The sequence below is a fragment of the Bacillus sp. CD3-5 genome (genome assembly GCF_006349665.1).
Lineage (GTDB): Bacteria > Bacillota > Bacilli > Bacillales > Bacillaceae_G > Bacillus_A > Bacillus_A paranthracis.
Window position 1 is genome coordinate 115,344 of record NZ_VEPX01000003.1, and the last position, 115,343, is coordinate 230,686.

Annotated in this window: 129 protein-coding genes and 1 other annotated feature (2 of these 130 cut by a window edge); of the genes, 11 read left to right on the top strand and 118 right to left on the bottom strand. The window is 36.6% G+C overall.

The genetic code is table 11. The annotated features are described in order from the left end of the window. The 10 genes from smc to FH036_RS08030 all read right to left on the bottom strand — a co-directional run. On the bottom strand, positions 1–595 hold the beginning of the coding sequence (gene smc / locus FH036_RS07985; RefSeq protein WP_044791574.1) for a chromosome segregation protein SMC. Its footprint begins 2,975 nt before the window's first position; the window shows 595 of its 3,570 coding nt (coding positions 1–595); it begins with the start codon at positions 593–595; its stop codon lies beyond the left edge, outside the window. Between the two features lie 147 nt (positions 596–742). Further along, entirely contained in the window at positions 743–1,480 is a 738-nt protein-coding gene (rncS, locus tag FH036_RS07990) for a ribonuclease III (RefSeq protein ID WP_001146876.1), read from the bottom strand. Positions 1,481–1,538: 58 nt separating this feature from the next. Further along, positions 1,539–1,772 (bottom strand): acyl carrier protein, encoded by a 234-nt coding sequence (gene acpP / locus FH036_RS07995; protein ID WP_000786062.1) that lies wholly within the window; start codon positions 1,770–1,772, stop codon positions 1,539–1,541. Between the two features lie 69 nt (positions 1,773–1,841). Then, entirely contained in the window at positions 1,842–2,582 is a 741-nt protein-coding gene (fabG, locus tag FH036_RS08000; protein ID WP_000911785.1) for a 3-oxoacyl-[acyl-carrier-protein] reductase, read from the bottom strand. Next, a complete protein-coding gene (gene fabD / locus FH036_RS08005) occupies positions 2,582–3,526 on the bottom strand; it encodes an ACP S-malonyltransferase (protein ID WP_000516951.1) in 945 nt (314 codons plus the stop codon). The genes fabG and fabD overlap by 1 nt, the downstream gene beginning before the upstream one ends. A gap of 14 nt (positions 3,527–3,540) precedes the next feature. Then, entirely contained in the window at positions 3,541–4,533 is a 993-nt protein-coding gene (plsX, locus tag FH036_RS08010) for a phosphate acyltransferase PlsX (protein ID WP_000684108.1), read from the bottom strand. After that, on the bottom strand, positions 4,530–5,123 hold the full coding sequence (fapR, locus tag FH036_RS08015) for a transcription factor FapR (protein ID WP_000747352.1): 594 nt from the start codon (positions 5,121–5,123) through the stop codon (positions 4,530–4,532). The genes plsX and fapR overlap by 4 nt, the downstream gene beginning before the upstream one ends. 88 nt (positions 5,124–5,211) lie before the next feature. Continuing rightward, on the bottom strand, positions 5,212–7,260 hold the full coding sequence (recG, locus tag FH036_RS08020) for an ATP-dependent DNA helicase RecG (protein ID WP_001006880.1): 2,049 nt from the start codon (positions 7,258–7,260) through the stop codon (positions 5,212–5,214). A 288-nt stretch (positions 7,261–7,548) separates the two neighbouring features. Further along, positions 7,549–9,225: a DAK2 domain-containing protein gene (locus tag FH036_RS08025; RefSeq protein WP_000027110.1), complete on the bottom strand. Its 1,677-nt coding sequence runs from the start codon at positions 9,223–9,225 to the stop codon at positions 7,549–7,551. A 22-nt stretch (positions 9,226–9,247) separates the two neighbouring features. Continuing rightward, positions 9,248–9,610 carry an Asp23/Gls24 family envelope stress response protein gene (locus tag FH036_RS08030; protein WP_000021109.1) on the bottom strand — a complete coding sequence of 121 codons (363 nt, stop codon included), beginning with the start codon at positions 9,608–9,610 and terminating at the stop codon, positions 9,248–9,250. A gap of 378 nt (positions 9,611–9,988) precedes the next feature. Here FH036_RS08030 and rpmB point away from each other — a divergent pair, with 378 nt between their 5' ends. Then, positions 9,989–10,177 carry a 50S ribosomal protein L28 gene (gene rpmB, locus FH036_RS08035; RefSeq protein ID WP_000124776.1) on the top strand — a complete coding sequence of 63 codons (189 nt, stop codon included), beginning with the start codon at positions 9,989–9,991 and terminating at the stop codon, positions 10,175–10,177. 73 nt (positions 10,178–10,250) lie between these two features. Here the strand turns inward: rpmB and spoVM are convergent, their stop codons facing one another. From spoVM to FH036_RS08120, 17 genes are all read right to left on the bottom strand, one after another. After that, positions 10,251–10,331: a stage V sporulation protein SpoVM gene (gene spoVM / locus FH036_RS08040; protein ID WP_001213599.1), complete on the bottom strand. Its 81-nt coding sequence runs from the start codon at positions 10,329–10,331 to the stop codon at positions 10,251–10,253. A gap of 66 nt (positions 10,332–10,397) precedes the next feature. Then, positions 10,398–11,078, bottom strand: coding sequence for a thiamine diphosphokinase (locus FH036_RS08045; RefSeq protein ID WP_001998094.1), 681 nt, complete (start codon positions 11,076–11,078; stop codon positions 10,398–10,400). A gap of 99 nt (positions 11,079–11,177) precedes the next feature. Continuing rightward, positions 11,178–11,822, bottom strand: a complete 645-nt coding sequence (gene rpe, locus FH036_RS08050) for a ribulose-phosphate 3-epimerase (RefSeq protein WP_000589966.1) — start codon at positions 11,820–11,822, stop codon at positions 11,178–11,180. A 2-nt stretch (positions 11,823–11,824) separates the two neighbouring features. Further along, positions 11,825–12,706, bottom strand: a complete 882-nt coding sequence (rsgA, locus tag FH036_RS08055; RefSeq protein WP_001113936.1) for a ribosome small subunit-dependent GTPase A — start codon at positions 12,704–12,706, stop codon at positions 11,825–11,827. A 268-nt stretch (positions 12,707–12,974) separates the two neighbouring features. Beyond that, positions 12,975–14,948 (bottom strand): serine/threonine protein kinase PrkC, encoded by a 1,974-nt coding sequence (gene prkC / locus FH036_RS08060; RefSeq protein ID WP_138321233.1) that lies wholly within the window; start codon positions 14,946–14,948, stop codon positions 12,975–12,977. Between the two features lie 8 nt (positions 14,949–14,956). Next, positions 14,957–15,709: a Stp1/IreP family PP2C-type Ser/Thr phosphatase gene (locus tag FH036_RS08065; RefSeq protein WP_000648696.1), complete on the bottom strand. Its 753-nt coding sequence runs from the start codon at positions 15,707–15,709 to the stop codon at positions 14,957–14,959. A gap of 4 nt (positions 15,710–15,713) precedes the next feature. Then, positions 15,714–16,802, bottom strand: a complete 1,089-nt coding sequence (gene rlmN, locus FH036_RS08070) for a dual-specificity RNA methyltransferase RlmN (RefSeq protein WP_000450543.1) — start codon at positions 16,800–16,802, stop codon at positions 15,714–15,716. 4 nt (positions 16,803–16,806) lie between these two features. After that, positions 16,807–18,141 carry a 16S rRNA (cytosine(967)-C(5))-methyltransferase RsmB gene (gene rsmB / locus FH036_RS08075; protein ID WP_001249687.1) on the bottom strand — a complete coding sequence of 445 codons (1,335 nt, stop codon included), beginning with the start codon at positions 18,139–18,141 and terminating at the stop codon, positions 16,807–16,809. Beyond that, on the bottom strand, positions 18,138–19,082 hold the full coding sequence (gene fmt, locus FH036_RS08080; RefSeq protein ID WP_000598789.1) for a methionyl-tRNA formyltransferase: 945 nt from the start codon (positions 19,080–19,082) through the stop codon (positions 18,138–18,140). The genes rsmB and fmt overlap by 4 nt, the downstream gene beginning before the upstream one ends. A gap of 23 nt (positions 19,083–19,105) precedes the next feature. Then, on the bottom strand, positions 19,106–19,576 hold the full coding sequence (def, locus tag FH036_RS08085) for a peptide deformylase (protein ID WP_000279468.1): 471 nt from the start codon (positions 19,574–19,576) through the stop codon (positions 19,106–19,108). 11 nt (positions 19,577–19,587) lie between these two features. Then, positions 19,588–21,993, bottom strand: coding sequence for a primosomal protein N' (priA, locus tag FH036_RS08090; RefSeq protein ID WP_070806756.1), 2,406 nt, complete (start codon positions 21,991–21,993; stop codon positions 19,588–19,590). Further along, positions 21,990–23,195 (bottom strand): bifunctional phosphopantothenoylcysteine decarboxylase/phosphopantothenate--cysteine ligase CoaBC, encoded by a 1,206-nt coding sequence (gene coaBC, locus FH036_RS08095; protein ID WP_000911756.1) that lies wholly within the window; start codon positions 23,193–23,195, stop codon positions 21,990–21,992. Before coaBC ends, priA begins: the two co-directional genes overlap by 4 nt. 172 nt (positions 23,196–23,367) lie before the next feature. Continuing rightward, positions 23,368–23,580, bottom strand: a complete 213-nt coding sequence (gene rpoZ, locus FH036_RS08100; protein ID WP_000933970.1) for a DNA-directed RNA polymerase subunit omega — start codon at positions 23,578–23,580, stop codon at positions 23,368–23,370. A gap of 2 nt (positions 23,581–23,582) precedes the next feature. Continuing rightward, positions 23,583–24,200 (bottom strand): guanylate kinase, encoded by a 618-nt coding sequence (gene gmk, locus FH036_RS08105; RefSeq protein ID WP_001257738.1) that lies wholly within the window; start codon positions 24,198–24,200, stop codon positions 23,583–23,585. A gap of 13 nt (positions 24,201–24,213) precedes the next feature. Further along, a complete protein-coding gene (gene remA / locus FH036_RS08110) occupies positions 24,214–24,477 on the bottom strand; it encodes an extracellular matrix/biofilm regulator RemA (RefSeq protein WP_001251456.1) in 264 nt (87 codons plus the stop codon). 67 nt (positions 24,478–24,544) lie between these two features. Then, positions 24,545–25,420, bottom strand: coding sequence for a YicC/YloC family endoribonuclease (locus FH036_RS08115; protein WP_000564126.1), 876 nt, complete (start codon positions 25,418–25,420; stop codon positions 24,545–24,547). A gap of 100 nt (positions 25,421–25,520) precedes the next feature. Then, positions 25,521–28,244 carry a calcium-translocating P-type ATPase, SERCA-type gene (locus FH036_RS08120; protein WP_001104746.1) on the bottom strand — a complete coding sequence of 908 codons (2,724 nt, stop codon included), beginning with the start codon at positions 28,242–28,244 and terminating at the stop codon, positions 25,521–25,523. A 105-nt stretch (positions 28,245–28,349) separates the two neighbouring features. Here FH036_RS08120 and FH036_RS08125 point away from each other — a divergent pair, with 105 nt between their 5' ends. The 3 genes from FH036_RS08125 to FH036_RS08135 all read left to right on the top strand — a co-directional run bounded on the left by FH036_RS08125 (position 28,350) and on the right by FH036_RS08135 (position 32,008). Next, positions 28,350–30,059, top strand: a complete 1,710-nt coding sequence (locus tag FH036_RS08125) for an Rqc2 family fibronectin-binding protein (RefSeq protein WP_139895607.1) — start codon at positions 28,350–28,352, stop codon at positions 30,057–30,059. Positions 30,060–30,329: 270 nt separating this feature from the next. After that, the gene (locus FH036_RS08130; protein ID WP_139895608.1) at positions 30,330–31,400 is read left to right on the top strand and encodes a M24 family metallopeptidase; all 1,071 of its coding nucleotides are present in this window, start codon (positions 30,330–30,332) and stop codon (positions 31,398–31,400) included. An 83-nt stretch (positions 31,401–31,483) separates the two neighbouring features. Further along, complete coding sequence (locus tag FH036_RS08135) at positions 31,484–32,008, top strand: DinB family protein (protein WP_001012034.1); 525 nt, start codon at positions 31,484–31,486, stop codon at positions 32,006–32,008. Positions 32,009–32,037: 29 nt separating this feature from the next. Here FH036_RS08135 and FH036_RS08140 read toward each other — a convergent pair whose 3' ends face one another. Both FH036_RS08140 and FH036_RS08145 read right to left on the bottom strand, forming a co-directional pair. Further along, on the bottom strand, positions 32,038–32,406 hold the full coding sequence (locus tag FH036_RS08140; protein WP_001208254.1) for a YoqO family protein: 369 nt from the start codon (positions 32,404–32,406) through the stop codon (positions 32,038–32,040). A 15-nt stretch (positions 32,407–32,421) separates the two neighbouring features. Next, the gene (locus FH036_RS08145) at positions 32,422–32,787 is read right to left on the bottom strand and encodes a YoqO family protein (RefSeq protein ID WP_001226109.1); all 366 of its coding nucleotides are present in this window, start codon (positions 32,785–32,787) and stop codon (positions 32,422–32,424) included. A 166-nt stretch (positions 32,788–32,953) separates the two neighbouring features. On the opposite strand from FH036_RS08145, the gene FH036_RS08150 reads away from it, so the two are divergent. From FH036_RS08150 to FH036_RS08160, 3 genes are all read left to right on the top strand, one after another. Beyond that, positions 32,954–34,339 carry a hypothetical protein gene (locus tag FH036_RS08150; protein WP_000537895.1) on the top strand — a complete coding sequence of 462 codons (1,386 nt, stop codon included), beginning with the start codon at positions 32,954–32,956 and terminating at the stop codon, positions 34,337–34,339. Positions 34,340–34,504: 165 nt separating this feature from the next. Then, positions 34,505–34,759: a YbeF family protein gene (locus FH036_RS08155; RefSeq protein WP_001003945.1), complete on the top strand. Its 255-nt coding sequence runs from the start codon at positions 34,505–34,507 to the stop codon at positions 34,757–34,759. A 22-nt stretch (positions 34,760–34,781) separates the two neighbouring features. After that, entirely contained in the window at positions 34,782–35,459 is a 678-nt protein-coding gene (locus FH036_RS08160; RefSeq protein WP_070806758.1) for an HAD family hydrolase, read from the top strand. Positions 35,460–35,498: 39 nt separating this feature from the next. On the opposite strand, the gene pyrE is transcribed toward FH036_RS08160, so the two are convergent. The 39 genes from pyrE to panE all read right to left on the bottom strand — a co-directional run bounded on the left by pyrE (position 35,499) and on the right by panE (position 79,127). Beyond that, positions 35,499–36,131 (bottom strand): orotate phosphoribosyltransferase, encoded by a 633-nt coding sequence (gene pyrE, locus FH036_RS08165; protein WP_000711449.1) that lies wholly within the window; start codon positions 36,129–36,131, stop codon positions 35,499–35,501. Continuing rightward, on the bottom strand, positions 36,128–36,844 hold the full coding sequence (gene pyrF / locus FH036_RS08170) for an orotidine-5'-phosphate decarboxylase (protein WP_000083496.1): 717 nt from the start codon (positions 36,842–36,844) through the stop codon (positions 36,128–36,130). The genes pyrE and pyrF overlap by 4 nt, the downstream gene beginning before the upstream one ends. After that, positions 36,829–37,758, bottom strand: coding sequence for a dihydroorotate oxidase B catalytic subunit (gene pyrD / locus FH036_RS08175; RefSeq protein WP_001081057.1), 930 nt, complete (start codon positions 37,756–37,758; stop codon positions 36,829–36,831). The genes pyrF and pyrD overlap by 16 nt, the downstream gene beginning before the upstream one ends. Next, positions 37,755–38,534: a dihydroorotate oxidase B electron transfer subunit gene (pyrK, locus tag FH036_RS08180; protein WP_000983352.1), complete on the bottom strand. Its 780-nt coding sequence runs from the start codon at positions 38,532–38,534 to the stop codon at positions 37,755–37,757. Before pyrK ends, pyrD begins: the two co-directional genes overlap by 4 nt. After that, positions 38,531–41,749, bottom strand: a complete 3,219-nt coding sequence (gene carB / locus FH036_RS08185; protein WP_001126112.1) for a carbamoyl-phosphate synthase large subunit — start codon at positions 41,747–41,749, stop codon at positions 38,531–38,533. The genes pyrK and carB overlap by 4 nt, the downstream gene beginning before the upstream one ends. Next, positions 41,734–42,831 (bottom strand): carbamoyl phosphate synthase small subunit, encoded by a 1,098-nt coding sequence (locus tag FH036_RS08190; protein WP_000828682.1) that lies wholly within the window; start codon positions 42,829–42,831, stop codon positions 41,734–41,736. Before FH036_RS08190 ends, carB begins: the two co-directional genes overlap by 16 nt. After that, positions 42,828–44,114: a dihydroorotase gene (pyrC, locus tag FH036_RS08195; RefSeq protein ID WP_001108374.1), complete on the bottom strand. Its 1,287-nt coding sequence runs from the start codon at positions 44,112–44,114 to the stop codon at positions 42,828–42,830. The genes FH036_RS08190 and pyrC overlap by 4 nt, the downstream gene beginning before the upstream one ends. Continuing rightward, positions 44,098–45,012 carry an aspartate carbamoyltransferase gene (gene pyrB, locus FH036_RS08200; protein WP_000018853.1) on the bottom strand — a complete coding sequence of 305 codons (915 nt, stop codon included), beginning with the start codon at positions 45,010–45,012 and terminating at the stop codon, positions 44,098–44,100. Before pyrB ends, pyrC begins: the two co-directional genes overlap by 17 nt. A 148-nt stretch (positions 45,013–45,160) precedes the next feature. Continuing rightward, positions 45,161–46,444, bottom strand: a complete 1,284-nt coding sequence (gene uraA, locus FH036_RS08205) for a uracil permease (protein ID WP_000435920.1) — start codon at positions 46,442–46,444, stop codon at positions 45,161–45,163. Between the two features lie 146 nt (positions 46,445–46,590). Next, positions 46,591–47,133 carry a bifunctional pyrimidine operon transcriptional regulator/uracil phosphoribosyltransferase gene (gene pyrR / locus FH036_RS08210; RefSeq protein ID WP_001156487.1) on the bottom strand — a complete coding sequence of 181 codons (543 nt, stop codon included), beginning with the start codon at positions 47,131–47,133 and terminating at the stop codon, positions 46,591–46,593. Positions 47,134–47,335: 202 nt separating this feature from the next. Further along, on the bottom strand, positions 47,336–48,244 hold the full coding sequence (locus FH036_RS08215) for an RluA family pseudouridine synthase (protein WP_000005838.1): 909 nt from the start codon (positions 48,242–48,244) through the stop codon (positions 47,336–47,338). Positions 48,245–48,248: 4 nt separating this feature from the next. Beyond that, entirely contained in the window at positions 48,249–48,707 is a 459-nt protein-coding gene (gene lspA / locus FH036_RS08220; RefSeq protein WP_000642177.1) for a lipoprotein signal peptidase LspA, read from the bottom strand. Positions 48,708–48,831: 124 nt separating this feature from the next. After that, entirely contained in the window at positions 48,832–49,161 is a 330-nt protein-coding gene (locus tag FH036_RS08225) for a TraR/DksA C4-type zinc finger protein (RefSeq protein ID WP_001004664.1), read from the bottom strand. Positions 49,162–49,317: 156 nt separating this feature from the next. Beyond that, on the bottom strand, positions 49,318–52,083 hold the full coding sequence (ileS2, locus tag FH036_RS08230; protein ID WP_000455926.1) for an isoleucine--tRNA ligase: 2,766 nt from the start codon (positions 52,081–52,083) through the stop codon (positions 49,318–49,320). 71 nt (positions 52,084–52,154) lie between these two features. Further along, positions 52,155–52,379, bottom strand: a binding site (T-box leader). Positions 52,380–52,430: 51 nt separating this feature from the next. Further along, positions 52,431–52,937, bottom strand: a complete 507-nt coding sequence (divIVA, locus tag FH036_RS08235) for a septum site-determining protein DivIVA (protein WP_001131612.1) — start codon at positions 52,935–52,937, stop codon at positions 52,431–52,433. Positions 52,938–53,026: 89 nt separating this feature from the next. Further along, complete coding sequence (locus tag FH036_RS08240) at positions 53,027–53,794, bottom strand: YlmH family RNA-binding protein (RefSeq protein WP_000029725.1); 768 nt, start codon at positions 53,792–53,794, stop codon at positions 53,027–53,029. A 15-nt stretch (positions 53,795–53,809) separates the two neighbouring features. Further along, positions 53,810–54,073, bottom strand: coding sequence for a YggT family protein (locus tag FH036_RS08245; protein WP_000450919.1), 264 nt, complete (start codon positions 54,071–54,073; stop codon positions 53,810–53,812). Positions 54,074–54,079: 6 nt separating this feature from the next. After that, positions 54,080–54,550, bottom strand: coding sequence for a cell division protein SepF (locus FH036_RS08250; RefSeq protein ID WP_000119138.1), 471 nt, complete (start codon positions 54,548–54,550; stop codon positions 54,080–54,082). A 19-nt stretch (positions 54,551–54,569) separates the two neighbouring features. Then, entirely contained in the window at positions 54,570–55,244 is a 675-nt protein-coding gene (locus tag FH036_RS08255; protein WP_044791556.1) for a YggS family pyridoxal phosphate-dependent enzyme, read from the bottom strand. Further along, positions 55,241–56,059: a peptidoglycan editing factor PgeF gene (gene pgeF, locus FH036_RS08260; RefSeq protein ID WP_001209002.1), complete on the bottom strand. Its 819-nt coding sequence runs from the start codon at positions 56,057–56,059 to the stop codon at positions 55,241–55,243. Before pgeF ends, FH036_RS08255 begins: the two co-directional genes overlap by 4 nt. Positions 56,060–56,176: 117 nt before the next feature. Further along, the gene (locus FH036_RS08265; RefSeq protein ID WP_001998116.1) at positions 56,177–56,461 is read right to left on the bottom strand and encodes a YlmC/YmxH family sporulation protein; all 285 of its coding nucleotides are present in this window, start codon (positions 56,459–56,461) and stop codon (positions 56,177–56,179) included. A 167-nt stretch (positions 56,462–56,628) separates the two neighbouring features. Continuing rightward, positions 56,629–57,408 carry an RNA polymerase sporulation sigma factor SigG gene (gene sigG, locus FH036_RS08270; RefSeq protein WP_000197753.1) on the bottom strand — a complete coding sequence of 260 codons (780 nt, stop codon included), beginning with the start codon at positions 57,406–57,408 and terminating at the stop codon, positions 56,629–56,631. A 157-nt stretch (positions 57,409–57,565) separates the two neighbouring features. After that, the gene (sigE, locus tag FH036_RS08275) at positions 57,566–58,285 is read right to left on the bottom strand and encodes an RNA polymerase sporulation sigma factor SigE (protein WP_000976948.1); all 720 of its coding nucleotides are present in this window, start codon (positions 58,283–58,285) and stop codon (positions 57,566–57,568) included. A 19-nt stretch (positions 58,286–58,304) separates the two neighbouring features. Next, positions 58,305–59,222: a sigma-E processing peptidase SpoIIGA gene (gene spoIIGA, locus FH036_RS08280; RefSeq protein WP_000261994.1), complete on the bottom strand. Its 918-nt coding sequence runs from the start codon at positions 59,220–59,222 to the stop codon at positions 58,305–58,307. A 314-nt stretch (positions 59,223–59,536) separates the two neighbouring features. After that, complete coding sequence (gene ftsZ, locus FH036_RS08285; RefSeq protein WP_000888991.1) at positions 59,537–60,691, bottom strand: cell division protein FtsZ; 1,155 nt, start codon at positions 60,689–60,691, stop codon at positions 59,537–59,539. 39 nt (positions 60,692–60,730) lie between these two features. After that, the gene (gene ftsA / locus FH036_RS08290; protein ID WP_001087553.1) at positions 60,731–62,038 is read right to left on the bottom strand and encodes a cell division protein FtsA; all 1,308 of its coding nucleotides are present in this window, start codon (positions 62,036–62,038) and stop codon (positions 60,731–60,733) included. A 401-nt stretch (positions 62,039–62,439) separates the two neighbouring features. Then, positions 62,440–63,210, bottom strand: a complete 771-nt coding sequence (gene divIB, locus FH036_RS08295; protein WP_138321225.1) for a cell division protein DivIB — start codon at positions 63,208–63,210, stop codon at positions 62,440–62,442. Between the two features lie 98 nt (positions 63,211–63,308). Next, positions 63,309–64,214 (bottom strand): UDP-N-acetylmuramate dehydrogenase, encoded by a 906-nt coding sequence (gene murB, locus FH036_RS08300; protein ID WP_000437033.1) that lies wholly within the window; start codon positions 64,212–64,214, stop codon positions 63,309–63,311. A gap of 61 nt (positions 64,215–64,275) precedes the next feature. Then, entirely contained in the window at positions 64,276–65,370 is a 1,095-nt protein-coding gene (gene murG, locus FH036_RS08305; RefSeq protein WP_001265415.1) for an undecaprenyldiphospho-muramoylpentapeptide beta-N-acetylglucosaminyltransferase, read from the bottom strand. A 105-nt stretch (positions 65,371–65,475) separates the two neighbouring features. Beyond that, positions 65,476–66,567: a stage V sporulation protein E gene (spoVE, locus tag FH036_RS08310; RefSeq protein ID WP_000753511.1), complete on the bottom strand. Its 1,092-nt coding sequence runs from the start codon at positions 66,565–66,567 to the stop codon at positions 65,476–65,478. Between the two features lie 90 nt (positions 66,568–66,657). Then, positions 66,658–68,010: a UDP-N-acetylmuramoyl-L-alanine--D-glutamate ligase gene (gene murD / locus FH036_RS08315; RefSeq protein ID WP_138321223.1), complete on the bottom strand. Its 1,353-nt coding sequence runs from the start codon at positions 68,008–68,010 to the stop codon at positions 66,658–66,660. Beyond that, positions 68,011–68,985, bottom strand: coding sequence for a phospho-N-acetylmuramoyl-pentapeptide-transferase (gene mraY / locus FH036_RS08320; RefSeq protein WP_000893058.1), 975 nt, complete (start codon positions 68,983–68,985; stop codon positions 68,011–68,013). 22 nt (positions 68,986–69,007) lie between these two features. Then, on the bottom strand, positions 69,008–70,483 hold the full coding sequence (gene murE, locus FH036_RS08325) for a UDP-N-acetylmuramoyl-L-alanyl-D-glutamate--2,6-diaminopimelate ligase (RefSeq protein ID WP_000766299.1): 1,476 nt from the start codon (positions 70,481–70,483) through the stop codon (positions 69,008–69,010). A 208-nt stretch (positions 70,484–70,691) separates the two neighbouring features. Continuing rightward, complete coding sequence (locus tag FH036_RS08330; RefSeq protein WP_001266227.1) at positions 70,692–72,608, bottom strand: stage V sporulation protein D; 1,917 nt, start codon at positions 72,606–72,608, stop codon at positions 70,692–70,694. Between the two features lie 81 nt (positions 72,609–72,689). Further along, complete coding sequence (locus FH036_RS08335) at positions 72,690–74,840, bottom strand: penicillin-binding protein (protein WP_080776446.1); 2,151 nt, start codon at positions 74,838–74,840, stop codon at positions 72,690–72,692. Between the two features lie 21 nt (positions 74,841–74,861). Further along, complete coding sequence (ftsL, locus tag FH036_RS08340) at positions 74,862–75,224, bottom strand: cell division protein FtsL (RefSeq protein WP_000067081.1); 363 nt, start codon at positions 75,222–75,224, stop codon at positions 74,862–74,864. Positions 75,225–75,239: 15 nt separating this feature from the next. Then, complete coding sequence (rsmH, locus tag FH036_RS08345; protein ID WP_000481789.1) at positions 75,240–76,172, bottom strand: 16S rRNA (cytosine(1402)-N(4))-methyltransferase RsmH; 933 nt, start codon at positions 76,170–76,172, stop codon at positions 75,240–75,242. A 368-nt stretch (positions 76,173–76,540) separates the two neighbouring features. Continuing rightward, complete coding sequence (gene bshC / locus FH036_RS08350; protein WP_139895609.1) at positions 76,541–78,157, bottom strand: bacillithiol biosynthesis cysteine-adding enzyme BshC; 1,617 nt, start codon at positions 78,155–78,157, stop codon at positions 76,541–76,543. A gap of 79 nt (positions 78,158–78,236) precedes the next feature. Continuing rightward, positions 78,237–79,127, bottom strand: a complete 891-nt coding sequence (gene panE / locus FH036_RS08355) for a 2-dehydropantoate 2-reductase (protein WP_070806762.1) — start codon at positions 79,125–79,127, stop codon at positions 78,237–78,239. A 293-nt stretch (positions 79,128–79,420) separates the two neighbouring features. Here panE and FH036_RS08360 point away from each other — a divergent pair, with 293 nt between their 5' ends. Beyond that, the gene (locus FH036_RS08360; RefSeq protein ID WP_000506707.1) at positions 79,421–79,894 is read left to right on the top strand and encodes an N-acetyltransferase; all 474 of its coding nucleotides are present in this window, start codon (positions 79,421–79,423) and stop codon (positions 79,892–79,894) included. A gap of 35 nt (positions 79,895–79,929) precedes the next feature. Here the strand turns inward: FH036_RS08360 and FH036_RS08365 are convergent, their stop codons facing one another. From FH036_RS08365 to FH036_RS08395, 7 genes are all read right to left on the bottom strand, one after another. Next, positions 79,930–80,436, bottom strand: a complete 507-nt coding sequence (locus FH036_RS08365) for an RsfA family transcriptional regulator (RefSeq protein ID WP_000246478.1) — start codon at positions 80,434–80,436, stop codon at positions 79,930–79,932. Between the two features lie 128 nt (positions 80,437–80,564). Further along, on the bottom strand, positions 80,565–80,738 hold the full coding sequence (gene rpmF, locus FH036_RS08370; RefSeq protein WP_001984764.1) for a 50S ribosomal protein L32: 174 nt from the start codon (positions 80,736–80,738) through the stop codon (positions 80,565–80,567). Positions 80,739–80,799: 61 nt separating this feature from the next. Further along, positions 80,800–81,300 (bottom strand): YceD family protein, encoded by a 501-nt coding sequence (locus FH036_RS08375; RefSeq protein WP_000872145.1) that lies wholly within the window; start codon positions 81,298–81,300, stop codon positions 80,800–80,802. Between the two features lie 284 nt (positions 81,301–81,584). Continuing rightward, entirely contained in the window at positions 81,585–82,202 is a 618-nt protein-coding gene (locus tag FH036_RS08380) for a replication-relaxation family protein (RefSeq protein WP_002163540.1), read from the bottom strand. Beyond that, positions 82,144–83,325: an FtsK/SpoIIIE domain-containing protein gene (locus tag FH036_RS08385; protein WP_074543749.1), complete on the bottom strand. Its 1,182-nt coding sequence runs from the start codon at positions 83,323–83,325 to the stop codon at positions 82,144–82,146. The genes FH036_RS08380 and FH036_RS08385 overlap by 59 nt, the downstream gene beginning before the upstream one ends. Before the next feature lie 117 nt (positions 83,326–83,442). Then, positions 83,443–83,625: a hypothetical protein gene (locus FH036_RS08390; protein ID WP_074543750.1), complete on the bottom strand. Its 183-nt coding sequence runs from the start codon at positions 83,623–83,625 to the stop codon at positions 83,443–83,445. 3 nt (positions 83,626–83,628) lie between these two features. Continuing rightward, entirely contained in the window at positions 83,629–83,931 is a 303-nt protein-coding gene (locus FH036_RS08395) for a hypothetical protein (protein WP_001267634.1), read from the bottom strand. Positions 83,932–84,114: 183 nt separating this feature from the next. Here FH036_RS08395 and FH036_RS08400 point away from each other — a divergent pair, with 183 nt between their 5' ends. Then, positions 84,115–84,327 (top strand): helix-turn-helix transcriptional regulator, encoded by a 213-nt coding sequence (locus FH036_RS08400; protein ID WP_001237240.1) that lies wholly within the window; start codon positions 84,115–84,117, stop codon positions 84,325–84,327. Then, positions 84,320–84,811: a hypothetical protein gene (locus FH036_RS08405; RefSeq protein WP_074543751.1), complete on the top strand. Its 492-nt coding sequence runs from the start codon at positions 84,320–84,322 to the stop codon at positions 84,809–84,811. The genes FH036_RS08400 and FH036_RS08405 overlap by 8 nt, the downstream gene beginning before the upstream one ends. A gap of 123 nt (positions 84,812–84,934) precedes the next feature. Here the strand turns inward: FH036_RS08405 and FH036_RS08410 are convergent, their stop codons facing one another. After that, a complete protein-coding gene (locus FH036_RS08410) occupies positions 84,935–85,783 on the bottom strand; it encodes an AraC family transcriptional regulator (RefSeq protein WP_074543752.1) in 849 nt (282 codons plus the stop codon). A 383-nt stretch (positions 85,784–86,166) separates the two neighbouring features. Here FH036_RS08410 and FH036_RS08420 point away from each other — a divergent pair, with 383 nt between their 5' ends. Further along, positions 86,167–86,691, top strand: a complete 525-nt coding sequence (locus tag FH036_RS08420) for a sunset domain-containing protein (protein WP_074543753.1) — start codon at positions 86,167–86,169, stop codon at positions 86,689–86,691. 38 nt (positions 86,692–86,729) lie between these two features. Here FH036_RS08420 and FH036_RS08425 read toward each other — a convergent pair whose 3' ends face one another. From FH036_RS08425 to FH036_RS08620, 42 genes are all read right to left on the bottom strand, one after another. Further along, positions 86,730–87,794 (bottom strand): N-acetylmuramoyl-L-alanine amidase, encoded by a 1,065-nt coding sequence (locus FH036_RS08425; protein ID WP_074543754.1) that lies wholly within the window; start codon positions 87,792–87,794, stop codon positions 86,730–86,732. After that, positions 87,791–88,030, bottom strand: coding sequence for a hypothetical protein (locus FH036_RS08430; RefSeq protein ID WP_000253959.1), 240 nt, complete (start codon positions 88,028–88,030; stop codon positions 87,791–87,793). The genes FH036_RS08425 and FH036_RS08430 overlap by 4 nt, the downstream gene beginning before the upstream one ends. Next, the gene (locus tag FH036_RS08435) at positions 88,030–88,266 is read right to left on the bottom strand and encodes a hemolysin XhlA family protein (RefSeq protein ID WP_000398745.1); all 237 of its coding nucleotides are present in this window, start codon (positions 88,264–88,266) and stop codon (positions 88,030–88,032) included. The genes FH036_RS08430 and FH036_RS08435 overlap by 1 nt, the downstream gene beginning before the upstream one ends. Before the next feature lie 38 nt (positions 88,267–88,304). After that, the gene (locus FH036_RS08440; protein ID WP_074543755.1) at positions 88,305–92,354 is read right to left on the bottom strand and encodes a phage tail spike protein; all 4,050 of its coding nucleotides are present in this window, start codon (positions 92,352–92,354) and stop codon (positions 88,305–88,307) included. Beyond that, on the bottom strand, positions 92,351–93,832 hold the full coding sequence (locus tag FH036_RS08445) for a distal tail protein Dit (protein ID WP_074543756.1): 1,482 nt from the start codon (positions 93,830–93,832) through the stop codon (positions 92,351–92,353). The genes FH036_RS08440 and FH036_RS08445 overlap by 4 nt, the downstream gene beginning before the upstream one ends. A gap of 14 nt (positions 93,833–93,846) precedes the next feature. Then, positions 93,847–97,698 (bottom strand): phage tail tape measure protein, encoded by a 3,852-nt coding sequence (locus tag FH036_RS08450; protein WP_139895610.1) that lies wholly within the window; start codon positions 97,696–97,698, stop codon positions 93,847–93,849. A gap of 221 nt (positions 97,699–97,919) precedes the next feature. Further along, the gene (gene gpG / locus FH036_RS08455; RefSeq protein ID WP_000779128.1) at positions 97,920–98,237 is read right to left on the bottom strand and encodes a phage tail assembly chaperone G; all 318 of its coding nucleotides are present in this window, start codon (positions 98,235–98,237) and stop codon (positions 97,920–97,922) included. A gap of 49 nt (positions 98,238–98,286) precedes the next feature. Further along, positions 98,287–98,895 (bottom strand): major tail protein, encoded by a 609-nt coding sequence (locus tag FH036_RS08460; protein WP_000896772.1) that lies wholly within the window; start codon positions 98,893–98,895, stop codon positions 98,287–98,289. Beyond that, positions 98,896–99,255, bottom strand: coding sequence for a tail completion protein gp17 (gene gp17 / locus FH036_RS08465; protein ID WP_049108305.1), 360 nt, complete (start codon positions 99,253–99,255; stop codon positions 98,896–98,898). Then, positions 99,252–99,689 carry an HK97-gp10 family putative phage morphogenesis protein gene (locus tag FH036_RS08470; protein ID WP_049108306.1) on the bottom strand — a complete coding sequence of 146 codons (438 nt, stop codon included), beginning with the start codon at positions 99,687–99,689 and terminating at the stop codon, positions 99,252–99,254. The genes gp17 and FH036_RS08470 overlap by 4 nt, the downstream gene beginning before the upstream one ends. Further along, positions 99,682–100,005 carry a phage head closure protein gene (locus FH036_RS08475; RefSeq protein ID WP_044821580.1) on the bottom strand — a complete coding sequence of 108 codons (324 nt, stop codon included), beginning with the start codon at positions 100,003–100,005 and terminating at the stop codon, positions 99,682–99,684. Before FH036_RS08475 ends, FH036_RS08470 begins: the two co-directional genes overlap by 8 nt. Next, complete coding sequence (locus FH036_RS08480) at positions 99,992–100,279, bottom strand: head-tail connector protein (protein WP_000244593.1); 288 nt, start codon at positions 100,277–100,279, stop codon at positions 99,992–99,994. The genes FH036_RS08475 and FH036_RS08480 overlap by 14 nt, the downstream gene beginning before the upstream one ends. Positions 100,280–100,299: 20 nt before the next feature. Next, complete coding sequence (locus tag FH036_RS08485) at positions 100,300–101,472, bottom strand: phage major capsid protein (RefSeq protein ID WP_074543758.1); 1,173 nt, start codon at positions 101,470–101,472, stop codon at positions 100,300–100,302. Positions 101,473–101,509: 37 nt separating this feature from the next. Then, complete coding sequence (locus tag FH036_RS08490; RefSeq protein WP_074543759.1) at positions 101,510–102,220, bottom strand: head maturation protease, ClpP-related; 711 nt, start codon at positions 102,218–102,220, stop codon at positions 101,510–101,512. Next, a complete protein-coding gene (locus tag FH036_RS08495; protein WP_074543760.1) occupies positions 102,207–103,460 on the bottom strand; it encodes a phage portal protein in 1,254 nt (417 codons plus the stop codon). The genes FH036_RS08490 and FH036_RS08495 overlap by 14 nt, the downstream gene beginning before the upstream one ends. Positions 103,461–103,648: 188 nt before the next feature. Next, positions 103,649–105,343 (bottom strand): terminase large subunit, encoded by a 1,695-nt coding sequence (locus FH036_RS08500; RefSeq protein WP_074543761.1) that lies wholly within the window; start codon positions 105,341–105,343, stop codon positions 103,649–103,651. Position 105,344: 1 nt separating this feature from the next. After that, the gene (locus tag FH036_RS08505) at positions 105,345–105,848 is read right to left on the bottom strand and encodes a phage terminase small subunit P27 family (RefSeq protein WP_065423394.1); all 504 of its coding nucleotides are present in this window, start codon (positions 105,846–105,848) and stop codon (positions 105,345–105,347) included. 129 nt (positions 105,849–105,977) lie between these two features. Beyond that, positions 105,978–106,355, bottom strand: coding sequence for an HNH endonuclease (locus FH036_RS08510; protein WP_074543762.1), 378 nt, complete (start codon positions 106,353–106,355; stop codon positions 105,978–105,980). Further along, complete coding sequence (locus FH036_RS27020) at positions 106,345–106,695, bottom strand: hypothetical protein (protein WP_016718353.1); 351 nt, start codon at positions 106,693–106,695, stop codon at positions 106,345–106,347. The genes FH036_RS08510 and FH036_RS27020 overlap by 11 nt, the downstream gene beginning before the upstream one ends. After that, positions 106,692–106,946, bottom strand: a complete 255-nt coding sequence (locus tag FH036_RS08520) for a hypothetical protein (protein ID WP_016718354.1) — start codon at positions 106,944–106,946, stop codon at positions 106,692–106,694. The genes FH036_RS27020 and FH036_RS08520 overlap by 4 nt, the downstream gene beginning before the upstream one ends. A gap of 13 nt (positions 106,947–106,959) precedes the next feature. Further along, positions 106,960–107,184 carry a hypothetical protein gene (locus tag FH036_RS08525; RefSeq protein WP_016718355.1) on the bottom strand — a complete coding sequence of 75 codons (225 nt, stop codon included), beginning with the start codon at positions 107,182–107,184 and terminating at the stop codon, positions 106,960–106,962. A 132-nt stretch (positions 107,185–107,316) separates the two neighbouring features. After that, entirely contained in the window at positions 107,317–107,529 is a 213-nt protein-coding gene (locus FH036_RS08530; protein WP_016718356.1) for a hypothetical protein, read from the bottom strand. Positions 107,530–107,545: 16 nt separating this feature from the next. After that, positions 107,546–107,791 carry a hypothetical protein gene (locus FH036_RS08535; protein ID WP_000003258.1) on the bottom strand — a complete coding sequence of 82 codons (246 nt, stop codon included), beginning with the start codon at positions 107,789–107,791 and terminating at the stop codon, positions 107,546–107,548. Positions 107,792–107,819: 28 nt separating this feature from the next. Beyond that, positions 107,820–108,050 (bottom strand): hypothetical protein, encoded by a 231-nt coding sequence (locus tag FH036_RS08540; RefSeq protein WP_001085620.1) that lies wholly within the window; start codon positions 108,048–108,050, stop codon positions 107,820–107,822. 64 nt (positions 108,051–108,114) lie between these two features. Beyond that, positions 108,115–108,297: a hypothetical protein gene (locus FH036_RS27025; RefSeq protein ID WP_012580599.1), complete on the bottom strand. Its 183-nt coding sequence runs from the start codon at positions 108,295–108,297 to the stop codon at positions 108,115–108,117. A 325-nt stretch (positions 108,298–108,622) separates the two neighbouring features. Then, positions 108,623–109,165: a site-specific integrase gene (locus FH036_RS08545; protein ID WP_044795331.1), complete on the bottom strand. Its 543-nt coding sequence runs from the start codon at positions 109,163–109,165 to the stop codon at positions 108,623–108,625. Beyond that, positions 109,165–109,647, bottom strand: a complete 483-nt coding sequence (locus FH036_RS08550; protein ID WP_000166202.1) for an ArpU family phage packaging/lysis transcriptional regulator — start codon at positions 109,645–109,647, stop codon at positions 109,165–109,167. The genes FH036_RS08545 and FH036_RS08550 overlap by 1 nt, the downstream gene beginning before the upstream one ends. 27 nt (positions 109,648–109,674) lie before the next feature. After that, positions 109,675–109,845 (bottom strand): hypothetical protein, encoded by a 171-nt coding sequence (locus FH036_RS27030; RefSeq protein ID WP_000645539.1) that lies wholly within the window; start codon positions 109,843–109,845, stop codon positions 109,675–109,677. Between the two features lie 117 nt (positions 109,846–109,962). Next, positions 109,963–110,085: a DUF3983 domain-containing protein gene (locus tag FH036_RS08555; RefSeq protein ID WP_000645582.1), complete on the bottom strand. Its 123-nt coding sequence runs from the start codon at positions 110,083–110,085 to the stop codon at positions 109,963–109,965. A gap of 17 nt (positions 110,086–110,102) precedes the next feature. Then, positions 110,103–110,432: a permease gene (locus tag FH036_RS08560; RefSeq protein WP_088119938.1), complete on the bottom strand. Its 330-nt coding sequence runs from the start codon at positions 110,430–110,432 to the stop codon at positions 110,103–110,105. 36 nt (positions 110,433–110,468) lie between these two features. Next, positions 110,469–110,687 carry a hypothetical protein gene (locus tag FH036_RS08565; protein WP_139895611.1) on the bottom strand — a complete coding sequence of 73 codons (219 nt, stop codon included), beginning with the start codon at positions 110,685–110,687 and terminating at the stop codon, positions 110,469–110,471. 16 nt (positions 110,688–110,703) lie between these two features. After that, complete coding sequence (locus tag FH036_RS08570; RefSeq protein WP_074543765.1) at positions 110,704–110,952, bottom strand: helix-turn-helix domain-containing protein; 249 nt, start codon at positions 110,950–110,952, stop codon at positions 110,704–110,706. 225 nt (positions 110,953–111,177) lie between these two features. Further along, on the bottom strand, positions 111,178–111,453 hold the full coding sequence (locus tag FH036_RS08575; protein WP_074543766.1) for a hypothetical protein: 276 nt from the start codon (positions 111,451–111,453) through the stop codon (positions 111,178–111,180). 119 nt (positions 111,454–111,572) lie between these two features. Continuing rightward, entirely contained in the window at positions 111,573–111,887 is a 315-nt protein-coding gene (locus tag FH036_RS08580; RefSeq protein ID WP_074543767.1) for a hypothetical protein, read from the bottom strand. Positions 111,888–112,934: 1,047 nt separating this feature from the next. Further along, complete coding sequence (locus FH036_RS08590; protein WP_000392662.1) at positions 112,935–113,126, bottom strand: hypothetical protein; 192 nt, start codon at positions 113,124–113,126, stop codon at positions 112,935–112,937. Between the two features lie 32 nt (positions 113,127–113,158). Further along, positions 113,159–113,335, bottom strand: a complete 177-nt coding sequence (locus tag FH036_RS27035; RefSeq protein ID WP_170869137.1) for a hypothetical protein — start codon at positions 113,333–113,335, stop codon at positions 113,159–113,161. 120 nt (positions 113,336–113,455) lie between these two features. Continuing rightward, positions 113,456–113,707 carry a hypothetical protein gene (locus FH036_RS08595; protein WP_074544105.1) on the bottom strand — a complete coding sequence of 84 codons (252 nt, stop codon included), beginning with the start codon at positions 113,705–113,707 and terminating at the stop codon, positions 113,456–113,458. A gap of 182 nt (positions 113,708–113,889) precedes the next feature. Then, complete coding sequence (locus tag FH036_RS08600; RefSeq protein WP_074544104.1) at positions 113,890–114,372, bottom strand: nucleoside triphosphate pyrophosphohydrolase family protein; 483 nt, start codon at positions 114,370–114,372, stop codon at positions 113,890–113,892. Between the two features lie 15 nt (positions 114,373–114,387). Beyond that, complete coding sequence (locus FH036_RS08605; protein ID WP_074544103.1) at positions 114,388–114,807, bottom strand: hypothetical protein; 420 nt, start codon at positions 114,805–114,807, stop codon at positions 114,388–114,390. 12 nt (positions 114,808–114,819) lie between these two features. After that, on the bottom strand, positions 114,820–115,074 hold the full coding sequence (locus tag FH036_RS08610) for a hypothetical protein (RefSeq protein WP_000811861.1): 255 nt from the start codon (positions 115,072–115,074) through the stop codon (positions 114,820–114,822). A 14-nt stretch (positions 115,075–115,088) separates the two neighbouring features. Continuing rightward, positions 115,089–115,262: a DUF3954 domain-containing protein gene (locus FH036_RS08615; protein WP_000843210.1), complete on the bottom strand. Its 174-nt coding sequence runs from the start codon at positions 115,260–115,262 to the stop codon at positions 115,089–115,091. Between the two features lie 27 nt (positions 115,263–115,289). Next, positions 115,290–115,343 carry the 3' end of a hypothetical protein gene (locus FH036_RS08620; RefSeq protein ID WP_000332466.1) on the bottom strand. 141 nt of this gene lie beyond the right edge of the window, so the window shows 54 of its 195 coding nt (coding positions 142–195); the start codon falls outside the window, past its right edge; its stop codon occupies positions 115,290–115,292.

Here is a 115,343-nt window from a genome sequence, read left to right on the forward strand (position 1 = left end):
TTAATTCGTGAATTATATCTTGTACACGATTTAAGTTTTCTTGTGTGTCTGCTAATTTACCTTCAGCTTTCTTTTTACGAAGTTTGTATTTCAGCACTCCCGCCGCTTCTTCAAATACACCACGACGTTCTTCTGATTTACTACTTAAAATTTCTTCAACTTTCCCCTGGCTAATAATCGAAAAAGCTTCTCTTCCCATACCAGAGTCCATAAATAAATCGATAATATCTTTCAACCTGCATGATTGTTTATTAATATAAAAATCACTATCACCAGAACGAGATACACGACGCGTTACACACACCTCATTATATTCAATCGGTAAACGTTGATCTTCATTATTTAAAGTTAATGTTACTTCAGCAACATTAACCGCTCTTCTCGTATCACTACCTGCAAAAATAATATCTTCCATCTTTGCACCACGTAATGATTTTGCCGATTGTTCACCAAGTACCCAACGAATGGCATCAGTAATATTACTTTTCCCGCTTCCATTAGGTCCTACTACAGACGTTACACCTGGGACAAAATCGACAGATACACGCTCAGCAAAAGACTTAAATCCTGCTATTTCTAATCTTTTTAAAAACACGAAAGGCCTTCCTCCTATTCTCCGTTGCTATAAATGTTGTTTATACAAAAACAAACGATTATACGGATTTCATTTCCTTACATTTATAAACGAAAGGAAAGTTTCATTCTATGCACAAGGAATCCCCCTCATTCAAAGGGGGATTCCTTATAGTTGTTCTTTTAACTTTTTCAACGCTTCTGCAGCAGCTTGTTGCTCTGCTTCTTTTTTCGACTTGCCACTACCAAGACCTAAGGCCACGTTATTTAACGTAACACGTGACACAAATTCTCGATTGTGAGCCGGTCCTTTTTCTTGCAAAATTTGATACTCAATATTGCCACTACCATCACGCTGAATCAACTCTTGTAATTGACTCTTATAATCCATCACATGAGAAAAAGCACCTTCATTAATTTTAGGGTATACAATTTCTTTTAAGAAGCCCCATACTGTTTCTAACCCTTGATCAAGATAAAGGGCACCAATAAACGCTTCAAAGACATCCGCTAATAAAGCTGGTCGTTCACGTCCGCCTGTCATTTCCTCACCTTTTCCTAATAAAACTAGGCTACCAAATGACAACTCGTTTGCAAAACGAACAAGAGATGGTTCACATACAATAGCTGCACGTAGTTTTGTTAACTCTCCTTCGCTCATTGTCGGATATTTTTGAAACAGATACTGCGATACAGTAAGTTCCAATACTGCATCTCCAAGGAATTCGAGACGCTCATTGTCTTCATGCGGTTTTTTTCGATGCTCATTCACATACGATGAATGCGTAAATGCTTGAATCAATAATTTTTCATCTGTAAACGTAATACCTATTTTTTCTTGAAATACTTTAAACGCTTCACGATATTTTGTTTCGTATTTTTTTTCTCTATATTTACGGTACGGCATAGGTCCCTCCAGATATAAGCCGAGAAGCCCCGCTAAAAAACGGGACTTCATTCAAGCATTATAGATGACTCTCTATGTAAGTCACAGCATCGCCAACAGTAGCAATCTTTTCAGCATCTTCATCAGAAATTTCCATTTCGAATTCGTCTTCTAATTGCATTACAAGTTCTACTACATCTAGGGAGTCTGCTCCTAAATCTTCCTTGAAGCTTGCAGCTGGTACTACTTCTGTTTCTTCTACTCCTAAACGATCAACGATAATTTTTGTTACACGCTCTAAAACATCTGCCATTCCATTCACCTCCCCTCAAATATTATATTAAATATTGTCCAAAAAAACTAGCTGAAATCGATTCTTTTATTACATTACCATACCGCCATCAACATTTAACGTTTGACCTGTAATATATTTGCTTTGATCAGAAGCAAAAAACGTTACAGCATTTGCGATATCTTGCGCTTCCCCAAACTGAGCTGCAGGAATTAATTTTAACATTTCAGCTTTTATATTTTCATCTAATACGTCTGTCATATCTGTCGCAATAAATCCAGGAGCAATTGCATTTACAGTAATATTACGGCTTGCTAACTCTTTTGCTGATGTTTTTGTTAATCCGATTACACCTGCTTTAGCAGCAACATAGTTTGCTTGTCCTGGGTTTCCCGTTACTCCGACAACAGAAGCGATATTTACAATACGTCCTTGACGTTGACGCATCATATATCGAGATACTGCCTTTGTACATAAGAATACACCTTTTAAGTTTGTATTAATAACTGTATCCCATTCTTCTTCTTTCATACGCATTAATAAATTATCTTTTGTTACACCTGCATTATTTACAAGAATATCAACTTGTCCAAATACATCTACAGTTTGTTTCACCATATTTGTAACGTCTTCAGCATTTGCAACATCTGCTCTTACTGCAATTGCATCCGAACCTAGTTTCTTTATTTCATCAACTACTTCATTTGCCTTTTGCTCGTTACCAGCATAGTTTACTACAACATTTGCCCCTTGTTTTGCTAAATCAATCGCAATTGCACGACCAATTCCACGTGAAGCACCCGTTACTAATGCTACTTTCCCTTTTAACATCAGTTTTCTCCTCTCAAATTTGAAATGGTATCTTGTAATGTCTCTTCATCGTATATCGCGTATGCTTTCACTGATGAATCAATTGACTTCATAAGTCCAGCAAGTACTTTCCCAGGTCCAATCTCAATAAATGTATCTACCCCTTGACTCACCATATATTCAATGGATGGATACCATAAGACAGGCGAATAGAGCTGCTCGATTAGCTTTTCTTGAATATGTGCACCACTTGTAATAACGTCTGCTGTTACATTTGCGATTACCGGAATATTCGTATCTTGAATTGTAATTTCATTTAAGACACTTTGGAATTTCTCCGCCGCTGGCTTCATAAGCGCAGAGTGGAACGGTCCACTTACTTTAAGCGGAATTGCTCTCTTTGCACCATGTTCTTTCGCTCTTTGAGAAGCAATCTCGACTCCTTGCTTTGTTCCAGAAATCACAATTTGCTTCGTACTATTCATATTAGCAATTTGTACTGCATACCCTTCACTTGTTACTTCTTCTGTAACTTGTTTCAGCATATGTGGATCAGCACCTAAAATAGCCGCCATTGCACCTTCTCCGCCAGGAACAGCTTCTTCCATATATTCCCCACGTTTCCTTACAGCATATACTGCATCCTCAAAAGTTAATGCACCCGCTGCTACAAGAGCGCTATACTCACCTAAACTATGCCCTGCGACAAAGTCTGGTGTAATATCATATTCTTTTAAAGCTGTCAAAATAGCAAAACTCGTTGTTAATAAAGCAGGTTGAGCATTTGTTGTTAACGTAAGCTTTTCCTGCGGCCCTTCAAAAATCACTTCTGAAAGTGAGTCTTGCAACACCTCATCTGCTTTTGCAAATACATTTGCAACCTCTTTATTATTCTCTGCTAACTGTTTACCCATTCCAACTGCCTGTGAACCTTGGCCCGGAAAAAGAAATGCTAGTTTTCCCATTTCAAACCCTCCTCTTATTGGAGTGGCTCTTTCTCCATTACGCTTGAAATAGTAGGAATAACTTCTTTCGCTACCATTTCTCTCGTTTGACGAATCGCACTAAATATCGATTGGTCATTGGAAGAACCGTGAGCCTTAATGACAGGAGCCTTCAATCCAAATAATGCCGCTCCTCCATACTCCGAATAATCCATTTTATCTTTTAATACCATAAGTTTTGGCTTTAATACCGCTGCTGCTAATTTGCTCGTAAACGAACTCATTAGCTGTTCTTTTAACATAGAGAATAATGCAAGTGCTGTTCCTTCTAATGATTTCAGTGCTACATTCCCTGTAAAACCATCACATACAACAACATCTGCTACACCTTGCAATAAATCTCTTGATTCAACGTTCCCAACGAAATTAATTGGGGCATCTTTAAGCATTGCAAAGACTTGTTTTGAAAGCTCGTTACCTTTACCATCTTCTGTTCCAACGTTTAAAAGTCCAACGCGAGGATTTTTAATTCCTCTTACTTTCTCAGCGTATACAGATCCCATTACTGCATATTGATATAAATGAATTGGTTTTGCATCAACGTTCGCTCCAACATCTAACATAACAAAACCTTCTCCATCAACAGTTGGCATTGTAGGGGATAAAGCTGGTCGCTCAATTCCTTCCATACGACCTACAACAAACAATCCAGCCGCCATTAAAGCTCCTGTACTACCAGCTGATATACAAGCATCCGCTACACCGTCTTTCACTTGCTGCGCCGCAAGTACCATTGAAGCCTGTTTTTTTCGACGAACCGCTCTTACTGGTTCATCTGTCGATTCAATTTTTTCGTCTGTATGAAGTATAGTAATTCGTTCTTCACTCGTTAAGTATTGACGAATTTCCTCTTCTTTCCCCACTAACGTAATATGTAAATCAGAATATTCCTTAATAGCTTTCATTGCTCCTAGTACGACAGCCTTTGGAGCATGATCGCCGCCCATTGCATCTATTGCGATTTTCATAAGTTGTTACCTTCCTCACTATAATTACTAGATCGATACATTTCAAAAGTGCCTGTAAAAACAAGTTCTTCTCCAACAAAGCTACGCACTTTGACAACCGTCCGCCCTTTATCATTCTCTACATCTTCCACGCGCGCTTTTGCAACAACACGCTCTCCTAATTTTACAGGACGAATGTATCGAATGGTGGACTTTGCAGTTAAAGCTAATTCTTCATCAATAACCGCAACAGCTAGTGAGTTTGCTTGTGCAAACAAATGATGCCCACGGGCAATTTGATTTCTTTTAAATACGTGTTCTACCTTCACTTCAAAAATAGAAATCGCATGTCTATCTAATTCTATATCAATAATTTCTCCGACAACCTCTTCTAACGGTAAAGATTTCACATCTTCTTCATGTTGCTTTGTAGCTACATGTTTAATTCTTTCTCTTAATTCAGGAATAGATAATTCCATACGATCAAGACGTACAGTTTGTATACTCACTTGAAATTTTTCTGCTAAATCTTCATCCGTAATAAAAGGATTCGTTTCTATCGTTTGTTGTAATAATTCTTGTCTTTCTTTTTTACTTCTTCTTTTTTTCATACCGCACCATCCATTTTTATGACTAGGTACTAACAGTAGTATATAATCATTAAAAGTAGAATGCAACAAAAACTTTTGTTGCCTCCCTTTAATCGAGCTTCTCTCCCTGGAACACACCTGTCCCATCAAGATACGTACGCAACGACGCATATTGATCATTATGCCAAAATGCTTCTGAATCTACTAGTAACGCCGCATCTTGTCTAGCTGTTTCTAGCGCCCGATAATCATGTACCATATCAGCAACCTTGAATTCTGGTAAACCACTTTGCTTACTCCCAAAGAAATCTCCAGGACCTCTTAACTCTAAATCTTTTTCCGACAATACAAATCCATCATTCGTTTCGGTCATAATACGCATTCGTTCTTTTCCCGTTTCCGATTTTGGATCCGCGATTAATAAACAATACGATTGTTCACTACCACGCCCAACACGTCCTCTTAGCTGATGAAGCTGTGATAAACCGAAACGCTCTGCATCATAAATAACCATTACAGTCGCATTCGGTACGTTCACACCTACTTCAACAACTGTTGTCGATACAAGAATTTGCACTTTATTTTCACTAAATTGTCCCATTATCTCTTCTTTTTCTTGAGATGATAATCTTCCATGCATTAATCCAACTTGACATTTCCCCTGATAATGATGAGTCAGCATACTATGTAAATCGATTGCATTTTGCACATCAAGTTTCTCAGATTCTTCAATAAGAGGACAAATAACATATGCTTGTCTTCCTTTTTTTATCTCTTTCTCTACAAAACCGAGAACACGATCTAACATGTCATGTTTTGCCCAGTATGTTTCAATTACCTTTCTACCAGCCGGCATCTCATCGATTATAGAAACATCCATCTCTCCAAATGCAGTAATTGCTAACGTACGTGGAATCGGGGTCGCTGTCATAAATAATACGTCTGGACTCTCGCCTTTCTCACGTAAAACTCGTCGCTGCGCTACACCAAATCGATGTTGTTCATCAGTAATCACGAGACCTAACCTATGAAAGATCACTTCATCTTGAATTAAAGCATGTGTTCCAACAAGGATATCTATTTCTCCTTGTTCTAATTTTGCCAAAATCTCTCGGCGTCTCACACCTTTAACTGAACTTGTTAACAATTCAACCTTCATACCAAAGTGCGAGAACGTCTCTGCGAGCGATTGATAATGTTGTTCTGCTAAAATTTCTGTTGGAACCATTAAAGCACCTTGATAATGCGCTAATTTTGCTGCATAAAGACCAATTGCAGCAACCACCGTTTTACCAGAACCTACATCACCTTGCAACAGACGATTCATTCGATAAGGAGATGTCATATCTTTCATAATTTCATCTACAACTCGGCGTTGCGCACCAGTTAACGGAAACGGAAGTGCATCGATAAACTCTTGCAATTCTTCTGAAGGAATTTCTTTTTTCGTCCCTTTCGAATTTTCCCTCTCCATTTTCCGTAACGTTTGCATTTTTAACTGAAATAAGAAAAACTCCTCATATACAAACCGGCGACGCGCTTGCTTCAAGTCTTCCTGCCCCGATGGAAAATGCAAAGCCCGAAGTGCTTCATAACGTGGCAGTAATTTATACCGACTTAGCAATCCATCTGGTAACACTTCAACTATAGAGTCTCCATACTCCTTTAACGCTTGTGCAATAAAACGGCGCATCTGTTTTACTGTAAGTTTCCCTTTCACTGAGTACACAGGCTCCACTTCTTGTTGACGTACAACCGGTCCAAAATGAAGTTCTGATACCGCAATCGTTTGACGATGCTGATCCCATTTACCAGTAATCGTTACCGTTTCATCTAAATTTAACTTCTGCTTATAGTACGGCCTATTAAAACATACAGCTGTAATTAAATAACGACCTACGAGGACACGAACCGTAAGACGCGACTTCTTCTTCCCGTAATATTGCAGTAAAGGAGCACTATGAACTTTTCCCTCAACTGTTACACGTTCATCATGCTTTACTTCTGCAAGATCTTTCATCGCATAGTCTTCATAACGGTACGGAAAATGTTCTAATAGATGAGAAACTGTATAAATTCCCATCTCGTGTAGTAATTCAGATGTTTCTCCTCCGATTCCCTTTACATCCGTAACAGGAACTTGTACAACTTCATTCAAGATTCTCACGCTCCGTCACATTATTTTTTGATTCATTATCCATTAACATGATTGACATCTGTAATCGCTCTCTTTCACCCTATATATTCTATCATAGGCATTCTAAGAGAAACTACTCAAATCCCTCATAAACAACACGAAAGAAAAGAGCCTCACTATTAGCAGCAAGGCTCTTTTTTATCTTCAATATGCTAGCCTTTTGAATAAAAACTAGTAATAAACTTCATATTACTACTTATTATCCATTAGCAAGTAAGTAATCCATTTATTTTCAAAACGAATTTTTTCTTATTCTACAGAGAAGATGAAAGAATACACCGGTTGGTTTCCAGCATGTACTTCCACTTCTGCATCTTCAAAATTCTCTTCTACAAACTCAACTAATTCAGCTACTTCTTCATCAGTTGCATCTTCACCTTGTAGAATCGTTACGATTTCAGAATCTTCATCAATTAGTGCTTCTAGTAATTGCTTCGCAGCTCCTACTTTTTCAGCATTTGTTGATACGATTTTTCCATCTGCGATACACATGAAATCATCTTTTTGAATTGCCACACCATCAATTTCCGTATCACGTACAGCATACGTAATTTGACCTGTTTTCACATGAGATAAAGCTTCTTTCATGTTTTCTTCATTTTCCTCTAGCGTTCCAACTGGATTAAATGCTAACATTGCAGCCATACCTTGAGGAACTGTTTTTGAACGAACTACAATCACTTCTTGATCCACAACTGACGCTGCTTGTTCTGCTGCCATTACGATATTCCCGTTGTTCGGTAAAATAATGATTTTTTCAGCGTTTGCTTCTTCAATCGCCTTCACGATATCCTCAGTACTTGGATTCATCGTTTGGCCACCTTCGATAACTTTCGTCGCGCCAATGCTTTCAAATAAAGTTTTAATACCAGATCCCATAGCTACAGTTACGATACCATATGGTTGTTTCTCTTTAGGCTGGCTAGTTGGCTCAGGCATCATAGCAGGCTCATCTAATAAAGCGGTATGCTGTTCACGCATATTCTCTACTTTAATCTTTATTAAACTACCGTAACGTTGTCCGTAGTTCATAGCGTCTCCAGGATGTTCTGCATGAATATGAACTTTTACAATTTCATCATCAGATACAACTAGTAGTGAATCACCATACACACTAATATCTTCACGGAATTTTTGTTCAGAGAAATTATGTTCTTTCACTTTATCAGCTTCTAATTTCACCATGAACTCCGTACAATATCCATACTTAATATCTTCTGTACTCAATTGGCTTTGTACACTACGGTGATGTTCTGCGCGCACCATTTCATTCATAGATGGTTGGGCAGGTGCATCAGAAGAAATCGTTTCTCCTTTTAAGTCAGCTAAAAACCCTTCGTAAACTACTACAAGACCTTTACCACCGCTATCTACAACGCCAACTTGTTTTAATACAGGTAATAAATCTGGCGTACGATTTAACGATGCATTTGCTTCTTTCACAACGTCTTCCATAAACAAAACAAAGTCGCGCTGTTTTTTCGCAACTGTTACTGCATATTTACCCGTTTCTCTTGCAACCGTTAAAATCGTTCCTTCAATCGGTTTCATAACCGCTTTGTAAGCCGCCTCTACTCCAGCTTCTAAAGCTGCAGCAAAATCAACTGTTGTTAATTCTTCTTTTTGTTCAATGGATTTCGAGAAACCACGGAACAACTGAGATAAAATAACTCCAGAGTTACCACGAGCTCCCATTAATAATCCTTTGGCTAAACTTACGCCGACTTTACCAGCATGTTGTGAAGGATTTGCTTTCACTTCACGTGCGCCTGAAGTCATAGATAAGTTCATGTTTGTACCGGTATCGCCATCTGGAACTGGAAATACGTTTAATGCATCAACAAGCTGAACATTATTCGTTAAATTATTCGCTCCTTGAATGATCATTTGTGATAAACGTTTTCCATCAATTTTTTGAATTGACACAGATTTTCCTCCTTAATGCACATTACAAGTTTATTACTTTAACTCCTTGTACGTAGATGTTTACAGAATCTACTGCTAGTCCTACAGTTTGATCTAATGTATATTTCACTTTCGTCTGCACGTTATGTGCTACTTCTGAAATTTTCGTACCATAGCTCACAATAATATACATATCAATATGTACTTCATCTTCATCTTTACGAACAATAACACCTCTAGTGAAATTTTCTTTTCGTAAAATGTCTGTTAATCCATCTTTTAACTGATTTTTTGATGCCATACCTACGATACCGTAGCAATCTACCGCGGCACCTCCAGCAATTGTTGCAATTACATCTGTACTAATATCAATTTGACCGTACTTCGTTTTAATTTCAATTGACATCTCGTTTTCCCCCTTCATAAATGGTGAAAGTGAGTTAGACTACTTTAGTTACTATCATATAATCTTTTTAAAGAAAATTCCATCGTTCTTTCTTTTTCACTCTCATATTTTATGTTGAAAACTACACTTTTTTATGATGAGCAAAATAGTCCATTGTTATTATACAACATGTATCACTATAATATGTCAAGCAATTTTTCTTGATTTCAACTTTTCTTCATTAACATATAGTGTCAAGTAATTTTTCTTGATTTCTTTTTTCTACAGTGTTGCATTCTCTTTTTAGTTGTGTTAAATTATAGTAGTGTTTTTAGCATCGCATAAAAGACTAACATTGAAAAATTACGTATGGTAAGGTATCAAGGGAGGGAAATATAAATGGCTCGTGTTTGTGCTATTACTGGAAGAAAAGCTCGTTCTGGTAACTCTCGTTCTCACGCAATGAACGCTACAAAACGTAAGTGGGGCGCTAACCTTCAAAAAGTTCGCGTACGCATCGACGGAAAAGTTCAACGTGTTTACGTTTCTGCTAGAGCATTAAAATCTGGCAAAATCGAACGTGTTTAATAATAAAAAAAAGAGCCGCTAGGCTCTTTTTTTACTATACCAATGGAAAAAGCACCGGTAATAGGTGCTTTTTTTAATCTTTTTTGAAGGTATTTAACATGGCACGAACAATTCCACCAAGAAATTTAGGTAACTTAATTGTATAAAATCTCATGGTTTCCCTCCTAATCCCCATTACTCCACTTGGTCACTATATGATGTAAGGAGCAAAATTGTTTCTTTAATCAGTGCTTCTTATCACCATTAATATGCCAGAAGTAAATGAAAAAGTACCTTTTTCCTCAACGAGTTCATTACTAATACAAAGTGTGGATCCCCACTCTATTTTTTTATTCGTTAGAGGATATTTAAAACCAAGTAATGTAATCCCTTCCACTATTTCAGTAACAGGCACAAAAGATACATAAGGGAAATTTTTATTTTCTTCAATTATATGTGTACCCACTCTTTTTACACTTATTTCATTTTGATTGTCTACAATACACATCTCTATTCCTACTTCTAATCCTTTTAAAAGCATTTGTATATTCGCTAAACCGTGATCAAGTCTTCCGCCAGTAGCACCAAAAATACGAATGAGTGCCGGCTTTTGTTCTAACGCCCAGTTAATCGCAATTTCTAAATCTGTTTGATCTTTTTCACGAGGAACAATATGTAAATCATTTGTTTGTTGCCCCATCCATGCTAATTCTTCTTCAGTAACCGAGTCATAATCTCCAAACGCAACAGCAGGAGTAATACCTCTTTTTAATAAACGATATACTCCTCTATCAACTGCCGCCCACACTACTTTCTCATTTTCATATGAAGAAAAATCTGCACAATATTCCGCAGGTCCTCCCGCTAAAATATGAATAATCATGTTTCCTTCCCCTTCTATTGTAAAAAGGCAATCTGCCATTCGGTAGATTGCCTTTTTATATATTTTTTCTCTACCCTTTATAAATAGTGAAAACTTACTACACTAGAAGATTCACTGGGATAAAGACTCGTTCATTCATTATCCACGAATGACACGAATTGCTTCACCGCGGTCTTTTTGATTGTATACCGCTGACCCAGCTACAAGTACATTTGCTCCTGCTTCTACACAAAGTCTTGCTGTTTCAGCGTTTACACCACCATCAACTTCAATTTCTACTTCTAGATTGCGCTCTTTAACCATTTCTGCAACTTGTTTAATTTTCGGTAATACAGAATGAATAAATTTCTGCCCACCAAATCCAGGGTTTACTGTCATAAGTAATACCATATCAATATCTTCTAATACATGCTCAATCACTGAAACTGGCGTATGCGGATTTAATACAACTCCTGCTTTAATGCCATGAGATTTAATTAACTGAATTGTACGATGTAAATGAGGGCACGCCTCTACATGAACAGTAATAATATCCGCTCCCGCTTTTGCGAAAGTCGGGATATAGTTATCAGGATTTTCAATCATTAAATGTACATCTAACGGTAACGATGTGATCGGACGAATTGCTTCTACAATTAATGGTCCAATCGTAATATTTGGTACGAAATGTCCATCCATTACATCGACGTGAATGTAATCCGCTCCGCCTTTTTCTACATCTTTAATCTCTTCCCCTAATTTTGAAAAATCTGCTGATAAGATCGATGGTGCAATTTTAATCATAACTAATACCTCGGCTTTCTCTCTCTAATTTCTTCTACAAATTGTTTGTAATTCTTATAACGATATTCTGTAATCTTCCCCTCTTCAACCGCAGCCTTCACAGCGCATTTCGGTTCAGAAAGATGTGTACACCCTCTAAATTTACAGTATTGGCTCGCTTCTTTCAACTCTGGAAAACAATATGTAAGATCTTCTACCTCTATATCTATGAAATCGAGTGAACTAAAACCAGGTGTATCTGCAACTAGTCCGCTTCCAATCGCAATTAATTCTACGTGTCTTGTCGTATGTTTCCCGCGTCCTAAATGTGAGGAAATATCATTCGTTTTCAGTTCTAATTCTGGACGTAAGACGTTAAGCATAGAAGATTTTCCAACACCAGATTGCCCCGCAACAACGGAAACACAACCTTCTAAGAACGGTTTTAAAATATCAATACTTTCCGATGTATTTATAGAAGTAAATAATACATCATATCCCATCTCACGATAGTCATTTGCATAAGATTCAACAGTTTCTCTCATTTTTTCATCAACTAAATCCATCTTACTAATGCAAATAATCGGCTTAATGTTATGATATTCAATCAGCACTAAAAATCGATCTAACAGCCCCGGATTAAAATCTGGTTCTACTGCTGAAAAAACAAGAATTGCTTGATCAACATTAGCAATAGGAGGCCTAACAAGTTCATTTTTTCGATCAAATACTTCAAGTACGTATCCTTCACTTGGATTATCAGCCTGAAAAACAACTTGGTCTCCTACCAGTGGTGTAATTTTATTTTTTCTAAACACACCACGCCCGCGACATTGTGTAATCCCTTCTTCATGCTGCACATAATAAAATCCACTTAGAGCTTTTACAATTTTTCCTTCTGGCATATAATTCTCCTTTATTCTGTATAAAGTGAAGCTGGAATTCATATTGAATGGATTATCATTCTTTAAATAAAGATTTCAAAACCCGTCATATATACACATTAATATATTTAATCTACCATCAAATTTAAAATATTATTTATAACAGTATCACTTTTATATCTTTTTGAATCATATATTTTTGCCTGTTATACAGTCCACTATATGTAGACAGCATAACAGGCAGAAGTAATACATTCCATTCTCTTTGGAGATAAAATGGAATTCATTATTATTGAGTTGGGTATGGTACTTCTTTGTCGATAATCGTTACACCATCTCGTACAATTTTATAATGTCCTTTTGTACCTTCTTGAATTACAAATTCTAATGAAATAGTTGCCGACTCTGAAATTGTTCTAGTTTCAATTGGTCTATCCATTTTTTGTTGCATATCTTCTTTATAAATTTCTATCGTTTGCGGTTTTTTCTCACCTATTATAGAAGACTCATACGGAATAGAAATATTATCCACTTTCACGGTTTTCGTTACTTTCGGCTTAGGGCCCTCTGAGATGATAATCGTCACTTTATCCCCTTCTTTTAACGGCGTTCCCGGTTTTGGAGATTGCGAAATTACAAGTCCTTTATCAACAGTATCGGAATACTCTCGTTTTATATCTGGAGTTAGTTTTCTCTCATTCAGATAACCAGTTACACTATTTTCAGTCCACCTTGAAAAATCACCCGGTCTAATTTGATAAGGACCTTTACTCACCCAGATTTTCAGTTCTTGCTCGGCCTCTACCACCATTTGGTCAGACGTCGGAAATTGCTCTACGATTGCACCTTTTGGCCTATCATCTTCAATATAATATACTGTAACTTGTTTATATTTCTCTTCTAACTCTGTTCTTATACTCTCTAAATCTTTTCCTGTGAAATCAATCATCTTACTTTTCTTTTTCCCACCTGATTGATAGATAGTAATTTTAGAGTTTTCTTTCACGACTCTTCCTGCCACAGGGTCTGTTTTTATAACATCACCGGTTTCAACATCATCTGTATATACAATATTAGGTTCCGTAACCTCAAAACCCTTTTCAACTAATGTATTTACTGCGGTCGTATATTTCATACCAGCCACATCAGGGACTTTTACATCTTTTGGAATAAAGAATCCTGGAATAACAGTAAGGGCTAACGTTATTCCGATCGCTAAAAGTAAAAATGTTATAATTAAAACTTTGAGCCATTTATTACTTCGTTTTTTCTTCTTACTTAAATCCGTTTCTTCTTTTCTTATCTGTTCATCCACTTTACTTCCTTGTAAAACAATTGTTTCATCAGTTACATTTTCGAATAATTGTTCCTGTTGAATAACCGGAATCGCTTTTGTCGCTTCCATATCTTCCGGTATGTAAAATGGCTGCTCATTTATCCTCTCTGGATATAGCGCAGTTTCAATATCTCGTTTCATCGCATTAGCAGATTGATATCGATGAAACGGATCTTTCGCAGTTGCCTTTAATATAATATTTTCGACACTTTGCGGAATACTTTCATTCCATCTTTTTGGAGACGGAATTTCACTTTGTAAATGTTTTAAAGCTATAGCAACAGCAGATTCGCCAGAAAATGGTTGTCTTCCTGTTAACAACTCAAACATAACAATCCCTAGGGAATAAATATCTGATTGTTTATTTGCTATCCCGCCACGTGCTTGTTCTGGTGATAAATAATGCACCGAACCGAGTACTGAATTTGTATGTGTAATTGTTGTTGCACTTGTAGCTGTCGCAATTCCAAAATCTGTTACTTTTATTACTCCATCAGCTCGAATTAAAATATTGTGCGGTTTAATATCGCGGTGCACAATTTCAAAATGATGGGCGTGTGCCATGGCGGATGTTAACTGCTCCATAATATCAAGAGCTTCTCCTATCGGTAACATTCCTTGCTCAATTATGTATTGCTTCAATGTTTGTCCTGGTACATACTCCATTACAAGATAATATATACCATCTTCTTCTCCGACATCATACATATTCACAATATTTGGATGCGACAACGTTGTAACAGACTGCGCTTCTCGATGGAAACGTTTAATAAACTCTTCGTTATTTGAATAGTCGAGTCTTAATATTTTCACCGCTACATCTCGGCCTAGTATATCATCATGAGCTAAATAAACATTGGCCATTCCACCGCCACCAATCATTTTCAGTAGCTTATAACGGTCATTTAAGCGTTTTCCAATCAGCACGTTGCACTTCACCTACTTTCGTTTGTCGAACCCGCATAATCAATGAGAACAAGGGTGATATTATCTTCCCCGCCACGATCATTCGCCAATTGAATGAGACGTTGTCCCTTAGTTTCTAGCTGTTCATTTAACTGTAAAACTTGTTGCATATCAGCAATAGAAACTTTGTTAGATAGTCCATCAGAGCAAAGAAGTAACTGATCATCTTCCTCTAGCACTAATGTTTTCACATCTAATCCGACTTTCTCTTCTGTTCCTAATGCCCTTAACAAAACATTCTTTTTCGGGTGATATTCTGCGTCTTCTTTTGAAATTTCACCATGTCTCACAAGTTCATTAACAAGTGAGTGATCTTCCGTTACAAGCGAGATTTCCCCCTCTGATACCATATAACAACGACTATCTCCTATATGACCTATCGTCACAAAATTTGGTGTACAAATCGCTATTATAAGTGTTGTTCCCATACCATTACATTCTACATGTTGCTTAGAGTATTCATATATACGCTCATTAATAATCCCCACGCTAGTATGTAACCACTCTTCTACTTTTTTTGGCTCGTTCATATTATGCGTTTGCTTCCAATAATCATGGAATAATTGAATGGTCATCGAGCTAGCTACATCACCAGCTCGATGACCTCCCATTCCATCTGCTACTACCGCTAAAATATTTCCATCTAAATTGTGAAAAACTCCTGCACTATCTTCATTATGTTGACGAACTTTTCCTTTATCTGATAGAAACACGGCTTTCATCTCGTCACCTCGTCTCTTCTTTGCGCTCCTTCGCACGCAACTGACCGCAGGCTGCATCAATATCATGACCTTGTTCACGGCGAATCGTTACATTTACTCCACGATCTTTTAACGTTTTTTCAAATAAGAAAATTTGTTCACGTGGCGTACGTACATAATCACGTTCAGGTACATAGTTTACCGGAATTAAGTTCACATGACATTTTACACCTTTCAAGAGCGCAGCAAGCTCTTCAGCGTGCTCAACTTGGTCATTTTCGCCTCCAAATAGTCCATATTCAAAAGTAATACGACGCCCTGTTCTATTTACATAGTATTTAATAGCTTCCATCAAATCTGGTAGCTTATAAGCACGGTTAATCGGCATTAATTTTGAACGTAATTCTGAGTTTGGAGCATGCAGTGAAATCGCAAAATTAATTTGTAAATCTTCTTCAGCGAACTTATAAATTTTCGGGATGATTCCACTTGTCGAAACTGTCATATGTCTCGCACCAATATGAAGTCCTTTTTCATGATTAATGATGCGTAAGAATCCCATTAAATTATCATAGTTATCAAATGGTTCTCCAATTCCCATAACGACAAGAGAACTTACACGTTCTTCTGATTCATCAAGTGCACGTTGCACTTCTACTACTTGTGCTACAATTTCTCCAGCTTCTAAGTTTCGCTTTAAACCGCCAAGCGTTGAAGCACAGAACGTACACCCAATACGACAACCTACTTGTGTTGTTACACAAATGGAATTTCCATATTCATGTCGCATTAATACCGTTTCAATAGAATATCCATCATATAATTGGAATAAGAATTTAATTGTTCCATCCGAAGACGTTTGTTTTACTAACGTATTTAAAGTAGTAATATCAAAGGAATTCGACAATTTTTCACGCAATCCTTTAGAAAGGTTTGACATATCCTCATAATTTTTTACACGTTTTTTATATAACCAATCAAAAATTTGTCCAGCACGGAACTTTGGTTCTCCTTGCTCCTTTAACCAATCTTGCATTTCATGAAGTTGTAAAGAGTAAATTGATGGTTTTTTCGTTTCTAAATTTTTCTTTTGTTTTCTCACAGTCGTTTCCACGATGCTACACCTTCTTCCTTAAACAAGCAATATAAAAGCCATCTGTTGCAAAATAATGCGGTAAAATTTGTACTTGACCTTCATCAATATACGGACTTAACTTTTCTGGCATACGCTCTTTTATCGTAGTATCCCACTCGAACTCAGGATGCTCTTGTAAAAATCGTTCTATTACTTGTTCATTTTCTATTTTCTCAATTGTACACGTACTATAAACAAGGCGACCACCTTGTTTTAATAACGGTGCGATTTTTTCTAGTATTGCAAGTTGAATCGTCGATAGTCTTTCACTATCGCCTTTATCTTTACCTAACTTAATATCAGGCTTACGTCTAATTACACCAAATCCAGAACATGGGGCATCTACTAATATTTTATCAAACGTTTCATTTGCAAAGTGTTCTTGTACTTTTCTAGCATCTAATGCCTTAGTTTCGACATTTCCTAGACCAAGTCGCTCTGCTTGTTGTTTAATTAAACGTACTTTGTGTGCATGTAAATCAAGGGACATGACTTGACCAGTTCCTTTTAATCGCTCTGCAATATGCGTTGTTTTTCCACCTGGAGCAGCACAACTATCAAGAACTACATCTCCCTCATCTGGTTCTAAGGCACGTGCTACCAGCATAGAACTTTCATCTTGAATAGAAAGAAAACCTTTTTTAAACGCATCTGTGTGCGCTACATTCCCTCTTTCAATTTGAATTGCATCATCTGATAAATCGCCACGCTTCGCTTCTATACCTTCACTAGCTAATAATGTAATTGCTTCTTCTACTGTTATTTTATCAACATTTACACGCGCTGTTGGTACAGGCGGTAACATGTTCACTTCACACATTTTCTCAGCAGTTTCTAAACCATATTCTGAAGCCCATTCTTGGACAAGCCAAACTGGATGACTTGTTGCAGTTGCCAAGCGTTCTACCGGATCTTTGATTTCATCTACAGAAGGTACACCTTCTCTTTGAATCGAACGTAATACACCGTTCACCATACCAGCAATTCCTTTATGCCCACGGCGCTTTGCAATCTCAACGGCTTCATGAATAGCCGCTCTTTCTGGTACTCGGTCTAAATAGATCATCTGATATAACGATAAACGAAGCAATACCCTTACCCATGCCTCAACCTTCTTTTTTAAAAAAGGTTGTAAATAATAATCTAATGTATCACGACGTTGAATTGTTCCATATACAATTTCAGTTAATAAACCAATATCTTTTCTATCAATTGTACTTTTTTCAATTAGATTATTTAAAAGTAAGTTACTGTATGCACCACTTTTTTCTACTTGAATTAAACCATCAAGAGCTAATTCACGAACATTTTGTCTCATGCATTTTCTCCTAACTTCGTTCCAATTTCAGGTTTTGTGCCACGTAAAAATTGCTCACAACTCATACGCTTTTTACCAGAAGGTTGTAATTCTGTAATTTTAACACCCGTTTCATTACCAGTTGCTACAACGAAACCATCTTCTTCGATCGCAACAATCGTACCTGCTTCAGCTGATTTCGTTACAGGTACTTTTTCTCCCCACCATACTTTAACAACTTGTCCTGCTAAAGTTGTATAAGCAACTGGCCATGGATTCAATCCGCGAATGTGATTGTATACTTCTTCACCTGTTTTTGTCCAATCAATTTTCTCTTGCTCACGTTTTATATTATATGCAAACGTTACTTCTTCCTCGTTTTGTTTAATTGGTTCTAACTTACCTTGAATTAGTAAAGGTACTGTTTTAGATAAAAGATGTGCCCCTGCTTCACTTAACTTATCAAATAACGAGCCTGTCGTTTCACGCTCTTCAATTTCCACTTCTACTTGCGTTAAAATATCACCAGCATCCAATTTTTCTACCATATACATAATTGTAATACCTGTTTTTTCTTTCCCTTCCATAATTGCATAATGGATTGGTGCACCACCACGAAGTTCAGGAAGTAAAGAAGCGTGGACGTTAATACATCCATACTTTGGTGCTTCTAAAATTTCATTTGGTACAATTTGACCGAACGCAGCTGTTACAATTAAATCCGGCTCTAATGCCAATACTTTTTCATATTCGTCTTTTTCACGGATTCTTAACGGTTGTAACACTGGAATACCATGTTTTTCTGCTTCCACTTTAACAGGTGTAGGTGTTAATACTTTCTTTCTGCCTACCGGACGATCTGGTTGCGTCACAACACCTATTACATCATAGCCATCTTCAATAAGACGACGAAGCACCGGCACTGAAAAGTCCGGTGTTCCCATAAATACTACTTTTATCATTTAAAAACCGCTCCTTTTAATACCTATTCTAATTCGTTTTCCTCATAATATCTTGTCACTTTCGATGTAAATAACACACCGTGTAAATGATCGATTTCATGTTGAATTGCACGCGCTAAAAACCCTTCTGCTTCTAGTAAAAATACTTTGCCTCGACGATTTTGCGCACGCACTTTAATATAATCCGCACGTTCCACTTCACCATAAAGTCCCGGGAAGCTTAAACAGCCTTCGGGACCTACTTGTTCACCACGTTTTTCTAATATCGATGGATTGATTAACTCAATTTTCCCAGTATCATCACCGATATCAACTACCGCCACTTGCAAGCTTACCCCTACTTGAGGCGCAGCTAAACCGACTCCGTCCGCAATTAACATTGTTTCATGCATATCTTTCAACAATTTCACTAACTTTTTATCAAAGTTAATTACTCTTTCACACGGTGTTTCTAACACTTCATTTGGATGCTTTACTATTTCTAAAACTGCCATATTTCCCTCCGCTACATTAACATTGTTGGATTAAAATCAATTGAGATTTGTAGCTCTTTTTGCATTTCTGCTTGATAATGTTCATTTACCATTTTGAGCACGTTCTTTAAGTTTGGTTCCCGTTTGTATTTTATCATGCATTGATAACGATATCTATCTTTTATCCTTGGAATTGCTGAAGCAACCGGTCCTAACACCATCGTTTGCTGCGAACAGTGCGTCCGTAAATGACCGACAATTTTTTCCGTCACTTGTACTGCCTTTAATAATTCTGGATGAGATACCGTCACAAGTACAACATAGTAATAAGGTGGGTATTGTCTCGTTCGCCTCATTTGCATTTCTTGATCAAAAAACACATCATATTGTTGGTTCTTTGCTAACTCTATACTATAATGTTCTGGCGTATACGTTTGAATGATAACTTCCCCTGGCAATTCATGTCGGCCTGCTCGTCCACTTACTTGCGTCAATAACTGATAAGTCTTTTCACTCGCCCGGAAATCAGGTAAATGAAGCATCGTATCAGCAGTTAAAACACCAACAAGCGTTACTTTCGGAAAATCTAACCCTTTTGCAATCATTTGTGTTCCAAGTAATATATCTGCTTTTTCTTCCCCGAACGCCTTTAATAATTTCTCATGCATCCCTTTACGACTCGTCGTATCTACATCCATTCGAATGACTCGTGCCTCTGGAAATAGTTTTGTAATTTCTTCTTCGACCTTTTGCGTACCTGTACCAAAGAAACGAATGTATGTACTTTGACAAGCAGGACACGCAGTCGGCATATTTTCTTCGTAACTGCAATAATGGCATTTTAAACGATGATTCATTTTATGATATGTCAGCGAGATATCACAATGCGGACATTGTACAACATACCCGCAATCACGGCACATAACAAATGTAGAATGACCTCTTCTATTTAAAAAGAGCACCATTTGTTCTTTCTTTTCTAACCGATCTGCTATTTTTTCATGCAGTGCCTTTGAAAACATGGAGCGATTCCCGTCACGAAGTTCTTCACGCATATCAACAATCTCTACTGTCGGTAAAGCTTGTTCGTTCATACGTTTTTCCATCGTCAGTAATTCATACACACCTTTTTTCGCTCTTGCAAACGATTCAAGCGTCGGTGTTGCACTACCAAGAACGATAGGGCATTTATGATATTGTCCTCTCCACACAGCTACATCCCTTGCATGATACCTCGGATTATCTTCTTGCTTGTAGCTCGATTCATGTTCCTCATCAATAATAATAATCCCTAAATTTTCAAAAGGAGCAAATACAGCTGAACGTGCACCAACTACGACTTTCACTTCTTTTCTTAAAATCTTACGCCATTCATCATATTTTTCTCCAACAGACAGCGCACTATGAAGAACTGCAACTTGTGAGCCAAATCTACCTTTAAAACGATCTACCATCTGAGGCGTTAGTGCAATTTCAGGAACAAGTACAATAGCTTCTTTTCCTTTCTCGAGCACCGCTGCTATAGATTGTAAATATACTTCTGTTTTTCCGCTTCCTGTAACACCATATAGTAAAAATGGATTGTAAGTTTCATTTGTAATTGATGATAAAATCGGTGTAATAACTTGCTTTTGTTCCTCAGTAAGTGGGAATGGTTTCGTTTGTTCAAAATCGTCATCGTCATACGGATTTCGGTACACTTCCACATACTTTTCTGAGAGTAGTCCCTTTTTAACAAGTGCTTTAATTGGAGCATCTGTTATTTGTAACTCTTCTGTTATTACTTTCAACGGTACACTTTTATAATTTTCCACAAAATAATAGAGGACATCTTGTTGTTTTTTACTTTTCAGTTCAAATGCTGCTAATTCTAATTTATCTTCTGGCAACTCCGGTTGAACGACTCTTTGTTTCTTCTTTTGTACTTTATCTTTTACTTGATAAACAACTTCAATCGTACCATGTTTAATTTCTTGTTGAATCGTGCGGTATAGCTGTGGCTGCGTCTCAATCGCTTCCCAATCTATCGCTTCTTTGTCCTGAAATAAAAACAGTAGTTCAGGTGCTACTTCTTCTTGTTTACGAAGTTGTAGACGTTTTTTATATGTTGCTTTTATCGCCGTTGGAAGCATAACTTGAAAAGCTGAAATCATATAACATAACGTTTCACTTGTAAGCCAATACCCTAGCTTTAACAACTCTTCATTTAAAACGGGTGTTACATCTAAAATTTCATGAATTGTCTTTAACTTCTTACTTTCTACTTCAACCGAATCTTTAATCCCAATAATAAAACCTTGCAATTTCCTTGGGCCAAACGGAACTACTACACGCATGCCTGTCTGGACAATATCTTCCCATTTTTCAGGGATAATATAATCAAATGGTCGATCTGTCTGACGTGCAGGTACATCAACAATTACACTTGCAAATTTCATAGACGATCATCTTCTAACATCATTTCAATTTGCTTTAATATTTCACGAGCAACCTCTTTCTTCGTTAAAAGTGGCAACTCTATAACTTCTCCATCTTTTCTATACATTGTTACAATGTTCGTATCTGTACCAAATCCAGCTCCTTGCGCCTTTACGTCGTTTGCAACAATCATATTCGCATTTTTCTCACGTAATTTTTTCGTTGCATATTCCTCTACGTTTGTCGTTTCAGCCGCAAAACCGATAAGTAACTGTTTGTCTTTCATCTCACCTAACGTTTTTAAAATATCTACTGTTCTCTCAAGTTCAATTACAGCATCGCCATTTTTCTTTTTCATTTTATTATCATGAACGTATTTCGGGCGATAATCTGCAACTGCTGCTGTTTTAATAACAACATCCACGTCTTCATAATGTTGAATAACCGCCTCTAACATATCTTGTGCAGATTCCACTTGCACCGTAGTTACATGTAATGGTGGATGTAATGCTGTCGGTCCCGAAACGAGTATAACATCAGCGCCTAAGTTCGCTGCCACTTCCGCAATCGCATATCCCATTTTTCCAGAAGAAAAATTGGTCATAAAACGAACTGGATCAATCTTTTCACGTGTTGGACCAGCAGTTATTAATATTCTTTTTCCATGCAATGGTTTTTGTTCTGAAAAAGCCTCTTCTAACCGTGCGATAATCGCTTCAGGTTCTTCTAATCTTCCTTTCGCTACATAACCACACGCTAAAAAACCTTCTCCAGGCTCAATAAATGTATATCCTAACGTTTTTAACGTCATCATATTTTTTTGAACAATTTTATTTTCATACATATGCACATTCATAGCAGGTGCAATCCACACTGGGGCTGTAGTAGCTAACAAAGTAGTTGTAATCATATCATCTGCAATACCGTTAGCTAACTTTCCAATACAATTGGCTGTAGCAGGTGCAACAAGTACAACATCTGCCCAATCTGCTAAATCGATATGAGCAATAACAGCTGAGTCTTTCTCATCGAATGTATCCGTATATACATCATGGCGAGAAAGCGCTTGGAATGTAAGAGGTGTAACAAATTTCATTGCCGACTCACTCATCATTACTTTTACAATAGCACCAGATTGTGTCAATTTACTCGTTAACGCAGCCGCTTTAAAGACCGCAATGCCTCCTGTTACACATAAAAGTATCTTTTTCCCTTTTAGCATATGGCTCGTCCTCTTTCTTTTTCAAACTTATAATACTGAAACAAGATTATCAGCTCATCAGTATCAATATTTCTTCCCTACCGTAAAAAAATAACAACCTACTTGTAAATAGGTTGTTACCGTTACATAGAAAATTATAAAGTCTATGTTTTAAATTGTCGAAGACAAAGTCTTATTCAGTTACTTTATCTTCACTTGGTACGTAGCTTAACGCTTCCATATCGATTTCTTCTAATGCTTTACCTACACATTTATGAGAAACTGGTTTTTCTACAACACAGTTATTAGCAAGTTGCATTTCGCGCGCGCGTTTTGCAGCCACTGTTACAAGTGTATATTTAGAATCGATTTTTGTTAATAATGAATCAATTGATGGATTTAACATAATTATAGACCCTCCGTCATTTCTTTATAATATTTTGCTACTCTTTCGCGGCGGCAATGTTCGCCAACCACAATTGCTTTAATTCTTTCACAAGCTAGTTCAACTTGGTCGTTTTCTACAACGTAGTCGTAAGCGTCCATCATATCAATTTCTTCTTTCGCTACCGTTAAACGATTTTCAATAACATCTTCAGTTTCTGTACCACGACCGACAATTCGGTTCTTTAGTTCAGATAAACTTGGAGGTGCTAAGAAAATAAATACACCTTCTGGGAAAGCTTTCTTAACTTGAATTGCTCCTTGCACTTCAATTTCTAAGAATACATCTTTTCCTTCTTGTAATGTTTTTTCAACATAGTCAATTGGTGTTCCGTAATAATTACCTACGAACTCAGCCCACTCAAGTAATTTTTCATTACGAATCATTTCCTCAAATTCTTCTCTCTCTTTAAAGAAATAATCCACACCATCCACTTCACCTTCACGTGGCTTACGTGTCGTTACTGAAATGGAGTACTGAAAACGTGTATCCTCATGACTAAACAGCTCTTTTCGAACCGTTCCTTTACCAACCCCAGAAGGTCCTGAAAGAACGATGAGCAATCCTCTTCTACTTCTCATAAATATGTAAAACCTACCCTTCCTCACTTAAATCTTCTTTATTATTCAAACGATGTGCAATCGTCTCTGGCTGAATTGGACTTAATACAACATGCCCATCATCCATAACAATAACCGCCCTTGTTTTTCTCCCATACGTAGCATCAAGCAAAGCATTATGTTCGCGTGCTTCCTGTACTGTTCGTTTAATAGGAGCTGACTCCGGACTTACAATAGCAATAATTCGATGAGCAGATACAATATTTCCGTATCCAATATTTAAAAACCTCATGGCCATAGTTTGCGCCTCCTAGTAAGTCTATCCGATTTCTCCACCACGTATAACTTTATCTATTTTTTGAAAGCTACTCAATATTTTGTACTTGTTCACGAATTTTTTCAAGGTTATTTTTCATTTCTACAACATATTTTGAAATTGTTAAGTCATTTGCCTTAGAACCAATCGTATTAATTTCTCTATGCATCTCTTGCACGATGAAATCCATTTTCCTTCCAACAGGCTCTTCAATCTGCAGTGTTTCACGGAATTGTTCTAAATGACTTTGCAAACGAACTAACTCTTCGTGAATATCACAACGCTCAGCAAAGATTGCAACTTCTGTTAGCAATCTTTGTTCATCTAGATCTTGATTATGTAATTCCTTTAAGCGATTTTCTAATCGTTCACGATATTTTTGTGTAACAATTGGTGCATGCGGAATAATAGCATTTACACAATTATGAATCTCTTGTAAGCGATACGCTATATCTTTATGTAATCGTTCTCCTTCGCCATCTCTCATCGTTTTTAACATATGAGTAGCTTGGCGAACAGCCTCATATAAACTGTTCTCAAATTGTTCATTTACGTTTTCTACCTCTTCAATCGCTGTTACTTCTGGCATTGCCATTAATTGCTCGAGTGTAATAGAATCTTGTAATTGAAATTTCCCTTTTATATCTTCCATAATTGATTGGTACTGCTCAAGAAGCGACCAATTCACACTTAATTTTCTTTCAACAAGCCCTTCACCCGCTATACTAATAGACACTTCAATACGTCCACGGCGAACTTGCTGTGCAATTATTTTACGAATTTTGTCTTCAAATACCGTCATTTGCTTCGGTAGTCGAATACTCATCTCTAGAAAACGGTGGTTCACCGATTTCATTTCTACTGTAATTTGAAAAGTATCACTCTCTACTTTCGACCTTCCAAATCCTGTCATACTACAAATCATTTTTTATCACATCCAAGCCATGAAATAACTCAATGAAAAAGGTAATAGAGACAAGGCTCTACTACCTTCTGTAAATTATATCACATTTTCATATCATTGACTATTTCAAGTTTAATCCCTTCTTATATAATATTGGCTTTTCCTTCTTCCCCTTTTTCCCTGTTAATAAAGAGCCTACTAATAAGAAGGTCGGAATTGACGATAAACCTCCAATTAACAACCAATCTCTCGCTTGTATTGGCATCGTGCTAAAAATCGGTTGTAACGGTGGATAATATATAACGACTAGCATGAGTAGTAATGAAATGATAACCGCTCCTACTAAATACACATTTCCAAACGGATTGCGGTGGAAAACAGAATGCTCACTTCGGCAATCAAATACATGAATCAGCTGCGCAAGTACCAATGTTGCAAACGCTACAGTTTGTGCATATTTCAGTTCATTTGGATGTTGATTATACGCAATAATAAATGCTACTAGCGTCACTGCCCCAATTAGAAAGCCACGACTTATAATTTTCCAGGCAAGCCCTCTAGCAAATACCCCTTCTTTCGGATGACGCGGCGTTCTCTTCATCACGTCTCCCTCGGCCTTATCCAAACCTAATGCCATCGCCGGTAAACCGTCAGTAACTAAATTCACCCATAAAATTTGAATTGGAACCATCGGCAGCGGTAGTGCAAGTAACATGGCAAATAACATGACCAAAATTTCTCCAACGTTCGATGCTAATAAATAACGAATAAACTTACGTATGTTCTCGTATATATTTCTACCTTCTTTAATTGCTGATTTTATCGTAGCGAAATTATCGTCCAGCAATACGAGAGATGAAGCTTCTTTTGCAACATCTGTCCCTGTAATTCCCATCGCTATCCCAATATCCGCAGTTTTTATAGCCGGAGCATCGTTTACTCCATCACCTGTCATCGCCACTATATGTCCTTTATTTTGCAACGCCTTAACAATTTTCAATTTATGTTCTGGTGATACACGAGCAAATACATACGTATCTTCTACAACATTTTCTAATTCTTCTACATCCATAGTTGCGAGTTCTACCCCTTCAACAACGCGTCCACCTGGTGGTAAAATGCTTAATTGTTCTGCAATCGCCATTGCAGTCACTTTATGATCACCTGTAATCATCACTGTTCGAATACCAGCTTCTCTGCACTCTTTTACTGCCTGCTCTACTTCTGGTCTTGGCGGATCAATCATTCCTTGTATTCCAACTAACATAAAATCTTTTTCAACGTCTCTTTCATGTTCAATTGAGTCTGTTACTTTTAAAGGCTTAAAAGCAACTGCAATTGTTCGAAGTGCTTGACTACCTAAGCTATGAATAGCCGCCTGTACTTCTTTTCTATACAACTCACTTAATGGTTGCTGCTTATCCCCCCATAAAATCGTTTGACTCATTTGCAGAAGGACATCTGGTGCTCCCTTCGTAACGACAAACTTTTTCCCCTCTCGATCTCGTACAATAACACTCATCATTTTTCGAGTTGAATCAAACGGAAATTCACGAATAATTTCAAATTTCCCTTTCAGCGCCTCACGCGTTATCCCCGCTTTCATTGCTGCAGCTACAAGCGCCCCCTCAGTTGGATCTCCATCTAATACATACGCCTTTTTCTTTTGAATAATATTTGCGTTATTACATAGCGAACCAAATGTAAGTAGTTGATAAAGTGATTTCGTCTTAGCTGGATTAATTTCTTTTTCACCTTTCATAAAAGAGCCATTAGGTTCATACCCTTGGCCTGTCACTTTCCACAATTCTCCACCTGACCACATATGTGTTACCATCATTTTGTTTTGCGTCATCGTTCCTGTTTTATCAGAGCATATGACAGAAGCACAGCCTAACGTTTCTACTGCTGGTAACTTTCTTACAATTGCTCTCTTTTTTATCATACGCTGTACACCAAGCGATAAAGCTACTGTAACGATTGCTGGTAACCCTTCTGGAATAGCAGCAACAGCTAGCGACACGCCAGCTAAAAACATATGATATACTTCATTCCCTTGATACACACCAGCTAACACGACAAGCGCTGTCAAAATAAGAGCCACAATAATTAATATTTTCCCAAGTTGCTCTAATCTTCTTTGCAATGGTGTTTCCATTTGCTCTGCATTTTGCAACATATTTGCAATTTGGCCCATCGCTGTATTCATACCCGTTGCTACAACGACTCCTGTTCCAGACCCTCGTGTAATCATCGTACCCATAAAAGCCATATTTTTTTGATCACCAATTGAAACATCTTGCCCTTGCAACGCTTCTACTTTCTTCTGCACTGGAACTGACTCTCCTGTTAAAGCTGATTCTTCAATATATAAACTCGACGCCTCAACAAGACGTACATCAGCTCCAATACGATCGCCACTAGAAAATTTAATAACATCACCTAAAACGAGTGCTTTAGACGGTGCCTTTACCCACTTTCCATTTCGCAGTACAGTTACTTGTGGGGCGGCTAGCTCTTTTAAAGCTTCCAAGGACTTTTCAGCCTTTCTTTCTTGAAAAAATCCGAGAATACCATTGATAATAACAATTGCCACAATCGCAATAGAATCAATGTATTCCCCTAAAAAAGCCGAAACGATTGTTGCACCAAACAAAACAAGCACCATAAAATCTTTAAATTGCGCCAAAAATACCATTAGTGCAGAAGGCCTTTTTGCTTCATCTAGTTCATTTGTACCAAATTTTTTTATTCGCCCTTCTGCTTCTTTCTCTGTAAGTCCAACCTTCACATTCGTATTCGTTCTTTCTTCCACTTCATGTGCACGCATTCCATACCAGTTCATCCTGCTATCGACCTCCTGATTCCAGACATACTCTATTGAAAGCTTATTCAGCCTCGTCCAAAAAAATGCTATAATTAACTTTTAGTTAGAAAGGAGTGTTCATTTATGGCATTCGATGGATTATTTACAAGAGCGATTACACATGAAATTGCAAATTCTCTTTACACGGGAAGAATTTCAAAAATATATCAACCTTCAAAATACGAGATTTTATTACATATTCGAGCAAACGGAAAAAATCAAAAACTGATTCTTTCCGCTCATCCGACATATGCACGTTTACACTTAACAAATCAAAATTATGATTCACCTGCACTTCCGCCAATGTTCTGTATGCTTCTTCGTAAGCATTTAGAAGGTGGATTCATTGAAAAAATTAAACAAATTGATTTAGAGCGTATTATTCAAATTACCGTTCGTAGCAGAAATGAAATTGGTGATGAATCGCTAAAAACATTAGTAATTGAAATTATGGGACGACATAGTAACATCATTTTAGTAGACACAAAAACAAACAATATTTTAGATAGCTTAAAACACGTTTCCTTAGCAGTAAACCGACATCGAACTGTATACGCTGGAGCTGAATATATTGCACCACCAGCACAACATAAAATTAACCCACTTCAGATCGAAACAAATGATGAATTTATTAGACCGCTAGACTTTCTATCTGGAAACATGGATAAACAGCTAGTCGGAACCTTTACCGGAATATCACCGTTATTCGCAAAAGAAGTAGTGAAAAAAGCAGGTATGGTAAATGAAAAAGCATTAGCTGACGCATTTTTCTCCATACAAAAACCATTATTAACTCATACATATTCACCAACAATGACTACTTCAAATGGGAAAGAATTCTTTTATCTTTTCCCTCTTGCGCACTTAGCTGGAGAAGACAAGACATTCTCATCTGTTAGTGAATTGCTAGACCGTTTCTTTTTTGGAAAAGCAGAGCGTGACCGTGTAAAACAACAAGCTCATGATTTAGAGCGCTTTATGCAAAACGAAAAAAATAAAAATGAGAAAAAACTCATTAAACTAGAAAAAACATTACAAGATGCTGGAAAAGCAGATAAATATCAACTATTTGGAGAACTACTTACAGCCAATATGTACGCTTTGAAAAAAGGCGATAAAGATATTGAAGTCGTTAACTATTATGATGAAAATGGTGGAACTGTAAAGATCGCATTAGATCCTTTAAAAACGCCATCTGAAAATGCACAACGCTATTTCCAAAAGTACCAAAAAGCGAAAAATTCCGTTGTTGTTGTAGAAGAACAAATCGAAAAAACAAAGGAAGAAATTCTTTATTTTGATAGCTTACTTCAACAAATGGAAGCTGCTTCTTCAAAAGATATTGAAGAAATTCGTGAGGAATTAGCTGAAGAAGGTTATATGCGCAATCGTAAAACGAAAAACGGAAAGAAAAAGCCTACTAAACCAGTATTAGATAAATATGTAGCAAGTGATGGCACAGAGATTTTCGTCGGTAAAAACAATAAACAAAATGATTATTTAACAACGAAATTTGCCCGTCGTGATGAAATTTGGTTACATACGAAAGATATACCTGGTTCTCACGTTGTCATTCGTTCTTTAGAACCTGCTGAAGAAACTTTACTAGAAGCTGCCAAAATTGCTGCTTATTACAGTAAAGCAAAAGAGTCTAGTTCTGTACCTGTTGATTTCACAAAAATACGCCATGTGAAAAAACCGAGTGGTGCAAAACTTGGTTTTGTTACGTACGACAATCAGCAAACAGTTTATGTAACACCAGATGCTGATACTGTAATGAAATTAAAAGCGTAAATACAAAAATGCGTTGCTTATAAGCAACGCATTTTTTATATGTTGTCAATTTAGTTGCTATATCCATTCCATATTGTCAAAAAATTTGACAGTTTCATTTCACATTTGTATAAATTTTTTTACAACATGTAAATAACGTACAAGTGCAACTCCAATCAATATTTTTATCTCCCCTCCCCTAAAATATATGTTGCCCCTACCATACTTTCTTCAAATATACATCTTGGCACACTTTTTGCTTTATTCAATACTGTGAATAGGGGGAATAACATGACTTTAAAAATTAATAAAATCCAAAATCAACTACAAAACTACGAAATTGACGGATTGCTTATTACCAAAAAAGAAAACCGCCAATATGCAACTGGTTTTACAGGTAGCGCTGGCGTCGTCTTACTCTCTGCGGATAAAGCAGTTTTTATAACTGATTTTCGCTATGTTGATCAAGCGAAATCACAAATAAAAGATGCTGAAATTATTATGCATAAAGGAAATTTAGAGGAAGAAGTTGCACATCAAGTATCAAAATTAAACATTCAAAAACTTGGAATTGAAGAAAATAATATGACATTGCAACAATATAAAAACTTACAAAAATATGTACATACAGAAATGGTTCAAGTGTGTGAAATCATTGAAAACATTCGTCTTATTAAAGACACTCATGAAATAGAAACAATGAAAATCGCAGCTAATATTGCGGACGAAGCATTTCACCACATCCTTACTTTTCTAAAACCAGGAATAAGTGAAAATGATGTACGAGATGAGTTAGAATTTTTCATGCGAAAAAAAGGGGCTACATCCTCTTCCTTCCAAATCATCGTAGCTTCTGGCGTCCGTTCTTCCCTTCCTCATGGAGTTGCATCCAATAAAATAATCGAACGAGGCGACGTCGTTACATTAGATTTCGGTGCACTTTACGACGGATATTGTTCCGATATAACACGTACTGTAGCAATTGGAGAACCATCAGAAGAATTCAAAAAAATATACAATGTTGTACGGGAAGCATTAAAACGCGGGACTGAAGCGATTAAACCTGGGGAAACTGCGAAAAGTATCGATGATATAACGAGAGATTACATTACTGAGCATGGATATGGCCAATATTTTGGACACTCTACTGGTCATGGTCTTGGGTTAGAAATACATGAACCTCTTCGCCTATCCCAAGAAAGTAAGGCTACTTTAGAAGAGGGTATGGTCGTTACAGTTGAACCAGGTATTTACATACCGAACTGGGGCGGTTGTAGAATTGAAGACGATATCGTCATTACAAAAGATGGATATGAAGTGATTACAAAATCAACTCGGGAACTAATTGTTATTCCGTGTTGAAATCATAGCCTTTTTTAAAGGAGTTTTTCGTTGCACATAGAATTCATTCTCTGGAGTCATCGTTTAAAGAGGGGGAATTTTAATTGAACTTTGTAATTGATAAAATAGATGGTTTACAGCCTGAATTTTCAAAACTTGTTTCCATGATGGATTACGCTCGCTATACAACAATGCAAGCCGTGGAAGGTTTAACAATTGAAGAACTTGATTATTTATATGATGAGGAAGCAAACTCAATTGGCATGCTTTTGTACCATATGGCCGCTATTGAATTTTACTACCAGATTCATACTTTTGAAGACCGTGAACCAACGGAGGCTGAGTTAGAACGTTGGTTACCTGCTATTGAGTTAGGGGATCTTGGACGCGAGAAAATAAAAGGAAACTCTATAGAATTTTACATAAACACATTACAAGAAGTACGTTCGAAAACGATCGAGACTTTTCAATCGTTACCTGATGAATGGCTATTTAAAACGACAGACTTTTGGTATGACAAACCAGCAAATAACTACTTTAAGTGGTTTCACGTATTTGAAGATGAAATCAATCATCGCGGACAAATTCGCTTAGTTAAAAAGATGCAAAAAGCTCATTCAATAAAATGAGAAAATGCCACCTTATTTGGTGGCATTTTCTATTCGTTAGCGAATAGCTTTTCATTTACTTTTTTAACGACTAGCGCTACCACTATTAAAATGCATGTTAAATATAACAATTTCGCAAAAAATAACCATCCTTGAAACATTACAATTCCATCTATTATTTCATTTCCCTTCAGTAACAAAAATGGAATCGTGCTAATTATAATACCAAACTCGATGCTGAAAACAATTTTCTTTTTTCTGCTATATGATTTCCATTCGTTCCAGCGATACATAGGTGCAAAAATCAATACTCCTATACATAATATAACTGGTACCCATTCACTTTTAAAAAATTGCCCTGAAATAACTGATAATAGTAAACAAACGAGCACACCATAATAACCTATTTTCTCTCTCATTCGTACTCCCCCATTCTACTTCTCCTTTAATATGTAACTTGCTATGCTTATAACAATTCTTAGAAAAATAACTACTACAATTACAATATAAAGACTTTTTGCAGACGACATCCATTCTTGAAAAATAGACATTTTCTCCATTTGTTTCTGACCTTCTATTAAAATAACTCCTACGAATAATGAACAAACAACGATGATACCTATCATAATTCCGATACTTTTCTTGCTATATTGTTTCATATCATCCCAGTTATATAAAAGTATAAGTACAAACCCAAAAACAGGTATAATACTGATCCATTCATTGCTTGTAAACATATTTAAAATGATTAATAGACTACAAGAGAGGATAAAGCCCCAAAACCCAATTATTTTGCGCATAAGCCCTCCTTTAATTCCATTTTTAGGATTAATTGTATTGTAACATCCATTTTTTATTCTTACCATTGCAGTACATGAAATTTTACTTTTTTTCTGTTTCTTATACTCACATACTTTCCCTACTTTCATACAATAAACTACACGATTGCCTAAGGATGTGAATGTTATGGGAGTTGAATTAACGCTATTACACGCTCTCTATGTTATTTGTTTACTCACTATTATTATCTTTTTTATTTTCCGAAAGGATACGACGATTATTTGTATCGTTTTCATCTTTTTATTAGCATTAACTGCTACAAGTTCTATCCCTCTTGCCGTTAGCGGCATTTTTCAAAGTTTTATTTACGCTATTACTGAGCTATTACCAACTATATTAATCATTTCCATTATCGTATCCATGAGCAATTTACTCGTTCATACCGGCATAAATGATACGATGATTTCACCATTTACAAAGATGATTCGTACCCCTACCCTCGCCTACTGGATTATCGGCCTTTTAATGATGACAATTTCTTTCTTCTTTTGGCCTTCTCCAGCTGTTGCCTTAATGGGAGCGATTTTATTACCGGTTGCTGTACGTGTCGGTCTTCCGCCAATTGGAGTGGCAATTGCTATGAACTTATTCGGTCATGGGATTGCTTTATCCGGCGACTTCGTTATACAAGGTGCACCAAAATTAACTGCAGACGCTGCTGGTCTTCCTGTTTCTAGCGTTGTTTCTGCAAGTGTTCCACTCGTTATCGTTATGGGGGTTGTGACAACTTCTGTCGCTTTTTTCTTCTTACGAAAAGAGTTTCATACAAGACCATCGTTACAAGACTCTGTTTCATCAACGGAACCATCTAAAACTACTATTTTATTATCCCCTCACATAAAGAAATGGCTCGCTATATGTATCCCTATCGTATATATCATTGATATCCTTTGCATGATTCAATTTAAACTACAAGGAAGCGATGCAACTGCACTTATCGGCGGGACGACTGTTATTATGATTATCATCATTTCTCTCATCGCCTATAAAGGTAATGGACTGAATAAAACGACCGATTATTTTATAGAAGGTCTCCAATTTGGATTTAAAATTTTCGGACCAGTTATTCCAATCGCTGCACTCTTTTATTTAGGGGATAGCGGCTTTGTGAAAATTATCGGGGACTATTTACCGAAAGGTTCACACGGAATCATTAACGACTTAGGCATCGCTTTATCTCAAACAGTTCCTTTAAATCAATATGTATCGGCGGGAACATTAACTATCGTTGGTGTCATAACAGGTTTAGATGGATCTGGCTTTTCTGGTATATCACTTGCTGGTTCCATTGCCAATCTTTTCGGAACAGCACTTGGGCATGGCACAGCTACATTAACAGCACTCGGGCAAATTGCTGCCATATGGACCGGAGGCGGGACGTTAATTCCTTGGGCACTTATTCCTGCCGCTGCAATTTGTAAAGTGGATCCATTTGAACTTGCACGCCGAAACTTTTTACCGGTTGTTATCGGTTTACTTGTCACCACGATCGTTGCGATGTTTCTTCTATAGCGTAAGCAAGTTTTCTCTTGCTTACGTATTTTATTGTGAAATCCAGCATTTATTACTGACTTTCAAAAGGGATTATATACATGTTAGCGAAGTTATATTAAGAGAGTATTTTTTTAAAACGTTTACGAGAAACAGATTACTTCCATTCGAAAAGGGGACATAACTATGAATGAATTGATTTTCGTCTTATTAATTTGTCCGTTACTTATCTTTATCGTTTCTGTTGTTGGAACCCGCAAGACGAAAACGTATTACGTCATGCCGATTGTAACGTTTGCTAGTTTTTTAATAATAGGTGTTATCGCCTTTACTCCAAAATTCTTCTTTTGGGTTGGCATGTACAGTATCTTTTCATTTATTATTTCTTATATGACGCTATTGTTTGTAAGAGGATATGAGGTTGCGGAAAACGCTAAATAGTTATTAGCAAGGAGATTATCATATGATTTTCTTTGATATTGATGGAACTTTACTTGATTATAAGGCTGCTGAAAGAAATGGTATTATAGATTTCTTTCAAGTATATAGTACTATTTTTTCAGGTAATGAATTAGAGGCGACAGAAGTCTGGCATGAATTATCAGAAGCATATTTCAACAAATTTTTATCCAAGGAATTATCTTTTCAAGAACAACAAAGGATGCGAATGTATCATTTATTTAAAACATATGGAGTAAACTTATCACCCGAAGAATCTCAGCACAAATTCAATCAATATATAAAACTATATAAGAACAACTGGACGGCGTTTGAAGATGTACACTATACATTACACGCCTTGCAGCAAGAAGGGCACACATTAGGTATCATTAGCAATGGTGACTATGAGCAACAAGTCGAAAAGTTAACCACTCTAAACATTCTACAATATTTTAAATATATATTTACTTCTAGTGAACTTGGCATATCAAAACCAAACCCTGAAATTTTTCAAAGAACTGTATTACAATCGAATTTTGAAATGAAAGATTGCTATTATATTGGTGATCGATTAAAGACAGATGCAATTAGTAGTACAGCAGCTGGAATGCAAGGGATATGGTTAAATCGGGATAACTCGCAACTCAAGTACAATATTCCTACTATATGCTCTTTACATGAAGTTTTAACAGTGATATAAAAAGACGACCGCGTTCCCCCGCAGTCGTCTTTTTTCGTGTTACGCTGTGATCCAAGCTTCGTTAGCTGGATTTTTACGCCACTCTTGTAATTTTTTCGTTTCAGCTTGTCCGATCATACCTTTTTCTGCTGCTACTTCAGTTAATGCACTGTAGTCGCTTAAAGAGTATGATGCTACGTTAGCTGCTTCTAGTTTTTCTTTTCCTGCTTCTAGCTCGTATGTGAAGATTGATACGATTCCTAATACTTCACAGCCAGCTTCACGAAGTGCTTCTACACATGTAATTGCACTACCGCCAGTTGAAATTAAGTCTTCTACTACTACTACCTTTTGACCTTTTTCAGCTTTTCCTTCGATTTGGTTCCCTTTACCGTGACCTTTTGCTTTACTACGTACGTAGCACATTGGTAAATCCATACGATCGCTTACCCATGCAGCGTGCGCAATACCAGCAGTTGCTGTTCCTGCAATAACTTCTACAGTTGGGAAGTGCTCTTTAATTAACTCTTCTAATCCAGCTGCAATTGCTTGACGTACTTTCGGATAAGATAAAGTTAAACGGTTATCACAATAAATTGGTGATTTCATACCTGAAGACCATGTGAATGGATCATTTGGTTGTAAAAATACTGCTCCAATTTCTAATAAATGCGATGCGATTTCTTTTTTCATACTGTTACACCTTCCCACTGTTGTTTTACTGTTTTATACGCTTCAAGCGGATTTTCTGCTTTTGTAATACTACGTCCAACTACGATATAGCTTGAGCCAAGTTCCCTCGCACGTTTCGGTGTTGCTACGCGCACCTGGTCATTTACATCATCGCTCGCAAGACGAATCCCCGGTGTTACTGTTACAAATTCATTTCCGCATACTTCACGTAATTTCGGAACTTCAAGCGTTGAACAAACAACGCCATCAAGTCCACTTTCTTTCGTTAGTTTTGCATAATGAGCAACCGCTTCTTCTAACGTTTTCTCAATGCCGATCTCTTTTTTCATCATAGCTTCCGAAGTGCTTGTTAGTTGTGTAACTGCAATACAAATCGGTCTCTCTTTTCCTTCTTGCTTACCTTCCTCTAATCCCTCAATCGCAGCTTTCATCATACTGCTTCCCCCAGCAGCATGAACATTTACCATATCAACATCTAGACTAGCTAGGCTACGCATAGCGCTTTTTACTGTATTCGGAATATCATGAAGTTTTAAATCTAGAAAAATCTTATGTCCTTTTTCTTTTAAGTACGTAATAATCGCAGGGCCTTCTTTGTAAAATAACTCCATACCAACTTTGACAAATAACTCTTCCCCTTCAAAGTGGCGCAAGAATTGTTCTACATCTTGTTTCCCTGGAAAATCTAATGCAACGATTAACGACTGTGACATGTTTGCTTCCAGCTCCTTCCTTGGCATTCCGAAATGTGATCAAATCCTAATTCATCTAGTAACGCTGGTAACTCTTCAATAATTGTCGGACATACGAACGGATCGATAAAGTTCGCTGTACCTACTGCAACTGCGCTTGCGCCAGCGTAGAAGAATTCGATTACATCTTCCGCTGTTTCAATACCACCCATTCCGATAATTGGAATGTTAACCGCTTGGCTTACTTCATGTACCATACGAATTGCTACTGGCTTAATCGCAGGACCTGATAATCCACCTGTACGGTTTGCTAAAATTGGTTTAGCTGTTTTTAAATCTAGACGCATACCAAGCAATGTATTAATCATCGTTAAACCATCGGCACCTGCATTTTCAATCGCTTTTGCGATTTCTACAATGTTTGCCACGTTCGGTGACAACTTCACGTATACAGGTACTTCAGAAACCTCTTTTACTCGCTTCGTTAAATCAGCAGCAATTTCAGGATTTGTACCAAAGGCGATACCACCTGTTTTTACGTTCGGACAAGAAATATTTAATTCTAGTGCATGGACATTAGGCGCTTTAGAAATTTCCTTTGCAACCGCTACGTAATCCTCAGCTTGTGAACCTGCAACGTTTGCAATGATTGGAAGGTCAAATTGTTCTAACCATGGTAATTCAGAATTCATTACTTTTTCTAATCCTGGGTTTTGAAGTCCGATTGCATTTAACATGCCACCCGGTGTTTCAGCAACACGAGGCGTCGGATTTCCATAGCGTGGTTGTTCTGTCGTCGCTTTAATCATGATTGATCCTAGTACACTTAAATCGTAAAACTGTGCATATTCACGACCAAATCCAAAGCATCCAGATGCCGGTATAATTGGATTTTTTAATGATAATCCTGGTAATTCAACTTGCAATCTGTTCATAGTACAACCTCCCCGATTGGAAATACTGGTCCGTCGCTACACACCTTCTTGTAAGAATGTCCACTTGGATCTTCTTGTAAGTGGCATACACATGCGAAACAAGCTCCAATACCACAGCCCATACGTTCTTCTAATGAAATATAGGCTTTTTTCTCTTTGTAACGTCCTTCTAATGCACGAAGCATCGCTAACGGACCACATGAATAAAGAATATCAAAGTCAATTCCATAATGATCAATTACATCTGTGACAAATCCTTTTGTACCGTGTGTACCGTCTACTGTCGCAACGTACGTATCACCAAGCTCTGCAAATTTTTCTTCATAGAAAACGACATCTTTCGTTTGGAAACCTAAGATGTGAATCACACGTACACCTTTTGCAACGAGGCGCTGTGATAGTTCATAAAGTGGTGGTACACCAATCCCCCCGCCTACTAGTAAAGCTGTTTGACCAGCTTCTGCTTCTTCTACAGGAAAACCGTGTCCTAATGGTCCTAATACATCTACCATTTCACCTTGTTTTTTAGTTGCTAATGTTTTTGTCCCTTGTCCTTCCGCACGATATAGCATTGTAAATTCGTTCTTCTCTTGATCTACATTACAAATACTAATTGGGCGGCGCAGAAGGGGCGCAATGCCCTCTGCTACCTTAATGTGTACAAACTGCCCTGGTTCGTTCATTTGCTGTACTAAAGTTCCTTGAAGCACTAATTCGTAAATGTTCTTTGCGATTTCTTTTTGATTAACGACGATCATATTTTGCTTTTGCATCATGCATGTACCACCTCGTGACGCTTTGTTTGCGTAATTTCTTTCATTGAATGAGCTGAGAATGTCATAGATTCTAATACTCGTAAGATTGCTCTCGTTGTATCAAGTGATGTTAAGCAAGCTACACCATTTTCTACTGATTCACGGCGAATGCGGAAACCATCACGCGCTGGTTGTTTGCCTTTTGTTAATGTATTGATTACAAACTGTGCTTTTCCTTGGCGGATAATATCTAGTAAGTTGTAGTCCTCAGAATCAATTTTGTTTACAACTTGTACTGGGATATTTTGCTCTGTTAACGATTTTGCTGTTCCAGCTGTTGCTAATAAGTTATAGCCGATTTCATGGAAACGTTTTGCAATTTCCATCGCCTCTTCTTTATCTTTATCCGCTACAGTAATGATTACTGATCCGTGCGTTGGGATGTTAATTCCAGAAGCAACTAACCCTTTGTATAATGCTTTTTCAAGCGTTAAATCTTTACCCATTACTTCCCCTGTTGATTTCATTTCAGGTCCTAATGTTGTATCCACTGAGCGTAGTTTCGCGAATGAGAATACCGGAGCTTTTACATATACTTCTTTCTCTTCTGGGTGATAGCCCGTTCCGTATCCTTGCTCTACTAGGTCTTGCCCTAGAATAACTTTCGTTGCAACGTTTGCCATTGGTACACCTGTAATTTTACTTAAGAATGGTACTGTACGGCTCGCACGTGGATTTACTTCAATTACGTACACTTGATCTTCGAATACTACAAACTGAATATTTAGTAATCCAACAATGTTTAATCCTTTTCCAAGTGCAATTGTATGTTCAATAATTTGTTCTTTTAATTTTTCAGATAAGCTTTGTGGTGGATATACTCCAATTGAGTCACCAGAGTGAACTCCAGCGCGTTCAATATGTTCCATAATACCTGGAATGAATACATTCTCACCGTCTGAAATTGCATCTACTTCAATTTCTTTACCGACCATGTAACGGTCGATTAATACTGGGTGATCTGCGTGAACTTTAACTGCATTTTTCATGTAGTGCAGTAGTTCTTCTTGACGATATACGATTTCCATCGCACGTCCACCTAGTACGTAAGATGGTCTTACTAATACTGGGTAACCAATTTCTTCTGCGATTGCTACCGCTTGTTCTACAGTCGTTGCTGTTTTACCAACTGGTTGTGGGATACCAAGTTTTGTTAAAGCAGCTTCGAATTTATCACGATCTTCTGCACGGTCTAAGTCTTCAAGTGATGTTCCTAAAATCTTCACACCATGTTCTTCTAATTTTGCCGCTAAGTTAATCGCCGTTTGTCCACCAAACTGAACGATAACACCTTCTGGCTTTTCTAAATCGATGATGTGCATTACATCTTCAATCGTTAATGGTTCAAAGTATAATTTGTCAGAAATACTGAAGTCTGTTGAAACAGTTTCTGGGTTATTGTTAATGATAATCGCTTCATATCCAGCTTCTTTAATTGCCCATACTGAGTGAACTGTTGCATAGTCAAACTCAACACCTTGACCAATGCGGATCGGACCAGATCCTAGAACTACTACACTCTTACGATCTGTTACAATTGATTCGTTCTCCTCAGCGTATGTGCTGTAGTAATACGGTGTTGCAGATTCAAACTCTGCCGCACAAGTATCTACCATTTTGAATACTGGCGTCATATTATTTTCTTTACGCATATCGTAAATTTCGCGCTCCGTTTTGTTCCAAGCTGCTGCGATGTAGTGATCGCTGAAGCCCATTTCTTTTGCGGTTTGTAGTACTTCCATATTTCCTACATTCGCTTTTACTTCGCGTTCCATATTTACGATGTTTTCAACTTTTTGTAAGAAGAAGAAGTCCATTTCACACCATTCGTTAATCTCTTCTTTCGTTACACCTTGACGAATTGCTTCTGCTATGATAAACAGTCGCTCATCATCTGCTTTAATAATGCGTTTTTTCATTGTTTCTTTATCAAGTTCTTTTAAGTGGTCTAATTCTAAGTGATAAATGCCAAGCTCTAAAGAACGAACCGCTTTTAATAATGATTCTTCTAAGTTACGTCCGATTGACATAACCTCACCAGTTGCTTTCATTTGCGTTCCAAGTGTTCTGTTCGCTGATTCAAACTTATCAAATGGCCAGCGTGGAATTTTTGAAACAACATAGTCTAATGCTGGCTCGAAGCAAGCGTAAGTTTTTTGTGTTACTGGGTTTACGATTTCATCTAATGTTAAGCCGACTGCAATTTTCGCTGCTAATTTCGCAATTGGATATCCAGTTGCTTTAGATGCTAATGCAGATGAACGACTTACACGTGGGTTTACTTCGATTACATAGTATTGGAAGCTATATGGATCTAGTGCAAGCTGAACGTTACATCCACCTTCAATTCCTAGTGCACGAATAATTCGTAATGAAGTGTTACGTAACATTTGGTATTCACGGTCGCTTAACGTTTGGCTCGGTGCTACAACGATTGAATCCCCTGTATGAACACCAACTGGATCAATGTTTTCCATGTTACATACTACAATCGCGTTATCATTTGAATCACGCATTACTTCATATTCAATTTCTTTACAACCAGCAATACTTTTCTCTAATAAACATTGTGTTACTGGGCTATGTTTTAAACCACTTGTTACGATTTCAATTAACTCTTCTTCGTTATGGCAAATTCCGCCGCCCGTTCCGCCTAATGTGAATGCTGGACGAACGATTACTGGATAACCAATTTCGTTTACAAAGCTATATGCTTCATCAAGGTTATGAATGATTTCACTTGGTGGTGTTGGTTCATTTAAATCTTGCATTAATGTACGGAACAAATCACGATCTTCCGCTTGCTCGATTGCCGATAATTTTGTTCCTAAAATTTCAACTCCGCACTCTTCAAGTACGCCTGATTTTGCAAGTTCAACAGCCATGTTTAAACCTGTTTGACCACCTAATGTTGGTAAGATTGCATCTGGACGTTCTTTACGAATGATTCGGCTTACGAATTCTAATGTTAAAGGCTCAATGTATACTTTATCTGCTGTTGCAGTATCGGTCATAATTGTTGCTGGGTTAGAGTTAACAAGGATTACTTTGTAACCTTCCTCTTTAAGAGATTGACAAGCTTGTGTACCAGAGTAGTCAAACTCCGCTGCTTGCCCAATTACAATTGGTCCCGATCCGATTACTAAAATTGTGTTAATGTCTAGGCGTTTTGGCATAACTCTTCCCCTTCTTTCTTGAAGTTTTCAATCATTGTTAAGAAATCTTCGAATAAATCATTTGCATCTTCTGGTCCTGCTGAAGCTTCTGGATGGTATTGTACTGTAAATGCAGGGAACTTCTTATGACGAAGGCCTTCTACTGTTCCATCATTTAAAGCAACATGTGTAATTTCAAGTTCTGTATTTTCAACTGATTCTTCTTCTACTGCGTAACCATGGTTTTGAGATGTAATTGCTACTTTTCCAGTTGCAAGATTTTTTACTGGATGGTTTAACCCACGGTGGCCGAATTTTAACTTACTTGTATTCGCACCAGATGCTAGAGCGAACAATTGATGTCCTAGGCAAATTCCGAATAAAGGAACTTTACCGATAATGTCTTTTAACATTTCAATTGCTTCTGGTACATCTTTTGGATCCCCAGGTCCGTTACTTAGCATAATCCCATCTGGGCTAAGGCGTAAAATTTCTTCAGCTGTTGTGTTGTAAGGAACTACAATCACATCGCAATCACGTTTATTTAATTCTCTTAAAATACCATGTTTCATACCGAAGTCTACTAGTACAACGCGATGTCCGCGGCCTGGGCTTGGGTATGGATCTTTCGTTGATACGCGTTTCACATGATCTGTAAATACTGTCGCTTTTAATTGACTCACGATGTATTCTACATCTGCATCCATATTACAAAGGCGTCCGCGTAATGTACCGTATTGACGAATTTTTCTCGTTAATTTTCTCGTATCAATCCCTGCTAATCCTGGGATGTTTCTTTCTTTTAAGTAGTCATTTAACGAAATTTCATTACGGAAGTTTGATGGGTGATCACAAATTTCGTTTACGATTAAACCATTTACAGATGGGTGAATCGATTCAAAATCGTCACGGTTGATGCCGTAGTTTCCGATTAATGGGTACGTGAATGTTACAATTTGACCGCAATATGATGGATCAGATAATGTTTCTTGATATCCAGTCATTCCTGTTGTAAATACAACCTCACCTGACTTTTCGATTTCTCCTCCGAAACCTGTTCCAATTAATACTGTTCCATCTTCTAAGATAAGTTGTCTTTTCATACTAATGCACTCTCCTTTTGCCATGCGATCTTACCACCAACGATTGTCATTACCGGCCATCCTTGGCATTTCCAACCTGCGAATGGTGTATTTTTTCCTTTTGATAAGAATGTTGTTGGGTCAATCTCTTCTTCTTGTTCTAAATCAATAATTGTAATATCAGCTGTTCTACCTTCTTTCAGGCGACCTGCTTCTAAGCCGAATGTATCAGCTGGCTTTTCTGTTAAGAATTGAATTAATTGTTCTAATGTAATAATTCCTTTTTTCACAAGGTTTGTGTATAAAAGCGGGAATGCTGTTTCAAAACCAGTAATTCCGAATGGTGCTCTTTCAATTCCTTGTGCTTTCTCTTCTGCTGTATGCGGTGCATGATCAGTTGCGATCATATCGATTGTTCCATCTAATAAACCTTCAATTAATGCTGCATGATCTTCTTTTCCACGAAGCGGTGGGTTCATTTTAAAGTTAGGGTCAGCTGATGGGATATCATCTTCACATAACACTAGGTGATGTGGTGTTACTTCTGCTGTTACTTTAATTCCAGCGCGCTTTGCATCACGGATTACACGTACAGAGCCTTTCGTACTTACGTGACATACGTGATAGTGACAATCTGCCGCTTCAGCAAGCAGTATATCCCTTGCAATATGTACAGATTCACATACTGATGGGATACCGTTTAATCCGTGTTTCTCAGAAAACTTCCCTTCATGTACACAACCTTTATTAATAAGAGTATTCTCTTCACAGTGCGCAACTACTGCCATATTTAATTTCGCTGCACGTTTCATAGCAGCTAACATCATGCTAGCATCTTGTACGCCTACACCGTCATCAGTGAAAGCAAATGCTCCAAGTTCTTTTAACGTTTCGAAATCTGTCATTTCAGAACCCGCTTGACGTACTGTAATTGCTCCATATGGTAATACGTTAACATGCGCTTTTTCTTTAATACGATTTTGTAAGTCTTCCATATGTTCTCTACAATCTGGTACTGGGCGTGTATTTGGCATTGCACAAATTGTAGTGAATCCACCTTTTGCCGCTGCTAGTGTACCTGTTTCAATTGTTTCTTTATGTTCACCACCTGGTTCACGAAGGTGTACATGTACATCTACTAATCCAGGTGCGATTAACTTTCCGTTCACATCGATTACTTCAGCATTATCTGCCGTAATATTTTCTGCTACCTTAGCGATTTTACCGTCTTGTACGAGAAGATCTGTTGCTACGATTTTTCCTTCTTCATTCATATAACGACCATTTTTAAACAAGTAATTCATGTTTCATTCCTCCTAATACATTTGGTAAGGCGCGTTTTAGTACAGCCATTCTTACGTAAACTCCATTTTCCATTTGTTTAAATATGCGTGAACGCTCACACTCAACAAGTTCACTTGCAATTTCAACATCTCGGTTTACAGGAGCTGGATGCATAATAATGCTTCCTTCTTTCATACGCTGTTCTCTTTCCACTGTTAATCCGTGTTTCTCATGATACTCTTTCATAATGTCTGTTTCATAATGATCATGACGCTCATGTTGTACACGAAGTAACATCATTACATCCACTTCTGGAACAAGCTCATCTAATGGTTTGTATGTTCCAAATGTGTTGTCTTCATCTTTCCACTCTTCTGGACTTGCGAAGTAAATTGTTGCACCCAGTTTCGTTAATGCTTCTGCATTCGAACGTGCTACTCGGCTATGACGAACATCTCCTACTATCGCAATCTTCAATCCTTCAAATCTTCCAAACTCTTGTTTAATTGTAAGAAGGTCGAGTAAGCACTGCGTTGGGTGGTTTCCACATCCATCTCCAGCGTTTAAGATTGGAATATTCACCTGATCTTTTAGTTCATCGAAGTAGCGATCTTGCTCGTGGCGGATGACCACTGCTTTTGTTCCGATTGATTCTAGTGTTCTTATCGTATCGTATAATGTTTCTCCTTTTTGTACGCTAGATGCATCAGCTGAAAAGTTTAAAACATCAAGTCCTAATCTCTTCTCAGCAACTTCAAAGCTAAATCTTGTTCTCGTACTATTCTCAAAGAACAAGTTTGCAACAAAAGTTTGCTCTGTCGTTTTGCTTTCTTTCCCATTCGCAAAATCTTCTGCGTCTTTTAGGATTTCTGAAATTTCTACTTCCGATAATTCACTCATCGTTAACAAATGGCTCATCGTCATCCCTCATCTTTCTGATTTTTATGTTACCACTTTTGTATTTTTATAACAACCTTTGCATAAAAATACCCTAGTCATGTGAGACTAGGGTGCAAGAAAGAAGCCACCCTTTCCAGTCTCACAGGACTGAATTAAAAGGTTATTATTATGAAGCAATCTGCTTAGATTGTTTTATTTGTTTCGTTTCCGGTAGTAGTAAATTTAGCAGTACACCTACAATTGCTGCTAGTGCCATTCCTTCTACTTGGAATGATTCTCCTACATGAAGTACCGCTCCACCAATACCGATTACTAGTATTACTGATGCAATCATTAAGTTTCGTTTGTCACTTAAATCTGTTTTATCGTCTACCATCATACGTAATCCGCTTGATGCGATTACACCGAATAGTAAGATGGATACACCACCCATAACTGGTGTTGGTATCGAATGAATCAGTGCAGAAATCTTACCGATAAATCCGAACATGATTGCGAATACAGCTGAACCGATGAATAAGTATACACTGTACGCTCTTGTAATTGCTAGCACACCGATGTTTTCACCATACGTTGTATTCGGTGGTCCACCAATTAGTGATGCGATTAATGTTGCTACTCCATCACCGAAGATTGAACGGTGTAAACCAGGTTTTTCAATTAAATCTCTTTTAATAACATTTCCTAGTACAATTTGGTGTCCGATATGTTCTGAAATTGTTACTAGTGCTACTGGTACCATCAAGAGTACGATCTTCCATGAAAACTCTGGTGTGTATGTTACAAATGGTACTGTGAAATCTGGTACAACAAACCATTTTGCCTCAGCTACCGGCTTTAAGTCTACTAGCCCTTGGAAGTAAGCGAAAATATATCCGCCGATAATGCCAAGTAACACTGGTATGATACTGAAAAATCCTCTTCCGAATATTGAGCATATAATTGTAATTGCTAATGTTACTAATGCCACTGAAAAGTGTGTAAAGCTATATTTGCCATCCGCACCGTTCATCGCCATGTTAACTGCTGTATGTGCTAATGCTAAACCGATTACCATTACTACCGGGCCAACTACGATTGGTGGTAGTAATTTCATAATCCACTTTGATCCTGATTTCTTAATTCCGATTGAGATTAAGATATACACAAGCCCTGCTAGCAACCCACCAAGCATTGCTGCTCCCGGTCCACCTGCCGTTTTTGCTGTTATAATCGGTGCGATAAAGGCGAATGATGATCCTAGATAGGCAGGTACTTGACCTTTCGTTATAAGAAGAAACGCTAACGTTCCTAATCCACTTGATATTAATGCTACTGACGGATTCAATCCTGTTAAAAACGGAACAAGCACTGTTGATCCAAACATCGCGAACAAATGTTGTATACTTAAAAATAACCATTTTCCCGGTTTCGGTACTTCATTAACGTCTAACACTGGCTTTTGTTCCATTGTTACATCCTCCTTCAGTTTAAATCTTTGCAATAAAAAAACTCTTTGTGCCTGTGCACAAAGAGTCCTACACTTTCGTATGCCAAATTTGACATATGAAAGCCAAGACCCTTTGGCAGCCTCACAGGACTACATTTAAAAGGGCTTTACTTATCGTATATGCTTACTCGATCTTGTTGATCTGTCTCTTGCAAATCAACTTCGATACGCTCTTCACTTGATGTTGGAATGTTCTTTCCTACATAATCAGCGCGAATTGGTAGTTCACGATGACCTCTATCAACAAGCACCGCCAATTGGATTTGTGATGGTCTACCTAAATCCATCAGAGCATCCATTGCTGCTCGAACTGTTCTACCTGTATATAATACATCATCTACAAGGATAACTTTTTTCTTCGTAATATCTACAGGGATATCAGAACCTTTTACAAGTGGTTCTTTATTTTTCGATTGTAGCGTTAAATCATCACGATATAACGTAATGTCTAGCTCTCCAACCTCTATTTCTTTTCCTTCAATTTGACCAATTCGTTCTGCCAAACGTTGTGCAATAAAAATTCCACGAGTTTTAATTCCGACAAGAACACAATTATCGACACCTTTATTTCGTTCCACAATTTCATGACTAATTCGTGTTAAAGCGCGGCGAATCATTTGGTCATCTAAAACGACAGCTTTCTCTTGCATGCTCTACACCTCCAAGCTTTTTTCTTGCGTGAGAGTAATGGTATAAAAAAAGTCCTCTCAGCGTGTGCGAGAGGACTTTTGAAAAAGGGTATAGCATACCCTATGCATTTCAAACCGTTACCTTCTCAACCTCACGGGGCTGTGTTAAAGGATCATTATTTAACTGTTGTCAGTATCTCAGTTTTCTTATGATTTGTCAATACTATTTTCGTAAAATATTTAATGCATCTTCAAATACTTCTGGAATCGGTGCCTCAAACTGAATATATTCACCAGTACGAGGATGATCAAAGCCTAAAATACCTGCATGAAGTGCTTGTCCGTTCATATCTAATGTTTTCTTTGGTCCATACTTTGGATCTCCTGCAAGTGGATAGCCAATATATTTCATATGAACACGAATTTGATGTGTACGCCCTGTTTCTAAGCGACATTCTACAAGTGTGAAATCTTTGAATCGCTCTAACACTTGGAAATGCGTAACAGCATGCTTACCATTTTCATCAACCGTCATACTTTGGCGTTCTTTCTTATCACGAGCAATCGGAGCATCAATCGTTCCCTTATCGTGCGGAATAACACCGTGTACAATCGCTTTGTAACGTCTCGTTACTGTTTTTGCTACAAGTTGATTTACAAGTGATTCGTGTGCCATATCATTTTTAGCAACCATTAATAGACCAGACGTATCTTTATCAATACGATGCACGATACCCGGACGCATCACACCATTAATGCCTGATAAGTCTGTACAATGGTGCATAAGACCGTTCACAAGTGTACCACTTGTATGACCTGGTGCTGGATGCACAACCATACCACGCGGCTTATTAACAACAAGTACATCTGCATCTTCATAATAAATTTCTAAGTTCATATCTTCTGGCTGAATATCTAACTCTTCTGGCTCAGGAATCGTCACTGTAATTTCATCATTTTCTCTAACTTTATAATTCCCTTTTACAGCTTTTCCATTAACTGTAACAACGTCATCTTTAATCCATTGTTGTACTTGTGTACGTGACCATTCATTATTTATTCCTGCAACGAATTTATCAATTCGCTCGTTTTTTTGTTCTTCTGCAACTGTTACTTGTACTACTTCACTCATTCAATTACTCCTTCGTTTTCTTGCCTTCTAATAATGTTTGAATAATAATTAATACAACACCAATACATAATGCTGAATCAGCGATATTAAATACTGGATAGTTATACGAGAAAATATACACGTGAATGAAATCCACTACTTCTTGTCTAAATACACGATCAATAAAATTACCAATTGCTCCGCCTAAAATTAGACCTAATGAAATTCCTAGAAGCTTGTCTGTTTTTGCATATTTTTTCATATAAAATACGATAAATGCTACAAAAACGACTGTAATAATGTAGAAAAACCACATTTTATTTTCTAAAATACCCCAAGCAGCTCCTCTATTTCGATGTGATGTTATGTATAATACATTATCGATAATCGGAATACTCGTACCCAATTCCATGTTCTTTACAATTAGCCATTTCGATATTTGATCGATGGCAATGACAAATAACGCTATTACATAATATATCATTTTCATTTCCCCCACAAAGACAGTGTACCTCAAAATTTTAGCATAGCTGCCACCTTTTCACAATGAACCTTTATAGAAGAATAAAATAAATTAAAAAAAGGTAATATAATATCGTTGTGCACATTCATACATTTACTTTTTCATAGAAAAATTCATGAATGGTACGTGCAGTCGGCATCGTTTTCATTTGTTTTACCGACATTACTCTCCCTGTATCTTCACAAATACCATACATATCTATTTCCATTTTAAATAATGCACGTTCTACATCTTTTAAATCCTCTTTTATATCATGTAATAAAAGTTTTTTCTTTATCTCTTCCTTAATTTCATACCCAAGCTCTTCGCTAAACTCTGTATTATATTTGTACATAACCTCTTTAGCTAGCCTCTCTTGTAACTCTTTTCGCATCAATTGCAATTCTTCTTTGATTTCCATATACATTTCATTCACGTGTACATTCCTCCCAGTTGCAATGTACGATTAGTGTGTCCGAAATTTATATGCTTACCTCTCACACATTTTTCCTTCATAGGAAAGAGAGTGAAAGTTATTTCAATATACTGTTAACCAAAAAAATGACTGCACTTTACGTGCAGTCACCCCTTATTATTTTACATAATTTTCTTTAACAACCGTTGCACAACGCTCACATAATGTTTCATGTTCAGCATCTTTACCAATTGTTTCTGAAACTACCCAACAACGTTCACATGTTTCACCAGTTGCTTGAACAACAACAACCGCTGTATGTTCATACTTCGGTGCATCTGCTGGCGCTTCTTCCATCATGCCACCAAGTTTGTACTCAGAAACGATGAATAATTGCTTTAAGTCTTCGTTAATAGACTCTAACATAGCTTTCATTTCTGCAGTTGGATATAGCGTAATACTTGCATTTAATGACTTACCGATTACCTTTTCATTACGAGCTACTTCTAACGCTTTTAATACGTCATCACGCAATGTCATAAACGCATCCCATTTTGTTTTTAATGCTTCTGCACCATCTAATTGTGTAGCTTCTGGCATATCAGTTAATTGTACACTTTCTTCTGTTACACCTGGAATGTATGGCCATACTTCATCAGCTGTATGCGGTAAGATTGGTGTTACAAGTTTCGTTAATGCAACAAGAACATCATATAATACAGTTTGAATTGCACGACGATCTTCATGGTTCGCACCTTCAATGTATAAAATGTCTTTTGCAAAGTCTAAGTAGAATGAACTTAAATCAATTGTACAGAAGTTATGAATTGCATGATATACAGCAGCGAAGTCGTATGTCTCATATGCTTCTTTTACTTTTGTAATTAAGTCATTTAATTTCACTAACATGTAACGATCTACTTCACGAAGTTCAGCTATAGCTACTGTATTTTCACTTGGCTTAAAGTCGTCTAAGTTTCCTAACAAGAAACGGAATGTGTTACGGATTTTACGATACACTTCTGCTACTTGTTTTAAAATATCATCCGAAATACGTACATCAGATTGATAGTCAACAGAAGATACCCATAATCGTAAAATATCTCCGCCTAATTGATCCATAATTTTCTTCGGTACGACGATGTTACCAATCGACTTACTCATTTTACGTCCTTCACCATCTAATACGAAACCGTGGCTTAGTACGCCTTTATATGGCGCTTTTCCTGTTACAGCAACTGCTGTCGATAATGAAGAGTTAAACCAACCACGATATTGGTCAGATCCTTCTAAATATAAATCTGCTGGACGTTGTAAGTCATTGCGCTCTTCTAATACCGCTTGGTGAGAAGAACCTGAGTCGAACCATACATCCATGATGTCTGTTTCTTTACGGAATTCACCATTTGGGCTACCTGGATGTGTAAATCCTTCTGGTAATAGATCTTTCGCTTCACGCTCAAACCATACGTTAGAACCGTGTTCACGGAATAAATCAGCTACATGGTTAATTGTTTCATCCGTAATGATTGGATCACCATTCTCAGCATAGAATACAGGAATTGGCACACCCCATGCACGTTGACGAGAAATACACCAGTCACCACGGTCACGAACCATGTTATGAAGACGAGTTTCGCCCCATGCTGGTACCCATTTTGTTTCCGCAACAGCTTCTAATAACTCTTTACGGAATGCTTCAATAGATGCAAACCACTGTGCTGTCGCACGGAAAATAATAGGTTTTTTCGTTCTCCAATCATGTGGATATGAATGCGTAATGAATGTTAGCTTCAGTAATGCGCCTACTTCTTCTAATTTTTCTGTAATTGGCTTGTTAGCTTTATCATAGAATAAGCCTTCAAATCCAGGTGCTTCCTCTGTTAATACACCTTTATCATCAACTGGGCAAAGTACTTCTAAGCCATACTTTTTACCAACAATAAAGTCATCTTCCCCGTGTCCTGGTGCTGTATGAACACAACCTGTACCTGCATCTGTTGTTACGTGATCTCCTAGCATAACTAATGAATCACGATCGTAGAATGGATGCTTTGCAACTGTATACTCAAGCTCACTACCTTTTACTGTTTTCACAACTTCAGCGTTTTCCCACTCTAACGTTTTTGCAACTGTCTCAAATAGTTCAGAAGCAATAATATATTTTTCATCATTTACTTTTACAATAGCGTATTCAAGTTCTGGGTGAACAGAAATACCTAAGTTTGCAGGCAACGTCCAAGGCGTTGTTGTCCAGATAATGTATTTCTCATCACCTTCTAATACGTTCTTTCCATCTTTTACAGGAAATGCTACGTAAATAGATGCAGATTTTTTATCTTGGTATTCAATTTCAGCTTCTGCTAAAGCTGATTCACTCGTTGGTGACCAATAAACTGGTTTTTGTCCTTTATAGATATAACCTTTTTTCGCCATATCACCAAACACTTTAATTTGTTGTGCTTCATATGCTGGCTCTAAAGTAATGTATGGGTTATCCCAATCAGCACGTACACCTAAACGCTTAAATTGCTCACGCTGACGTTCTACTTGTTCATATGCATACTCTGCACATAACTTACGGAACTCAGCAACTGTCATTTCTTTACGCTTCACACCTTTATTTGTTAAAGCTTGTTCAATTGGTAAACCGTGTGTATCCCAACCTGGGACATATGGTGCACAGAAACCAGTCATTGATTTATAACGAACGATAAAGTCTTTTAATACTTTATTTAATGCATGTCCCATATGAATGTCACCATTCGCATATGGAGGTCCATCATGCAGTACAAATAAAGGACGACCTTTCGTATGTTCTTGTACCTTTTCATAAATATTCATTTCCGCCCACTTTTCTTGCATTGCAGGCTCACGTTTTGGTAAATTCCCACGCATCGGGAACTCTGTTTTTGGCATTAGTAATGTATTTTTGTACTCCATGCTCAATTCCTCCTTACATGTATAAAAGAAAGACCTAAAAAACGGAATAAAAAAGAGACTTTCTCATCCCAAAAAGGGACGAGAAAGTCTCCCGCGGTACCACCCTAGTAGATTCTATACGTATGTATACAATCCTCTTTATATTCTTAACGCGAATATACGCCTACGCTTACTCTATTTGTTCAGCGCGGAACTCCAGGGTGATATTCCCATTATCTCCTTATCCTGAGCTTACACCATCCTCAGTTCGCTATATAAGGTATGAAAAAGGTACTTATCCCTATCTTCGTTTTTCTTAATAAATATGTTGTTTAAAATTATATGTAATAATGAGAAAAACGTCAAGCTTACACTGTTTCTTCTTTTTTCAACAGCTCGTCTACTTCGTCTTCTAACTCAATTAGTTTATCCCAATCATCGTTGTTTAACATTTCAAGCTGTGTTTCTAATAACATACGGAAACGAGTGCGGAATACTTTCGCTTGTTTCTTTAGCTCTTCAATATCAAAAGCAACTTTTCTTGATTTTACTAAAGCTTCGTTAATAATACGGTCTGCATTCTTTTCAGCTTCACGTACAATTAATTTCGCTTCTTTTTGGGCATTACGTTTTACTTCTTCCGCTGCTTCTTGTGCAACAACGATAGATTTGTTTAACGTATCTTCAATATTAGAGAAATGATCTAACTTCCCTTCTAATTGCGCAACTTGTTCTTCTAAAGCTTTTTTCTCACGAATGACTAATTCATAATCTTTGATAATTTGATCAAGAAACTCATTTACTTGATCCTCATCATAGCCACGGAATCCGCGACCAAATTCTTTGTTATGAATATCTAATGGTGTTAACGGCACAACGCCACCTCCAAGTAGTTATCTAAATTTCCTCTTTCAATTATATCTTTTCTTCGACAAAATAGGAGGATTTCCTTCTAAAAAACCAATCATTTTAGTATACCATACAAAATTCTCCATTTGTCGCGCTTTGTTCTACCTTCTACAGAAAACAATTTACTGCGTCCATATCCTCTCACTGAAAAAACATCTCCTGGATAACATTCATAAGAGGTTTGCTCCACTGTTTTCCAATTCACTTTTACTAAACCATTTTTTATGAAAGGTTGTACTTTTTGCCTAGATATATGTAACATTTCAGCTAACATAACATCTAAACGAAGTGAAGAAACCGTTCCGGATTTCTCCCCCCACGTTTCTTGTATCTGTAGAATTTTTTCCCCTTGCACTGGTGATAAGGAGACTTTCACTTTTCCTATAGATTGTAAGTTCATCTCAATATAAGATACAACTTCTTTCGCGACTACAATTTGGGCACGATCTTCTTGAAGCAAAATATCACCACATTTTTCTCTCGTTAAACCGAGAGACATAAATGTACCTAATATTTGCCTATGCTCTAGCGTATAAAACTTGGAAGGATAGTCAATTTCCAATACTTCTACTTGAAATTCCTCTTCATTTATTACTAGATAGTCCGGATAAATGAGTGCTCTTTTGCGCTCTGCTTGAGACGTTGCACCATCAAATTGTACAGCAACATCTCCTTGTCCTATTACCATCGTGACAATTTGTTGTTGTCTTGGATCAAGAAAGTCTGTTAACTTCACTTGATGGTACTCTGCTGCTCGCTTCCACTCTAACACTTTATCCACAAAGACCACTTCATCAGGTCTAAAATGCTCGTAGATGCTCATGTATTTAACCTCTTACTATAAGAAATAGCCGAATAAAGTTACTAAACCACTTGTAGCAAGTCTCAACGCAAAAATCGCAACAAGTGGTGAGATGTCAATCATACCAAGCGGCGGAATAAATCTGCGAAATGGTTCTAAATACGGTTCACAAATACGGGCAAGAAAATCTCCGAAAGTTGATTCCTTTGCACCTGGGAACCATGATAGGAGAATGTAAATAATAAGTGCCCACGAGTAAATCTCGATAGCAGTAACTAAAAGCCTTAAAACTGTTTCCATGGCGTATTACCACCTCTTTATATTTGTGTCTTCTTCTTCACCGAATAACTCTGAAATTGCACCAACTATATCTACATTTTCAGGCGTACACATAAATGTTTTCGGTCCTATTTTTTGAATGTCCCCGCCTATAGCGTATACAGTACCACTTAAAAAGTCAACGATACGTACAGCTTGATCCGTAGACATTCGTTGTAAATTAATTACAACAGCTCGTCTACCTTTTAAATGGTCCGCAATTCCTTGCGCTTCCGAATATGTGCGTGGTTCTAATAAAACAACTTTTGAGGATTGCTTCGCTGTTTCAATGCTCACAACATTTTGTTTCGTTTGCGCTTTTGGAAACGTAACATCTTGTTGTTCTGGCGGATCTTGCTGCTTCTTCATGTCCGTTTGCTCCTTTTCATAACTATATTGAGCTGCTTCTTTTTCTTCAGGTGTATCAAAAAAGAAGTATTTTACTTTTGACCAACTCATAATAAGATTCTCCTTCCTTTTACGCTTTTCCTACTAAAATCGTCCCCAAACGAATGTATGTAGCACCTTCTTCAATTGCAATGGTGTAATCATTAGACATTCCCATTGATAATTCTTTACATGGCGCATGTAATAATTCTAACTCCTGCACCTTTGTTTGTAGCATACGTAATGTCTTAAAACAGCGTCTGATTTCTTCCTCTTCTTCTGTAAACGGAGCCATTGTCATTAGTCCAACCACTTCAATCTTATCCAATTCTTGCAAACTTTGAATAAAAGAAACGGTTTCTTCTATTGCCAATCCTTGCTTTGATTCTTCAGATGATGTTTTCACTTGAATAAAACATTTCACTTTCTTATCCGCACGTTTTTGAATTTCTTTTGCAAGTGAAAGACGATCTAATGAATGTAAATAATCGATTTCATTAATGATTTCTTTTACTTTTCTCGTTTGTAATGATCCAATAAAATGCCAATTCACTTTTGAACCGAAATGTTCATACTTCTGTAAGAAACCTTCATTTCTATTTTCACCTAAATCGATAATTCCTGCTTCAATTACTTCGTTTGTTTTTTCAATTCCTACCGTTTTTGTAACTGCAACGAGTTTAATATCTTGCAAAGAACGTCCCGCTCGCGCGCAAGATTGTTTAATTGCTTCGTTTACAGTTGTTAAATTTTTTTGTACTGTCACTTGCTTTCATCCTCCTTAAAACCTATGAAACTCAACATTCTCCCTGTCTTACCTTGATCACGACGATGAGAGAAAAACAGTTGTTCTTCACAGCTTGTACAAAGAGATGACATTACAATATTCTCTTCTTTTATGCCTGCTTGTACACATAATATACGATTAATTTCTTTTAAATCAATTGCGTACTGTCCGTCTGAAACTTTTTTATAAGGAACAGAACCGTTTACTACTTGCTCTGCTGCTGTTAACACTCGATCATCAACAACGTAACAACAAGATCCAATTGCTGGTCCAATCGCAACATGAATTTCATCACTCGAAATCCCTTCTGCATTCCATTTTTGAATCATTTCTTTTGCAATCTCTTTTACAGTCCCTTTCCATCCAGCATGCGCAAGTCCTATCATACCATGTGATGGTGCATAAAAATAGAGTGGAACACAATCCGCATAACAAGATGTTAAAAGAACATCATTATTAGTCGTATAAATGCCATCTGTTTTTGAAATGCCGTCTTCATATGAATAAACGCCACTTCCTTTTTCCTGTTGTCCTACTTTTTCAACATGATGATCATGAACTTGTTCAGAGCAAATCCAGTTTTCTAATGGTTTTTGTAACTTATTTGCTAAAATGCGTCTATTTTCATGAACGTTCTCGGCAATATCATTCACATGTAATCCTAAATTCATTGCATGAAAGGAGCCCGTACTTACCCCACCATCTTTTGTCGTAAATCCAGCAGTAATGTTTCCAAGTTCTTTCCACGCTTCTAAATACAGTATACCGTCCACATATTTAAATGGTTCTCTCATAAGGCTGCTCCTTTTAATTAAAATAACATAAAAAAGCATGGTACTTCCTGTCTATTTTACCATACTTTTATTTTTTCATAATCCTAACAGAAAAAAAAGAGGAATTTGTAATATTCTTTATGAAATTGTCGGTGTTTGTATTGATTCTGTTACAGAATTAACAGGATTTACTCTAACAAGTATGACATCTTCCCCAATTTTCACAATTTCTTTCCAAGGAATTACAATTTCTACGTCTTTCCCAAAAATCCCAAACATACGTGCCTGTTTAGAAATAATAATAGAATCGATCTTCCCTGTGTTCATATCAATTTCAATATCGCCAATATTCCCCAGCCTTTTTCCGTCTGAAACATTTATTATATCTTTCATCTGCAATTCCGAAATTTGTATCACTTTCATCCTCTCCCTTATATATGACGAATCGAAAAAACATTGTTTCACAAATGAACAGGAAGCACCCTCTTACCAACCTCATATTATTTTCATTATATGAACACAACTATCCTACTATGAGCGCAAACAAACTATATGACATATAAAAAGGTCTCACCATAAATGGTGAAACCTTATCCTTGAATCGTCTTATTCATTTGTTTAATAGCTGATTTCTCTAAACGTGACACTTGTGCTTGAGAAATCCCAATTTCTTCTGCAACTTCCATTTGTGTTTTTCCTTGAAAGAAACGTTTTCGAATAATCATTTTCTCACGATCATTTAAACGCTTCATTCCTTCTTTTAGAGCTAACTCTTCAACCCACTGCTCGTCCTTTTGTTTTTCATCACTTAACTGATCCATAACAAAGATAGGATCCCCCCCATCGTTATAAATCGGCTCAAATAATGAAACTGGATCTTGAATTGCATCTAAAGCAAAAACGATTTCTTCATGAGTCACTTCAAGCACTTTTGCAATATCCATTGCTGTTGGTTCTTTTGAATTTTCTGCAATCAACTTTTCTCTTACTTGTAACGCTTTATACGCAATATCTCGTAAGGAGCGAGATACGCGAATCGGATTGTTATCACGCAAATATCTGCGTATTTCCCCAATAATCATCGGCACAGCATACGTTGAAAATTTTACATTTTGGCCTAAATCAAAATTATCAATGGATTTCATAAGTCCGATACAACCAACTTGAAATAAATCGTCAACATATTCTCCTCTGTTATTAAATCTTTGGATGACGCTCAGTACAAGACGTAAGTTTCCATTCACTAATTTCTCTCTTGCGCTTATCTCTCCACTTTGCATTTCACGAAATAATTTACGCATTTCATCATTTTTTAGTACGGGAAGTTTAGCTGTATCAACACCGCAAATTTCTACTTTGTTTCTCGTCAAAGTGTTCCCTCCTATCGGGAGTTGCTGTACAGTGTAAAGTATTTCCTTTGAAGGGGATTTTATGCATGCGGTTTTCTCTTCATTTTTCATTTTCGTTGTCTCTCCTCATACAACGAAAGAGAATAAGACCAGCCTACATAACGGCTGGTCTTATTCTTTACACCATTTTATTAAATTCTTTTCGTAACCTTTTTATGATTCTTTTTTCCAAACGCGAAATGTATGACTGTGAAATCCCAAGCATATCTGCTACATCTTTTTGCGTCTTTTCCTCTCCTCCAGCGAGCCCAAACCGAAGTTCCATAATTTGTTTTTCACGATCATTCAATTGATGTAATGCTTTCATTAGAAGATGACGATCAACAGTAGCTTCTAAATCTTTTGTAATAATATCATCGTCTGTCCCTAATACATCTGATAATAAAAGTTCATTCCCGTCCCAATCGATGTTAAGTGGTTCATCAAAAGAAACTTCTGAACGATTTTTATTATTGCGGCGTAAATGCATTAAGATTTCATTTTCGATACAACGTGAGGCATATGTTGCTAATTTTATTTTCTTTTCTGGATTAAATGTATTTACCGCTTTAATAAGCCCGATTGTTCCAATGCTAATCAAATCTTCAATATTTATCCCTGTATTTTCAAACTTTCTTGCTATATATACGACTAGCCGTAAATTACGTTCAATCAGTAACGACCTTGCCGCCTGATCTCCTTTTGGCAATTTATTTAATAAAACTTCCTCTTCTTCTTTCGTTAACGGCGGTGGTAACGCTTCACTTCCACCAATGTAATAAATTTCATCGGTCTTAATTCCTAATTTCAACAATACTTTATACCAAAGGTATACTAAATAAAATTTTAATTTCATCATATTATCCCGCCTCCCATTATTAAGCAATTACCATTTTTTGCGAAATTAACATTTTCGGATGCACAATACATTGATATTCTCCATTGGTTGACAACTGTTGTGTATTTAATCCAATCAATACTTTATTCACGACAATAGAACTACCTTCATGATAAATTTGTACACTTTCTGGCTTAATTGCCCATAAAAATTGATTCTCTACTCCTACTGCTCGGAAAGGAATTAAGCGTAATTTTGTCGCCCACCCAGAATCATTTTCTGGTATTTGAGGAATCTGTGTTTTGGAATAAATTTGTTCCGTTAACCAAGCTGGCAAACAATGTTCTAATGATGAAATATGCATAATCATAACAGGTGTTTTCGTTAACGGGTCGTAAAGTTGATTCCCACTATCAATTAAACCTGCGAGTTCTAGTTCCTCTTCAGCTAATTGAATTTTCAATTTCACAATTTGATCATAGTGTATTTTTGTAACCTCTACGCTTTCAATACGCTTTTTAGAAAAATAATAAATGACTGGAAAACCAAAAATAACGAACAACCAACTAATTGGGTCACCGTAAGAAATTGATTGAGATTGAACCAACCCATTTACCATTTCATTCGTTTGCAAAAAGAAATGAGTGCCCATTAATCCTCCGCCAACCATAAAGGTTACAAAGTAAAAAGTAAAAACAGTTTGTGCATAATTTCTAAATGTTGTAAACCCAAATGCTGTATACACAATAAGTAACGAGTACAGTAGTTTCATAATCGGATGTGTCATCATAGAAGCAAAAGGAGTAAAGGCAAAAATAACAATGGTTGAACCTATCAATGCCCCTAACACAAGCCTCCATCTTTTGATCTTCTTTTTTAACACGGTAGCCGTTAATAAAAGTAAAAGAAAATCAATGCAGGCGTTTAACAACCAAACAACGTCGGCGTAAACAACCAAACAATTCACCTCTTTTTTTAAGTTGAGACTAGTATAATGCATATCCAATAGGAAAGTGTGTCAATTTGCGGAGGTGTTTTTTTGTTATTTTGTGCTTTCTAGACATAATCTGTCGGTAAAAAATAAAAGTATATGTTTCATAGAATGCTATATACTTTTTACTTACATATAAAGTGAAACTTTAATCGCCACGCACCAATCGTGCTATCCGGCAAATAGCGGAATAGATTAAAATATATAAAATAAAAAAGACCTGCTTAGGCAGATCTTTTCCCTGTATAAAACAAAAAAGGAGCATAAATGCTCCTTTTCTTTTATCGTCTGCGACGATTACGTAAGAATGCTGGAATATCGATATCATCTGAATCTGAATGACGCTCATGTACAACTGGCTCTTCACGCTTCATTTCACGTTTTACTTCACGTTGTTTTGGTGGTTGAGCTACTGGCTGTTGCTGTTGTTGCGTGTGATTCACATTCGGACGGATAATTGGTTTTGGTGGTTGAGTTGCAATTGTATCATCAAAACCAGTTGCAATTACAGTTACAACGATATCATCTTTTAATCCTTCATTAATAACCGAACCGAAGATCATATTTACTTCTGGATCTGAAGCTGAAGCTACAATGTCTGCCGCTTCTTGTACTTCATATAAGCTTAAGTTAGCTCCACCCGTAATGTTCATGATAACACCTTGAGCTCCATCAATAGATGTTTCTAATAATGGACTAGAAATCGCTTTTTTCGCAGCTTCAGCAGCACGATTTTCTCCATTACCAGAACCAATACCCATTAAAGCAGAACCTCTATTAGACATAATTGTCTTTACGTCTGCGAAGTCTAAGTTAATTAAACCTGGTGTTGCAATTAAATCAGAAATACCTTGAACACCTTGACGTAATACGTTATCTGCTTCACGGAATGCCTCTAACATTGGCGTGTTTTTATCAACAATCTCTAATAAGCGATCGTTTGGAATTACAATAAGTGTATCTACATTTTCTTTAAATGCCGCAATACCAGATGCCGCTTGTGTTGCACGCTTACGTCCTTCAAATGTAAATGGGCGTGTTACAACACCAACTGTTAATGCACCTAATTCTTTTGCCACTTGAGCAACAACTGGAGCTGCACCAGTTCCAGTTCCGCCGCCCATACCAGCAGTTACGAATACCATATCAGCACCACGAAGTGCTTCTTGGATCTGTTCTTTACTTTCTTCTGCAGCTTTTTTCCCTACTTCAGGGTTTGCACCTGCACCAAGTCCACGTGTTAATTTTCCACCAATTTGCATTTTCGTTTCAGCTTTTGATAGATTTAATGCTTGTGCATCAGTATTCACAGCGATAAAGTCTACACCTTGTACACCGTGTTCAATCATACGGTTTACAGCATTGTTTCCGCCACCGCCGACACCGATAACTTTTATATTCGCTAATTGATCTTGAGTAGTATCAAACTCTAACATGTCGAAATCCCCCTAGAACCTCATTTTTCGTGTCCAATTTTAATCCCATAAATAACGGAATACACGTTTTACTTTTGACATCATACGGTCATCATTTTGATTATTATTGTTTTGATTACGCGTTTTTTGTTTCGCAGGTTGCTGTTGTACCGGCGTTGGAGCTGGTGCTGGTACTGGTTCAAAATGCTCTTGTTTTTCCTGCACATTTTTCCCACGCAACTTAGCTTTTTGATAAGAATGTTTAATTAATCCTACTCCACTTGTATATTGGGGCTCACGCACGCCAATATAATCAGGAGTTGCTATACGAACATTTTCATGTAAAATATCATATGCAAGATCAAGAACACCTGGCATAGAAGCAATTCCACCAGTTAGTACATAACCAGAAGCTACTTGCTTTACCCCTAACTTACGCACTTCATCTTGAACAAACATTAAAATTTCCTCTACACGAGCCTCTATTATATCCGATAATTCCAACTGAGAATATTGTTCTGTTTGATCGCTTCCCATAATAGGAACCGTAAACATCTCTTCTTCAGACGCTGTATCATAAAAAGCATGTCCATATTTCAACTTAATTTGATCTGCATTTTCTGTTGAAGTTTTCAACCCAATCGCAATATCTTTCGTTATATGGTCTCCACCTAATGGTAATACGCTCGTCGCTTGTAACTCTCCATCTTTAAAAATAGATAAAGTTGTAGATCCTCCCCCCATATCAACAAGGGCTACTCCTCTATTTTTTTCATCTGAAGATATAGCAACTGTTGCAGCCGCTAAAGGTTGAAGACAAATATCAACAATTTCAAGACCTGCTTTTTCTACACAACGAAGTAGGTTATGTAGTAAAGTTCTCGAGCCTGTAATAAGTGTACCTTCCATTTCTAATCTTACACCGATCATCCCGCGCGGATCGTTAATCTCGTCAAGACCGTCTACAATGAACTGTCGAGGTACCACATCAATAAACTCACGTTCTGGAGCAATTGACACAACTTGTGCTGCATCTAGAACGCGTAAGACATCTTCATTCCCGATTTCACGATCTTCATTTGAAACAGCGACTACTCCGTGACAAGGAAGTAGCTGTACCTGGTTTGCATTGACACCTACTACAACTTGCTCAATGTGGATTCCCACCATGCGCTCAGCTTGTTCAATTGCTTTTTTAATTGATCGAACAGTCTCGTCTATATCAACTATCGATCCCTTCTTTAAACCATTTGATTTTACATTTCCAACACCAATAATGTTTAAGCTGTCATTAACCATTTCACCAATGATGACTTTAACATTGGATGTACCGATGTCAAGACTAACATATATTTCATTGCTGTTCATTCTTTGGCACCTCCTTCTTTATTTATACCATACAACTCAATATATGGAACAACAATCGCAACTTTACTATTTATAAGAAAAATATTCAACGTCTTTATACGTTTCCCTTTTTTAACCCTATATTTTTCTTATTTTTATTTAACATTCATTTAAGAATATTGCAGTAAACTTTGAATAACTGCTTATCTTGAAATAATTCTATTTCAAGTGTAAAGATTACCGCCAAGTATAAGTCTACACTAAGATGTACTCATAGAAAAGTGAAACTTGTACCAATCCTAGTATGAATCTAAGAATTTTTACATATTTTTCATCAAATGAACCATTCTTGTAAATTCCTATGCACCAAGCAGAACGTTCGTTTCGTTTTTTTCTACAATAACGTAGTGAAAACTATCATTCTATTCTTTTTTTTCTTCTGCTCCTAATTCTTTCGTATACGCCCCTACTTCTAAGTCAATTAATACCTTTTTGCCTGGCTCAATTGTTTTTAAGATAAGTGGATAAGCTTCCATACGTTTTGCGAAATTTTGAATCGTAGTGCTCACTTCATACCCTTCATTCATATATAAAGTAAGGTGGTCTTCATTCGCATTTGTCGGTGAATAACGAATTTCAGAAATAGACCTTAAAATAGTTGGTGTTAATTTTTCAAGCTCAGCAATTAACTCCTTCATTTTCTCCTCTTTAAAAGGTTCAAAAATTGGCGCTGCAACAGGAAGTTTTCCGTTCGGGAGTACATCAAGTGTTTTCCCGTTCTCTAATAACGGTTGTAATTTCCCATCTTTGTTTATATAACCAATCGTTAAATATTCTTCAATATGAACGTCAATTTTATTTGGAAAACGCTTCTTTACATTTACTGCTTTAATTTCTTTTCGTTTCGTTAAGTTTTCTTCTGCTTTATGTGCTGTCACTCGGAAATAACTTGTATCATATGTCACACCTGATTCCTTCATCACTTGTTCATCTGTCATATAATGATTTCCAAACACGCTTATCTTTTTTATATTGCTAAGCGGAGACCGAAAATAAATTAAAAAGAGAACTAATAAAAATAAAATTGATATGTATAAAATCAACCGATGATTAACATCTTTCTTGTTTTTTTTCTGTTGATTTTTTAACTTTGGTACACGATCCTGTAGTTTAATCACTTTACTATTTTTCATGTACGATCCCCCTACGTAACATAAAGAACGGCATGTTCCTCATGCCGTTCTTATCTTCTTATTATAACATAAATGATAATGAGCGGAACGAATAACCGTTATCTTCCAATGATTTCTACTTCTGTATGCATTTCTACGCTAAATTTATCCTTGATTGTTTGTTTTACTAATGCTATTAAAGATAATACATCTTGCGCGCTAGCTCCACCAGTATTAATAATGAAGTTTCCATGCATTTCAGAAATTTGAGCTCCACCTATTTGATAACCACGAAGCCCCGCCTTCTCTATTAAATCTCCTGCAAAGTATGGAATTGGATTCCGAAACACACTTCCTGCACAAGGGTGATTCCATGGCTGTGTTTCACGACGGTAATCTTTATTCTTTTGCATGACACTTACAATTCCCTCACGCTCTCCTATCTGCAATTGAAACTCAGCTTCCAAAACAATACCAGGACGTTTCGTTTGCAATACAGATGTACGATAGGAAAACTCCATTTCTTCATGCGTTAACCAGTCAATTGTTCCATCTTCAAACAAAATAAGAGCTTTTGAGAATATGTTTGATATATCCGATTTATGTGCTCCTGCATTCATATACACTGCACCGCCAACACTTCCTGGAATACCACTTGCAAACTCCAGACCAGCTAACCCTTGACGACTAAGTAAAGTTGATAATTTAATCAGGGGATACCCACCACCAACTCTTACTCTATGTTTTTCGACTTCTAAGTGGTCTAATCCTTCTCCTAAACGAATAACGACACCTTCTATCCCTAGATCAGATACAAGAAGGTTCGAACCGCGACCAATTACAGTCCACTTTGTTTTATATTTCTTTACTAACTGCAACGTTTTTTCAATACCGGCAACATGCTTTGGCACAATTAAAATATCAGCTGGTCCACCTATTTTCATAGTTGTATAACGTGCTAACGGTTCATCCACTAACACACGACCAACCTTTGCTTCTATAAGCTCATTTACTAATTGCTCCATAAACAATCTCCCCCATACTAAGCATCCTTATTACAGTAGTATGCAGGGCGTTCACCTAACGTTATTTTTTTACAAGCTTATTCATTACTTCATACAACTTATTTGCTGCATCTGGAATACCTAATTGCCCAGCAGCAAGCTTCATATTTTGTAATGTTTGTGCATCTAATAAAATCTCGTCAATATCACGAATAAGTGTTTCAGCTGTTAAATCTTTTTCAAGCAACATTTTTGCTGCTCCTTTATCGACAACAGAACGTGCATTTTTTTCCTGATGGTTATTTGTTACATAAGGACTCGGAATTAACACACTTGGCTTACCTAACGCTGTTAATTCTGCAAGTGTTGTTGCTCCAGCTCTTGAGACAACAAGGTCTACACCTGTAAGTACTTCTGGCATATTATGAATGAAAGGTTTAATAATAACATTATTCGGGTTCCCTTTTTGCTTCACTGCATCCATCACTTTGTCGTAATGAACTTCACCTGTTACATACAATATTTCGTAACTTTTATTTCCAAACTGTTCAATTGCCTCTACGAAAGCATCGTTAATTGGTCTAGCCCCACGGCTGCCACCAAAAATAAGCACGGATTTTTTAGGAAGAGATAAACCTACTGAACGTTTTCCTTTCATTCCATTTTGATCCATTACTTCTGACGCTCGTGGGTTTCCAGTCATGACCACTTTTGACTGCGGAAAATGTTCTGCAGCCGCTTCAAAACAAACTGCAACTTTATCAACATAGCGGCTTAAAAATTTATTCGTTACACCAGGTACACTATTTTGTTCATGTACAATAGTTGGAATACCTAATTTTGCCGCAGCATATACAACAGGTCCACATACATATCCACCTGTTCCAATTACAATATCTGGATTGAAACGACGAATATATCGTTTACTATCTTGTACACCTTTTAGAAAACGCATCACCGTTTTCACGTTATCTAACGATATTTTACGCTTAAATCCACTTATAACAATAGATTGAAACGGTATACCTGCTTTGGGCACGATTGTGCTCTCTAATCCATTCTCCGTACCAATATATAAAAACCTTGCTTCCGGATTTAATTTTTTTATTTCTCTTATTAAAGCAAGAGCCGGATAAATATGACCTCCAGTGCCCCCACCACTTACTAATACACGCACTACTAACTCCTCCGCTTCTCTTTTTCTTATTACAGTCGTATTTATTTCTATATACATATTGTTTCTTCGTACACATACGAAAAACCCTGTCTTATAAAACAGGGTTTAGTAGCGAGAATGGCGACTTATATTTAATAATACACCTACTGCCATTAACATTAATGTCAAACTTGATCCACCATAACTTAAAAACGGCAAAGTAATACCCGTAACAGGCATCAATCCTGTTACAACACCAACATTAATCATTACTTGAATCGCAATCATCGCCACAATACCTACTGCTAAAAACGTACCATATAAATCTGGCGCTCCTAAAGCTATACGAATCCCACGCCATAATAATAGACTAAATAATAATAACACAAATGAACCACCAATAAAACCTAATTCCTCGGATAAGATTGCAAATATAAAGTCTGTTTGCGGTTCAGGTAAATAAAGAAACTTTTGTCTACTTTGTCCAAGTCCAAGCCCGAATAATCCACCTGGTCCAATTGCGAGTAACGATTGAATAATTTGAAATCCACTTCCAAGCGGATCTGACCACGGGTCTAAATATGATGTAATACGTTTCATCCGATACGGTGCTGATGCAATTAGCCCTACAAATCCTGCTACACCAAGCAAACCAAACATTGCAAAGTGAAAGACTCTTGCTCCTGAGATAAATATCATAACGATACATGTCCCAACCATTACCGTCCCTGTACCAAGGTCGGGCTGTAACATAATCATTCCGAAAGCAAGAAATACAAAACCTAAAGCTGGTAGTAAACCACGTTTAAAAGAGGTAATTAATTTTTGTCGTTCCGCTAAAAATTTCGCTAAGAAAATAATCATCGCAAACTTCATAAATTCGGACGGTTGAATGGAAAATGCCCCGATTCCAATCCAACTTCGCGCTCCTCCTCGAACAAGACCTACTCCAGGAATAAGAACGAGAATAAGAAGAACGAAGCAAACTAGCAAAATTACTTTTGAATACGTACGCCACACCCAATAATCAATTTTCATAATAAAAAACATAGCCACTACACCAAGACCTGCGAATAGCAATTGCCTTTTTGCAAAAAAGAATGAGTCCCCCATTTTATAAGAGGCCCAAACCGCACTCGCACTATAAACCATAATCATTCCGATTGTTAACAACGCAAGTGTAACGATGATGAGAATAAAATCAGGCGTTTTCTTCATTACCCATAAACACCACCTCTTTAGGCAGAAACTTTTGCCCTATGTAACAAAACATCAGTAGGTGTTAGCCTACTGATGTTTTGATTTACTTTATATAAGTTTATGCACAGCTTGTATAAAAATGTCTCCTCTTTCTTCAAATGTTTTAAATTGATCCCAGCTTGCACATGCTGGAGAAAGAAGAATTACATCGCCATCTGTAGAATGAGCATAAGCTTTCACTACAGCTTCATCTAAAGTATCGACACTTTCAATTGTATCTAATCCCGCTTTTTCTGCAGCTCTTACTAATTTTGGAGCTGTTTGTCCAAATGTTACAATCGCTTTAACATTTTTGAAATACGGAATTAAATCATCGAATTCATTTCCACGATCCAGCCCACCTGCTAATAACACAGTCGGTTGTGTAAACGCAGATAAAGCTTTCTCTGTCGCTAACATATTCGTTGCTTTTGAGTCATTATAAAACTTACGGTTATTTATAGTTGTTACGTATTCTAAACGATGTTTTACACCTGTAAAACGTTTTAAAACTGCCGTAATCGCTTCATTAGAAACACCCGATAATTTTGCGATACTCATCGCTGCTAAAATATTTTCTAAATTATGTTGACCAGGTAAAACGATATCGCCTACTTCAACAACTTTTTCACCTTTAAAATAAAGAGCATTATCTTTTATACACGCACCATCTTCAATTTCTTTCGTTGTTGAGAACAGTACTTTTTGACCTTTACTATAAGCAGATAAAGCCATCACATCTGCATCATCTGCATTTATTACACTATAATCATTTTCTGTTTGGTTTTTAAAAATATTCGCTTTTGCTAAACCATATTCTTTCTTCGTCCCATGATAATCTAAGTGGGCCTCAAATAAATTTAAAAACGCAGCAATTTTAGGTTGGAACAATTCTACTCCCATCAATTGGAACGATGAAAGTTCTGTAACTACAACTTCATTTTCTTTCGCATCCTGTGCAACTTCACACGCTACAGTTCCAATGTTTCCTGCAATTACGGGATGCTTTTGTCCTTCTTTTAGCATTTCAAATGTAAGCATTGTCGTCGTCGTTTTACCGTTAGACCCCGTAATCCCAACAAATGGTGCTTCTGAAATACGATATGCTAATTCAACTTCCGTAACAATTGGAATTTGCTTTTCTTTCGCAGCAACTAATATTGGATTAGAATACGGGATTCCTGGATTTTTTACTACAAGAGAAATATTTCTCTCTAATAATTCTAAAGGATGACCACCGCATACAACATCCATTCCTTTTGCTTGTAATTCTGCAGCAAGTACATTCTCTGCTAAAGGCTTTCCGTCATTTACAATAACATTTGCCCCTAACTTTTGTAGCAATGTAGCTGCTGCATAACCACTTTTTGCAATGCCTAATACAAGAATATTCTTATTTTGAAATTCAGTTACAGTTTTCAATTACATCCACACCCCGATATAAATTCCTAACACAGCTAATAAAAATCCTACAGACCAAAACGTCACAACGACACGCCATTCTGACCAACCACATAATTCATAATGATGGTGTAATGGACTCATTTTAAAGACACGTTTTCCTGTTGTTTTAAACGAAATAACCTGAATAATAACCGATAAAGTTTCCATTACGAATACTCCGCCAATGATTACAAGTAGCAATTCTTGTTTTAATAAAATTGCTACAGCTGCAATGGCTCCACCTAAAGCTAATGAACCTGTATCTCCCATAAACACTTTTGCTGGATTCGCATTGAATACTAAAAATCCAAGTACAGCTCCTACAACTGCCATACAGAATATCGCTACTCCAAATTGCTCTTGTGCCACAGCAATTATACTAAATGCTCCAAATGCAATAGCAGCTGTTCCTGATAATAAACCATCTAAACCGTCAGTTAAGTTAACTGCATTTGATCCACCAATAAGCATAAATAGTACAAGTACAAAATACGCCCAACCTAATTCAAACTTAACATCCGTTCCCGGAATCATGATGTATGTGTGGAACGCTTGCCCTTTTCCAATTAAAAAGAACGCAATAGCAATAACAAGCTGACCTACTAATTTTTGTTTTGATGTTAAACCAAGATTTCTCTTCTTAACTACCTTTATGTAGTCATCTAAAAATCCAATCAATCCGTAACCAAATGTCACTAATAGTAATAACGATACCTCTGCACCTAAATGATTAAACTTAATCGCCATAATAAGTGAAGTTACCATCATAGATACGTATATGACAATACCACCCATTGTCGGTGTCCCTGATTTTTTTTGATGTGATTTTGGTCCCTCATCACGAATACTCTGTCCGAACTTTAATTTTCTTAAAAATGGAATAAACAATGGCGAAAGGGCAACAGAAATTAAGAATGCTACCCCAGCCGTTACTAATAAACCTTGCTCAAGCACATGTAGTCCTCCTCTCACGTTGTTACTCTTCGTTGTTTAAACGCTCTGTAATTGCTTCTTTAGCGATTTCACGATCATCAAAATGATGAACATCTTTACCAATAATTTGATATGTTTCATGACCCTTACCAGCAATAATGATAATATCTTCAGCTTTTGCGTTAGCAATTGCATGGTATATCGCTTCTTTTCTATCAATAATTACTTCATAATTTTTTCCATTTGCACCATGTACCATATCATCTAAAATAGCTCCTGGCTCTTCACTTCTTGGATTATCTGAAGTGTAAATGGCGTGAGTTGCATATCGTGTTGCAACACTTGCCATGATTGGTCTCTTCGTTCTATCTCTATCACCGCCACAACCGACGATGCAATATACGTCACCTTTTGCAAACTGTTTTGCTGTTTTCAATACATTCTCTAAGCTATCTGGTGTATGTGCATAATCAACAATAACTGTATAATTTTGTCCACCATCAACTACTTCAAAACGTCCTGGAACTCCAGCTAGTTCCTTTATTACATCAATGATTGTTTCTAAACTTACACCAGAAACAAGTCCTGCCGCTGTCGCAGCTAGTACGTTATATACATTAAATTTCCCAATTAATTTCATCGTAACATTTACACTCTCATACGGTGTTACAAGCGTAAATGTAGTTCCACCACTTGTCATAACGATATCTTTTGCCATAACATCACTTGTTGTATCAATTCCATACGTTACAACAGTTGCTGCAGTACTTCTCATATATTCCGCTGTTACAGCATCATCGTTATTCAATACCGCGTATTTTTCACGATTATGATTATAACTATTGCCAAGTTGCGCAAATAGCAACCCTTTTGCATGTTTATATTCTTCCATCGTTTTATGATAGTCTAAATGATCTTGTGTTAAATTTGTAAACACTGCTACATCGTAATCACATCCGTGTACACGGCCAAGATCTAAAGCATGTGACGAAACTTCCATTACTGTGCTATCCACACCGTGTTCAACCATTTTTGCAAACGTCTGTTGAAGTGTTAGTGCATCTGGTGTTGTATTTTTCACCTCAAATGTTTCATCACCGATTTTCATATTAATCGTTCCAATTAGCCCCGTTTTATGACCATGTGCGCGCATAATCTCATCCATAATATGCGATGTTGTTGTCTTTCCATTTGTACCTGTAATACCGATTAAATGTAACTTGTGTGTTGGTTGACCATAAAAATAATCAGCTAAAACCGCTAACGAACGAAAAGTATTTTTCACAAGTACAACTGGAACGTCAACATCAATTGGTCTTTCCGCAACAATAGCAGCCGCTCCTTGTGCCGCTGCTTGCTTAGCAAAATCATGGCTATCAACCGTATATCCTTTCATACATACAAATAAGCTTCCTTCTTTCACTTTACGTGAATCAGCTTCTATAGATGTGATTTCTGGATTTTCTTTTGGAACAACTGGAAAATCATGCAAACATGATACAAGTGTATGCAACTTCATTTCACTAAACCCTCTCTACATTGTGTATTTATCTCTTTTATTAATAAGCAACACGTTACCTCCTAATTATGTAAAATAGGAGGTAAGTGCTACTGTGTCTAATAAATAGACCTATTTATAACCGAGACTCTTGCGGTCTCAAATTAAGTAACTCTTCTATAAAGAACTCACTTCCACCAATTGTACCATAAAACGTACTAGGTTACCTTTAATTCCCGAAGTAAATTCTAATTTTTGAGCCTTCTTTCACTTTAGCTCCTGCTTCCGGGGACTGTTTAATGACTTTCTCTCCATCTCCGCTTATATCAAGCTTCAAATCAACGAGTTGCGTCTGTAAGTCTTTCTTTTTCATACCAATTAAATTCGGAACTTCCACAGTTGGTGTATCGCCCCATTTATATTCTCTCTCAACTTGTTCTTTTCTCGGTTTCACTCCCATAACAGGAAGTGCATCCCGCAGAATATTCCCAACAATTGGAGCTGCTACTACTCCACCAAATTGCGTTACACCTTTCGGATTATCAACAGCAACATAAACAACAATTTCCGGATCATCTGCTGGAGCAAAACCGATAAAAGATACAATATAATTATTCTCTAAATATTTACCATCTTTCACTTTTTGAGCCGTACCTGTTTTTCCACCTACACGATACCCATCAATGAAAGCACCTTTACCAGATCCTTTTGCTACAACATTCTCTAATGCATACCGAACTTTTTCTGAAGTTTCCTTGGAAATAACTTTTCTTTTTTCCACAGGTGTCTTTTTACTTACAACTTGATTGTTTTTCGGATCAATAAATTCTTTAGCTATATACGGTTGATACAAAGTTCCACCATTTACAGCCGCTGCTACCGCCGCTACTTGTTGGATTGGCGTAACAGAAACACCTTGACCGAATGAAGTTGTTGCTTGCTCGACTGGACCGACTTTATCTAAATTAAATAAAATCCCACTACCTTCACCTTGCAGATCGATTCCTGTCTTCTGTCCAAAGCCGAAATTACGAATGTATTTAAACAATCGGTCTTTACCAAGACGATCACCCAGTTCGATAAATCCTGGGTTACAAGAGTTTTGAACTACTTCTAAAAACGTTTGGCTACCGTGGCCTCCTGCTTTCCAGCATTTCAATCTTGCTCCACCAACTTCAGCTGCTCCATCATCATAAAACGTATCTTTCTCTAAGTCTACTAAATTTTCATTCAAAGCTGCGGCTAACGTAATGATTTTAAATGTTGAACCAGGTTCATACGTACTCCATACTGGTAAATTTCTATTGTACACTTCTGGAGAAACACTTTGAAAATCTGCCGGATCAAAACTCGGCCGACTCGACATACCTAAAATTTCACCATTTTTCGGATTCATCGCAATCGCAATCATACCATCTGGATTATATGTCGACTCTGCAATATTCATTTCTCTTTCCATAATTCTATTAATACGTGCATCAATTGTTAAACCTAAATTCAAACCAGCTTCTGGTTTTTTGAAATCATCACCAACATTAGGCATCCTTTGCCCTTTTGCATCTGCAAAAAAGCGCACATGACCTTCATCACCATTCAGCTCTTTATCATAATACTTTTCTAGTCCCATAAGACCTTGGTTATCACTACCTGCAAACCCTAATACGTGTGATAAAAAGTTGCCAAATGGATAGTACCGGATAGAGTCCTCTGCGATATAAACACCTTTCAAACTTAATCCTCTTACCTCTTTCGCCTTATCATGTGATATTTTCCTTCCGCCTTTATCTAACCTTACAATTGATTCTTTTTTTGTAATCCTCTTATAAATCTCATCTTTTTCCACACCTAATACTGCAGCTAACTTCTCTGCAGTCTCTGCTGGTTTTTCAATTTGCCTCGGTACAACAAAGACAGTTGGAGCACTTTTATTCGTGGCAAGTTCCACACCATTTCGGTCTAAAATTTTTCCACGTTCAGGTTCAAAAGTAATATTACGACTCCATGAATCTTTCGCACGATCCGTTAACATATTCCCAAGAAAAAATTGCACATATCCAAGACGAATATCGATGATAGTGAAAATAAGTATACCTGATATGAGTATAAAAATAAGTCGTTTTCTAACTGTTACATTTGATACACGCATATTGGAACAAGCCTCCCTTACGCCTAGCTTGTTCCAATATATGCTTGTACTTATTTAATTAGAACTTCTTCTCTTTTACCATTACGGCTTTTCTGCTTCTTGTTGTGGTTCAAGTGGCGGTACAAGTGTTACACCTAACTCTGTACCAGGTTGCAACAATGTTCCTTCTGGCACACTTTGTTCAGTTACGTATCCGGTACCAGTAGGTTTTAAGTTAAGCTTTAATGTTTTTGCTAAATTCATAACATCACGAAGTGCCCAGCCTTGTATATTTGGCATTGTAGGTTGATCTCCCACTAAGAACACTCGGTCACCCTTCAATGTTTGTTCAGTCGCTTTCGGTACTTGTTGCTGTACTTTCCCTTCACCTAATACGATTGGGCGAAGTTTTGCTTTATCAATAGCTTTTTTCGCTTCTTCCATCGTTTTTCCCGTTACATCTGGAACAGCAGTTTGCTGCTCTTTCACATATTTCTTCGGATCTTTCACTTCATTAGGCTTAATCTTTAAATACTCTAAACTATTCTTCGTTACATATTTAAAAATATCAGCTAAAGGTTGTGCACCACTCTCATCATCTTTCAACTTCGGTTTTTTAACAGCTACATATACAACAAGTTGCGGATCATCCATAGGTGCCATACCTAAGAACGAGAATATATAATTCTCTCTTCCTGTCATATAGCCACCTTTTCCATCCGGAATTTGCGCTGTTCCTGTTTTACCACCAACTGAATATCCATCGACTTTATAAGCAGTTCCTGTTCCTTTCGGTGATGTAACAACACGTTCTAATAACTGCCTTACTTGCGCTGCTGTCTCTTTTGTAACCGGTTTGCCCACTTCTTCTGGCTTATGTTCTAATTTTACTTCCCCTGTTATCGGATCTACAATTTTATCAATTGTATAAGGTTTCATCATTTTCCCATCGTTCGCAATAGCAGTTGCAGCTTGTACAAGCTGAATTGGTGTTACAGTAGAACCTTGTCCAAAAGCTGTCGTTACTTGCTGTATTTGCTGATCGAATAAAATGGTATTTGAACCTTCATCAGGTAAATCAATATTCGTTTTTTCATCTAATCCGAAAGCATGGATATATTTCCGGAAACGGTCTGGACCAAGTTTTTGATCACCTAAAATAGCAAACGCTACATTGGAAGAGCGCTCTACCCCTTCATCAAATGTGATAGATCCCCATCCAGCGCCGCCATTATGATCTTTTATTTTGCGGTTCCCGACTTGATATGTACCAGACTGATAATAATCTTGTCCCTTATACACACCTTCATTAATAGCTGCTGCTAGCGTGAAAATTTTCATTGTTGATCCAGGTTCAAATGCATTTGCAATTGCATCATTATAATAATACTCATTAATTTCCTGGTTCGGATCATAACTAGGTTTACTAGACATCGCTAATATTTTCCCTGTTTTTGGATCCGCAACAATTCCTATTAAGCTTTCCGGTTCATAATGTTTACTCGCTTCTTTCATCGCGTCTTCTAAATAACTTTGAATACGTTGGTCAAGCGTTAAATAAACATTATCACCATTTTTAGGTGCCTTTACATTCACTTTTCCACCGTCAAGAGATACTCCTTTACGGTCACCTGTATAAGCTACTTTTCCATTAGCAGCACCTAAATACTTATCCAAACTCTTTTCTAAACCAAATCGTCCTATAGCAATTCCTTTATCATCAGGTTTCGCGTAACCTACAACATAAGATGCGAAATCACCATTTGGATACACTCTTGCATTTTCTGTAATAAAAGATATGCCTGGCAATTTCAATGCTTCGATTTGTTCCTTCTGTTCCTTCGTCAAGCCCTTACCTAAATTCCCAAATTCTACTTGACTTCTACCTTCTTTATTTAACGTATCTAAAATCTTCTTTTCATCTTTTCCGAGTACGCCCGCAATTTTCTTGGCGGTATCCTCTTTATCCTCAACCGGCTTCGCACCTTTTAGTTCCGCTACAAGTTTATAAGAGTTTGCATCTTGCGCTAATACATGACCGTTTTGATCATAAATCGTCCCGCGATTTGCTTCGAGAACTCCTGTTTTACTATGTTTTTGCTGAGCGAGTTTATCCAAATCCTGATTATGCACTGTTCCTGTCGCTTGTATGTAAAAAAATCGGGCTAATAACAGCAAAAAGAGCAGGAGGAATAAAATCATAAAATACCCTGCTCCCTTATTGGTATGAAATTTAGTCATATTTCTCTTCATTTTCCCTTCACACCTATTGCCTTATTTGAGGCCTTTCACATTATTCGCATTAATTTCTAGCCCGTGTTTTTTTGCAACTTCAGCGATTCGTTCATAACGACTTAACTTCTCTACTTCAGCCTGTAACTCTTGATTTTCTTTTTGCTGCTGTACAATTTTTTGTTCTATTGTCGCAGCTTCTACATTAACTTGATAAAGGCCTGCTTTATTTCCAATAAATGCTACACAGGCATACAATAAAAAGCCAATAAACGCTACATACAACAGTTTTTCGATTCTTGTAATCTTCGCTTTAGCTTTTGGCTGAACCATCTGCTGTGGGGGCGTTTGAATCTGAACCTCTTCTTGCGCTTGTTGCTTGTACTTTACAGCTAAGTTACTCATACCTCTCTCCCCTTTTTATCGTTTTTCAGCGATTCTCAATTTCGCAGAACGCGCTCGATTATTTTCTTCTAACTCTATATCAGAAGGTAAAATCGGTTTTCTTGTAATAAGCTTTAATTTTGGCTTAAATTCATCAGGAATAATTGGTAATCCTGGTGGCAATTGTGGCGTTGTACTATTTCGCTTAAACGTCGTTTTACAAATACGGTCTTCTAAAGAATGGAATGTTATAACGCTAACTCTTCCGCCTGGCTTGACCATCTCAATTGCAGATTCCAACGCTTCTTCAAATACTTTCAATTCATCATTTACCGCAATACGGATCGCTTGGAACACTCGCTTCGCAGGATGTCCACCCGTTCTACGAGCAGGAGCTGGAATACCCTCTTTAATTAGTTCTACTAATTCCCCTGTCGTTTCAATAGCTTTATTCTCACGATACGCTTCAATTTTCCTTGCTATTTGTTTTGAAAATTTCTCTTCGCCATACTGGAAGAAAATTCTTACAAGTTGTTCATATGACCAACTATTTACAACATCATAGGCTGTTAATGGGGCATCTTGATCCATTCGCATATCTAACGGGGCATCATGATGGTAACTAAAGCCACGCTCTGGTGTATCTAATTGCGGGGATGAAACACCTAAATCAAATAAAATACCGTCTACTTCTGTTATACCTAATTCCTGTAGTTTTTCAGATAGGTAACGGAAATTACTCTTTACTGTTATGAACTGCTCACCGTATGAAGAGAATTTTTCTTTCGCATTTTGAATTGCTATCTCATCTTGATCAAACGCGATTAATCTTCCGCCTTCAGTTAATTGGGATAATAAATAAGAACTATGTCCTCCTCCCCCCAGTGTACAATCTACATATGTACCACCTGGCTTTATATCTAAGCCATCTACTGTTTCCTTCAAAAGCACTGTTACGTGATTAAACATTGTTGCACCTACTCTTTTTCCAATTAATTATGTTGAATGTATCTCCTCCTCTAAACGCATATTTCACGACTAGAGAACGAAATACTATGAAAGAACGACTCATTTAACTTGCCTACAAAGGCAGCATACTATACAAATCGCCATTTTCTTTTATTATATACTAAATTTTATCATCTTTTGCGGGAATTTAAATAAAAAACTGTCGAAAAAGATAATAATACGTTTACATTTTGTGCTATTTTGTCATATATTTAAGTATCCTGCATAATTGCAATATCCACTGTTTTTAAATTAATAATTCAGAAAAATTTCACTTCACAGTAAATTCAACGAGATAAAAATAAAATCCTGCTCCTAAGAGCAAGATTCTACAGTTTTATAACGTGATGTTTTCCATTCCAAGAAAACGGCTTTTCCATTACACGATCAATGAAATCTAAACCGTACTGATTTAAATAGTAACATATATTCCACACACGCTCTTGCGGCGCTCCTGATGGACGGAGTGCAAATTGTATGCGACGGAATTTGTTTAGTTGCACTTCATGTTTTTTCTCAACATTTCTTTTCAACATTCTTTCCAACAGTTCGATTTGTTCATTAATTTTGAATTCATTTTTCCCTGCAAATGCACTTAACCCTGGATCTATTTTCTTCACAAACTGTTGTAATGACTTATGAATATTCATTATTTCTTTTTTCGCCTCTACAAATCGGTCATCTATCGGTTCCTCTATTTGATTAGATAACCAATCATCACGCAACTTATCTACGTTATTTAAAAACGGATCACTCTCTTGCAATTGTAAATCGTGTAAATCTGTCGCTATATCCCTCTCTATATAAGTAATTGTAATACGCGGAACGACAGGCGGCATTCGGAAACCGATAGTATGGAAGACTTGTTGTAATTCACTCCAGTAAGCTAATTCCCCTGGACCTCCAATAAACGCCAACGTAGGAAATACATACTCTTGCATAAGAGGGCGCGTTACAACATTATTACTAAAGCGCTCTGGGCTTCTTTCCATCTCTTCAATCAATTCTTCATATGAAAAGGAATACGTCCCATCCTTCCCAACAAACTTCCCTTGATTGTCTTCAAGCAACACTCGCTCATTATCAATTTCCATGAATATATGTACTGCATTAGACTTTGTTTCAATAATTGGCTTATATCCTAATTCTTTAATTACTTCCTGTTGGTTATGAAGCCCCTCTTGCACTTCTTTATACTTACTTACAATTTGTTTAAAAAACGGCACTTCTAATTTTCTTAATTCAGGATGATGCGAATCGACAAGAATTAAACCAGAATTTATGAACATTTTCATAATAAGGTGACCAAAGAAATCTACATACGTATTCGATTTCCGTAAAGAATCATCAATAAATCGCAGTACATCCTTTGTAAAATTCGTTTCAGGGTATGTTTTAAAAATTTCTTCAATCCACTTTCTACAGTCTTCCAAAGAAAGCTCAGACTCTGAAGCACTCGCCTTTTTCGGATTACGATCATGAAAAATGGTCTTTTTTATTTTTTTATTCTTCGTTACAAAAGTATGATTAATTTCATCCATATCATGGTCTTCACCAGCAATCCAGAAAACAGGAACAACTTTAACGCCTAAACTTTCTTCCTTTTCCTTCGCAAGCTGTAAAACTGAAATAATTTTATGAATCGTATAAAGTGGCCCAGTTAATAACCCAGCTTGTTGTCCAGCTATAACAACATATGTATCTTCATCTTCAAGCACTTTTACATTTTGAATTGTAGCTTCTCCCGCTTGTAATTTTGTATTATATTCTAATAAATGCGCTACTAAATCTTGGCGGAAAAACTCCCTCTCACGCAAATCTTGTACACGCTGTTTAAAAGCATCTTCTGTTAACATATAATCAAAACACGACTGTATCTCTTTTTTACCGTTCATATAGTCCGCTACAACACCTTGTTGCGGAACAGAGATTTCTTTTATCTCCATATAATTCTTCCTTTCGTATCCTGTTCTCTCACCAATCCACATTGTAGTCAATGTTTCACATAAAAGCAAAGAATTACACTTATACTTTTACTTCTAACCCTTTTATTGCATCGAACAAAAATTGAAGTGTCGGAACGGATCGTTGCTGTTTCTTAGCTTCTTCTAATACATATCCAACAATCGCACCAATCTCTGTTTGTCTATTCGCCCTTACATCTGCCAGCATAGATGATGTATTATGAGATGTTCTTTCACATACATGGCGTACCATTTCCCATACCATTTCTTTTTCTTCTTTAACGAGAAAAACGACTTCCTGGAATACTTGCTCCATCATCTGATAAAAAAACGGGTTCGTGATCAATTCTCCGTTCTTGACCTGTAATAATGCCGTCAATGGATTGATACATACATTCACTACTAATTTTTTGTGCATAACATCCTTCCAATTATCTTCTATTCGAATTGGAAAATACGGAAAAGGAAAGCAATTAAATATTTTTTCAAAATGTATAGACCGACCGCGCACGATTCCAAACTTCGTTACACCTATCCCTGTATGATAAACGATATGTCTTTCTTCTTTTTTCGCACCATGCTCTACAATTCCAACTGCAATATTTTCATTCTCTATTTTCTGCATAGCATGAAGGTGTGACATTCCGTTTTGCAAAAAGACTACTGAGGATTTCCCTCGCACAAAAGGTAGTATGTCAGTTATATGATATTGCTTAACAGCAATAAATATATAATCTAGCTGCTGGTCTAGCATACTTTCTATTGGTAATACTGGCGGGAATACCGTTTCACGTTTCCCCTCCCTAATACAAGTTACACCCGTTATATTTAATTCGTCAGCCTGCTTAGCTGTCCTTGTAAACAACGTAACATCTTGATTACTTTTTTGTAAATAAAATGTATACAATAGACCAATAGCTCCCGGTCCCACAACTCCAATTTTCATTTTCACACAAGGAACTCATTTGAACACGATACATAAGTCCCTTTTTCCCCTCCTCTTTTATTCCGCGAACCCCCGATTCATACGGAATCATAATTAACTAAAGATGATCAAATGCCACCTCTTCTTTCAATATGTATATACTACTTATTACTATGCTTCTACTCTTAGTTTAGCAAATCCTCAAAAAAATAATAAAAGAAATACACTATCATCTTCATAAAAATAAAAAAATGAGTTATAATATTATTATAAATATTTTCACTTTTCTGCATTCAACGAGACAAAAAGGATGTGATGTTATGGGATTCCCAAAAGTTGAGCGCTTGCTCATCAATTATAAAACATTAGACGAGTTTAAAAAATTTAAAGGCTGCGGAGCTCAAGAACTATCCATGTTAGAAGAATTACAAGCAAACATTATTGAAAACAATAGTGAATCTCCATTTTACGGTATTTATTACGGCGGATCACTCATTGCACGTATGAGTCTATACATGAAAAGGAACGGCGGGGAACCATTCGAAATTACAGGTACTTACCTAGAACTTTATAAACTTGAAGTATTACCAACTTTCCAAAAACAAGGATTCGGAGAAATGCTTGTAAATTATGCGAAGGGACTGCAGTTCCCAATTAAAACGATCGCACGTATCCATTCAGCTGGTTTTTGGGATAAATTAAATTTCCAACCTGTGTCAGTACCTGATGGTGATTTTTACGTTTGGCACCCAGAAACAAATTTGAATGCGGTTACAAACGAAGAGTCTGCATAAGAAATAAAAAAAACAGCTACATAGCAGCTGTTTTTTTATTTCTTTAACTTCTCTAATTTCCCATTCGAACGAGCGCTATTTCTTTCCGCTACCATTACACTTCTTTTTTGATCAATATAATCAAGCAATGTTCTATATTCTTCCTCATATACTGATAATCGCTCCAACAGGCTCTCTTTCTCTGTTTGTAACGATTCAATTTGCTGTTGCAACACCACTAAAGAGTTTTCATCTTTATAATTTTGCAAGAAATCAATAACATCATTCAATGTAATTGACGTAGGTTCTAATACCTTTGTCTCTTTCACTTCATAATTTTCCACTTTACGCAGTTGCTTCGCTTCTTCAATACGTTCTTTGTATTGCTTTCTAACGTAAGAATTCCACCTAAAGCCACATGCTGCTGGTGTACGTGATAAATGTCTTCCCACTTCTTTAAAGGCAGATAATTGCGTTCCACCTTCTCGAATATGCCGGAGTACTACTTCTGCCAGAAGCAAATCTTCATCATCAGTCCAAGCATCTTGTCTTGTTGTCGCCATCTCTCTAGTCCTCCCTATGCATTTTTTATTAAACATATGCAGTTACTAGAAAAGATAGAATACAACAAATGAAGAATAAGACAAAAAAATAAACGTAGAAGATATCTTCTACGTTTATTTTCCCGCAATTACTTGCTGATTACTTCTTTACCTTTGTAAGTACCGCATGCTTTACATACACGGTGAGCTAATTTCGCTTCACCACAGCTTGGGCACTCTACCATACCAGGTACTGATAATTTGAAATGCGTACGACGCTTTCTTTTTACTGTTTTAGAAGTTCTTCTAAAAGGTACAGCCATTCTTCCCACCTCCTTAAAAGAAATAGTTATTTTCATATGAAGGCCTGAACCAGTCTTCCGATTATTTGTCAAAAAACTTTGCAAGTCCTGCCAATCTTGGATCAACAGGCTTTTCTTTGTCTTCTTCCGAAATCACTTGCCAGTCTTGACCTTGCGTCGGTGCTCCACCAGAAACATCATCACTGAAAATTTGCATTGGAATCTCCAAAAGTATATTTTCCTTGATTACGGGCAGTAAGTCAAGTACTTCTCCTTCTAAACAATGAATTTCAGCTTCAGTTTCAAATTCTTCTTGTGAAGTTTGGAACACCTCAGTTGTTTTAATGTCAAATGGTAATGTCACATCTACTAAAGAGCGAGAACATGGTAAAACCATGCTTCCAGTTATATGTAGATGGAACGTAAACTTACCGGAGCCAAAATCAACTCTTCCTGTTACGTGAACAGGATTAATTTCACGAATATCTTTCTCGACCTCTTTTAGCTCACTTACATCTACCATCTCATCCAATGTCAATCCTTTATTTCTCAATTTATTCAATTGATGGATGGACCATTTCATATCATATCACCTCAAGGCAACAAACAAAATTATAGCTAGCCATTTTATATTTGTCAATGTTTTTTCTTTACACCTCTAAAGATGCATTGTGTCCATTATGTGATAAAACGTGTATTCTTGTCCAGCTATATTTTCTATTTTAGACAAAATGGACATAAAGTAAATAATAAATGTGGTACAAGTTGTGGTCAATGTGGTCTGCGTGGTCAAAAGAGAGTGGTCGTTTACGATCACTCTCTTCTTATATATATTCCCATTTACTATCCCTGTTAACTCCTACAGAATTAAATTTCTTGAATTACATATACTTTTACAAACACATCATATTTCGCTGCCAGTTGTTCTAATTTCTTTTCTCTATATTTGGTTATGGTAAAGAAATGAATAACTGGCACTTTTCCGTTATATTTTTGTTTATATATTTTAGTAAGCTCCTCGTAACATTTTAATTTCTCATCATTGACCACCATCTTTTGGGTACGATCTATTTCTACAGCATGAAGTATTCTGTCCTCGTCACGAAATTTCACATCAGGAATTATCTTCTTCTTTTTATTATCTTTTATATATCTAATTTCTGTTTCTACTTGCCAATCATCTGGGCAAAATAAATGTAGCCAAGCTTCATTCCGTAATATAGCATGTGACATTTTACTATGATGAACGACTTTACCTTCACCAAATAACTTATGTCCTGATTGATTTAAATAATAAACATACTCTTTGTTGTGAATCACTTTACTTGTGTAAATAGATAAATCATTCATTATCCTATTTGCATTCCTAATCCCTCCCATTTCGTGAACACACATTAAATGCCTTCTTGTTGCAAATTGTAACTTTCTAATCGTCGCAAGTATCGCCATTTGACGGTTGATTTTCAGGTGTGTTTGCATCCTCATGTTTTTCCACCTCATATTGTTTTAAATGGTTCCACATTATTTCATTACTAATGTAAGGGACTTGAATTTCAGTTAACCTGTCTGTTTTAAAAATTGCACGTCCAGGAATACTTTTTATCGATTCTAATCCTGATTCATCTATCACAACACCAGAAGCTGTTTGAGTTGGTAATCTGAACCCTAATTTCGCATCACTATTCTGTTTTACTTGTCGTGGCAATGTATCTCCTGTTGGATACTGTGTACAGAAAATTAATCTAAATCCTAACGCTCCACCTATACGAGCAATATGAGAGAGCATTTGCTGACACGCTCCTAATAGTTTTTGCTTTTCTTTTTTCATACTTTTATCAGGACAAAGCTCCGCCCCTTCGTCTACTATGATGAAATATCGTTCTTTCATATCCGTTTCTACAACATTTGTGTAATGTCTGGCTTTCATATATTGCATCTTCTCTTCCATCTTCCTAAGAATATCGCTTAATACCATAAAAGCTTCTATAGGCTTCTCTGCAACGGAATCCACTTGTTTTAAATGCTTATATGAACCGAACTCTAAACCACCTTTTAAATCAATAATGTATAAGTGAATATGCTCTGGTTGCGCTAGGGTAAGCGAAGTAAATACATTCTTTAAAAATACTGTCTTACCCATTCGCGTAAGTCCACCTAATGCCATATGTGGTGTTTTATCAAAGTCATGATATATTAATCTTTCTAAACTTTGCCCCATGGGAACCTGCCATTTCCCTTTCTTTATCAAACCAACTTCCCAGTCCCATTTATCCGGAACATCTTTATAAAACACACGGATATTCAATTTGTAATTATCATATTGAATCCGTACGGGCTTACTTAATCCTTCACTTACAACATCCTCTACCTTTTGAATGATTTTTGACGGCATCCCTACTGGCAATCGATACACATAAGTCGTACTACGATCATCCTCTTTTTGCTCAATAAAAACTGGATACTGTAATTTTTCATTACTCCTAATTGCAATTCCACTTACTTCAAAAAATACTTGTATCTTTTTCCGGTCATCCTCTTTATTTTTGAACTTATCACCGAATATAGCGAAAAGTATTGCCGCCAGCGGTACCGATAATAATTCAAACATAAAATCACTCCCTATATCCCTCTTATAGAGGGTATATATCCCTGTTTCAAGGAATACGAACGTACAAGCTAAAAACCTTATGTTCTGCACGATAATTAAATTCCACTTGGCATTCTCTCATAGAAACAAAGTGAGAACATAACGTAGAAGATATAAGAACGAGCCTGTAAGTGTCGTGTACAAGGTGATATGCGGAAGCCAATGTGGAACACTCTTCCCCATTTTCTCTGCTACCTTTATCGCTATTACTGACAAGCCTGTCGCTGTCCAAATTATTATCGCTTCCCCTGCTAATGTCATGGATTATTCCTCCTCTTCCTTTTCACGAAATGCAATACCTCTTCTCGTAAGAATGACATCATAACAATCCATTAGAATTTCCCAGTCTAAAATATCTTCTTCCTCTCCATATAAATCTTCTTCTAATACCTGTGACAAACTGAAATACCCCTTATATTCTTTTCGATCATAAACTTCATGATTTTTCATGTGATTTAGAATAGATTCTGTTTCTACTCTTGATCTTGATTCATTGTACAGATCTCTTAGTTCTTTTGAAGGATGTAAATATTGAGTTGTGTTCAAGTGATTATACTGCCAACGCATGTAACCATCTCCCCTCGTGATGACCTTAGTTCCACTTGGTGTTCCTTGTGGTCTTGATATAGGTATATGACTTAGAAGTAGTTATATTGCCTGTCCATTTAAACTTTTCTAAATGTTCGTTGATTAAATTAAAGGAGGACACATTTCCATATGCGAATTGTATATAATTAAAGAGGTGATATTGTGCGATTAAAATGTAAACTTCGTGTTATTTTTGCTGAAAGAGAAATACGTCAAAAGGAATTTTCAAATCTTATTGGAATTAGTCAAACTACAATGAGCTCACTTGTTAATAACACGACGCTCCCTAGTTTTCTCACAGCTTACAAAATTGCAAAAGAATTAAAATTGCACATGGAAGAAATTTGGATAGAGGAGGATAATGAAAATGTATAAAAAACTTATAAGTCTTTGTGTCGGAAGTACCCTATTTTTAGGTCTAACAGCTTGTGATTCTTCCAAAGAAAATGAATCAAGGGAAAAAACAAACGTCAAATCTCAAGAAGAAACTAAAAAAGATTTAACATCTCAGGATGAATTAAATAAGAAGATAAAGCAAGATGCTGAAGAAGTTAGTTTTGTTAAAGCAAATGGAGATCAATATGAAAAAGGAAAAAGGCTTAAAGCTACGGGAACGGTAGATTTATTACTTAAATCTTCAGTGCTACCTTCTTTTGTCATAAGTACAAATGAAAATGACGGAAAAGGTAGGTACACTATTCAAATCGCACAAAGTGGTGTGCAATCAAATGAAAATGAAATAACACTCAAAAGTGGATTAAAAATATCAAAAGGTGCAACAGTAACGATTTATGGTGCCTACGATGAAAAAGATAAAACAGGAATGCCTAAAATTAGCGCAACAATAATTGAACAATAAAAAATAGCCGTCATTTGACGGCTATTTTTGTTAATCAAACTATTCTTTTGTTTTATTTAACTTCATACCACCATTTATCATCTAGTTGAGCATTCATCAACCATATCTCATCACACATTATCATTATTTTTGAATAACTGGAACCCAAAGTTCACTACTCGGATTTCGATCAGGTGCTAAATAATTTTCAATACAAGGAAGATCTACCAACTCATATCCAGAGGTAGGTAGCCATTCTGTATAGAGGCGTTTCCATGCATCAGAGACATTTGGAAAAACAGCCCAAGTACTTTTAGGGATTATAATCTTCTCCATGCCAATAGTATATTCGCTTTGGTAACGGCATCCCATCATATACTCAAATGTTTCATCTGTTATAGCAGCTTGCTTTCCACATACACCTAAAAGACCTTCTAATTTACATTGCGGATTTTCCCACGACATATCTATAAGTTGTTTCAATAATCCACTTTTTGTTGCTTCCTCCCATAATGTCGGAATCATACGAAAGGCAGCCTCAGTTATGACTTTTTCTTTCACTCCTACAATTTCAACCTTACAATCTAGCACTTCAATTCTATACTCCATCTCCACATCCCCTTTAATCGTGATTTGAAAGGAAATTCTCGGAAAGGCTTTTAATTCAACCCCTTTACGTCTCGCTTCTGTTGGAGTCACCCCATGAAGGCTTTTAAAAGCCCGACTAAATGCGTCCGGTGAATCATATCCATACTTCAGCGCAAGATCAATAATTCGAATGAAATTATCATTTTGAAGTTCAAATGCAGCTTGTGATAAACGTCTACGCCTTATATATTCCGACAAAGTAAAACCTGTAATAGACGAAAACATTCTAGGAAAATGATACTCTGAACAACAAGCTAACCTCGCTACTTCTTTTGCATCTATTTCATTCGATAAATTTTGCTCAATATAATTCATCGAGCGATTCATTCTCTCTAACCAATCCATTCTAAATCCTTCCTTTCAAACACATTATGGACAAAATAAAAATATCTTTCCCGATTTTTGTTGATTGAAAGATGTCGGGTGTTTTTAATATTGATAGATTTTGAAAATGTACCGATACCTTCTGAAAAAATTTTGATAAATGACAAAGTTTTTTACTATTACCCGTTTCAACATTGTCCTCTACCTTTTTAAAGTTCTTAACAACCTTATTATAATTAAAACAACTTTTTTTTGTAATCAAGTATCATTATTGTGAATTTACAATACCACTTTTCAATTTCAAATTATTAAAAAGTTATGCATTCAATAAAAACTTTTCAATACTCCCCTTTCGATATCTGTTATACTAAATATTGAAATTTTCAATATTTAGGGGGATAGAAATGGAAAAAACAACAAATGAAAAAGAAGAAAAAAAACGCCGAGGGTGTGGATGTTTAGGTTGTTTAGGTATCATCATTTTATTAATTATTTTAATAGGCTCTTGTACAAAAAGTTCGGATAGTGATAAATCCGAAAAAGCCTCTACTGTTATTAAGCAAGAGGAATCAAAACAATCTGAGGAAGTAAAAGAAGAGGAAAAAAAACAACAAGATCTTCAGAAGCAACAAGAAGAATTAAAAAAGCAAGAAGCTGAACAAAAAAGACAACAGGAACTTCAAAAACAAAGAGAAGAACAGCAAAAACAAAAAGAGCAACAAAAGAAACAAGAAGTTGTTACTCCACCCAAAACAAATCAAGTAACAGAACAAAATGGAACTTGCACTATTAAAGGTAATAAAAATAGTAGAGGTGAGAAAATTTACCATATGCCTGGTCAACAGTTCTATGATAAAACAAATGCTGAAGAAACGTTCTGTTCTGAAGCTGATGCAAAAGCTGCTGGATATAGAGCTTCTAAAAAATAAAGTATAAAAAGCCGCCCAACAGGACGGCTCTTGTCTTTTTACTTCACATACACATAGGCTTCACTTGCTGTGACATAGTATGTTTTACCTTTACTATTGTGCACTTTGTATTGCGGGGATCCATTGACGTTTATTTTTGCATCAATTGTAAAACCTAATCCTGCATCTACAGAACCAGCAACATCTTTTTCCTGCCAAGATGGAGCATCATAGAATCGTAAATTATTAACTTTAGAAACAACACGCTTACCTACAATTGATGAATCTACTGTGCTTTTCTTACTAAACTTCACATAAGATGGATCGTTCTTAATCCATTGCTCTCTACCAAGATTTAACCAACCATCCTTTTCACCCCATACAACATAAGATTCCGGTTTATTTAGCTGTCGAATCTTAGAATAACTTGTACCAGGTCCTTTACGTAAGTTAACATTGTAACCTTCAATATAAGCAATACCATCTGTTACAGCCGTTGGAACTTCTGCTGGTTTAGATGGCTTATCAGGAACGGAAACTTCCACACTAGAGTTATTATATGCGCGCTGTACATCAGCGTGGAATTGAGCTTCTGAAACGCCATGAGACTTTAAGTAATCAAGTGGATCTTCATGATCTGTACCACCAAGATATTTCGTCACATCGTAGTGAGTCCACAGTCCTTTTTCTACTGATATTCCACGGTCACGAAGGATTTTAGCCAATAACTTAACGTACTTATCATAGCTTCGTTTGAATTTCTCATAATCTCTTGTTTCGCATAATTCTACGTGAACAAATCGTTTATTTGCTCCTGGTCCTGCGCCATAGGCAATGTATTTCGTATCAGCAATTTGGATTGTTTCATTCCAATCAACTGCATAATGCACGAATGCTGAACGCCACGTACGAGACTCATACTTTTGAATATTAATAGCTGGCGCTTCAGGAGTTGCTGTAGAATGTGCTACAACGCCCTCATAAGCACCTACACCATTACGGTATGGTTGTTTCGGTAGATCAGGAATAATCAGTTTTCTATCAGCAAAAGCACTTGTTGCAACGGATAAAGCTAAAATAACAGCAAAGACTACAGAAGAAATATGTTTTAATGTTTTTTTCATTTTATATCAGCATCCTTTTTCATAATTTTTGTGTGGTCAAATAATCCACTTGCTGATAGACCAATGATGATTCCTTGAAATACATTTGTTTTGATATCTCCGTCCAAAAATAAAACGCCTAGCACAATGCCAAGCGTTAAATTTAATAACGGAACATATTTTGTTTGTAATCCAATTGTTTTTACGATTTGTGAGAGACCAACTACAATACCAATCATTACAGCTAAACTAACCATTACATACCACCTCCTTTCATTAAGAAAGTGAGAATACCACCAATAATTCCACCAACTATAAGTCGTAAAATCCAAGTAGTATTGGCGCTGATTTTATCTAACTGTTTGTTGATATTAATAATGTCTTTTTCGTTACCTGTTGTGCGTATTTCTAAGCTTTTCACTTCTAATCTTATTTCCTTAATTTCTTGCTTGATTTCTTGAACATCACTTCTTACTTCTTGTAATCCTTCCACTTTGATCACCTCTTTTTAGACAATAAAAAAAGACCAGCTTATGGCTGCTCTGTTTGCGTTGTATTTTCTGTTGTTGGTGTTTCATTCATCAATTTTCTTACCAATTCTTCTAGTGCCGCGATTCGATTATCTTGATCCACCTCCTTAAGTTTTTGCGCTTCAAGTTCTTGCCTTTGTACCTCAAGTTCCTGCTTCAACATACCGTGATCAAATCGAAGATTTTCAACTTTAAAGTCAACTTCTTGTATTGCTTGAATAGAAATTGCAACCGAGTTATAAAGTGTTACAGCGTCTTTCTCTGGTGTGGTGAATACATCGTCAGAGTCCTCCGCAATCATACCGTAATTAATTGGAAGTGTAATAGACTCCCCTGACTCAAAGCGTTCAACATCTCTTATAAAGTGATACTGTTTAATGTTTACAGAGTTGATTTTATCTAAAGCGGAGAATGGAAGGTCTTCTATGTTCGTTTTAAGCGTACGAGAAGAACTAGGGATAAATTCTTGCGCCCACATACGCCCTGTAGCAGATATATTTTCTTTAGCTCGCAGTGTTCTTAATTCTATATCTTTCCACCCTTGACCCATCATATCTTTAATCTGCAAGCCGTTGTTATAACCTTGTACAAAACTTGATCTTATCATTGCATTACCCATGACTAAATCATGATCGGTGGCGCCGTTTATGAAATGTATTTTATAGTCACTGCCTTTTCTTTTGAAAGTAAACTGCCCCGAGTTATTTGTAAAAATATGCGGTTCAGTTGTAGTTACAGAGAAGTAACCATATCCTGGAGCCCATCCTTCAGATTCAAAAATAATATCATTCAAGTTTTTAAAACGAAATTGTCCATCTGAATATACGCTCAGATGTCCACCGTCATTCTGCATTTGAATATAATTTGACCATATATTATTCCCTTCTGCATTTTCCCCTTTAGAAATCCCAAATTTTGCATACGCTTTAGAAGGTTGTTCGATACCATTTATTCGTGGAGTCGTTTGATAAATATAGAACGATCCTGTACCCTTGTATTTATTATTGTCAGAACCAAGGACTAATGAAGGTTGAATACTTCCATCATTTGTCTCCATAAATCCTATATAACCACGTGGCTTATCTAAATCGAAAATCTTCATGTCTTGTTTATTTATTTCAACAAATCTGTTTCCACTCGTTTTAAGTGTTACTCCTTCTAAAACCTGCCCTTTAATATGATCAGCTGTAATAAAACCTCTTAAGTTAATTCTATTTGCATTCAAAGTAATGTTTTCTTTACTCATATTGAATGCTGCTATTACATCATTTTCTTTTACAGATATACTAACGCCCTTTTCAGTTAACTGAAGACGGGTTTCCATATCTCTTACATAAGATGATGTGGCAAATTGTCCATTTGCTTGCTCTTTTGTATATACCTCTGTCTTTTTTGCTGCGGCATTGATACCCTGTTCATTGATAGTAAAACGGTTATCAATCAGAGTCATCTTCTGGTTAAATTGCTCAGTTGCAAGCTTATTAGCTAATTCATCTAATAAATCTTGTTTATTCTGATTAACTGTTTGCTTCAACTCAGGGATCTTAAACCCAGCGACATAATCCTCCACTTGTTTAAGCTCAACTTTACCTTCAAGTGCTTTTGCAGTATTTTCCCATCCAGCCTTTGCCTCTTGTAATTGTCTTCCTTGTTCTGTCTGCGTATCTTGTATTAAAGAGACATTTTGTTTAATAGCAGTTGCATCTTTTTCTACAGTAGCAACACGCTTATCAAATCCACTTTGATTATTTTCTACTTTTGTTATCGTTTCTTTGATACCATCTACACTTCTTGTAATTTCAGTGGTTTTCTTGGTGAATTCATCGGTTGTTACCTGTTCTTCAGGCGCTGGCGTCCAATCCTGTGGCTTATTCCCTTTATACAGGGCAACCCATTCTACAGTTGCCTTTGTAGTATTACTTGGATAGTTATATAAGCTTAACTTTCGTTCATTCCCACTTGTAGTTGCAACAGCTTTAAAGGTTACATACGTTATTCCGTTAGCATAAACACTTGTTGCATATCCAACATTATTCGAACCGCCATTCTGCCAAATCCCAAATTTCTGACCTTGTGGGACACTTCCCTTAATCACAAAAGTATATTCCTCGCCTGCAAAGAAATTTTCAGTTAGAGAATATTGATTGATTAGGTATTCTGTTTTTTCGTATTTAACATTTGAATCTAGTAAAAGGTTGCGCCCTCCAGCTTTATCGTTATTAACCTTTGTTTCTACACTTGTTAGCTTCTCACTAATCTTCCCAGCTTTTTCTTCTATTTCAGTTGTTGTTTTCTTAAGCTCACTTGTTGTTTGCTGTACATCGGATATCGTCTTTTTTGTGCCTTCCACAGTTTGCTCTACTGTATTTAATTTACTGCTTATTTCAGTATCTTTTTTCGTTAACGTTTCGATAGAAGTTTTAAATCCATTAGAATCCTGTTCAAACTGAGTTACTTTCTTGTCAATTTCACCTTGTTTGTTTTCGATATTAGAAATTGTACGACTGACACCCTGTAAACCTTCCTGTACTTGATTGAATTGTCCTGTAGCTTGATTCTGTGCTTCTTGAACCTTTTGATTTAATTCTGATTTTGTGGACTCAATATCTTTATTAACCTGCTCAAGTGTTTCTTTCTTAACTGATTCAACATCTGGTACAACCGATTCCCAAGCTGTACCTGTCCATATTTTTAAAATGCCGGGCTTTCCGTTACTAATATCACGCCAAAGCGTTTTATTAGGTTTAAGACCTGTTGTCGGTGGATTCTTAGCTTCTATAATTTCAACAGTATTATTTTTAATATTCTCTTGTACCTTTTCGGCAAGTGTTTTCGCTGCTTCTGATTCTTTCTTAGCGTTACTTGCTGTTTCATTGGCTTCTTTCACTAATTTATCTAGCTGATCCAACATTTCTTGTTTCTCACCGAATTTACTAAGGATTCGATTGTAAATCTTTCTTAGTTCCTCGTTTGGGTCTACTATCTCTCGATAATCCCCAAATTCGTATTTATCTTGTGCAGGATCAGTGAATGATTCGTCACCAGCAATAACACGAGCTTCAAGATATAGCTTAGGTATGAAGCCTGTATCTTTGATTCGGATTGTATCGCCTTCATTGATTAGTTCATGTGCTAGTCCGAAAATGCGACCAATCGATTGTGCCTCTACTTCATACGAAACTGAAGAATTAATACGTTTTTTCAGTTCTATTTCCATTAATGTCATTAAACGTTGCGGAGTCATATTTAACTCTTCTGTTTCTGGCGTATAAAAACCAAACTTATGCTTACCACGTTCGTTCCATCGTTGAAATGCATCATTATCAACAATATACGGAAGTCCCCTGTTAATACCTTCAATGGTAATTACATTATCGCCTTCACCTTTTACAAATCCGACTAGTGCTGTACAAATATCTCTTGAATGTTCAATACGTGTAACACCTATCAAATCTTTCCCCAACTCTATTTCTTTACCAGTATCTCGGCCACGCCTTTGAATCATATCAACATACCATCCAACTATTTGTGACCCTTGAACCTCAACGCGATATTGAATTTCTAACTTGAATAAAGAAGCTATTTTCTTTAAAAAAGTTAACGGATCCATAAATTCATCAATGGTCATAGTGTGAAAACCTGCATAATCTGTTTTTCCACGTTTCCATTTCATGCCTACAAGAGCCATATCAATGAATTCGTTTACTGTTTTACCTTCTATCCTTTGTGGTTTTATAATGCCTGATTTAGCAATTTGAACCCAAGCTCCTGAAGCATATGTGGTAATGGATCGTTTGTCTGAATTCTTCTCTGTTTCTGTAATGACATATGGTACAACTCTTCCATCGCGAACTTCTTTTAGAACAAGATTTTGTTGTTGTAGTGTAGCTGAATGAGTAGTTCCATCAAAAACAGTGAAATCCAGCATATCAACATTGTTTTTTAGTTCCCAACGCCTATTATCATCCCAATAGTCATTTGGCTGAATAGCTGCAACGATTTGATCTGTTTTGAAATCCACAACATGCAAAATCCCGCTTGGTGTTCTCATCTGTATCTCTCCCTATAACTAACAGTCGCTTTAACATCTGGTGGCATTATATCAATACGATTCTCACCACGTATGATATTTGGAAAATTACTAAAAATGTCTTTTAAATTAATCGCATTTTTACCGTTAATGGTTACAAGACTTTTTTCTGTATCAATTATAATCTTGTCTCCCGTATCAAAAATGTAAGGCGGATTATTTTGAGTATTTAAATTCACTTTCCAAAACTTTAAATCTGAAACGGTCATCGCTTCTACTGGCGGTACATCTTGCCATTGCATAATACTGATTTGAATTTGCGCCGCTTTTTCCATGTGATAGTTATTTTCATCCGTCCACCGCACAAATCGTTCAGAATCATCTTTTTCCGTCCCCGGGAGGAATTTCGAAATATACGCTTCCCATACATTTCCTGTTCTAGCTATCCACAATCGCCCTTGATACTGGTTCCAAGTGTTTGGATAATCTCCACTTTCATGAATTAAACTTCTTCTTCCTGGTTTATTATCATAACCGATTACCATTGTTCCGAAGTTTTGTTCAGCTTGCCAAAATACATCAGTCATAGCTATTTTCGAAAGCACTTTACTGTTTTCATCTAATATCGCTATTTCCACTCGACCCATCTCATTGATACGTTTACTTTTACATGTAACATAAGCCTGCATAATAAAATCTTGCACTGGCCCATTAGGTATATTTTTTTTAACAGCTGCACCATTCCATCCTTTTCCTGTCCCTGTACCATAATTAGAGCAATAAAATTGATAACCGTCTGATTTCATTTCACCGACTGGGTTGCCATCTTCCATTGAACTTACTTTACTCCACCCAACAGTGGTAGTCATTTCATCCCATATCAGCCTTTGATTTCTCTCTACAGGTAGTTGCTCTGTTTTCAACGGATAACCGATTCTAAAATAATCACGATTATACGGATACTCACCAAACCATACATCTAAAAATGTACTCGGTTTCTTGGCCTCAATCTCAATAATTGGAGGCGCTTCTACATTACCTTGATTGACGAAAGAAGTAGTGATTTCAGTGGACCAGTTTTGAGTAAACGTATGAGTATTTTGTTTACCTAATTTATACGGCATTGGACAAACAAAAGTAATAACACCTCTACCTCTATTGACTATTTCGTCCAAATCAACAGAACCATCAATTAATGCTAAATAAGTCCTGTCTAACTCATCATCAAAAATAAGTTCAGCTGGTTGCTCTGTATATAGCCAATCTGCTAAATCTTCTTTTATCTTTTGCAAATCCGCCATATCTTTTTTTGCTTTAATGACAAGAGGAACATCAATACGACGTTCCTCCGTTTCTGTATTAATAAAAAGAGCCCCTGCACGATGAGGGACTCTTACTAATTTTCTTTTAACTGGAGCCCATGAAGGACGTTTTCTTCCAACCAGCATTTGAATATAATCTTTTCTAATATTATTAAAAGTAAAACTAAGTTTCCCCAACGTGCTCACCACCCTTAAAATTCCGCTCTTCTTTTTTGTTCACGATCTTGAAGTTTTGTAGTGTAGGTGTAACTTCCATTTGCAAGCTCTTTCCCATCTAAAACATTTGTCATATTTACAGTTAATTTCAGTTCTTGCTCTCCACCCGCTCTATCTGGGAATATAGTTTTAGCCATAGATTGGTTGTTATAAGCTAATTGCGGTTGCGTGTATCCGCTAAAATTGCCAAACGTATTTTGTGGGATACTATATTGATTTGTTTGGAATCCAAAATCAAAAATAGATGGCATATTCCCCATCTGCTTCTTAACGGTTCTGACTACATTTTTCGCTGCATCAACAACAAACCGTTTTCCTTTATCCATACCAACCCCAACACCTTCTGGAACTGCGCTACCGACTGGAATCATCACTTTAGACGGACTGTTAATTTCTAGTGCTCCAGAAATAGTCTTTTTAATCTCTCCAGCAATGCTTTTCGCCTTACTATATAAACCACCTGTCGCATCATCCAACCCTCTTTCGAGACCTTCTATAATGGATTTACCAATGGAACGTAGATTTATAGTACTAAAAAATTTTTCAACTGTATTCCACTTTTCTTCAATATCGCTCTTTATCTCCCGCATTTTATCACTAACAGCTTTTTTCTGCTCTTCAAATTTTCTTGAAACTGTATTTTTTATTTCTTCTACCTTGCTACTTGCAGAGTTTTTCATATCTTCATATTTGTTAGTAACATCTGACCACATTTCTTTCATTTTTCGAATAACATCATCTTTCATAACTTGATATTTCGATTTTACTTGTCCAGTTTCCCAATCTACCTGATTAGCATGTTCACCAGCTTGTGCTTTTGCCTCACTCACAATTTCTTTATGCTTATCTCTAGCCGTAGAAACTGTACTATCATACTGACGTTTTGCCTCTGCAATGATTGCATTCGCTTCATCAGCAGTAATTGTTTTATTTTCATCACGCTGACGAATTGCCTCTGCAATTTTTTCATCACGGGTCTTTTTCGCATCCTCAATAACTTTGTCTCTTGCTTTGGCGCTATTCTCTACAACTTCTGCTGCCTGTCTAGCTGAAATTTCACTAGCCTGCACACGCATATTTTCAAGAATAACCTTTTGCTCCATTTGATTTTTAGACATATGTTCGACAGCAACTCTGTCCATTTCATCCTGTAATGCTTGTAACGAGATTCGCTCGGATGTTGTTAATTCTCTATTTTCTCTAGCTGCCGTTTGTAGAATTTCTTTAATTTTATTTTCTTTCTCTTGTGTTTTTAGCTTCTCTTGTTCATAGTGCTGATTTAACTGTTCGATTCGTTTGTTCTCTTCTTCAGCGGTTAATACATACGAATCCGCAAAGAACTTTTTAAGCCCTTCAATTTCTTTTTGTTGTCTTGCATTTGTTTTTTCTATAATCGTATTACCTAATTTGTCGTATTGGCCAATCAACTTCTGTGATTGTTCTTCTGTTATTACTTCATGATTCAATCTAATTTCAGTTAACTTTTGTCTAATACCATCGGACAGTTTGAAATACTCGCCAAGAACTTTCTTTGTTGAGGAGCTTACTTTTCCTTCTGTATTTGTAGCGAAGCGATCTACTGAAGCGATACTGTCTTCAGTTGCTTTTTGATATGCTTTATATGCAACAACTCCGGTCCCGATAAGCGCGGCTGCTACTAGACCAATTGGTCCTGTTAAAACGGCAAGCGCACTTCCTAAGAATCCAACTGCTCCAGCCGCAATTCCAGCAATCCCACCGACTGATGCTAATGCAACAGATAAAGAACCAATTCCTGAAGCAATCATTCCAAACGCTGCTAAAACCACACCTATTGCTGTAGCCACAGCTGTTAGCGCCAGAACAATACCACCTGTAATTGCAATGGCCTTTTGTACTGGTCCAGGTAAAGAGTTGAATCCATCAACAAGTTTTTGTAAACCAGCAACAAACACACTCACCACAGGAGCAAGTGCATCACCAATTGTCTTTTTCATAGTAGAAAACGCTGAATCTAATAAAACGATTCTTCCTTGGAGGGTATCAATCTTTGTTTTTGCAACATCGGCAGCCGTAACTTTGGACATTGCATCCCACATTTCATTAACCCCTTTTGCTCCTTCTTTAAAGAGAATAGTCGCACCACGAACGGCATCAGAACCAAATAATGTTTCTAACGCCATACTTCGTTGTTGATCTGTTAAATCTTTCATAGACTCATGAAGTGTTCCTGAAATATTTTCTAGACTTTGAATATGTCCCTGTTGATCGTAAAATTTTGATGATAAGAATGCGGAACTTGTTGCTAACTCACGGAATGTTGTATCACATTTATCGTTCCACTTTGTAACTCCTTCAGTTTTCATTACATATTTTTCTAATGCAACTTCGATATCTCCCACACTTCTAGATGCTGGAGTAACTCCATTTTTCACCAGGAAATCAAACCCTGCTTGAGCGTTATATGTGATAAGACCTAAATCACGCATTTTGTTATATGCTTCTTTAGTAGATGGATTTAACCTCATAAGCATCGTTTTTAAAGATGTCCCTGCATCTGAACCTTTTAAACCATTTTGAGCGAATACTGCTAAAGTTGTAGCGGTATCTTTAAACGTCATCCCTGCTCCTGCCGCTACTGCTGAAGAGGCAGCAAGACCATATTTTAATTCACGTACATCAGTTGCCGATGCGTTTGCCGCTCCTGATAATATGTTAGCTGCATCTGCTACTGAAAGATGATCCGCTTTGAAGGCATTTAACGCTGTTGATGCAATTTCTGCCGCTTCACCTAAATCTAATTCTCCAGCCGTTGCTAGGTTCAGAGCACCTGATAAACCTCCATTAATAATATCTGTTAAACTGACACCAGCCTTTATTAATTCTTCAATACCTTTTCCGGCTTCTACAGAAGAATACTTTGTTGTTTCACCCATATTAACAGCCAGTTCACTCAACTTTTTCATTTCTTCGCCAGTAGAACCAGATACTGCTTTAATGTTAGCCATCTGTTGTTCGAAGTTCATTGATTCAGTAACCGCTGATTTTAAACCACGCCCTATAGCGTAAGTCATTCCGCCAAACACCATACCAATTTGCATTCCTGCATTTTGCAAATGATTTCCCAATGTTTCCATACGGTTTCCGAAATTGAGAAGACGATTACCTTGTTGTTCTAGTTCATGATTTGACTGACGTAATTCAGTTTCGAATCGATTAAGTTCAGCGGTAGCTCGATGAATTTGTTCAGCATAATGTTGTGCTGATTGACTTGCTGCACCTTCTTCTGTTTTAGCACGATTGTAAGCGGACTGAAGCTCCCTGATTTTCTCCTTTTGCTTATCTACCATACGAGATAGCACATCAATTTTTGCTCGAGTTTGTTCAGTAGCATTGGTATATCCATGCATTCCTGTTGTAACCGCTTGGAATTCAGCTTGTAAAGACTTCAATGAATTATTTAATTTATCCAGTGCTGTTTGTTGTGCCTGACGATTCACTTGTTTGAGTTCATTTTCAAATCTATTTAAATCAGCAACTGCTTTATTAACTTGCGAAGCATATCGCTGGGTTGCTGCATCATTTTCACCTAATTTAGCCTTATTTTGATCATAGGCTTGTCGTAACGCTTTAACTTTCTCTTTTTGCGCATCAATGAGCCTACTGAGTGTATTCATTTTCGCTTGCGTTTGTTGACTAGCGTTAGCAAAACCACCCATACCTGTACTTACAGATTTTAATTCATTCTGTAATGTTCTGACTGCACGCCCTGAATTCGCGATACCTTGTCGGAAGTTTACATTATCAAGGGAAAGCCTAACGACCAAATTATTCATTTCATTCGCCATAGTCTCACCCCCTCATTAAATAATGTTTTCTGCCGGAACTTCAATTTCATTTGAGTTATGATTTTCGCTATTTGAGTGATCTTGTTCACGATATTTTTGATTTAACCTTAAATAATGCCAGATATCCATTTCATTATCGATATGATGGTGTTTATACCCCTGACGTAATAAAGAGAGGTAGAGCTCGTCCATAAACTCACTGAACGTTAGCCCCCCTCCCTCTACGCGTTTGGGTTTTCTTCTTCTCCAGATACAGGATTACCACCAGCTGCTTCCACAGTTTCATTTATAATTGCATTAATTACGTCTGAAGTTGTTGATAAAAATTTACGAGCATCAATCCCATCCCAATATTGGTCTAATGTAAATTGATCATCGTACACCTTCACCACGAATTTAACCATTTTATCCATATCTTCTGGACCAGGATTGTTTGGAATTTCAGCCAACTCAGGAGCCTGACGGATAAGACGGGCTGGAATAAATTCTGGCATATTAAAAGTTTGTTTTTCTTTATTGATCATTAAAGTTAATTTCATAGTTTTTCCCTCCTAAATTTAATAAAAAAGAGAGAGCTTTTGCTCCCTCTTACTTTCCTGCTGGTGGTTGTGCCACCGGTTTCTCGTATACCTTTTTAAACCAATTGTCTCCAATAGCTTTTGTAAACGTAGGTTCGTCTTCATCGGCTGTAAACTTAGTTCTATCATCAAAATCACGTTCAATAAACGAACCTTTCAGTTTGGTTGTTTGGAAGTTTGGCTTATCTTTTTTAGTTTCAGCTTCTTCCTCTTCTTGTGAAAGTTTCCCTTTTAATAACCAAACATATCGATATTTTCCATTAGCCTTTAAAAAGCGCCATCCAATTGCTAAATATGGCTTTTCACCCTCACGTTTTTCGTCTAATACACCATCTGTAACTTCTGGAAATCCTTCAATGTCTGCCTTTGTTGATAATGACAGGCCTCGAACTTCAATTTCAACCTCAACCTCACCATCAGACTCAGCAATTTCCGATTTTTTATTGTCGCTCCACATAATCTCGGTAGCTACTTTTTTAGATGTTTTAACCTTTACTGCCCCTTCCATTTTTTTAACCGTACTGTAATCAACACCTGTTGCGTCATCTTTCAATGACTTTGCATAAACAAGACTATCTACACCGACAGTCGAACTAATTTTAATAACTTCTCCAGCCATCTATAACTCCACTCCTTTCGCGAATCGCATCGCGTAATGAAAAATTTTTGTATCCTCTTCATATAAATCAGCAACCGCATAACGTGAAAAACCAATACTTTTCATAATTCCATTCACTTTTTGATGGATTGCTGTTGTACTACCCTTTGACCAAATATCGATTTGGAATGTGATTTCACTTTCGCTTTCATCATTATCTGCAAATCCATCTGGTCGATTATCTAATTCAAAAAACGTAATCCGTGGAAACTCTTCAGCATTTTTGGCTTTACGATAATAAACACGTTTTCCACCTAATAAAGAAACAAGCTCCTGATTATTTCCAAGAGCTTGCACAATTTCAGGGCGTAAATTTATCATAAATTCAGCCCCATTTCATTTTTCAAGATATCCGTCATAGCACGTACCGCATCGGCTTTAGAAGCGTTAAAACCTGGTTCTATAAATGGATGTGCTGGCATTTTAGAAGTACCCCACTCTAAAAACTTTCCATAGAAATATGGAGAACGGTCCGCTTTGTCTATTCCAATCTTGATCGTTTTCACACCATTTTCCATTCGTGCCTTCGTAACTCGTATATTATCCAGCAAATGTTGGCCCGTACGCCAAGGTTCACTTTTGGAAGGTTTCTTAGGACTTGAACTCCTCGGTTCACTTCTTTCTGCAATAGCTTTTCGAATTTGTTCACCACCGGCTGCAAGAGCTTTATCTTCTATTTCCTCTCCACGTAACCCCATTTGATTTAATTCAGTAACCAAACGATCAAAACCTAACAAATCTACACCATCAGCCATTCATTCCACCACGCTTCCACATGATTGATAATGTGTGTTTTTCAGTTGGAATAACCGAAAGAATGTCATAAATCGTATTCTTATACTTGATTTTCATGTCAGCATTCACATCTGCGCGAAATCGGATTTCTGTTTCACCCTGCACTTCGCTGTTAGCTGCGGCTGCTTCAAAGTATTTTCTTCCCTTTAAAAAAATAAAAGAGCCCCATACAGTAAAAGAATCCTTATATCTTTCTATTGGATCACCGTCTGGGCTCTTTGCTTCATCATCTTTCACTTGAAATGTAAGACGTTTATCTAATTTACCTGGATTCACTTGAATCACCACCAGAATACTGCAACTGAACTAATATCGATTGCAAACTAAATGCTAATTGTTCTGCTTTTCCAACTGCTTCCCGATTTTCATGCCAATGGGAAATTAAAATACGAGCCGCCAATTTAGCAAGCTCGCTTTTTAAGTCCACATTTTTACTTGTAGCATTTTTAATATAGATTTCAGCTGCTATTACGAAAGATGTAATGAGATCGTCCTCCTCATCACCATCCACGCGAAGATACTTTTTAGCTTCCTCTAATGTTAGTACCAAGAAGGACACCCCCTAGCTTATTAAGCTCCAGTTTTAGGCGCAACCGTAATTTGCCCATACACAACTGCTTCTTGGTCCCATAATGTGACATCTTCACGTTCAATTGCTCGGAATTCAGAAGTATTTGTTCTCCAAGCATTTCCGCCTTCTTTGGTCATATCAATAGATAATTGTTTTCTATCCCAAAGAATAACTGCCTCTTTTAAATCCCCAACAATGAAAGGTGCTTTTCCGTCTTTATCTGTAGCAATTGTTTTATTGGACAACACAATAACGGGCTTACCGGAAAATAACTTACGAGTTGGATTTGTTGGATCTGGTTGAAGTAGTGGACGACCATTTTTATCTTCTAATTGATCTAAGTAATTAAATCCATCTTGGTTTGTAAAAATGTTCGCTACTGCTGCAAACATTGGATCTAGTGTAACGTTTAATGTTGTTTTAAGGCCGTTATAATCCTTTAAATCAACTTTTGTTAGTTTATTGATTTCTTGTAAAATCAGATAGTTTCGAGTCGCAATAGATTTTTTCGCAATCCATTGACGTAAATATTCTTCTAAAGCTTGATCTGTATCATCTAATAAATCATTTGGCACCGGTAAGAAGCCTGCATAATCTTCAATAGCATACGATAAACGATCGAATTCAGGAGAAGCAATTTCTTGCATTGCATTTGGCTTACCATACTCAGATAATGGCGCAAAAGGTGTAGATGCTGCACGTTTCTCTAGCGTACGGGCTCCCTTGTTTGTTGATACAGGTTGTACATTTACATATTGTTCTAAGCTATCAACCGTTTGTTTTAATTGATTAATTGTTGTCGTAATATCTTCTGGAACAATATAGCCGCCATCTTTACCTGAATTCTCAGATAAGGCCGCTTTGTATTCCTGCATAACGCATGCTTCTTCATGGCTTAAATTTTGACCACGGATAGCTTTCATAAATACTTCTTTATACGATGGATCTTCATTTTTAACTGATGCTGGAGGCAAAACTCCTGTTTGTGAATTTACAGGGTCAGAAACTTGGATTTGCATCATCGCTAGATAGTTATCCAGTTCATTTTTCGCGTTTTTCGCTTCCTCAATTTTTGCCTTTGCATCTTCATATTTACCGCTATTGTTAAATTCTTCTGCTTTCGCTTTTAAATCAGCAACTTTTTGACGTAATTCTTGTTCACGTTTATCCATTCGGTATGTCCTCCTTATATTGGCACAAAAAATAGACCTATAGTTCTAACAGGTCTAGTGCATTTTGTATTTTTAATTGTTCATTATTGTCCTTCTTTGGAATAGAAGGAGCTTTTGCTACAATCTTATTTGGTGTTTTTTGATATTTATCAAAGTAATCACTACTACAAGCTGCGACTTCTTTTGCCTCCACAACTTCTATATTGAAGTATTTTTCAGCTTCTTCACCACTTAACCAGGTCTCAGCATCTACTAATTGTTGAATCTCTTCAATTTCAACACCTTCTTTTAACTTCTCTTTGTATACATTCATGATTCCTGATTCAATGTTATCAAGGTCCTCTGCTGCTTTTCGGAAATCAATTGCATTTCCGACTGCAAATGTCCAAGGTTTATGAATCATTAAGAATGCGTTAGAAGGAACGACGACACGATCACCAGCTAAGGCAATTACTGAGGCAATAGAAGCTGCAACACCGTCCACATAAACAGTTTTTTGCGCTTTATTGCGCTTTAGCATGTTATAAATGGCTAAACCAGCAAATACAGAACCACCGCCACTATTTACATAGATATTAAGGTTACTTTTATCATCTAATTGCCCTAAAATGTTTTTTACATCATCCGGCATAATATCAGAATCATCCCATTTCCAACCTGTATTATTTATGATGTCACCATAGATAAATAGATCTGCTGACGATTCTGTTTGATTTTTAATAGTAAATACGTCCTTAATTGTCCTCACCTCCCTTCTGTAATGCCCCTCCATTAGCTTTTGCTAATTGGTATTCATCGGCAATTTCAATAGATACATGGTTTAAGTCAACGCGGTGTTTATCACCGTATTCCCCAATCCCGTCCATGTCTTCTAGTTCCAGCACCTTATTAATCGAAAAAGCACCAGCATCTAACATGATTTTGTAGAATTCTGCTCGTGATTTAGAATCAGCACGTAATAAGCTTGTTAGGTTAAACTTCAAGTAATATCGTTTTTGCTCATGAAATGAAAATGTTTTATAAGAAAACTCTTCCTCATACTGAATAAGAATTGGGCTCAATGTATTTTGAATAAAATCCAACGCTTGTTGCTCAATATTGGAGAAAGTAGCACGATCTAACTCATTAATCATATGCAAAGGAATATTAAAGATATTTGCAATCTCACCTTTATCAAATTTCATACCTTCAATAAATTGAGCATCTTTTAAAGGCATCCCAACCTTTTCAAATTCTAAACCAGCATCTAAAATAGCAATCCTTTGAGCATTATTTAATCCTGTATTTGCCTCTTCCCATGCATCACGAAGTACTTCTTTCGCCTCTTTACCTAGTGCTTGTTGCGTTTTTAATATTCCACTATGCGCTGCACCGTTTGTAAAAAACTTGCCTTTAAACTTCTGTGCCGCTTGTGAGCTGCCTATAGACTCCCTTGCAATTTGAATAGGTGGTTTCCCCTTTAAACCATCAGTAGACAATGTAGTAAGATGTATAATGTCATCATCAGGTATTTTTATAGGTGTGCCGTCTGGCAAACTAGTGAAATACCATAGCTTATTGGTCTTTAGATCCACTGTGGGCGTTGTAACAGCTGGATTCAGTACCCATAATTCTTTTGGTCTTCCATCCAAACCCCAATGAATATTTATATAAGCATTTCCCCATGTATTACGGTGCGTTTCAATTAAATGTTTGAATTTGAATGGACTTTGATAAGGATTTGGTCTTCTTTCTAGAACAAAAGACACTTGATGTACCTTATCCCGTTCCCTTCCCTTCGCCGTCTTTTTAAACGTTTGAAAAGGAAGCATCGCAACACTATTTGCAAGGATGTTAATGCACCGATAAACCGTCGGAACACCTAAAGAGGACTCAACAGTTACCTTTTCACCGCTTGCGGCTTGATATCCAAATAAACTTTTAAACCAAGGAGAAGGATTTTTTAAATTTGTCGTATCCTGATTTCTAAATAACTGCCGAAAAATCAAATGTTTCACCTCCTTTCTATCTTCTTATCATTACCACCCCCAGCATTGTGAGAATAATCCCTAATAGATACCATCCATAAATCGGATTAACAAAAAAAGTCGTCACTACAATAATGGACAACCCCGAAATCAATAGAATATCTTCTAAAATACTTATAAAAAATAATAAGAATCGCATGTGATTCCTCCTAGAATGAGAAATCTTGACTTAAAATATAGGAGTTTAAGTCCATCTCACCAGAATTAAGCATGCATCGAACATGCGAGTTAATTACAGCCGCTATCGGGTCGATTCTCTCTGTTGCTTTTGACTTGTCCAACATGATGTTTTCGTTGGCATCCTGTTTTGTTATAGCATTACTAACAGCCCAATTTAACACTGGATTGTTATTGTGAATGACTTTTTTCTGATAAACTTGTTCACGAAAATCTTTTGTAGGACCTGATAAAGTCGCCATTCCTTGACGTATTTCCACCACTGTATATCCTTCTGCTTCCATGTCTTGCATGAATTGCGTTGCATTCCAAGGGTCAGCGCATATTTCTTTTATTTTGAATTTATTCTCTTTTTCCATAGTTTTAATATGTTTTTTAATATATTCATAATCAACTACCGCACCAGGTGTTGTTGTAATCCACCCTTGCTGTATCCAAAGATCATACGGAACTTTATCTGTTTTTCTTTTCTCATGCAAGGTATCTTCCGGCATAAAACTATGACTAATCACAATATAAGTATCATCCTTTTTAAATTCAAAATCTACACTTGTTAAGTCAATTTTTGCTGATAAATCGACACCTACTGTGCATTCCAACCCTTTTAATTCGGATAATTCCACCGTTTCCTTGCAATCCTTCCATTTTTGCATATCCATGTAGCCATTTTCTTTCATATCCACCCATCTATTCATGTTTTTCGTGAGATAATTACGCATTTTCTCAGGTACATCAAGGGCTGATTGGAGTTCTCCTTTTAAGAAAGTACGTCCTTCTTCATAACTACATAGAATCGGATTTGCTTTCTCCCACACTTCTGCATTCGTAATCTCATCATCTTTATCTAATTCATTAACCATGACAAAATATTCTTCGTTTTCAATATCAATATTAGGATCCAAAATTTTAGAAACATATTGATACTCTACACGATAGCAAGGATGACTTAAATTAAAACCAGCTGTCGTTATAATCATCATAAGCGGATTCGGACGAGCACCCGAACCTGACACCAGAACATCATAAATTTCAGAAGTAGGATGTGCATGATATTCATCAATAATTCCGCACTGAACATTCAGTCCATCACCAGATTTCCCTGCATCTTTTGATAGCGCTGAAATAAAAGAATCAGTTTTAAGGTGTTCAATTTTCCCATACGCAATATTGAACTTTCCTTTTAAATCTTCACATCCATTCATTTGCGCTTTAATTTCATTCCAAACAATTTTACTTTGTTCCGTTTTCGTTGCTCCAATGTATACTTCCGACATATTTTCACCAAATGCCATCGCTTCATATGAACCTACACATGCTAAAGATTGAGACTTTGCGTTTTTACGTCCAACTTGCCAATATGCCTTTTTGAATCGCCTTAGTCCCGTATTACGATGAACCCATCCGTAAATATTGCTAAATACAAAGATTTGTATCGAATGTGGTTCAATTCTCTGACCTGCTAATTTTCCTTTTGTATGTTTAAACAGAGACATCCACTTTAGGAAACGAAGTGCTTTTTCTTCCTTAAAAACATATGGGAAATCTTCAGACCATTCACGCTCAATATCTCTTAAAAATCGTTTACAAGCCTGTTTATGCTTCTGACAAGCAACAACTTCATCATTTAGTACGTCATCACAGTAGTCCAGCATCCATTGTCTGATCATGTTATACGTCAAACTCCTTTTCTACATTTGTTTTCGGACCTTGTTTTATATTTGGAATGACAATTTTAGCTCTTGCACTCGGTGTAAGACCAAACTCAACAGCCAAAGCCTTCATTTGTTCATGCAATTGCTTTTTCTTTGTAAGTAATGGATGTGGAACTTTATTGGTTTCAGCTGCCTTATTGGTATATTCAACAAGAAGTCCTTCTTCTCGGATAATTTTGGTGCATTCAACATAGTCAGAATAAGCATCACAATACGTTGCTAATGCATTTACATCTATGTTTGTGATAACGTCTAACTCTAGTAATTCACCAGCAATTCTCCTAAACTCTTTCTTTGCAACTGAATCTAACCACGTTGGTGGCTTTACCTTGTCTTTTTTTGCTTGCAACTGTTTTTCAGCTTTTAATCGCTTCTCAATTTCATCCTTTGTCAATCGATTTGTATTACCTTCTAATAAATGCAAATGAATCGGCTTCGCTTTCCTTCCTATGAGAACCACCTCCCTTGGCTGAACCCCCTTTTGTAGAATAAAACGAACTTTTTGCACGGAAAGCTAGGCGGCGGTCTCCAGGGATTCGCCTTTTGCTTTTTCATGGTGGGGGGTTGTTTGTAAATTTTTTCTTTCCAATCATTTTCTGTTTTTCTTCTCGTCTTCTTTTGTTTTTTTGTTATGGCAAGCATGACAGAGTGTTTGTAAGTTAGTTGGTTCTAATCGTTTTGACCAATCTACTCGAATAGGTATGATGTGATCGACTACATCACCTATCTTAATGATGTCATTACTTCTACATTGAACACATAAACCATGATCTCTACGATAAATAAGCTCACGCATATCCTTCCACAATCTTGAGTTGTAGAATGAACGTGAGCTTTTGTTTCGTATGTACTTGTCATAGTATCTTGTGTTCTCTTGTACTTTATCTTGGTGCTTAATACAATACTTATCCCGTGTCAGTTCATTGCAACCTAATGACTTACACGGCTTGAATGGTTTACTTGGCATGTGTACCACCTGACGCTTTAGGTATTGTTATACCATTACATTTAGAACAACGATTACCAGCGCCTGTTACTATATCTATTGTTGATTCATCACCGCAATTAAAACATTCACACTTCATTTGGTTTCTATTCTTCCATTTATAAAACAACTTCGCTATATTAAACCCAAGAAGAATAATCCAGAAAGGAGCGAGACAAATGGTAAATGCAATAGAAATGATAAATGTACTTACTATATATACACCGTCATGTTTCTTTCGTTGTCCAACGTTTCTCGCAACTGGATACATTGTAATGGAACTATAAAGTAAACCAATAATAAGATAGGTTAATATCATCATTTACTTCCCTCCATCTTCTTCCTCAATCGTTTCATTTCATCCCCGATGGCCATATTCTTTTTATTAATCCGCTCATGACACTTAGCTATATCCGCTTGATGTTTACGAATCTTATCGTTCACATATGCAGCAACATGCTCATGGCCACAATGAGGACAAATATAGAAACACTTCTCAATTCCTTTTGGAAGCTGTGCTACTTGTGGTTGCATATCGTAATCTTCATTGCAGTTAGAACAGTAGACTTGCATTTATCCTCACTCCTTATTCTTCTAATAAACCCTGAATAAGCTTATTTATTACACTTACACTAGATTCTCTCATCTCATTTATTGTTGTATTATTAGCGATGTGTTCAGTTATTTCAACGAATTGTTCTAATGAATGTTCACTCGTACACTTCTCAAGATAATTCCCAAACTCATCTTCACCTAATGCCACATTAAACATACTAATAGCGACAGCTATCTCAGTCTTAGTTAATTCCATTATCTTCACTCTCCTTTAAAAGAATATTCCGATTATATATTTACAAATAAATACAAATTGTTATAATAAAGTTAACATTGCCATCAGGAAAAGTGATTCGCCCCCATGCGAGTTGCTTTTCCTTTTTTGTGGCTATTGTTTTAAAAATTCATTTATTGTTTTATTGAGCAAACTAACCATTGCTTCTCTTCTTTGCTTTGGTGTTGTGTTATCTTCCATCTCATTAAAGATAGGAAGCACACTTTCTAATTTTTGTTTATCGATACGCTCATTTACAAGATCTGTTCCTAACATCGAAATGAATGTGCTGATTATAACCGCTTGTTCTTGTTTAGTTAGTTTCATTTATTATCACCTCAGGTTAAAACCTTTCCTTAATTTCGATAAGCTCACTAACTTTTTGAGCTATCGTTTTACCATTTAAAACAACAGGTACTTCTATAAATAAAGGATTTATTTCATTCGTAAATCTACCCATAACACTTCCCAACTTCTCGAATGCTTCCACACATTCATTAACCGCGGCAGTCAATTCCTTAACGTTCTCTTTCGCTTCTTTTGTATCAACTTCTACCTTCACTGATAATGCGCTCTTTTGTTCACTCATTTTTCATCCTCCTTTATTAGCAACACTTTTATACAATTTGTTCTAATTCAATTTTTCCTTCTAAATAATAAATTAGATTCAATAACAATAATGCTTCTCCACTCTCCACACCGAGTTTATATTCAACTTCCTTTATCTTATCGGCGCATCCACTCTTAATCGCTTCTTCTCTTTTTACCACTGCTTCATATAGTTCCTTATTGTTCTTTTTAAGAACTTCATGAAGTACTTCCACAGTTAGAACTCGTTTCTTAGCCATCTTTTTTCATCCTCCTTCAAAATAAAAAAGCACCCGAATGGATGCTTTATGATTAATTATTTGTTTACACTTCAATTACGGTAAATGAAGTTTTATTCTTCTCCCAATTACCTAATGTCGTTATATTCATCTGCTGCAGCAATATTAAGTAACTGGAAGAAGAGCAAAAGCCCTTCTCCGCTTGCATAACGTAATTTACAGTTGGATGTGAAATCAAGAAACAACTATTCATCCCATCTGCAACCATCGCCACCGGTTATGACGATCCATTTTCAATTATCAGGAATTTTGTGAGCAATGTTTTCCGCCATTTCTCACAATACAAATATATCACGTGAATTCCAAAACAACCGGCACATTTCCTGCCAAAAAGCGGTCACGACTCTGCCACTTATTTTTATATTCTTCTCTTATTAATTTTATCTTAATGAGTTACCCATATCTTATATTGTGTGTAACTGACCCCTTCGCCAAATCCCTTGATATCATTGATTTCGTTTCACTTTCTCTTTTGAGTTACACAGTACAAAATTTATGAGTAACTGTATAGTTTTAAAAAGAAAAAGCAATGCTTAGATTTTAAACCTAGTCATTGCTTTATCCATTGCATCTTGGTTTACCCCTATATAACGTAACGTGACCTTCTCTGACGAGTGATTGAATATCTCCATGAGTAATGCTATGTTTTTCGTTTGCATGTACATGTGATAGCCGTACGTCTTTCTTAGCGTATGTGTTCCTATTTCATCTAATCCAAACTCTGCCGCTGCTCCACTTAATATCTTATATGCCATGCTACGACCGATTGGACGATTTCTACCTTGTCTACTTTTCAATAGATACTCATTATCTTCTCTTTCTTCAATAAACCATTTGAGCTCTCTTTTCAATGCTGCAGTAATTTGTATTCGTTTCTGTTTCCCTGTTTTCTTTTCCCTCATGGATATATGACTCCCCTTAACATCTCCTACCTTAAGTTTCAAAATATCCGAGATTCTAAGACCTGTATTAATGCCCATAATGAAGAGAATGTAATTACGTAAGCTCTTTTCCTTAAAATATTCTTTAAGCTGCTGTATTTGCTCTGGATCACGTATCGGCTGAACAAAATTCATTATTCATTACCTCCCGTTTCTTCAGTCTCATAAACTTCTAATCTAAGAGCAAAAGCAAGTTTATAAAACACTCTAGCCTTAACTCGTCGATAAGTACGCTCACTCATGCCAAGTTCGTTATACACCATATAATCGCATACATCTTCATCTTCTAAATAACGCTTAATAATAATGTTTCTTTGGTCCTTTCCAGCACGCCCATTGCCTAAACGACTAAGAAACTGGTCAATACGAAATGACGTTTGCTTAATCCACTCTTCTCGTTTACTTTGCTGTATATTAGCCATCGCTACATCTTCTAATGGCTTTCCTACATCATTTGTAGGTCCGTGATATCTAATTTCATAAGAAGGAGTGACTTTCATTTCTTCACGCATCATTCCAAACTGTCTATATAAACGTACGCTTTCCAGAACACCTTCTAATTTTTTCTGCGTTGCTACTCTATCGATTTTTGGCAAGAAAGATAATTGTTTAGTCATGTAAGACCACTCCTTTTTATTTTTAAATTACTTTTGTCTTAAAGCTCCGCGTCTGCGTTCATAACGTGGCCCATGAATTCCCATTAAACCTTCAATATCACGAGTGCTTAACTTCTCTTTTCGTTTTTTCTTAGTTTTCTTTTTTGTATGATTCGATTGCTTTTTCCACTCGCGTAATTGGTCTTTTAGTGCCTTCATATTTCCCCATCTCCCTTTTCAAAATAAAAAGAACACCTATTCCTAAAACAGCCTTACTTGCTGTTTTAATGAATTGGTGTCCTCTAGTTTTCTAGCCGGACTATATTCTGTTTACATTTACTTTAAAATACCAGCTTGTACAAAAATATTTCTCCAAGCTTTATTAACTTGATACTTCTCAACATCTTTTGCACGACGAGCAATCGCTTTTCTGATTTTCCTTTTCTTCAAAGCTTTCATTCTTCTAACCTCACTTTCTATTCTTCAACGTAATATTGCCTCATCCAATACACACACAGTACTATCGCAGCTATATCCCAAAGTGAATCTAAATATTTTTGTGATAAAAATTGATTTGCAACTTCTAATCCATTCTCAATAGCTGTTATCGTGAACAGCATTGCTGCCCATTTTTTAACTTGACCATTTTCAATTACAAGTACAATAGCTATCAAAAGTGTCGCTCCACCTAACGTGTCTGCTACACCCCACCACTTCTGCTGTATCGCTGCTATAATTGCTAATCCCACATGAAGGGCAATAAGTAACGAGAATAAATGTTTATAGATCTTGTTATTTGGTAACATATTTTTCTCACTTTCTATTCAAAGGATTATTTTGTTCTAAATTTTCCGTCCTCGTTTTTCTCGAAGTAATTGGTAATTACGTATAATGACGCCCTTAACGTTATTTCTTTCCTCTATATCGTTGGCGATTGCAAATATCATATTTCTGTTCATTTTCTTAGCGATCGTTATTGTCGCGCTACTCTCATACTCACTTCTGTCTTTTTCATCATAAAAAGTATAATTAATAAAATACTCAAAATACCTTGCTTTCATTTTCCTCCACCCCCTATTAATAACGAAAAGAAATATATTTCGGATCTACTCTGCTTGTTACAAATGATTCGCTATAAAAATACTTTGGTTTAACATGAAACCTCTTGCAAAGTACTTGTATTTGATTAAATGTTAGGATGATTCTTGATCGCTCTATCTCAATCAACTTATTAATATCAACATCTAACAATTCAGCAGCTTTTCCTTGAGTCATTCCGAATAAATGCCGAAGTTCTGTTAACTTCTCCCCATTAAAATTACTCACAATATTTCGGTCCCTTCTGAATAAATTTTAATATTCCGTCAATACTATAGATGACATGGTAATCTTTCTCCATTACCTGAGCAGTTAGCTTTTTCTAGCTGCTCTTTATTTTTGAATACTAATCGTGATTTTGTACCATACTAACCATAAGCTGCTTTCTTAACAGTGTTGGCAGCCCGGAATCTTTTGTCAAAACGGAGCGGTCAGCTTTTGCTAGCCGCTCTTTTATTTTTTTACAACGTCTTTTGGGCAAGCACGTAAAATGTATGGCAATTCTCCTGTTTTAGATAAACCAAAGTCCCCTAATCTCGATACCATTACCACGGTATATTCTTCTCCTTTATAGAGAACTTTTTCACCTTTTAAAATACCGTTATAACCAACTATCCTGTTGTATCCATACATTGTTACACCTTTTAATTTCTTATCAAGTTCAATCATTGCAACTGTTTTAATGCCATCATTATTCTCTTCTGCTTCATGCCACTTTATATCTTCCAATCTTTATTCCCCCTTGAATAAAGCCCAAAATCTTGGCCATACTATAAATAACACTTAATGATTGAACTTCCTTCTTAACGTTTCTTTCGTAGAGCAGTTAGCCTTTGCTAGCTGCTCTTTTAATACTCTGTTGAAGCAATGACACATGGTTTTGTAATATTGTCTTGCTTTATTACCCATTCGAATGACCTTAAAACACACGTCGCTCCGCCTCTATGGACTACTGGTTCGATTATAGCTACTCGTTGCTCTTCATCAGGTAAATCGTCAATATTGATAAGCATCGTTTCTCGTAAACTAACTTCACCTTCGAAGTATTCATTTAAATCTTCATCATCAATACCACATTCTTCTTTGTAATATTCCTTTGCTTGTTCTTCAGTTTCAGCACAAACCCAATCAATATCATTCATTTTAAATACCTTCATATCCATTCCCCTTTTCTACAAAATGAAATTTTTATATAAAAGACCCACACTTAAAACAAACATAATTTCATATGATATATTGCATTCTTTCTTTTTAGAGTGGATAGTCATTACAGAAGGGCACTTCCAGAAGTGCTCTTACACTTACATACCAAATAGCGTTTTTGTTGAAAATGATGCTCTCATTCATTTGGACACATTTACCAGTATTGTTACCAAAAAATTCATGATATGGTTATTTAGTCGAGTACGTCATTACTTGACAATTACCCTTAGAAATCCCGTTGATAAACGGGGTTTCTTTTATTTAAATAACGATTTTGTTTTACTTTTGCTAGTCACCCTGCCCCGTATAAATGCACCTTTTTTTACGTATCATATTAAAATCCAAATTATCCTCTTTTAGGACGGTCTAATATGAACAAGACATTAAAATACATTTTAATCTTCTTTGGTACGGTGTTTTATATTGTAATTATGGGCTGGATTGTCTATTTAAACTTTGTTTAAGAATATTTTATTTCTCCAAACAAGAAATCAATCTAAGATCGAACATACGCATCCTAAAGAGTGCTCTACAAGGCACTCTTTAGCTTTAAAATAAGGATTTTGTTAAAATTTGATTCACTCTTTATTTATGAAATTCATACACTTATACGGACTATAAAAAATAAAAAATATAGTTCTTGGTCGAAGAGCACCGTTAGGGCAAATGGTGCTCTTTTTGATTAACCTAAGAATTTTGTTAAAAACTTACATGCACATGTTTTTCGTTATATAATTAAGTTATCAATATATTAGGAGTGTTAAGTGTGTCAGAAACAATAATGATTTTGTTATACATCTGTTTCGGAATGAGTGCAGTTTTTAGCTTAATAAAGGAATTTCGAAAGCCACAGAAAAACCAGTTCTTGATTTTATTTGATTCTCTAATTTTGATAGGAGCTATATTTTTAATAGCTAGTATCTTTATCTAAATTACATAACGAGAACTCCCAAGGAGTGAAGCAGCTAGCAAAAGCTAACTGCTTTTTAATTAAAATAACTATTTTGTTAAGAAATCTTTTCTAATTCACGTTCGTCAAACCACGTACCAGGATGCTCTACAATGTTGTATTGCGCTGTGAAGAGCCTTACATCTACAGTTGGTTTCGCAAACCACCAATGATCTACTGTAACAATTTCACCAGTCTCTATAATCCGAACTTTTTCACCATCTTCAAAAAGGTGCTTTCTCTCTTCCATTTATGGCACTTCCTTTCAAATAACGCTTTTGTTTAGTTTTCTTTAACTTCAATTTCTTCTGCTACATCTTCTAGTACACTGGCTAGATAATAAGCATCATCTTCATAATCTGTATGAATTGTAAACGTATTGTTTTTTGTAACGATTGTCACTTTACCCTTTAAAGAGCCTTCTTCATTAAATCCCGTTGCTTTAGCTGTAACTTCCATCTCTATTTCCCCTTTTCTACAAAATTCAAATTCGACTTGTATCAATTGGTGCTACTGGCACTGTAAAAACAACCTCATTTTCAATGATTACAAGAAGTTCTAATCCAACAGTTGGTTCAGCTATTTAATACAACGTTTTTTTAATTCCCCTAATTTTTCAAACCAAATTTTATCGTTAGTTTCTAATGCTAGAAGTTGAAGATTATGAATTGCATCATTGTCTAATTGAAATTTAACTGGGGATATGTCGTCTTTTGAATAAACTTTACTGTTTCTGTAACCAAATTGAACTTTTATAGATGTTTCAGTATGGTTTTTAAAAACGATAAAACCAACTTGATTTTCAGCTAAAACCCATTCGCCAACGTTCATGATTATTCTCCCCTTTTATATAAAATTCAAATTTTATATTGATTTTTTATAAAGATTGATAAAATATATTCCCTTCCCCCAAAAACCCTTATATACTAAAAGTGCAAATGTTATATTTGCCAACATTCCATTTTTGTACGACAACCTTTTGATTGAAGGCTAGGTGAAATCCTAGCCTTTTTTCATTTCACATCAACACGGCTTTGACTTGCTTCCCGACTAAATCCATCTGGATATCTTTTAGCTAGTTTTGCAATATTCATTTCAGCAATATCTTGTAACGTATATCCCAGTTCGTGCGCCATAATCGATACATAATACATAATGTCTCCAAGTTCTAAGGCTAATTTATAAGTGTTTCCGTCCTCTTCTCCTGGACAATGCGATGGTTGGAAACCAGGTCCATGATAAATTGCTTTTTTAACAATATCAGCAACTTCACCAGCTTCCCCTGTAAGTCCTAAAGCTGCATTTGAAACACGTCCTCCAAAGTCAGTTTTGTTATTCCAAGTACGTAATGTTGCTTCCTGATAATCATTTAATTCACCGATCGACAATATGCTTGCAATCTGCAAAACCGTAGATTCTTGCATAACCTGTTCACCTTTTCTTGCTTCACTTATTAATTTAGTTGCTTCCAATACACCGTTCTCCATAATGTTCATTTTCATCTACTCCTCTTAACTAATATTTTTATTTTTAGACTTAGCTGGTGTTGTAGCTGCTTTTATCGGGTCCCAACCATAACTCAATCTAGATCTGAAAGTACTTACACTTATGCCATTGGATTCAGCAATTTTAACAAGTTCTTTCCTGTCAATTTGTTTACGCGTCGGAATACTTGCCGCATCTTTAGGGTCCCAACCATTATTTACCCTGCTATAAAAAGTACTTGAATTAATTCCATTTTCTTCAGCTAATTTTAGCCATTTATTGTGTTTCCCTTCGCCCATATGCCAATATGTTCTTGGTGGTGTCGTTAATGCTTCTTGCAATTCCCAGCCATATTTGTACATCCTCATGTAAAGAACTCTTCTACTAATACCGTTTGATTCAGCTTGCTGATATTCCTCATCAGTTAACCATCGATTAAAAGCCATCAATTTCCCCTCCTAATCTAGTTCCAGAAATTCTGCTCTAGTACGTTTCGAATTAGTTATCCTAATCTTCTGAATACCTTTCCCGTGCTCTTCTATAGCTGCATTCCAAGCTTCAACTTCAGTTTTAGCATCAAAACAATCCATTTTTTGTCGTTCCTCTTTATCGTAGAAATGCACTTCATAGCTTGGATTCAAAAACTTTTCACTGGTACTTATCGCGTTATAGTCGAAACTACCCATAACATCATCAATTGTTAATTGCTTCATAATCGCATCCCCAGTTATTTAATTTTTTCTGTGATTGTAGTTGATACACGATCAACTTTTCCACCTTGCCAAGTGATTACTTGCTCCCCGAACCCTGTTACTGGAGGATTCAGTGGCGTAACTTCGCCATTTTTGACCACATAAATTTTATTATTAGTAACATCGATTTCGACTTTCGTAGACTTCATATGACTGAAATCCCCCTTTTTCCCTTGTTAACTTACTTTTTGTTGCTGCTTACGTTGCAACTTTTGTTTCATCGATTCGAA

Coding starts and splice junctions, on each gene's coding strand:
- FH036_RS27035 (WP_170869137.1), bottom strand. CDS start 113,335: ATGGAAGTTACAGCTAAAGCAACGGGATTTAATGAAGAAGGCTCTTTA.
- FH036_RS08605 (WP_074544103.1), bottom strand. CDS start 114,807: ATGGCTTTTAATCGATGGTTAACTGATGAGGAATATCAGCAAGCTGAA.
- bshC (WP_139895609.1), bottom strand. CDS start 78,157: ATGGAGATAAAAGAAATCTCTGTTCCGCAACAAGGTGTTGTAGCGGAC.
- FH036_RS08365 (WP_000246478.1), bottom strand. CDS start 80,436: ATGGCGACAACAAGACAAGATGCTTGGACTGATGATGAAGATTTGCTT.
- FH036_RS08145 (WP_001226109.1), bottom strand. CDS start 32,787: ATGCGCAAAATAATTGGGTTTTGGGGCTTTATCCTCTCTTGTAGTCTA.
- murE (WP_000766299.1), bottom strand. CDS start 70,483: ATGAAGTTGCATACACTTGTATCATGTTTGCATGATTTTCCAGTTGTT.
- acpP (WP_000786062.1), bottom strand. CDS start 1,772: ATGGCAGATGTTTTAGAGCGTGTAACAAAAATTATCGTTGATCGTTTA.
- FH036_RS27030 (WP_000645539.1), bottom strand. CDS start 109,845: ATGAAGGCACTAAAAGACCAATTACGCGAGTGGAAAAAGCAATCGAAT.
- fabD (WP_000516951.1), bottom strand. CDS start 3,526: ATGGGAAAACTAGCATTTCTTTTTCCGGGCCAAGGTTCACAGGCAGTT.
- FH036_RS08525 (WP_016718355.1), bottom strand. CDS start 107,184: ATGGAATTAACTAAGACTGAGATAGCTGTCGCTATTAGTATGTTTAAT.
- FH036_RS08065 (WP_000648696.1), bottom strand. CDS start 15,709: ATGAAAGCCGTGTTTCTATCAGATAAAGGAAAAGTTCGTCAACATAAT.
- FH036_RS08150 (WP_000537895.1), top strand. CDS start 32,954: ATGGGAGTTGAATTAACGCTATTACACGCTCTCTATGTTATTTGTTTA.
- FH036_RS08130 (WP_139895608.1), top strand. CDS start 30,330: ATGACTTTAAAAATTAATAAAATCCAAAATCAACTACAAAACTACGAA.
- rpmB (WP_000124776.1), top strand. CDS start 9,989: ATGGCTCGTGTTTGTGCTATTACTGGAAGAAAAGCTCGTTCTGGTAAC.
- lspA (WP_000642177.1), bottom strand. CDS start 48,707: ATGATATATTATGTAATAGCGTTATTTGTCATTGCCATCGATCAAATA.
- uraA (WP_000435920.1), bottom strand. CDS start 46,444: ATGGAACAAAAGCCAGTGTTAGACGTTAATGAAGTACCGAAACCGGGA.
- FH036_RS08485 (WP_074543758.1), bottom strand. CDS start 101,472: ATGGATAAACGTGAACAAGAATTACGTCAAAAAGTTGCTGATTTAAAA.
- pyrF (WP_000083496.1), bottom strand. CDS start 36,844: ATGTCACAGTCGTTAATCGTTGCATTAGATTTTCCAGGGAAACAAGAT.
- gpG (WP_000779128.1), bottom strand. CDS start 98,237: ATGAAATTAACTTTAATGATCAATAAAGAAAAACAAACTTTTAATATG.
- FH036_RS08335 (WP_080776446.1), bottom strand. CDS start 74,840: ATGAAGAGAAATATGACTAAATTTCATACCAATAAGGGAGCAGGGTAT.
- divIB (WP_138321225.1), bottom strand. CDS start 63,210: ATGAAAAATAGTAAAGTGATTAAACTACAGGATCGTGTACCAAAGTTA.
- FH036_RS08240 (WP_000029725.1), bottom strand. CDS start 53,794: ATGAGCATCTACGAGCATTTTAGACCTGATGAAGTGGTCTTTGTGGAT.
- FH036_RS08115 (WP_000564126.1), bottom strand. CDS start 25,420: ATGATTTGTAGTATGACAGGATTTGGAAGGTCGAAAGTAGAGAGTGAT.
- rsmB (WP_001249687.1), bottom strand. CDS start 18,141: ATGAGACAAAATGTTCGTGAATTAGCTCTTGATGGTTTAATTCAAGTA.
- gmk (WP_001257738.1), bottom strand. CDS start 24,200: ATGAGAAGTAGAAGAGGATTGCTCATCGTTCTTTCAGGACCTTCTGGG.
- FH036_RS08425 (WP_074543754.1), bottom strand. CDS start 87,794: ATGAAAAAAACATTAAAACATATTTCTTCTGTAGTCTTTGCTGTTATT.
- ileS2 (WP_000455926.1), bottom strand. CDS start 52,083: ATGGAGTACAAAAATACATTACTAATGCCAAAAACAGAGTTCCCGATG.
- FH036_RS08120 (WP_001104746.1), bottom strand. CDS start 28,244: ATGAACTGGTATGGAATGCGTGCACATGAAGTGGAAGAAAGAACGAAT.
- pgeF (WP_001209002.1), bottom strand. CDS start 56,059: ATGAGAGAACCATTTAAATATGTGGACGGTATACTGTATTTAGAAGCG.
- FH036_RS08160 (WP_070806758.1), top strand. CDS start 34,782: ATGATTTTCTTTGATATTGATGGAACTTTACTTGATTATAAGGCTGCT.
- FH036_RS08440 (WP_074543755.1), bottom strand. CDS start 92,354: ATGAGAACACCAAGCGGGATTTTGCATGTTGTGGATTTCAAAACAGAT.
- FH036_RS08470 (WP_049108306.1), bottom strand. CDS start 99,689: ATGGCTGATGGTGTAGATTTGTTAGGTTTTGATCGTTTGGTTACTGAA.
- FH036_RS08560 (WP_088119938.1), bottom strand. CDS start 110,432: ATGTTACCAAATAACAAGATCTATAAACATTTATTCTCGTTACTTATT.
- FH036_RS08155 (WP_001003945.1), top strand. CDS start 34,505: ATGAATGAATTGATTTTCGTCTTATTAATTTGTCCGTTACTTATCTTT.
- FH036_RS08520 (WP_016718354.1), bottom strand. CDS start 106,946: ATGCAAGTCTACTGTTCTAACTGCAATGAAGATTACGATATGCAACCA.
- spoVE (WP_000753511.1), bottom strand. CDS start 66,567: ATGAAGAAAACGCCTGATTTTATTCTCATCATCGTTACACTTGCGTTG.
- carB (WP_001126112.1), bottom strand. CDS start 41,749: ATGCCAAAACGCCTAGACATTAACACAATTTTAGTAATCGGATCGGGA.
- FH036_RS08395 (WP_001267634.1), bottom strand. CDS start 83,931: ATGCGTTGGCAGTATAATCACTTGAACACAACTCAATATTTACATCCT.
- rsmH (WP_000481789.1), bottom strand. CDS start 76,172: ATGTTTAATCACGTAACAGTGCTTTTGAAGGAAACAGTAGATGGCTTA.
- FH036_RS08595 (WP_074544105.1), bottom strand. CDS start 113,707: ATGAACGTTGGCGAATGGGTTTTAGCTGAAAATCAAGTTGGTTTTATC.
- rncS (WP_001146876.1), bottom strand. CDS start 1,480: ATGCCGTACCGTAAATATAGAGAAAAAAAATACGAAACAAAATATCGT.
- FH036_RS08190 (WP_000828682.1), bottom strand. CDS start 42,831: ATGAAAAGACAACTTATCTTAGAAGATGGAACAGTATTAATTGGAACA.
- rsgA (WP_001113936.1), bottom strand. CDS start 12,706: ATGCCAGAAGGAAAAATTGTAAAAGCTCTAAGTGGATTTTATTATGTG.
- murB (WP_000437033.1), bottom strand. CDS start 64,214: ATGGAGCAATTAGTAAATGAGCTTATAGAAGCAAAGGTTGGTCGTGTG.
- FH036_RS08360 (WP_000506707.1), top strand. CDS start 79,421: ATGGGATTCCCAAAAGTTGAGCGCTTGCTCATCAATTATAAAACATTA.
- pyrR (WP_001156487.1), bottom strand. CDS start 47,133: ATGCAAGAGAAAGCTGTCGTTTTAGATGACCAAATGATTCGCCGCGCT.
- FH036_RS08500 (WP_074543761.1), bottom strand. CDS start 105,343: ATGATCAGACAATGGATGCTGGACTACTGTGATGACGTACTAAATGAT.
- FH036_RS08555 (WP_000645582.1), bottom strand. CDS start 110,085: ATGAAAGCTTTGAAGAAAAGGAAAATCAGAAAAGCGATTGCTCGTCGT.
- FH036_RS08265 (WP_001998116.1), bottom strand. CDS start 56,461: ATGAAAGTGATACAAATTTCGGAATTGCAGATGAAAGATATAATAAAT.
- FH036_RS08600 (WP_074544104.1), bottom strand. CDS start 114,372: ATGAACATTATGGAGAACGGTGTATTGGAAGCAACTAAATTAATAAGT.
- FH036_RS08410 (WP_074543752.1), bottom strand. CDS start 85,783: ATGGATTGGTTAGAGAGAATGAATCGCTCGATGAATTATATTGAGCAA.
- plsX (WP_000684108.1), bottom strand. CDS start 4,533: ATGAAAATCGCAATAGATGCAATGGGCGGCGATCATGCTCCAAAGGCT.
- sigE (WP_000976948.1), bottom strand. CDS start 58,285: ATGATGAAATTAAAATTTTATTTAGTATACCTTTGGTATAAAGTATTG.
- spoVM (WP_001213599.1), bottom strand. CDS start 10,331: ATGAGATTTTATACAATTAAGTTACCTAAATTTCTTGGTGGAATTGTT.
- FH036_RS08125 (WP_139895607.1), top strand. CDS start 28,350: ATGGCATTCGATGGATTATTTACAAGAGCGATTACACATGAAATTGCA.
- FH036_RS08375 (WP_000872145.1), bottom strand. CDS start 81,300: ATGAAATGGTCCATCCATCAATTGAATAAATTGAGAAATAAAGGATTG.
- FH036_RS08510 (WP_074543762.1), bottom strand. CDS start 106,355: ATGCCAAGTAAACCATTCAAGCCGTGTAAGTCATTAGGTTGCAATGAA.
- FH036_RS08535 (WP_000003258.1), bottom strand. CDS start 107,791: ATGAGTGAACAAAAGAGCGCATTATCAGTGAAGGTAGAAGTTGATACA.
- fapR (WP_000747352.1), bottom strand. CDS start 5,123: ATGAAAAAAAGAAGAAGTAAAAAAGAAAGACAAGAATTATTACAACAA.
- FH036_RS08405 (WP_074543751.1), top strand. CDS start 84,320: ATGTATAAAAAACTTATAAGTCTTTGTGTCGGAAGTACCCTATTTTTA.
- FH036_RS08250 (WP_000119138.1), bottom strand. CDS start 54,550: ATGAGTTGGTCAAAAGTAAAATACTTCTTTTTTGATACACCTGAAGAA.
- FH036_RS08565 (WP_139895611.1), bottom strand. CDS start 110,687: ATGAAAGCAAGGTATTTTGAGTATTTTATTAATTATACTTTTTATGAT.
- FH036_RS08550 (WP_000166202.1), bottom strand. CDS start 109,647: ATGACTAAACAATTATCTTTCTTGCCAAAAATCGATAGAGTAGCAACG.
- FH036_RS08590 (WP_000392662.1), bottom strand. CDS start 113,126: ATGGAAGAGAGAAAGCACCTTTTTGAAGATGGTGAAAAAGTTCGGATT.
- FH036_RS27025 (WP_012580599.1), bottom strand. CDS start 108,297: ATGGTTGCAGATGGGATGAATAGTTGTTTCTTGATTTCACATCCAACT.
- FH036_RS08045 (WP_001998094.1), bottom strand. CDS start 11,078: ATGGCAGATTGCCTTTTTACAATAGAAGGGGAAGGAAACATGATTATT.
- gp17 (WP_049108305.1), bottom strand. CDS start 99,255: ATGATAAATTTACGCCCTGAAATTGTGCAAGCTCTTGGAAATAATCAG.
- remA (WP_001251456.1), bottom strand. CDS start 24,477: ATGGCCATGAGGTTTTTAAATATTGGATACGGAAATATTGTATCTGCT.
- FH036_RS08330 (WP_001266227.1), bottom strand. CDS start 72,608: ATGCGTGTATCAAATGTAACAGTTAGAAAACGACTTATTTTTATACTC.
- FH036_RS08390 (WP_074543750.1), bottom strand. CDS start 83,625: ATGACATTAGCAGGGGAAGCGATAATAATTTGGACAGCGACAGGCTTG.
- FH036_RS08380 (WP_002163540.1), bottom strand. CDS start 82,202: ATGAGGATGCAAACACACCTGAAAATCAACCGTCAAATGGCGATACTT.
- FH036_RS08245 (WP_000450919.1), bottom strand. CDS start 54,073: ATGGAAACAGTTTTAAGGCTTTTAGTTACTGCTATCGAGATTTACTCG.
- ftsL (WP_000067081.1), bottom strand. CDS start 75,224: ATGAGTAACTTAGCTGTAAAGTACAAGCAACAAGCGCAAGAAGAGGTT.
- rpoZ (WP_000933970.1), bottom strand. CDS start 23,580: ATGTTAAATCCATCAATTGATTCATTATTAACAAAAATCGATTCTAAA.
- FH036_RS08460 (WP_000896772.1), bottom strand. CDS start 98,895: ATGGCTGGAGAAGTTATTAAAATTAGTTCGACTGTCGGTGTAGATAGT.
- FH036_RS08430 (WP_000253959.1), bottom strand. CDS start 88,030: ATGGTTAGTTTAGCTGTAATGATTGGTATTGTAGTTGGTCTCTCACAA.
- pyrK (WP_000983352.1), bottom strand. CDS start 38,534: ATGATGCAAAAGCAAAATATGATCGTCGTTAATCAAAAAGAAATCGCA.
- FH036_RS08545 (WP_044795331.1), bottom strand. CDS start 109,165: ATGAATTTTGTTCAGCCGATACGTGATCCAGAGCAAATACAGCAGCTT.
- fabG (WP_000911785.1), bottom strand. CDS start 2,582: ATGTTAAAAGGGAAAGTAGCATTAGTAACGGGTGCTTCACGTGGAATT.
- rpmF (WP_001984764.1), bottom strand. CDS start 80,738: ATGGCTGTACCTTTTAGAAGAACTTCTAAAACAGTAAAAAGAAAGCGT.
- pyrB (WP_000018853.1), bottom strand. CDS start 45,012: ATGAGCCATTTGTTAACGATGAGTGAATTATCGGAAGTAGAAATTTCA.
- FH036_RS08215 (WP_000005838.1), bottom strand. CDS start 48,244: ATGAGTGAAGTAGTACAAGTAACAGTTGCAGAAGAACAAAAAAACGAG.
- def (WP_000279468.1), bottom strand. CDS start 19,576: ATGGCAGTTTTAGAAATAGTAAAGCATCCAAATGAAGTGTTAGAAACA.
- ftsZ (WP_000888991.1), bottom strand. CDS start 60,691: ATGTTAGAGTTTGATACTACTCAAGATCAATTAGCGAATATAAAAGTT.
- FH036_RS08385 (WP_074543749.1), bottom strand. CDS start 83,325: ATGTTTGAATTATTATCGGTACCGCTGGCGGCAATACTTTTCGCTATA.
- FH036_RS08450 (WP_139895610.1), bottom strand. CDS start 97,698: ATGGCGAATGAAATGAATAATTTGGTCGTTAGGCTTTCCCTTGATAAT.
- FH036_RS08420 (WP_074543753.1), top strand. CDS start 86,167: ATGGAAAAAACAACAAATGAAAAAGAAGAAAAAAAACGCCGAGGGTGT.
- FH036_RS08530 (WP_016718356.1), bottom strand. CDS start 107,529: ATGAAACTAACTAAACAAGAACAAGCGGTTATAATCAGCACATTCATT.
- FH036_RS08540 (WP_001085620.1), bottom strand. CDS start 108,050: ATGGCTAAGAAACGAGTTCTAACTGTGGAAGTACTTCATGAAGTTCTT.
- FH036_RS08140 (WP_001208254.1), bottom strand. CDS start 32,406: ATGAGAGAGAAAATAGGTTATTATGGTGTGCTCGTTTGTTTACTATTA.
- coaBC (WP_000911756.1), bottom strand. CDS start 23,195: ATGCTAAAAGGGAAAAAGATACTTTTATGTGTAACAGGAGGCATTGCG.
- pyrC (WP_001108374.1), bottom strand. CDS start 44,114: ATGAATTACTTGTTTAAAAATGGTCGTTATATGAATGAAGAAGGAAAA.
- FH036_RS27020 (WP_016718353.1), bottom strand. CDS start 106,695: ATGATGATATTAACCTATCTTATTATTGGTTTACTTTATAGTTCCATT.
- FH036_RS08615 (WP_000843210.1), bottom strand. CDS start 115,262: ATGAAGTCTACGAAAGTCGAAATCGATGTTACTAATAATAAAATTTAT.
- ftsA (WP_001087553.1), bottom strand. CDS start 62,038: ATGAACAGCAATGAAATATATGTTAGTCTTGACATCGGTACATCCAAT.
- fmt (WP_000598789.1), bottom strand. CDS start 19,082: ATGATAAAAGTAGTATTTATGGGAACACCGGACTTTTCAGTGCCGGTG.
- pyrD (WP_001081057.1), bottom strand. CDS start 37,758: ATGAACAGATTGCAAGTTGAATTACCAGGATTATCATTAAAAAATCCA.
- FH036_RS08610 (WP_000811861.1), bottom strand. CDS start 115,074: ATGAAGCAATTAACAATTGATGATGTTATGGGTAGTTTCGACTATAAC.
- rpe (WP_000589966.1), bottom strand. CDS start 11,822: ATGATTAAAATTGCACCATCGATCTTATCAGCAGATTTTTCAAAATTA.
- FH036_RS08030 (WP_000021109.1), bottom strand. CDS start 9,610: ATGTCAATTGAAATTAAAACGAAGTACGGTCAAATTGATATTAGTACA.
- priA (WP_070806756.1), bottom strand. CDS start 21,993: ATGAAATTTGCAAGTGTAATTGTTGATGTACCTGCACGTCAGACAGAT.
- FH036_RS08580 (WP_074543767.1), bottom strand. CDS start 111,887: ATGGATATGAAGGTATTTAAAATGAATGATATTGATTGGGTTTGTGCT.
- pyrE (WP_000711449.1), bottom strand. CDS start 36,131: ATGAAAAAAGAAATCGCATCGCATTTATTAGAAATTGGAGCAGTATTT.